This window comes from Legionella birminghamensis (assembly GCF_900452515.1).
In the GTDB taxonomy this organism is placed as follows: Bacteria; Pseudomonadota; Gammaproteobacteria; order Legionellales; family Legionellaceae; genus Legionella_C; species Legionella_C birminghamensis.
Genome location: NZ_UGNW01000001.1, coordinates 807,399 through 922,741, shown reverse-complemented (window position 1 = coordinate 922,741; position 115,343 = coordinate 807,399). Strand labels below are relative to the sequence as shown.

Sequence of the window (115,343 nt, the reverse complement as noted above, 5' to 3'; positions counted from 1 at the left end):
TGGCAGAAGCACAGCTACGGTATTGTTCCTGCCCAAGGCTTCTGCCCCCTCTTCATCCAGATACTCCAGATGATCACAGGATAAGGCCTTCATACTGGCCGCTAATCGGCTTGCCCCGAGATTGGAAAGCTGTTCCGCATGGCATTTAATGGCCAGATTATGATTTTGGGCAGCCCTAAAAATCTGCTCGGCCTGAGCGAGGTTAAAGCCAATGGATTCACAGAAAACATCGACTGCATCCGCCAATTGCTGCTCGGCTACCGCAGGCAGGACAGCAGCACAGAGGTAATCGACATAGCCCTGGCTGTTCTGCCTATACTCGGGAGGTACTGCATGCGCCCCCAGAAAAGTGGTTTTAATTCGCATGCCGCTTAACTGCTGCAACTGTTTTGCCGCCCGCAGCATTTTAATTTCAGAGTCCAGATCCAGACCATAGCCCGATTTGATTTCAACGCTGGTAACACCTTCAGAGCACAATGAAAGCAAACGTGGCAACGATTGCTCAATCAGTTCTTCCAAAGATGCCTTTCTCGTCTGGGCGACTGTGAATACAATGCCGCCCCCTTCTTTTGCAATTTCTGCATAGCTTGCCCCTTCAAGCTTTCGCTTAAACTCTCTGGAGCGATCGCCTGCATAGACCAGATGGGTGTGGCAGTCTATTAAACCGGGGGTTACCAATTGTCCCTGACAGTCCTCTACCAGCGCATCGCTTTGCCTGAACTGTTCCGGCAGGGATTCATCATTTCCACACCAGGCAATCCTGTCTTTTATAATAACAATCGATTGCCCGCTGACTTCTAGCCCATCAGAGTCGAGTAACAATGCATTTTTTAATATGATAACACTCATATTATTCCCAGTGAGGCACTGTATGGGGAGGTTTTAACCAGGCTGAGTGATGGCTGCTGTCGTAAATATCCCATTCTTGCCCGACATATTGATCCTTTGGAATATCAATTAATAACCAGGTTAAAAATAAGGCAACTGTCATGGGATCCAGCAAACGTTCTTCTGTCTTTAGTGTTTTGAAGAAATCCTGCTTTTCATCTTCCATATGATCAGCTTCACGAATGACAGCCTGCATAGGCGTGTCAATAATACCCGGCATCACGCTGGCAAAGGCAATGCCCTTTTCTTCGAGTTGCCAGCAGCGTGTCAGCATGGCCAGCGCCGCTTTGGATACGCAATAACCTGACCACCCTGCAACTGGAAAATAGGCAGCTCCTGAACCGATGTGCAGAACTCTTCCCTTATCTAGTTTATGATAAAGCAATTGTGATAAAAAAAGAGGGGCATTCAGGTTGGTTGCAATGAAGCGGCTCCAGGCGCTTTCAGTAATCCTTTGAATAGGTTCAATCGGTGTAATGACACCGGCATTATGCACCAGTCCGTCCAGATTTTCGATCGTTTGCAGATGGCTTAACAGCTGCCTGCGATCCTCTTCTTTGGAGACATCGCATTGAAAAAAGGAAATTCGCTCTGAAAGACTGGCTGTTGATGCCAGTACCTCAACGCGCCGTCCGACAATCAGCACATCCTTTTGCCTCTCAGCCAATGCGAGCGCCAGAGCCCGTCCAATGCCAGTACCGCCTCCTGTAATCAGATACATAAGTTATCCTTGCTTGTCAGGCTGCCCCTGAATTTTGAAATAATCGAATAATAACAGACCGATTAAAAGGAAGCACGTAATAGTATGCAATCTGATGATGACTCTCAGGCGAGATTAATTTTGACTTGAACTCTCGGCGCTGTTGCGCAAAATCATGAATTGTAAGATAGTAATCTAACCTGTTGATTTAAGTCTGTTAATGATTGAAATATGGTTTGATTTACACCATTATGCAAAATAACCAGCCTTTAAGTTGTGAATTTTATTGCAAGGAGTCGATGAATGAAAAAATTATTGTTGTGCGGCAGCGTGTTATCCTTAATGTGTGCAACTACGTATGCAGATAACCAGCCTTCTGCTATTTTAACTCAACCTGTAGCTGCACAAACAACACAGCCAGAGACTACAAGCGCTAATCAGAACGGGCAGACCACAACAGACACGACACAACCCAAACAAACGACTAATCCAGCCGTAAAAATCCAGACCACGACCACTACTACAACACAAACTACCCAAACACCCAATCAAGCGACTACGCCAACCAAAACCCCAACTTCCCCGGCAACTACTACCAGTTCACCGACTAACAGCACAATCCAGCCTACAGTAGTTCCTGCCGGCCAGACAACTCAAACGACTACCGTCCCGGCAACAGTCAAACCTCAGGTAATTGACTGCAATTATCGAATCCCGGCCGAAACAACCCAGATTGAGCAAGCATTGGTAATTAAATGGGCCTCCAAAGCATTACAGCAATCCTTTGATTTTGACTTTAATACAATTGATCAGCAGCTCGCTTCACTGAAAAACTGCTATACCGATCAGGGTTGGCAAAGTTTTAATGATGCACTAACCAAGTCAGGCAATTTGCAAGCAATCAAAGCGCAGAAGCTGATGGTAAGCAGTATGATTGATGGTCAGGAGCAAGTCATTGAGACTAAAGACAATCAATGGAAAATTACATTCCCTTTACAGGTGGTGTATCAGAATGACAAAGAAAAACTGACACAGCCCTTGTCTGTTTACTTAGTGATTGGCCGTAAAATTACAGGTGATCTGGGAATTATGCAAATGATCGCTTCGCCCCGTCAAATAACACAACAGGGCACAGGAACATCGACTCAGACCACTACAAAGCCTTAAGATAATTCCTGCGACTTGTTCCTGATTACCAATTCAGATTAGATCAGAACCGTTCGGCCTGAGGAGGAGCATGGCTCCGTCTCGAAGGTCTTCACTGATGCCTTCGAGAAACCGCTAAAGCGGCTCCTCAGGCCGAACGGATATGTTTAGGTCTCTCACGCATAAAGCACAGTTCCCAGGCATTAGTAATAATACATGCATGCCAGAGTTGATATGCACCCCCAAACTGTGTTATTTTTATAACATATGTCCAAATTTAGAAAAGCCATGTCTCAGCCCAAGATCTCAGCGAAATTAAATAATTGTCCTATGCATTTTCTAACACCTGAAATTGTTGCAGAATGCATCCAGCGTGGCAGTGACAGTAGCCGCAGCATACCTGAGCTGGACGATGCCTATGAGCGTTTGAAGAAAACCTTTGCTGATTATTATCTGGAAGGCGAGGAATTATCCTGGCTTCAACTGTCAAATCTTTTACAAAAATATAATCCTTTTGATCAGCAAATTCTCTTAGGCCCGGTTCTACGGCGCTTTATGGCGGGCTCCATGAAAGCGAATGCGGATTTACCCGCATTTTTTGAAGATGAAGCCGCTTTAAATGGGCATATTACTGAGATAAGTGAACCACAGCCCCAATTACAGAACCGCTATGATTCAGCTGATCCCCATCATGTCTCTGCCTATATTGCTGAGCCCTTAGGGATTACATTTACTTATCATCGCCAAGGTGAAAAGCCCAAAAGACTGGAAGCAAAAAACAGCATTGTCTCGATTGATGTTTATCATGAGGGAGGAATTCAGGGTGCCGGTGATGGCGGACACTGGGAAAGAACTGCGAACGCTTCCGAACGGGTCAGGTATGAAAAAGAGGCGGACTCGCGTCTTAAATATGTCGTTAAACTATTCAGAGATGACCCGGATATCACCCTTTTAGGGTTTGAACTTCTCAAGCAGCATATTCGACTAATGCATGAGGGGTTATCAGCGGGCCTTGACACTAACGATGAATTGAAAACACTTGATTTACTCGCAGCACAGGTAGTGAAGTTCAATAAGCTTTTACTTCATATGCCCAAAGATTTAGCCCTTCAGGTTATTGATCCGAAGCCTCATTCGCAATTAGAAGCGATTCTGACGCATATTCCCGAGTTTGCCGGTGAGGATTCCCCCGAAATCGTTGCTGCAGTAAAAATTCGCCTTCAGCTTCGCCATGAGAAAAAAACCTATATTTTGCCTGGCGATTCCGAACTGAATACCATGGTCAATGAAATAATGAAGCCTGTTGAGCTGGTTGCAGAAGAGCCGCCAAAAGAGGAAGATGACTTTGTCTTAGTAGCGCCATCTTCACCTGAACCGCTTCCCAGACAGACTTTTTTCCATAGCAGTCCCAAAGAGCCTCTGCCATCTCCTGTCGTACCTGTTCTGGTACCCGAAGATAAAACACCTGTAGTTATTAAAGATGACGCACCGATCGTTGAATCGGTTATTGACTTGAACTCCCAATTTTCTTCAGGCATTGAATTTTCCACTCCGGGGATGCCAGGCCCTATCGAAGACAAAATGATATTGGATGAATTTGAGGATTTATTCCAAGCAATTTATGATACCTTACAATTGCCTGTTTCAGCCCATGCGATTTGCCAGGCAATTAATCTGGCCAATGAACTTCACCAGAAGATAGTGGGTACAGTTCAAAAAGATTCCCCTTCGGTGGCTGTTAATCGGCAGGATGTTGAGAATATACTGAATCAGCTGAAATTGATTTATCCGAACAAAATGCACATTGAAGACAGGTCCAAAGCTCAGATGTGGAGGGCTTGTGCACTTGAGCTAACCAATGAGTTTGCACCCAGGTTATTTCGTTCAGCCAGCAGCGCCAGTATTTTTGGTAATAATTTGACAACCCTGCTCGATCTTACTACGGATGCCTATGAGGAAATTGATCGCCTCACTGAAAGATACAAGGATAGCACAAAGCAATATTCAGACTCAGACTATGGCTCAAAAGAATACAAAGCTCATCAAAAGATGATTGAGCAAGAATTACCCGAGTATAACAGACAGCTTGAGCAATTATCGCAATGTCCGGTCAAGTACAAACCCGTAGTCAAATCGGCTGTAAAATCAGTATTAAATTACATTGAACTACCGCCTCTAGCTCGTTTGCAAAAACTGCAGCAGAATCTTGCAGAGGCCATTAAGCAGCTGGAGCAATTTAGGGATTCGATTGACCTTAAAAATCAAAGTCCACTACAGAAAACGCAATTGGAAGATATTGAAGCAGCACTTTTGAAATTTAATGCCTGCCAAATTGCGCTGGAGGAAGATATCAATACCATTCAGCAAACTGGCATTACTCACCACGCCGGTTTACTACTGGTCAAATATAATCAGGACTTAAGGGAAGCCGTACAGGAAACCGTTTTAAATAAGCCATCATTGGCACACCTTCACAGCGGTTTCGAGAAGTTTGCGCGTATCGTGCTCAAAATTCTTACTTTCGGAATTTATGAATACAAATCCAAACCACGGCAGGCGGTAGCAGAACTGGATGCAGATCAGATTCTTGATATAAGCAGCGGGCTGCACGGCGGTCCTTCAGCTGCATAGTTCTGTGGGCAGGGATGCGTTAAACCCGCGGCAAGACCAACCGTATCCCCGCGGCGCAGACTCATAACTATCTACACAAATATTTTCCCCGTCCGAATCCCCGCGGCACCGACCGCGGGGCCCATGCCTGTTGAAGTCGTATGGTCCTCAGACAAGTTTCAATGTTGAAAAAAAATAGGGTTTAACAGGTAGTCATAAACAAGCGTCCTTAGCATTAAATTGGCTTCGTGTGGGCCCCGCGGTCGGTGCCGCGGGGATTCGATAGCTTTTAATTCTCATGCACTTGTGTAGATAGCTAGGGGTCGCAGCCGCGAGTATTCGAATAGATTCGTTCACATCAAGCGCCAGCTTTGTACCCCCTCCTCTATCGTTCTTGAATTACTCTCGATACAAGGGACATGACGAGCTGGCTCAGCATATCGAATTTGCAGGATAACAGGCCGTATTTCATTATCACTTATAGTAATCCGCCAATGATGGCTGCTAAATTTATTGCGGATTCTAAGACAGGAAAACTCTCCGAGATCTTCAAGCAGGTAGATATATTTCTTCGCGTCAAGACTAAAGCTGCAATGCCGGGCACCTAATAGTTTAATTATTTCATCAGCCCCCTGCGCGGCTAAAACACAAGCCGTATTTTTATTTTTTAGAAACCGTTCAGCCTCGGTTTCCATAGTAGTGTATTTGCCTTGGATCTCTATCATTTGGCGCATATTTTTATAAAATAGAAACAATGATTCCATATGAGCCATTACCAGTAAGGCCATAAAACTTAAGGTGAGTGAAAAAATAATCAGAATCATTCCTCGGAAACTATTCTTCATAAAGCACGAACTCTTGTGAATAACTCTACAGTTGTTTCATTTTTTAATTTGAGAATTATCCTTAAAAACCGTAACGCTTTTTTTCTGACAAGCTCCGTTTTCATACCGATTATGAAATCACTGAGTTCTTCTTTCTTATTGAAGCGATAAAACATTGAAAAAGTCTGCTGCGGGTTCTTCTCTATTGAAAAGCTTTCTTCTATCCAAAGGCCGGCGTAAACGGGATCCTGATATTGATAAATAAGCGGCTGCTCAAGTTCGAGCACCTGGCCGACAGAGTTTGCCTGGCTCTGCTTAATCCTATGCGTTTCTGCATGAAAGCAATCTGCAATTATAAGGGTGTCCCCCGCTCTTATTCTCGTGTTTTTCTCCAGCAGAATAGTCCTGCCCTTATCTTCTAATAAGCGAGAAAACAATTCGCTCATACGCGATAAACGTAATTCTTTTTTCTCATCATCAATGTGTATGGCCTTCAGATCACGAGTAACAAGCCCTTCAATATTTCCGCAAGGGCTAAACCCACTGCGCCTCGAGCTATCCCTCAGCAACTGGATAAGCATTTGCAAATCATTTTTTTGATTAATTATTGACTGGAACTGGGCGTATTGCTGACTGGTGTTAATATACTGCTGATTGATAAGCACTAACAACAGGCTTGATATAAATAAACTAATCAATAATTCAATCAGGCTAATCCCTTGCTGAAAGCTCATGACAGTCCTCTGCCTTCCTGCTGATTAATATTAATAATAAATTGAGAAAATTGGCCCAGTGACTCATTAAGCTGGTGTGAACTATGCCAAAGGGCAGTGAAAAGCCCCACTGAGCCAGAACCAACCAATAAAAGAGCGATGAGGATTTCAAGCAAAGAGAATCCTTTGTTTATTTCCATGTTTTCTATCCATGAGGTTAACTTGCGTGGGAAGAGTATCTTTCCTGGGCATTTTATTCAAGATCAGATGTAAAATAAGGGCGATTAGCGCATAGCAGCCCTAATTATGTATTACAATTAAATTAACTCTTCCAGGCCGGCCAGACAATCTGAGGCTGGGGAATAAGTGGATACGAGTTGCAATTCAGGTTCACTTGGGTAAATATGTTTTTTTAGACACGAACAGGGAGAGTCTTTTGGCTTGTGATTATTTCGCACTTCCTCATCCAGGAATCAGAACGCTTCAACCCTATGTTCCGGGTAAGTCCATAGAAGAACTCGCTCGCGAATCGGGGATTGATAATATCATTAAACTAGCCAGCAATGAGAATCCGCTTGGCTGCAGCCCCCAGGTACGTGAGATACTGGCAAGACTAAATAATACCACTGTTGCCACTTACCCCAGCCCGGGCATACATCCTTTACGACACCATCTGGCAAATCATTTAGGTATCGAAGAGGCCATGCTGACCTTGTCCAATGGTTCCGATTTACTTTTCAATACGGTGATGACCGCTTTTGCTCTCCATTCAGGCAAACAGGTTTTAACCCATCAGCATGCCTTTATTTCCTACCAGATCCAGGCACAGACCCTTGGGATTCCAACGCGTATTTGCCCCGCCATTAATCAGTGGGAAGTTGATATCGATGGGTTAATACAATGGGCAGCGGATGATACTGCAGTAATTTTTATCGCTAATCCTAATAATCCAACCGGTTTGTTATGTGACCTGCAGGAAATTGAACGCTTGCTGGCCTCTATCCCCAGCTCAACGCTATTGGTTCTTGACGAAGCTTATTATGAGTTTGCCTATACAAATGCACAGCTTGCTTCAACCCGATTACTAGAGAAATACACTAATTTAATTATTACCCGAACCTTTTCAAAAGCTTATGGACTGGCGGGATTACGGCTTGGCTATGCGATAGCCCATCCCGATATTATTCAAATTTTGTTGCGCGTCCAGTTACCTTTCGCTGTGAATCAAGCCGCCATGCTCGCTGGAGTTGAAGCGCTCGCCGATCAGAACTTTGTCGCTGAAACTTTGGCGGTGAATAGCTTTGGAATGAAGCAATTACAAAGCGGGTTCAGAGGCCTGAATCTACCCTGCCTGCCATCTTCCTGCAATTTTCTCACCGTTGATTGCAGACAAAATGCATTATCTGTTTACCAGGCTCTGCTTCATCATGGTATTATTGTCAGGCCGCTGACCCCCTACGCTTTACCAAACCACCTGAGGATCAGCATTGGCACTAAAGAACAGAACGCACGCCTGCTCGCTGCATTGCCAGTGTGCTTATCAGCTAATAAGGAAACTAAGGAAACCATATGACTAGTGAATTACGTCAAAAACACTGTGAGTCCTGTGAAGGCATAGGACAAGCGCTACAAGCAGATCAAACCCTTAATCTACTTTCGCAGCTACACGAACATTGGCAGGTCGTTAAAGAGCATCAGGCCATACGCCGCTCTTTTTCATTTAACAATTTTTACGAAACCATGGCATTTGTTAATGCAGTGGCCTGGATAGCCAATGTTGAAAACCATCACCCTGATTTGGAAATTGGCTATAATTACTGCCATATGACGTTTACTACCCATGCATTAAATGGATTAACGACAAATGATTTCATCTGCGCAGCCAAAGTAGACGATTTATTGCTGGATAAATAACCTACTGGCTCCCCTACCAGCGAAAGACCAGATCGAAAATGCGTTTCTTGCTGGCATCCCACCGGAATGAATTAAACGAATGCCCGAGTAATGGATAAACAGGGAATATCTTCTTCATCAGGAGGGAATGGTTCGTCTTTGATGTAAAAATTCAACGACACGATAAATGCCAGCAACACAGACCAGATAGTTAAGCCCTTCATAAAAATCCTTTTTGGATGGAAAATGTGCCTTGTTATTTTGCCAGAACTTCTTGTACAACGCATTAAAATTCAATGGCTCCATAAGGTTCGAAATGGTGGTTTACCCATTTATCAGCAAGCCAGCATAATTCAGAAACTCTCCTATAATTAGAATAACATTGGAACAATGTGCTTTTCTCTTATTCTGATTTTCTTTAATTTTAGGGGTTGTTGTATGCCAGAGACAGTCGAACGAGGGCAGGGAAAGCTGATAAGAAATTTAAATACCTATTTTGAAAGTCAAGATTTGCCATTCCGCATGAGCTCGGAAGGAATGTGCCATGGCCTGTCGGTACTTCGCTGTAAATATGTCCTGGAAGGCCGTGAAAATGATTATTACAAAATGCTGGATCAAATATCGAACGAAACGCTCCAGGGTGGCGATAAATCCTTAAATGAATTAAACGAATTTGTCATGCAGGTTCTTAAGTCCCATGCGCCCGAAGTTTTCAGCAGGCAGAAACAAAGGGATGCCTTCTCAATGTTAGAGGTACCCGGTGAGGGGATACTTAAATTCAATATGATTGCCTCTACAGATACCTGGAAAAAAACCATGGAATCTCTTCACCTGCAAAAGGATGAGGCGATGATCTTAAGTACGCCTACCCATACCATGAGCGTGTCTGTAACGGCTGATAATAAATACCGGCTTGCTGATCCCAATGACCACGCCGGTTTCCAGGATTTTGAAAGTTCTGACGCTTTGCTCGATCACATCACCAGCAAATACGTTTGGAAAGGTGATTATGGATTTAGTGTAGAAATTGTACGAAACAAAGAAAGTATGAGTAAAACGCGTGAACCGCCTCTTCCAACCATGCAGGAAATTTACAAGGATATCAATCTTACTGCGGCGACAGAAAGAATGGATGGAAAGTTCACCCAATTTTACTTCGTATTTGGGCTGGGGGGTTATGATGATACCGAAACATTCAACCTGCTATTAAATAAAGTGATTGATTTGGAGGGTGATGCACGGGCTGAGGCCCTCTCGGCGATGGATGTTGGATTGGTGTTCGGGGCAGCCCAATGTGACAGCGTAAATATATTAACAGCGGCAATTGAAAAGCTGCCTAACCGAATAAATAGCAATATTGAGCTAATGGTGGATAAGAGTATTGACGGAGGAGCACACAGGGTTTTTTCATTACTGGCTGAGCGGCCTGAAACCCAGGAAAACTTTAAAAAATTATTTAGCAACGAGAAAGCCAGTGAATACATCCACAAGGCAATAGCAGGATCGGATCCGGGTATCGTAAAAAAAGTGCTGGCCATGTATGACTCAATGCCTGTGGATGAATTGGCCAAAGCAATCCTGAAGAAAAACACACAGTCTGGCCGTGATGCCATTGGATCGGCCATTGAAGTAAATGGTAAATATGGGGCCAATAACGAAGGGCCTGTGTCTCTATTGCTCAACAAGGTTTTGGAATCCAACCAAAAACTCAGTGCTGAGCAGCTTCTTCGTTATACCTTGCAAGCGATAAAAACGAACCAGCCCAATTTAGTCACTCTCCTGGCGGACACTATTGAGAAAAATCTTCCTGAAAAAGATAAGAAAGCCATCTTTGAGTCAATCCAGTTAAGTGAAAAAACAGCAAAACAAACGGACTTGTCTATTTTAAAGACTCTTCAGGAGCATGGTACTACGCACACAAAAGCTGTACAGGGGGTTATGCTTGAAAAGGAAAACAAACCTAAAGGATTTCGCCTTGCCATCGGCATAATGATTGAAAAATTTACTGACTGGTCAAATAAATACAAATTAGGCAAAGAAGAAAATATGCAGCAAGTAATGTCTAATTTTAAATCATTCAAAGAACGTAACCAGGAACAACGCCAACCTGCTCCGAAGGCTGATGTAACACCAGAACCTGAGTATGCCGGGCCGGCCGGACCATAATCCTCACTGCTGCGTTTAATGGAAAAACGTAGAGGTTACAGAGCTTTAATTCTGGATTCCGTGGACAAGCCACGGAAAGTAGAGCATGTGAGTTCACTTCATTTTCGTGCCCTACTCCTGGGGCCATGCAATCGAATCCCCGCGGCAGCGACCGCGGGGCCCACACGAAGCCTATTTGGAATATCAGTTTTGCTAATTTAAGGATAATATTTGAAAGACTTCCTAACTGCTTTTAATTGCTATTTTCGGCAACATTGGATTCATCTGAAGAGCTTGTTTGACCACCAAACATGGGCCCCGCGGTCGTTGCCGCGGGGATTCGATTGCTGATGCATTGGTGTAGAGAGCTATGGGCTAACTTTCTCAAACTCCAGGACTCATGGAACGCTCCTCTGCCACAACTGTCTCCTGCTGTGCGAGACTCGGCGCAGCCAATATTGCCTCTTTCATCAGTTGTTCACTGAATTTATCCAGCCTTCCCCCATCCTGCGCAAAGAAATTCAGTTTTTGGCGAATTCGTTTAAGTTCTTCAGTCTGTTTTGGCTGTACCGCTTGTGAAAGATGCAATGCCCTGGCCTCATCCCTAAGTGATTTGCTATCTTTTTCAATCTCAGCGATTAGTGCCGTGTCAGTGGCTGCTTCACACTGCTCTTTTCCATACAAGGACATTACAATCAGGTGCGCGGAACGAGGATTTTTGAAAAGCTTGTCAAAATTATTCTGATCCAGTTTGTCCAGTTTTTCCAAATACAGGCAAGCCTGAAGAATCGATCGGACACAAGGGGCATTTTGTATGACAAGCGCCAGGTTCTCCGGCTTCAGTAGACTCGCAGAGGATTCAGCAGCGGATGATTGTTTACTCGCTGACAATTTCTGCATTAGCCTCAGTAAAGGCTCTCCAAACTGGCCTATGGCAGCAATATCTTTTTCCGTTAATGCGTTATTATTATTACTGGCTTTAAACTGCTCTGCCACTTGTACAACGCCTGCGTAACTGGCTTTTGGATTAGATAGCATTGCATTTAGTAATGGTGTATGAACTGCCTCTTCAAGATTCATCGCCGCAAAAGCAGCAATTGCCTTATTCACTTCAGCACTAACCGCTTCATTCTGAGCTTGTTCAGCAGCCTTCAAAATCACAGAGACAGGCAGGTTTGGGTATTTAAACAGAAAATCCACCAGTGATTTACGGAGGTTTGCTTCCAGCTGCATATCAAAAAGTGCTGCTATCGTTTTGTGAAGTTCAGCGCTTCTTTCTCCGCTTTGATATGCCAAACCAAGATAGGGACTAATGTCCCAGTTTGCAGCTTTGAAAAGCGGGAGCATTCCCTCAATTAAAGCCCTTATATTTCGCACATGGAGTATATCAATCCCAAATAATGTTTCGGGGTCAATTTGAATCGAAGCTTTTACCAGATTTTCGTGAAGCAGCAAATAATCTTCAAACGTAATTGAGTGACTTGCCTTCTCGAAAGCGAGTTTGTAGAAGTTTAATAATTTATCTGGTTCCGGTATTGCGGCAGGAATGTCTTTTCGAAGCCTTTGGAATGCAGAGGGGCCTGCGTTTCTATTAAGATTATTTAATATTTTCGCAAATTCAAGTGCATGGCTTTTATGTTGAGAACATAGGAGCAGAACGTCATCCATTAATGTGGCTTCATCTAATGAGGTGAGAACCTTATAGTCTCCGAAGACCTCATCAGCGATTGCTTTAAACGCTAAAAGACTTTTCTGAGGTTTTTCCTTAGGGTTTTTATCCTCCAGAATGGCTTCGCGCCCTTTCAGCTTGAGAAGGAGAATGCCAGCTAATTCTTTCAATTCAGCCGCAGTGAGCTCAGTATCTGGATTAAGAGCAGCAACGAAATTGTTAAGCTTCTTCATTTTGCCTTCAGCTTTTACATTCCTTCTGATATCCAACCAGCCAATACTTTTGTAATACTCTCTAGTGTGTTTTTCCAGATCAGCTTTTTTCATCTGAGTCCCTTCCTATTGTTATTAAGAACTATTTACTCCTCTTCATATTGGTGTGCCCCCCTTGAATCAGGGGCGATCATCCAATTCTTTACGCTGAGAGGGTAGAAAATCTTTCCTGTCGAGCCCCATCATAACAGCCAGAGCCCCTGCTACATAAATAGAAGAATAGGTACCTACCAGAATACCGATAATTAATGCCAGAGCGAAACCATGAATGGTTTCTCCACCATATACAAAAAGAGCAACGACAACGAATAAGGTCAGCAATGAAGTCATTATTGTTCGGGATAATGTCTGATTGATGGAAATATTCATAATTTCCAGAGGCGAGGCTCTGCGAATCTTGATAAAGTTCTCCCGCACCCGGTCAAATACGACAATAGTGTCATTGAGGGAATAGCCAATTACGGCCAACAGGCCAGCAAGGGCTTTCAAATCAAACTCAATGCCAAACAGGGCAAACACCCCCAAAATCAGCACAGGGTCATGAATCAAAGCCACAGCCGAACTTACAGCGAGGCGATACTCAAAACGCATGGCAATATAAATCATGGTGGCTAGCAATGAAACGACAATGGCTAAAGCACCCTTGGTTGCCAGCTCTTCGCCGACCTGCGGTCCCACAAAATCCACACGCTGCCTGGTGGCGCCGGGAAGTTGGGACATCACCTTATCAACCAGAACCGATTGCTCCATATCCGCTCGCGGGGCAATGCTTATCAATACGTCCTTGGAGGTACCGTAACTGACTACCTGCGCTTCTTTAAATCCAACCTGATAAAGGTTTTCGCGGATCTGATTCAAATCCGCCGCCTGGGGATAAGACACTTCAATTTGTGTTCCACCGGTGAAATCAAGTCCCCATTTCAAGCCGTTGACAATTAAAGCGCCAATGGACAGGATAAAAATAAGAGCCGAGAAGATAGCGGTCCATTTCCTGGCTCCCATGAAATCGACATTTGAATTTGGATTAAAAAATTCCATCTCTGCCTACCTTAAATACCAATCGATAATTTCTTGATGTTTTTGCGGCCACCATAATACCAATTCACGATAGCACGCGTATAGGTAATACTGGTTAGCATGGATGTCAGGAGGCCAAGCGATAAAATGACCGCAAAACCGCGTATAGGCCCTGTTCCAATTGCAAACAATATGATGCCGACAATCAAGGTGGTCAGGTTAGCATCCATAATCGTAGAGAATGCCCGATCATAGCCTGCATACACGGCGGCCTGAGGCGACATGCCGCTGCGCAACTCCTCACGAATCCGCTCGTAAATTAAAACGTTCGCATCAACCGCCATACCTACTGTCAATACAAATGCAGCAATACCAGGAAGGGTCAGCGTTGTTCCAATTAATGAAAGCAAAGCGCTTAAGAGAATCAGATTCAAGAATAATGCGATATTGGCTACCAGTCCGAAGAAATGATAATAAACCAGCATTAATACCAGAATCAGTCCCATGCCCACTTCCAGGGATACCAATCCGCGCTTGATGTTTTCCTTACCCAAAGAAGGCCCTACGGTTCGTTCTTCTACGGGATAAATGACAGCAGGTAAGGCTCCCGCCCTAAGCAGCAGCGCGAGATTACTCGCTTCTTTGCTGTCGGTTAAACCGGTAATCTGGAAATTATTACCCAGGGCATTCTGTATAACCGGTGCACTGATCACCCGCTCTTCGCGGCGATTAACGCGCTTGACCACCCCATCCACTGTTTGAGTTGATGTTTTGGTTTCAACATAAACAATGGCCATGCGTTTACCGATATTCTCACGGGTAATCTTGGTAAACAGGCTTTCCCCGCCGCCGCCCAACTGGATTTGTACGGAAGGGCTTGCAGTCTGCTGATCAAAACTGGAGACGGCACTGGTAATGGAGTCCCCGCTTAAAACAACCTGCCGCTTCAGGAGGATAGGCTGGCCATCCATCATATAAAGCTTGCTATTAACGGGAATTGCGCCGGTTTGCTTGGCAACCTGGGCGTCATGCTCCTGATCCACCAGATAAAATTGCAAAGTGGCCGTACCGCCAAGAATCTGCTTGGCTCTGGCTGCATCCTGAATTCCTGGAAGATCTACTGCAACACGGGTGGCGCCCTGCTGCTGTACGACCGCTTCACCAACACCCAATTCATTAACGCGGTTTCGTAGAATACTCATCGTTTGCTCAATGGTATTCTGGCGAATGCTATTCAACTCAGTAGGAGCAAGCGATATTGCTAAGCCAGGGCCATCTTTTAATTTGCTGACCTGAATGCCGGGCTGTTTGTCTTTGATTTCATCAGCCGCTTTATCGACTACGTCAGCAGAGCGAAAACGGATGGTAATGCCTGTTTCAGGCTGATATCGAATGCCGTTATAGCGAATACCGGCTTCGCGCAGGTTCTGGCCAATGTTCTTCATCAGGCCCTCATAGCGACGGGCAACCACACTGTCAACGTCCACTTCAAGCAGGAAATGCACACCGCCTCTTAAGTCCAGCCCCTGCTTCATAGGCTCGGCACCAATTTTGCGTAACCATTCAGGCGTCGCTGCCGCCAGATTTAAAGCGACTGTGTACTCTGAACCAAGGCTGCTTTTGATAGCATCACGTGCCAGTAATTGCGTATCAGTTGTCTTAAAGCGAATCTCAATGCTATCCGCCCCGATGTTCATGGAGCGATAGGGAAGATTGGCATCCTTTAATATCGTTTCAACCTGCTCGGCCAGTTGCTGTTCATCGACTGGCGATTGCGAACTGATTTGTACTGCCGGATCTTCACTATATAAATTAGGAATGGCATAGATTAGTCCAACCACCGCCAACACAATTAACGCGATATTTTTCCACAGTGGATATTTATTCTGCATTTCCGTTACCAGTTACCAAACTTATAGAGATTTAATTGTGCCTTTTGGCAAAATAGCGTTCACTGCCCCGCGCTGCATCATGATTTCAACGCCATCAGCCAGGCTAACCTTGATATATTGTTCATCCATGTTAACTATTTTCCCTACCAAACCACCTGCTGTAATGATCTCATCGCCTTTTTTTAGATTATTGATTAACTCACGTTGCTCTTTAGCCCGCTTATTCTGTGGACGTATCAGCATGAAATAAAAAAGGACAAAAATAGCAAGAATCATCACCAGAGAAAATGTACCATCCTGCTGAGCTGCTGCAGCCGGTGCAGCCATCGCGTCACTGATAAAAAAACTCATAAGCCTCTCTCCTCCAATTGACTTCTTTCATTACGCTGGCAGAAAGTGCCGGCAAATTAGCGTGACATCATATAGTGATTTGCTGCTCAGGTAAATGATGCAAACAATAATGAATGTTATGTTGAATCAAAAATCGCTGGCAAAGTAAGGGGGTATGTTGCAGTAGGTGGTGAAAATAGGCGCGCGTCAGTCCCTGCCTGCATGCTTCACAGCCGCAGTTTCTATCAATTGGCTGATGGTCATCCCGCATTGTTTCGTCCTGTATATCCAGCACCAGCGATTCAGTATAGACCTGGCCCAATAAGGCATCACTGGCTGGCTGGTCGCTTTCAAGCGTATGCAGTGGCAATTGCGCTAAACGCTGAAATTGCTGCCAATTGAAGCGGCCTGCGATATAGAGCGGCTGCTTCGACGCCTGTGCGATATTATAGAACGCTTCGAAACACTGGCTGTCAGAAAACTGCAAATAAGAACTATGGTGCCTGCTATCAGCATTCTCTTTCGAACTGGAAATTGTTTTTATACTGGCGGGTAAATCACGCCATAGCACTTCCAGCGACCCATTGGTGATGGGTAATACGAGATATGCCGGATTCAATGTTGAAATCAGGCCTGCCAACACAGGCAAGTCAATTCTAATTATCTGGCCGTCGTAGTGGGAACGAATTACGATCTGGTCGTTTTTTATCTGGAGTGAACTTAGATTTAGCACAATATCACCCGACCAGCCGCAATAGGATTGCAAGCTGACATTCATTCCCTCAAAGAAGGCAAGCCCGGGCTTCATCAGCAGCTCATCCAGATAGAAAGTGATTTGAGAAACGCCTGCCGCTTTCCAGTTTGCCATTGTCAGGCAGGTGCCTGCAGCCGTCGTAATAACAGGTATAAATTGATTATTTCCAGACATTTACATCCCCATGTAATTGTTTACAGCAGTAAAGTCGCGTCACCATAACTGTAGAAGCGATAGCGCTTTGCAATGGCTTCTTCATACAAGGCCATTGTCTGTTCTCTGCCAAGGAATGCCGATACCAGCATTAGCAAGGTGGATTCTGGCAAATGAAAGTTGGTGATTAGACCATCGCAGACTTTAAACTCGTAACCTGGATAAATAAAAATATCCGTTTCTCCCTGACAAGCTTTTAAAGACCCCTTACTGGCAGCACTTTCCAGAGTACGCATTGCCGTAGTGCCGACAGCAATCACCCGTCCACCCCGGCGGCGGGTTTCACTCACTGCCTCGCATACGGCTTCACTTAGTTCAAACTGTTCACTGTGCATTTTGTGATCACGGATATCATCACATCGAACCGGCCGGAAAGTGCCTGCGCCCACATGCAAGGTAACATGAGCAAGGCGAATGCCTTTTTCAAGCAGCTGGCTGATAACAAAATCATCAAAATGCAAACCCGCGGTAGGCGCAGCCACCGAACCTTCATGCTGCGCATAAACGGTTTGATAGCGCTCTTCATCTGCCTTCTCATCTTCACGCTCGATATAAAGCGGAAGGGGAATATGGCCTATGTCCTGTAAAAGCCTGTCGAGTTCCCCCAGAGAACGGCAAAGATACAGATCATCCTGCTTTTCCAGGACTTCTACTTGCCAATTTTTTTCAAGCTGAATCAGGGATCCATTTTTGGGTGTTTTGCTCGCTTTAATGTGGGCGATAAACTGATTATTCCCAATCCTGCGCTCCACTAGAAACTCCACTTTTCCTCCAGTGGATTTTGTGCCGAAAAACCGGGCGGGGATTACTTTCGTATTGTTTAGAACTAACAGGTCATTTGGCTCAAGCAATTCGGAAAGATTTTTAAACTGTAAATGCTGATAGGCTTCCTGTTTTCGACTGTAGAACAGTAAGCGTGAATCACTACGATTGGGCAAAGGATATTGAGCAATTAACTCTTCCGGTAATTCAAAATAAAAATCCTGTTTTTTCATTATACAACCTGAGAACTATATTGCCTGCATTATATACTGAACAGGAAAGGATTTGTAGCCTGGATCCTGTGATATACAAGCTGGGCTTTACAGCTCAGCCTGCATGCAAATTGCGGATTATGTTTTAAATTCACTTGTGTTAATATCTTACAAATTTTTTCTGTTTTATAAAACCATGCTAAATTTGCGCCAGATTTCCTTATCTCGTGGCAACAAAGTCCTTATCGAAGATAGCTCGATAAGCTTATTCGAAAAACAAAAAGTGGGACTCATTGGTCATAATGGCTGTGGCAAATCAAGTCTTTTTTCTTTGATTTTAGGCCAGTTGCAGCCCGATCACGGCGACTGCCTGATTAGCAATAATCTTCGAATCAGCCATCTTTCCCAACAGCTGCCGGATACTGATGAACCTTCCTTGCAATTCGTGCTAGGCGGAGATCTGGATTATATCAATCTCCTGAACAGATTAAGGCAGGCGGAAGAAAGTGCAGCCCATGAAGAAGTTTTAATCTGTCATGAGTTACTCACCCAGACAGGAGGCTATAGCAAGCCCGCGCAGGCAGCAAGCATAATGGATGGTCTAGGGTTCAGTGCAGATGAGCAGCAAAAACCGGTCAACAGTTTCTCCGGCGGTTGGCGCATGCGCTTAAGCCTGGCACGTTGTCTGATGAAGCCTGCTGATTTGTTACTGCTTGACGAACCCACTAACCACCTGGATATGGAAGCTATTTTCTGGCTGGAGCGCTGGTTGAAACAAACACCCAGCAGCATTTTGCTGATTTCCCATGATCGTGAATTCCTCGATGCCCTGAGTACCCATATCCTTCATATTGAACAACGCAAAATGACCCTTTATACGGGCAACTATAGCAGCTTTGAAAAGACAAGGGCCCTGCAACTTAGCCTTCAACAGCAAATGTATGAAAAGCAGCAACAGAAAATAAGTCATATGATGGCTTTCGTGAATCGCTTCAAAGCTAAGGCGACTAAGGCAAAGCAGGCACAAAGCAGGCTTAATGCCATCGCCAAAATGGACGTCATTGCACAAGCACAAGCTGACTCCCCCTTTTCATTCAGCTTCCTGCAAAGCCCGCGTGCAGGGAACCCCTTAATTCGTTGCGAGCAGGTGACTGCAGGATATGACAGCAATCAGCCTATCCTGAAAAAGTTCAATATGACCCTAAATCCCGGCGATCGCATTGCCCTGATCGGCCCTAATGGGCAGGGCAAATCCACTCTCATTAAAACACTAACTGGAACGATTGCTCCCTTGAGCGGACAGATTAACCGCTCAGCGCATCTTAAAATCGGCTATTATGCGCAACATCAGCTTGAGGATCTTGATATCAGGCTTTCCCCTCTTGAAACCATTCAACTGCTTTCCCCAGAGGTACGTGAGCAAGCTATCCGCGATTATTTAGGAGGCTTCAATTTCATTGGCGACATGGCCACTAACCCTATCACTCATTTCTCTGGCGGTGAAAAAGCAAGGCTCGCTTTAGCTAAACTTGTTTGGCAGAAACCTAATTTACTCTTATTGGATGAGCCCACCAACCATCTTGATTTGGGCATGAGGACAGCCATCGAAATTGCTTTACAAAGTTATGAGGGAGCCTTAATTCTTATATCGCATGACAGACATTTGCTGAAAACAACAGTGAATGATTTCTATCTGGTTTACCAGCAGAAATTAAATGTATTCCAGGGCGATTTAGAGGATTACCATAATTGGCTGCTTTCTCCTGAACCTTTAAAATCGAATGCTTCCGACAGCTCAGGCAACAGCCAATACCGTGAGCGTAAAACCCTGCAAAATCGATTGAAAAAACTGGAGCTAACTATCAATGACTATCATCTGCAGATAAAAAAGCTGGAACAGGATTTAGGAAACTCAGCGCTCTATGAAGCAGATCAGCAGGAAAAATTACAGCAACTCCTGAAAAAGCAGGAAACAGCCTCCAGAGAACTGGAAAAGGCAGAGGAAGAATGGCTTCAGGTATCAGAACTCCTTGAGCAGTGTTAGCGAAACCCTGTATTTATTTGCCCTAACAACGGGACTGAAGTGGAGAGAATATGAAAGAGAAAGTCCATTTACCCAATCAGGCGAACTTACTGGCAATTATTTCTTCCGACACAAAATTAAAAAACGCTATCCTGTCAATTCAAGGCTCTGATTCAACTTTGAGTTTTGCAGAATTTGAAAAAGTAAGACTTCGGTTATTCGAGGAAATTGGTGGAATTACTTCCCCAGTAGCCTGTGAATTGACCCAGTATCTGGAAAATATCACCGCATTGCAGGATGAGCTTTTTGAGAATAAGGGTGCCGCACCTAAAGCGTTTCCTGCCAAATCATCAAGCCCCGGCTTCTTTGGCAAGAAAAGCCACTCGGATCGCTCAATGCCGCCTCCTATTTCCGCTTCAATAAAGAAAAAAGATCATTATGGCCTCAAGCGTTTGACTTCCCGGCAGAAAACACCCGCTGAGGTTGAGCCACCCCAGGATGACCTGGCGAAACTGTTTAGAATTATCCGTGAAAAGCTGCTCCCCCTTTTGATTTCCCCCTGCCATCTCGCGCTTATCCAGGAAGAAGGAATAAAAGCGCAGATGAAGACCAGCGAAGCAAAAGTACGAACGCCTCTTTATCCCTTGATAATGATGTCAAACATATTGCAACATCTGGTTTCATCTCTCAATAACCACTGCTCCAATCTGCCTGCAGTCTCACCGCGTTCGAACCCCAATGCCCGAAAATCCAAGGAAGAGCTCCTCGTACTCCTTATCGCCTTGCTTAAACGGCTGTCCAGTTTCTACAATGAAGCCCATCCATTGGATTTTCCCGCCACACTCACCGGTATCGATATTTCAGCACGCTCTATCCCTCAGGACACAGCCTATCAGTTATTAGGTGTTGAAGCGGATGGAAACGGACGGCCATGGATTTTCAAAACAGCAACTCATTGGGTTATCCAGATTGGGTCAAATTACTACAAAACAGATCGCTACCTTCCTCCCCTGCAATTTGGTAAGGAATGTTTTATACAAAGAATCTTCCATTGCATATTTCCAAACGAGGCGCCTTCTTTTCTCACGCCATCCACACTCCTGCGGCTTGAAAATGTGTTTATAAAAAAGAATCCTAAAGGGGCATCAGAAATGCTTTCGCCCCGCTTCATTCAAGCCAGTACAGCCGTAGAAGGCATTTCATTAACTAATTGGTTAATAATAAAGGAAATAACGGATAGCATACGCGCCAGACAAGGCGTTGATATCCTGAAAGAAGCGATATATGACTGGATCACCTTGAGTTATGTAAAAGAAGTTAACTTATCAAAGCTTTTTGAGAGACTAATTGATAATCAGCGTAACATGCTTCCCAGGGAAAGAATCTCCCAATTTGAGATATTGGCAGGAAGAGACAAGATTGAATTGTTATCAGACTATCTCCAATCGAATGAATTTCCCGATGCAGTGAAAAATCTACCCGAGCGACTTAAAAAAGAAGAGAATGAAGAGACAATCATTCAGGCTTTTTCATTTATTCTGAGATGGCCGATACTTGCTGCCGGTCGCAATATCAATGACATAATTAAATGGGTAGCGCTTCTTAGCCGCTTACCAGAACTATTTTTGAACCTCAGCGAACAGCGGCTCAGACAACTAAAAAATAATCCGCTCGGATTGAAAAACAAAATAACTGTTATCGAAACGCAGTTGTTTAATTTGTGGAAATTACTTGATCTACCCAATGCCCTGGCTCTTGCAGCCGGAAGTCTGATTCTAGGCACTGAAGACGGTAAACCGGATAATTATCAAGTTTCTCTGAAAAAAGATGAGCAGGGGAAGCTGATTGGCTGGTCTATTGTATTTATTGATATTGGCGGCCAAATGCTTGAGCGAGGAGTTGTCACTGAAATAGCAAATGCCTCGGGGAATCTTAAAAATGCCATTAAACATCGTGCGGGAATTAAATCAATTCTCTTCATGCTTCCCCCCATACGCTCAGCCTTATGCGGTCAGATGAAATTTACAGCGACTGCTGAATGCTTATTTCTGAATGCGATGCTTGCCGCAAAAACAGCCAATGAAGCCTATACTCGCTTTTTCAATAGTCAGCTTTATACCGAGGGAAAAGCTTTCATTTCTGACCAGGAAATTCCATTTCGTTTCACAGCAGATGATTTGCCTTGCATTTATGAAGGATTAAAAACCCTGATTAACTTTGCCAGGCATTGTCCCAATGACAGTTTTGAGAAACTCTTTTATGCCCATAATCCCTTGTTGGCTCGCTACTATAGTCTCAATTATAATTCTCTGGCCCCTCTGCAATCCTACAGGCAAATGTATTCGATGACATTGGAAGACATTATTCCAATGGAGGAGACAGTAACCGAATCGGGTTTTGATTTTAGCAATGGGTATGAGGCAGATGGAGGAAGTTCTGGTCTTGTCAGAAAACGTAAGAACTCCACTTCTGCACCGCGCGGCCCTATCAAGCAATCGAGTGGTTCAAAACTGGAAAATATAAATAGCAGCCATAGCTCGCCTAATCTTTTACAGCAAGTCAGCGGAAATGGCAGCCCCAGAACATTAGGACAGCTAATGGCTTTGAGCCAGGGATCACGCCTCGATGAGCCCCAGGTACAAATGTTCTGTTTCGAACAGGCATTTAAAGCCTTACTCAAGCTATTTCCCTGGCGAGAAGCCATTCAGGATAAAGAAATATTGACACAATGGACGGGATTAATTACAAAAATTATTCCCGGCCCTTTCAATTGGGATGCGCTTACCGGGGATCCTGCCATTGCAAAAATGGTCAAGGATTTATTACCAGACCAGGAAGTTAGTACAAGCAGCACTTTGTCGATTTAGCAAGCCAAGTCAGTTAATTATTCTTTATCAAGGAAAGAAATTGTTTGGCAGCTTCCTGCTCTGCTTTACGGCGGCTATTGCCATAACCCTCTGTAATGGGTTTGAACCCTTTGACTGCACAGCTCACATAAAAGACCTGCTCATGCTCTTCTCCTTCAACACGAAGCAAGCTGTATTCAGGCAGTGATTGTCTACTGGCCTGCAGGAATTCCTGTAACTGGGTTTTAGCATCTTTAAGATTATCCTGTAACTCCCTTGAATCTAGCCGGCTGGCATAAAGCCTAAGAATTAACTGCTTGCTGGCTTCTATCCCTCCATCCAGATAGACCGCAGCAATAATTGCCTCCACGGCGTCTGCCAGAATCGATGCTCTTCGAAAGCCGCCGCTTTTTAACTCTCCTTGCCCCAGGATTAAAAAATCCCCCAACTGGAGTTCGAGCGCAACTTCTGCAAGCATGTCGCCTTTTACCAGAAAAGCACGCAGCCGGCTCAGCTGCCCCTCGCTTTGCTGTGGAAATTTTTCAAAAAGCGCATTCGCGATTACAAAACTAAGAATTGAATCGCCAAGAAACTCCAGGCGTTCATTGTTATGCTCATTACTCACGCTGCAATGAGTTAATGCCTGTTTAAGCAAAGCCGGGTTCTGAAATGGGTAGCCCAGCCGCCTGCACAGTCGATCTAAATCAATACGAACCAACTTTTACCTCTTCTGACTCATCAAAATCAAACATTAAACTTACATTGGCAAGCAGCGGTTTGGTTACCGAATAATGAACTTTGACCAAATATTTACCATCATTCGGTGTGACTGTTATCTGCTCCGGTTTTATAGAAACTATACTTTCCAAATCGAGCTGATTAATAAGCTTGCCTTTTAACATACTGGCATTTGCCATGGAATCCGAACTGAACTGAGATGAATCGATATTATTCAAAGCAGCCAGCGAGCGTTTTACTTCATAATTTTCGATATATACTGGCACTACCCGCATCGCCAGAATACCTAGAAACACAATGATAATAACGGTTAATAATAAACCAATCAGTGTCATTCCCTTTTGCTTGTCCATATTCATCCTTAATATGCCCTGTATTTTTTAATTTACGAATCTTCCAATTTTAGACCAGCGTAAACTGTCTGTTTTACCGTTCCAGCTCATCCAGACCAGAAATGCTTTGCCGCGCAGATATTCGTCGGAAACAAATCCCCAGAAGCGGCTGTCGGCGCTGTCATCCCGGTTATCGCCCATCATAAAATATTGGCCGGCGGGGACTGTTACTTCAAAATCTGTGGCTGCGACATCAGGACGAATAAAAATATTGTGAACGACACCGTTTAAATTTTCGCTGTATTTGGCCACTGCTTTTCCTGAACTCTCATCAGTTGTATATTCGACAAATGACTGTTTCGCTTCCTTACCATTAATCGTTAACACCTTATTGTGGTAGCTGATCTTATCACCCGGAACCCCTATCACCCGTTTGATATAGTCATAGCCAGGGTTAGGAGGCCAGCGAAAAACAGCTATTTCACCGGTTTTGGGATTTGCAATGGGTACAACCTTCTTCTCCCAGACTGGCATGCGCAGCCCATAGGCAAATTTGTTAACAGCCAGGAAATCGCCTACCAGCAGGGTAGGTTCTAATGATCCCGAAGGAATGCGAAATGGTTCTACAAGGAAGGAGCGAAGCAAAAGGACAATGAAAAACACAGGAAAAAAAGAGCGCGAGTATTCAATGATCTTGTTAGGCTTCTCCTCTGCAGTACGTTTTTTCTGCCAAAACAAAATGTCCAACAGATAAATCAGGCCGCTAATGAGGGAAAGTACAACCAGCAACAATGCAAAATTCATTTTTTCTGTTCCTGCAAGTTAAGCACATGAGACTATTATTAAACGATTATTTTTTCCTGTCCGTCTGAAAAACCGCCATAAATGCTTCCTGGGGAATTTCAACATGGCCAACCTGCTTCATTCGCTTTTTACCCGCTTTTTGCTTTTCCAGCAGTTTGCGTTTACGGCTGACATCCCCGCCATAGCATTTGGCAGTTACATTTTTGCGCAAGGCTTTAACCGTTTGCCGGGCAATAATGTGATTGCCCAGAGCAGCCTGGATAGCCACATCGAACATTTGTCTTGGGATTAATTCGCGCATTTTTTCAGCAAGGGCTTTTCCACGGCTATAAGCAGCGCTGCGATGCACAATAACGGCCAGCGCATCAACCCGCTCGCCATTAATCATCACATCCATCTTAACCAAATCAGCAGGTTCAAATTTCAAGAAGTTATAATCCAGCGAGGCATAACCCCGGCTGACAGACTTCAACCGGTCGAAAAAGTCGGATACCACTTCACTCATCGGCAAATCATATGTCACCGAAACCTGACGTCCGCTGTACATCATATTGACTTGTGCACCGCGGCGCTCAACGCAAAGCGTTATAACCTGGCCAAGATAATCCTGGGGAACCAATATATTTGCACGGACGATGGGCTCATACATCTGTTTGATTTGCGGCGGGGCAGGCAACTGAGAAGGGTTATCAATCATGACTGTTTCCCCTTTTGTGGTTTCCACCTGATAAACTACGGTGGGCGCCGTGGAAATCAAATCAAGATTGTACTCTCGCTCCAGCCGCTCCTGGATAATTTCCATATGGAGCATGCCCAAAAAGCCGCAACGGAACCCAAATCCCAACGCCTCGGAAGACTCTGGCTCATAAAACAGGGAGGCATCGTTAAGACTGAGTTTGGCAAGCGCTTCACGAAATGCTTCAAAGTCATCTGCACTTATTGGGAATAAACCTGCATAAACCTGGGGTTTGACACGCTGGAAGCCAGGCAAAGGCTCCAATGCCGCATTTTTTTCCAGAGTGAGGGTATCGCCTACCGGCGCACCCTGAATGTCTTTAATTCCAGCTACTACATACCCTACTTCACCAGCCTGCAACACTTCAACTTTAGTACGTTTTGGTGTAAAAATGCCAACCTGATCCACTTCGTGGCTGCGTCCGGTTGACATGACCTTCAACTTATCGCCTTTACGCAAACTGCCGTTAACAATCCGCACCAGAGACACTACACCGAGATAACTGTCGAACCAGGAATCAATAATCAGGGCCTGAAGCGGTGCATCAATTTCGCCGGTGGGGGGCGGAATATGGTTTACCAATGCCTCCAGCACCTCTTCTACACCCAAGCCACTTTTGGCGCTGGCACGAATCGCATGATGCGCTTCCAAACCGATAATATCTTCAATCTCGGCAATGACCCGCTCTGGCTCTGCCTGCGGCAAATCGATTTTATTCAATACGGGTAAAACCTCGAGTGCCTGATCAATGGCGGTATAGCAAACCGCTACCGTCTGCGCTTCAACACCCTGGGCTGCATCGACCACCAGAATAGCGCCTTCACAGGCAGCCAGCGAGCGGGATACTTCATAACTGAAATCGACATGGCCAGGGGTGTCAATGAAATTGAGAAGATAGGTTTTACCATCGCGTGCCTTGTAATTTAAAGAGACGCTTTGCGCCTTGATGGTAATACCGCGCTCACGCTCAATATCCATGGAATCAAGTACTTGTGCAGCCATTTCACGATCACTAAGACCGCCGCAAAGTTGAATGAACCGATCGGCCAATGTAGATTTACCATGATCGATGTGGGCAATAATTGAGAAATTACGAATTAGGGATAGGTCGCTCAACTCTAAAAACCTGTTGCTAAAAGCGCTTATTCTAGCTTATTAATTATCTGGCAGAAAGCTTTTAATAGAAGAAATGCAAAAAGCCATCCAGGCTGAGCCGCTCTGTAATTCCTGCAGGTCATGATGATTCCTCTTCACAATAGCTTCTTACTTGACTACAATGAGTCATTTGTTCAACCGACAGGATACTCCAATGCGACGACTCATTGCGATTGGCTTTGCTTTTTTCAGTATCATTTACTCTTCCCTTTCATTCTCTGATGCGAGTTTCACTCAAAGAAAAGACGTTCAAGCCTTTGTGGAGATGATGGTAAAAAAACATAATTTCGACCGGATTGAACTACTGGCAGTGATGAGCGATGTCAAACTCCAACCCCAGATCATTGAGTCCATGGAAAAACCCTATGAGAAAAAAAACTGGGATGTTTACAAACAACTGTTTTTAACTCCACAGCGTGTTGAAGGCGGCATCGATTTCTGGCGCAAGAATCAGGAAGCGCTCAGTAAAGCCGAGCAAAAATACCATGTACCAGCCAACATCATCGTTGCGATTATTGGCATTGAGACACTCTACGGAAAAAACCAGGGCAATTACCGCGTTCTGGATGCACTCTCCACACTGGCCTTTAATTATCCCAAGCGCTCTGAATTCTTTAGTAAAGAACTTGGAGAATACCTCCTGCTCTGCCGTGAACACCATGTCTCTCCAACGCAGTACATGGGCTCCTATGCGGGCGCAATGGGCAAACCGCAATTTATGCCAAGCAGCTACCGTTATTATGCAGCTGATTTCACAGGCAATCCTAAAAAAGACCTGATGAATGATGATGATGCGGTAATTGCCAGCGTTGCCAATTATTTCAATAAACACGGCTGGAATTTAAACCAGGGAATTGCGCAGCCCGCTCAAATTTCTGGAACTGGGTACAAGCGAATTAATACCAGCTATAAAACTGCTGCTTATTCGATTAGTCAATTACGTGCAGCAGGAATCAAACCTGTCACTGCATCATTCAATGTGCCTAAAAAAGCAGGGCTTATTGAATTGACGACTGATACAGGGCCGGAATACTGGTTAGCCTACCCCAATTTTTATGTGATAACCCGCTATAACAGCAGCCCGCAATATGCGCTTGCTGTTTATTTGTTAGCGCAGCAGTTAAAAAACCAGTGGGCTCAGGCAACTGCTTCCAAACAATATGCCTATGCATAAAACTTAATCTGGCAGAGGGATTTCCATTTGGCAACCTGTTTCGTTTTTGTCAAGTCTTTAACTGAGGACAGCTTTTTATCAGTAAGCCTGGATCAGAACCAACAGGTTGTTCAGCCTTTAGTAAGGCGCAAGGCTGAGGATATCATTCAGTTTCAGGCAAATCAGCGCACCTATATCATTGCATCGGGCGATAACTTTGCCTTTCACCGTCTTGAGTTACCGTGGTTAGGAGAGAAAAAAGCCCGGACTGCCATTCCTTATGCGCTTGAAGATAAATTTGCTGAAAACGTTGATGAACTTCATTTTGCCTTTGACCGTCAGCATTATCAACAGGGTTATTATCTTATCGCCGCCTGCAAAAAAGCTTACCTGCAACAACTGGTACAATTAGTACATGACAATGGAATACATGTAGATTTTCTTACTATTGATTGGTTTGCCCTGGAAAATAAAGAAATTTGCGTTGCTGAAGACCGTTTGCTTATTCGTGATGAAACGTTCTGCGGCGTGTTGAACTCACCACTTGCCGAGCTATTTCTGAAGAAAACCACCCCCGAGCATCGGCTGTATGTTTTTAAAGAAAGCATGCCCCTTCCAAGCCCGCTAATGGCGCAGATAATTCAGGAAGATAATTTATATATCTGGATAGCCAAACGTCTTTTGACCCATCACCCGATGAATCTGGCACAGGGGGAGTTTCTGGCTGACGATCAGACCAGGGGCAAAAAGCGCTGGATTGCTGCAGCGGCTGCAATGGCATCACTGTGGCTTTTTACTAATCTTTCTCTCAAGATCTGGGATAACTTCCATCTAAATCAGCAAATCGAAGAAGCAGATAAGCAAATTGCAGTCATTTACAGACAATTTTTTCCTCAGGCACAGAAAGTAATCAGTCCCAGGTTTCGAATTGAACAATTCTTAAAAACCAAAGGGAATGATACAGACAATCCTTTTTGGGTTTTACTCAATCAGCTATCCAGAACAATTGAAAATAGCGATATCAGCATTGAACAAATACGCTATCAAAGCCGTATTTTACAGGTAACCATTATCAGCAAGGATTTTGCAAGCGTTGAGGCTTTTGAAAATCAGCTGCAAAAGCTGAATATCAAGGTGAAACAGACACAGGCATCAACCAGAGATAAACAGGTCGCCAGTACCCTGGAGCTCAGCTTATGATGAATTATTGGCAGAATCTAAGTGAGCGGGATCGTTTGACATTAAGTATAGGCATTGTTTTTACGATCGCCTACTTATTTTATTTATTAGTCTACTCGCCGCTAAGTTCCGCGGTGAATAATAAAACCACTCAGTTAAAAGACAAGGAAGCAACCCTTGCCTGGATGAAGCAAATTAATAAACGCCCCCAAAATACCAAAGAACCTGAGGTGATAAACAATGGACGTTTGCTATCGATTATTTCAACTCAATTGAATAACACCCGGTTTAAATCATTTACTTATCAACTACAGCAAACTGGGCCGGGAGATATCCAGATTAATTATGAGAAAGTACCCTACAGTCAGTTTTTGCAATGGTTATGGCAGTTGAATAGCGATTACGCAATTCTTTTAAAACAGCTTTCCATAGATAAGACAGATACCCCCGGCGTGGTTAAATTGACGATCACCCTGTCGGCAAAATAATTAGCTCCTTAATCAAACAAGGCTATTCCGAGCTGCCCTGCACGCTTCCCCAATTCTTGATGCCGGCGCCCTGCTTGATATCATCTGGTAGGGCATTCAATGCCTTTTCTGCCTCCTCCTGGGTACCATAGCTGCCATACACCCCTTTGTAGTAAGCTTTGCCATCGCGATAATACTTAATCTCTGCAGTCCGATCAGTCTTGGGTGCTTTATACAATTTTCCCGCAACCTGAGAGGCCTTTTCGCCGTCGGCAATTTCAATGGTATACCCTTGGGGATTTTGGTTATGAACCCAGTTCCTGTCCTGATCTTTGTGGGAAACAGGACGGTTATTGCCTCCAGTATAATAGGAATCAGGAACGGTGGCCTGGCTCGGTGGATAACCGCCCTGGCTGTTGTCGTAATTACCATAGTTCCCGTAATTCCCATATCCAATGGCTCCAATGCCATGGCCATAATATTCCATATTCTGGTAACCATAAGTTTCATAGGTTGAATAACTGGTGCTCGGGCTTGTTGCACAGGAAGACAATTGAGTCACGGTAATGGCCACTGCAATCAATTTAAGTGTATTCATATCAGCTCCTTTTTTATTATTATTTGGAGTTTCATACTCTTGTTAGCTGCATTTTGAAAAAAAACTTTAGTTATTTCTGCTACCATGATGAAATAAATGGCGACTGCCCTTCCAGAATATAAAGAGGTGTTGTATACATGTGGACTCATAGACGCTCTGGCTTAAATCATCAACGCGGCACTCAGGATCACCGCAGCCCTTATGAAAGGGATCAGACTCGGGTTATCCATTGCCCTGCGTTCAGGCGTTTGCAGCGAAAGACCCAAATTCTTGGCACAGATGAGGGTGATTTTCACCGCACGCGTCTAACCCACTCACTTGAAGTAGCCTCAATAGGCCGAAGCATTGCCAGGAATCTAATCATTAATCACGATGAGAGTATTCTTCCTGGCTTATTACCAAGCGAAGATTTGATCAGCAGTATCTGCTTGTTACATGACATTGGCCATCCTCCCTTTGGTCATGGCGGTGAAGTGGCTCTGAACTACATGATGCGCGAACACGGCGGTTTCGAAGGCAATGGGCAAACACTTCGTCTGCTCACCAAGCTGGAAAATAGTTACGGCGCTTATGGGCTTGATTTAACGCGCCGCACGCTTTTAGGTATTCTGAAATATCCAGTACCCAGAAGCCAGGTTATCTCCACGGCCAAACCTGAAATTACCAACACCCTGCATAAAACGATACGTATTAATGACTGGTTGCCGCCAAAAGCCTATTTTGATTGCGAGCAGGCTGAAATCAACTGGCTATTATCGCCTTTTAGCAAAGAAGACCAAATACTGTTTCAATCGCTTTGCAAATCTCCGAGTGCAAATGAGCATGGTAAATCCGCTTTTCACGGCTTCGATTGCTCCATTATGGATGTCGCTGATGATATCGGCTATGGTGTACATGATCTGGAGGATGCCATCCATTTGCGGCTGATTAACCGCGAAAAAATTGATCATCCTGACTTTCATGCCCTGCTTGACGCTACCCCGCTTGGCAAACAACGCACTGCACTCCTGGAGCGTTTATTCTCCACCCAGCTCTGGGAACGCAAACAAGCCATTGGCGAAATGGTAAACTATCTGATCACCGCTACCCAAATTGAGATGACTGATGGCAGGTTTGAGAATCCACTTTTGAAATACAATATCAACCTGCTGCCAGAAGCAGGCCGTTTGCTGGAATATCTGAAAAATTGCGTTTATCAGCATGTGATTGACTCCCAGGAAGCGAGAACCTTTGAATATGGTGGGCAAACTGTCGTGTTACGCCTCTTTGAAGCCATCAGCTCCAATCCTGGCAGTTTACTCGATACCAAAAATCGTCAGTTATTCAATGAGGCCTCTGATGAAAATGAGGCAATGCGGGTTGTCTGTGACTATATTGCCAATATGACTGACGAATATGCTTATCGCATGCACGAACGTTTATTTGGTTTTAATACCCGCACAATTTTTGAGAGATTGTAGGAATTGCAGCTTCAACCATCCGAATCCCGCAGCTGCGACCATACCGAATCCCCGCGACTGCGACTATCCGAATCCCCGCGACTGCGACTATCCGAATCCCCGCGGCTGCGACTATCCGAATCCCCGCGGCTGCGACTATCCGAATCCCCGCGGCTGCGACTATCCGAATCCCCGCGGCTGCGACCTTTCAATTAGCCTTAAGTTTTTCTTGACTTGAGACGATTGTTTGTGTAGAAGCCCCCTCGCCCTCGCAAGGAATTTGAGCAGAATGATTATGTTTTTCGCGGGAGAGGATTGGGGAGAGGGTAAAAACCGGTTTCAGCTAGAATAAATCCACATACCTCGACGAGAAGTTCAAATAGAAATAGGACATATTCAAAGCCTTTCTATACATTCATTCGCGTTGTTCCCTCTCCCGCGATTGGCCAACTGGATTTTAATCACTTTTCTTGCGCGGGCGAGGGGGAAGCACTTATAAGTTTAAATGTCAAGAAAAACTTAAGGCTAATTGAAAGGCTGCGACCGCGGGGCCCATGCTGGGCACAAACAAGAGCTCAGAAAACTACAATCCTGCGAGAGTAAATATCGAATGAACTGCTTAGTATATTGGGGCTCTGAATTAGACTCATTGGGCCCCGCGGTCGCAGCCGCGGGGATTCGAAATGCGAAGGGTCGCACGGGGATTCGAAGTGCCCCGGGGATTCGAATTGGAAGAGAGCACGGGGATACGAATGGCGTACACCGCGAGATTCGTGAAGGAAGACGTAACTCGAATTATTTAATTAAACCTTAAGAAATTTATCATATATCCTTAATAATTAGGGCTTACAATAAAATTAAGAATCAAACTAATTTCGAGATGGTTATGCCAAAAAAAGTAGCGCTGGTAGATATTGACGGTTGTCTTGTTCAAGATGGCAAGCTCAATCTGGCACTGGTGGAAAAATTAAAGCAATATGATGAAGTTATACTGTTTACTCAACGCAGCAAATTCATCCAGAAAAAAAATGCCAATAACTGGCTCATGCTTGATTTGCATAAAGGAAACAATATATTAATCACTCCTGATGCAGCTGACCAACTTAGTGCATTACTGGGCAAAAATGTTAAAGTGTCTACCTCTGTTGACCGTTTCTTTGGAAAGCCCTTAGCCTATTATGAATCCGAATTAAAGCCTTTCGAACAAAATCTAAAAGCAGCTTTGAGGGGAGAGGTTGATGAAATTGATTTCTCGCCTATTCAGGCAGAAGTAGACAAGGAGTCACCAGTACTGAGAGAGTTATTGCGTCAAGGCGATGATGTCAGTGCCGGAAGTTTTTATCCTAAAGACAAAGTAGATCAATATGTCACCTTAACTGGCGCGCTTCCTGCACTTCTGGATACTGATGAAGAAATTGTAATCGATTTTTTTGATGATCACCCTGAAAACCTGCAGGAAATTATAGATCACAAACACCTGCCCATTAAACCGAACTGTTTTATTGTTGCCAAACAACATATCTCCACTCTATCAAGCTTTAATCAGCATAAATCAAGTGCTCCAAATGATACGGAAGCAGTGGCCCGGGGAGCAGTCACGGATACAATTGCTAGTCTTCGCAACTATAAAAAAGACCGTTACGACGAATGGCAGCAAACCGGTTCCGAGTATAAGTCCAATTGGGCAGCGATTTTCAAACATCAGGTAGGCAGCGCCAGAAACAAAATCAGCGCAGTTGACAAAGCCATTCAGATCCTCAGCGGTGTAGAGGAAGTAAAGGTTTCTGCTGCTGAATTAAAAGCGCTAAAAGATGGACGTGTAAAAGAGTTGCTTGGCAACAGCATTGACAGGATTGAAGAGTATATGAATGAGCAGCATTCTCACTCTAAAGGTTTAACCTAATAATTTCCCGTCCAACTCTTAGTCCAGCTTGTAGCGGGTTATTGATGGTTAAAGCGCATTTTTCTGATGCTCCGAGGCTCCCAGAAAACTTTAATTATCAATAACTCGTGGAGTAAGAGTTGGTTTTTTAACCATTTTTTTAATTCGGACTATACTTTCTATAAACTCATTAAGGGATTTATCGAATAGGTCTTCCACTCGATGGATCTCGTAATAAAAAGGATAATAACGTGTTAAATCATTGGAAAGATGAATTAAATCAGCAAGTTATTAAACAATTTGGACATAAGAAAGGCCAACTGATTTCAGAAAAATATTCCAATGCCTTTCCACTCACCTATTCGGCACAAAATAAGATTACGGTGGCATTGCAAGACATTCATTACATTGAAAAACTATCGGAGGATCGCCGCCTACAGATCAATCTTTATGAAGAAATAGATGATGTCTATCCTTTGCGTTTAAAACTTTACCAATACCAGACCTTCATTCCACTATCTGACATCCTTCCCATGTTAGAAAATATGGGCTTGCATACAATGCGGGAAAAGCCTTACCAATTGATGTTGGATGGCCGGTATCCTGTTTTTATCAATGATTTTATTATCACTTATACCAACCCGCAATCGCTGGACATCCATGAAGTTGAAGCTAATTTTGAAGAGGCTTTTATCAAAATCAGCAATGGCGAATGTGAAAATGACGGGTTTAATAAACTGGTTCTTACCGCAGGCCTTAATTGGCGTGAAATTACTATCATCCGCAGCTATGCCAAGTATATGCAGCAAATTGGAATTCGATTCAGCCCTGTTTATATCGAAAAGACAGTAGAAAATAACGCTCACCTGGCCAGAGATCTGGTCAATCTTTTTAAATTAAAATTTTCTCTCAAGCAAAATGCTTCAATCAAAAAACAGCTTAAAGAGCTCAAAGAGAAAATTATGAACGAACTTGAGGCCATAACCAGCCTGGATGAAGACAGGATTATGCGTTTGTATTGGGAATTGATTAAAGCCAGTCTGCGCACCAATTACTTTCAGACAACCAAAGACGGAAAACCCAAAGAATACCTGTCTATCAAGTTACACTCTGCAGAAATTACTGATTTACCCTCCCCTAAACCCCTTTATGAGATTTTTGTCTATTCCCCGCGTTTTGAAGGGATCCATTTACGCAGTGCAAAAGTTGCCCGGGGAGGCTTGCGCTGGTCTGACCGCCGCGAAGATTTCCGCACTGAAATACTGGGGCTGATGAAGGCTCAGGTCGTTAAAAACTCTGTCATCATCCCTTCCGGAGCCAAAGGCGGTTTTGTTCTCAAAATGATGCCTCCGGGTGTTATCCGTGAAACCTTGCAAAAAGAAGTGATATTTTGCTATCAATCTTTCATCCGCGGCCTCCTGGATTTAACGGACAATCTAGTCAATAATCAATGCGTTTCCCCAGCGAATACAACTTGCTATGACGAGAATGATCCCTATCTGGTTGTCGCAGCGGACAAAGGAACTGCCAGTTTTTCTGACATAGCCAATGCCATTTCAGCCGAATATGGGTTCTGGCTGGGTGATGCCTTTGCCTCTGGCGGTTCTTCCGGGTATGACCATAAAAAAATAGGGATAACAGCCCGCGGCGCCTGGGAATCCATTAAGCGCCATTTCCGAGAACTGGATTTGAATATTGAAACCCAGGATTTTACTGTTGTGGGCATTGGTGATATGAGCGGCGATGTGTTTGGAAATGGCATGCTCTATACCCCCCATATTCGCCTTATTGCTGCCTTTGATCACCGCCATATCTTCCTCGACCCTAATCCTGATCCCGTACTCTCTTATGAAGAGCGCCTGCGCTTATTCAATTTACCCCTCTCCAGTTGGGAAGATTATAACCACCAGCTCATATCCCCTGGAGGGGGGGTATTTAAGCGATCTGTCAAGTCAATCATACTAAGTCCCGAGATAAAGCAGGCTTTGGGCACACAGAAAAATGCCCTGACTCCCAATGAACTGATTCAAACCATTCTGCGAGCGCCCGTTGACTTACTATTTAACGGTGGTATTGGTACTTATGTAAAATCCAGTCAGGAATCTCAAGCCGATGTGGGGGACAAGGCTAATGAATTCTGCCGCGTTAATGGCAATGAATTACGCTGTAAAGTGGTGGGAGAAGGCGGCAATCTGGGATGCACTCAGCTGGGCCGTATCGAATATGCGCTTCAAGGGGGCTTGATTAATACAGATTTCATTGATAATGCCGCCGGCGTCAATTGCTCTGACCATGAAGTAAATATCAAAATTTTATTGGATAAAGAAATCGAAAAAGGCAATTTGAACGAGAAAAAGCGTAATCAACTCCTGGTAAAAATGACGGATGAAGTAGCCGATCTGGTTTTAAAAGATAACTACAGCCAGGCTTTGATTATGAGTATTTCTTCTCTAAGCGCTCAACGCTACAGTACTCTTTACCAGTCCTATATCAGAGAACTGGAAAATTCAGGCTTATTAAACAGAACGAATGAATACTTGCCGGATGATAAGAAAATACTGGAACGAAAAACAGCCAACCAGTGTCTGACAAGACCCGAGCTCGCCGTACTCCTTGCTTACTCAAAGATCCATTTGACCCAGGAACTGCTTAAATCAGATATATCAGACGATCCTTATTTCATCACATGCCTGGAATCAGCCTTCCCTGCCCGGCTTGCCAAGCTTTATCCGCAATCCATGTGCGATCATCGCTTACGTCGAGAAATTATAGCGACTCAGCTCAGTAACCAGATTGTCAATGTGGCCGGAATGACATTTGTCTATCGCATGAGCGTCGAAACTGGTGCTTCCATTCCGGATGTGGCTCGAGCTTACTCCATTTCTGCCAATATATATGACACAGATAATCTGCAATATCTGATCGATTCTCTGAACTTTAAAATTCCCTTGCAGACCCAGTATGATTTAATGCATCACATCAGGCAGTTATTAAATCTATCTACAAGATGGTTTTTGAGAAATAACCGCCTCAAAGGCGATATCAATCAGATTGTCACCCACTATGGAAATTGCGTTAAAAAACTTGAGACTTTAATTCCTAACCTGATAGTAGGCGTCACCAAGGACTACATGCAAAAAATCGTCAGCCAGTTTGTTGAGGCAGGGCTCGCCGCCGACATCGCCCAGAAAATTGCTATTGCCAGACCGCTTTATACTGCATTAAATGTCATCGAGGTGGCCACCCAGAATAAAATGAATCTCACCAGAACCGCCGAAGTGTACTTCCAGGTAGGCGGCCGCTTCAATTTGGTCTGGTTCAGGGATCAAATTGCCAATGATGGACGTGAGGGACACTGGAATAATATGGCCAGATTGTCTTTACGTGATGAGTTAGACTCGCTGCAACGCAATTTATCAATTGCTATCCTGAAAAGTGATGCCAGAGAGAATAATGCTGACAAATTGATTAGTAACTGGATGGAAGCCAATACACATATTCACAAACGCTGGGAAACATTGCTTGAAATGCTATATGGCAGCAGCAGCCTGGACTACACGATGTTTTTTATTGCTTTAAGAGAATTATCTGACTTGTTACAAGCTGAAGCACACCATTAAGGTGTGGCGTCCCCAGGGGGATTCGAACCCCCGTTACCGCCGTGAAAGGGCGATGTCCTAGGCCTCTAGACGATGGGGACCTGGAACTTTAAAACAAATTGTACATCTAAGAAGCCATCTTCTATGAAGAGGATGGCGTCCCCAGGGGGATTCGAACCCCCGTTACCGCCGTGAAAGGGCGATGTCCTGGGCCTCTAGACGATGGGGACCCTGTTCTTTTACCCATCTCTCGGGGGAGAGATGGTGGAGCTAGGCGGGATCGAACCGCCGACCTCTTGCATGCCATGCAAGCGCTCTCCCAGCTGAGCTATAGCCCCGAAAGAGATTGGCAGTTTAATAATCTCGCCCATAACTGTCAAGCAATTTTTTAAAATTAAATGCAAATCAGTCACTTTCAAATGGCATTGCAGCAATTAACCGCTACTGAACAACCTATTGCATAGCCGTAGCAGCATTCATCCAAATTAAATAGATGCGAAGAACGTCCAATGTGAATTTTTATAGCAGAACAATAAGAGGCAATAGTAGAAAAGGGGGAATATGTAGAGCATTCTCAAGGTGTTTTATGAAAAACACCTTGAGCCTGGAAAATTATTCAGAAACTGATTCAGCGCGTTTCTTTGCTGCTTTTTTGTGTTGCTTCCAGTCACGATCTTTCGCGAAGACAAAGCTGGCAGCTTCTTCAATAAAAAAACCAACATCATCAATATCAGCCCATGCACAATATTCCATGATTTTTTCATAGGTCTCACTGTTGATGTCTGCTTTAATTTTTTCTTTTTTCTGGAAACGTGTTCCATTGATAATAGGCATTTCAATCCCCAAGTGTTAATAAGACTGAAGAAGCTTAACAAATAAACTTAAAATTGCAAACCCTATCGGTGAATTTTTAGCCTGTTTTCTTGGGGAAAACTATAATTTTGACTAAGACGCCAAATTAAAAACAGCTCTAAGTATCAGATAGTTAGAGCTGGAGAGGATGAAAAGAGGTGATTTTAGACGACGCTAAAGGGCTGCTTTAATTCGGGAAAGAAACTTCGCCACATTTTATCGCAAAACCGCGATATATTCTGGTGTTTTTTTGCCATATTTTTCAAAGGGTCATCATAGGGCGCCCAAACGATATTTGCTAAAAAAGCAAAGGCACTTGCATCAATAGTAGATACTTCATCCCCCATAAAATAGGGTTTATCCCCAAGAAACTGAGCTATGGCATCGATAGTTGTCCGAGCCATCTGCATGGCTTCTTCCCTGCTATGTCTTCCTGTGCCCTGCATATAAAGTGTTTTTATCGTTTTTTTGCGGATTAGATTAGGTAAAAAAAGATTGAGTATTCCAGGCAATCCGGCGAAAAAACTGGGTTTGACATGTTTCCAGCCATTATCATCCTGCCAGCGAAAATAGACTATTAGCCAATAAAGCCTTTCCGAAAACACATTATCAAGAAGCACGGCCAGGGCTTTATCCCCATCATCCAGATGTTTATCCAGAAGATCGCCATATTTCTGCTTTAAGCCCGTTATAATAAACTCACTGTCAGCAATAATCGCATTTTCACACTTAATGAAGGGTAACTTCGCTTTCGGCGCTTTGCGCGGATCCCTGACAAAGCGGCTTTCATACGGCAGCTCCGTCATTCGCAGATAGGTTTCAACTTTAAGGCAGAAAGGACTAACGTTAGGCAAGCCCCACATTTCAGGAAATTGATAAAGGGTAATCATATTGATGTCTTTTTTAATTTAAATGATTGAATGGTACTGAAAAATCAATGAAATGAAAACCTTGTTTAAACAACAACGAAAGGCTACACTCGCAAAAAAACAATTGACTAATCCCTATGAGCCTCTGCCCCTGCGGATCCAGACTTGACTATTCAGGCTGCTGCGGTCTTTACATCGAGGAAGCGAACAGGCCTGAAACGCCTGAAGCCCTGATGCGTTCGCGATATACTGCTTATACCAAAGCCAACATCGCCTATATCCTCAAAACTATGAGAGGCAAACCCCTGATCGACTTTAATGAATCAGAGGCCAGGCAATGGGCGGAACAGGTCGGCTGGCTTGATTTAAAGATTCTGGAATCTCAGTATTCTCCCGAGCAGCCCTCTAAAGGTTTCGTGGAGTTTATTGCAAGATACCATATTTCCGGCCAGATCAAATCCATCCACGAGCGCAGCGAATTCCTGCTGGACGATGGCCAATGGTATTATATTGACAGCCATCCCCCACTAGGCAAACCTGCCAAAACGCCGCGAATTGCACAAAATGCCCCCTGCTTTTGCGGCAGCTCCAAAAAATACAAAAACTGCCATGGAAAAAAATAATTTTTTCTCTTGCTTCTCCAAAATCTTTTTGCTTTAATCCGCAGACACTGCAAATGAGTAATGGAAACCCTCTCAGCGCAGAAAGTCGTTAACCGATAATGGAATGGATAAGGAAAATGTCCGAGGATCTCGCGGTCTATCTTTCAAAGCAATTACTTTGGCAAGCACTCTGCATATGTTCCCCCGTAGCAGTAGTTGCTGTGATCTGCGGTCTGGTTATTTCTATCCTACAGGCTGTTACCCAGATCCAGGACTCAACCCTAAGCACCGTATCCAAAATTCTGGCGGTAGCCCTTATGCTAATGTTCTGCGGCCACTGGATGCTTGGCTCGATAGCCAGCTTTGCTGAGCAGGTAATTACCAGTATCCCGGAGCGGTTGAAATGATCGGATTATCAATTCATTCACTCTCACTATTTTTTCTCATTTCTATCCGTCTGGGGGCTATCATCCTCTTTTCGCCCCTTGAAGTGATTAGACGCCTGCCCGTCCAAATCCGATTACTACTGCTTTTCTTAAGCAGCTTTTTGATTATTTTGAACATTGATGCCCCCTTTCAAGCAGAGTCACTAGCAGCTGCTTTCGCTGCCGAATTAATTAATAGCCAATTATTTTATTTATCGCTTTCTGCCTGCATTGGCTGTTTTCAAATTGCCGGTCATTTAATTGATATCCAGAATGGCTTAAACGGGGTATCCGTTTTTAAACCCGATGCAGGATTCGACTCCCTATCCGCCCATCTGCTTGGCATGATGGCTGCCCTGTTTTTCTTTGCCTCCCAGGGACATCACAAATTTATCAGGCTGATACTGGTTTCTTTTGCAGAATCCCCGCCTGGCAAGCTAATTGGGCAATTTGACTTGCTGCATTTTATCAAACAGTTTGCAATGATCTGGTCACTCGGCCTGTTAATAGCCTCGCCTGTCGTGTTTTGCTTGTGGCTGGTTGAAGTTTGCAGCGGTGTTTTGAGTAGAAATATGCCGCAAGTCAGTCCTTTTTTTCTGATTTTGCCCGTAAAAATCCTGCTGGGTTTCTTAGTTTTCTATTTGCTGCTTGACAATATTAACCCTTTACTTCAAAAAACGTTTGAACTGGGTTTTCAATGCTGGCGGGGGTACTTGCATGACTGAGAAAACAGAAAATGCAACAGCCTACAAGTTAAAAAAAGCAAAAGAAAAAGGCCAGGTTAGTAAAAGTGCCGACTTAATCAACACCAGCCAACTCTTAATTTGCCTGTTACTTTTATGCATAACCGGAGCCAGCACCTGGCAGCAGATTATACAGCTATGCAGCCAGCAGTTTCTGTTAGCAGGCCATCTGGTTTTTTCTGTCTCGAAAATAAGCTCTCTTATGCGCCTCTTGATCACCGGCTTGTTAACTCTCTGGATGCCCTTCGCATTGATCCTGATTGCCACAGCAATGATCACCAGCATCCTGCAGACAGGATTTGTCTGGTCTGCAGCACCGCTTACGCCCAAATTCGAACGGCTTAATCCTGTATCCGGCTTTAAGAAATTATTTTCCAGCAAGCTATTATTTGATTTACTGAAAAATTTATTAAAAATCACCCTGGTCAGCGTCCTTGGTTTCTATAGTTTGCAATATATGCAGGCTTCGCTTGTCGAATTGTCAGGGCTTATGCCCAGGCAGCTGCCTTTGGCCATGTTCCATTTGCTGCTCAAACTGCTAGGGCCTATCCTGACTGGCCTTTTTATTATTAGCCTTGTCGATAAATTATATACCCGTAAAAAGTTTGCCAAGGAACAACGGATGAGCAAGCAGGAAGTCAAGGAAGAATACCGTCAACGTGAAGGCGACCCGAAAATCAAAAGCAGGATCAGGCAATTGCAATTTGAACTAAGAAAACGAAGCGCGTCTTTTGAACAGGTCAAGAACGCTGATGTGGTGATCACCAATCCAACCCATTATGCAATTGCTTTAAAATATGACCGAATGACAATGCCAGCACCGAAACTGGTTTGCAAAGGCCAGGATGAGCAAGCGCGAATGATTAGAAAATTGGCGCTTCGCCATCAGGTTCCGCTGATTGAAAATAAAGCATTTGCCCGTCATTTGTATGCTTCAGTAGACTTGAATCAATGGATTCGCCGCGAGCACTTCCCTATTGCAGCGGCAATCTATCGACAACTAGGGCAAGTGAATAATTAAAAATAATTATCGACCTCGACATTAATGGAATAAAGGTATGGAAAACAAAAATAATAAGGTTTCTGCCGTGGGCAGCGAGCTAGGTACAATCCTTTTTGTCACGGGGATTTTACTTATCTTATTTATCCCTATCCCGGCCAGCCTGCTTGATTTTCTTCTGATTATTAACTTTAGCTGGGCTTTGGTGGTTCTCCTGCTCTGCTTTTATACAGATAAGCCCCTAAGCTTCTCCACTTTCCCCGCCCTGCTCCTGGTTTCAACACTGTTTCGACTGGCTTTGAATATCTCGGCAACCAGGCTTATTCTCTCTGAAGGTGACGCAGGGCGGGTTATTGGCGCGGTGGGTCAATATGTCATTCACGGTAATTATGTAATGGGCCTGGTGGTCTTCTTAATCCTGATTATTGTCCAGTTCATTGTTGTAACCAATGGCGCCCAACGGGTAGCAGAAGTAGCTGCACGCTTTACCCTGGACAGTATGCCTGGCAAGCAGATGAGCATCGATGCTGACTTGAATATGGGATTAATTTCCCAGGAAACTGCCCGGTTCAGACGCGCGCAGATTGAAAAAGAAGCCAATTTTTACGGTGCAATGGATGGTGCCAGCAAATTTGTTAAAGGCGATGCAATTGCAGGAATCCTTATTGTATTAGTTGACATTATCGGCGGCCTGGCTATTGGGTTAGTCCAAAAGGGTTTGAGCTTCACAGAGGCAGTTCACAACTATTCATTACTGACTGTTGGCGATGGGTTGGTTACCCAAATTCCAGCACTCATCATTTCAACTGCAACGGGTATTATTGTAACACGCGCGGCGACCGATACCCATTTAGGCAGCGAAATTGTCCGCCAAATCAGTACCTATCCAAAAAGTCTAATAATCGTCAGCTGCAGTCTTGCTTTATTGTTATTTATGAAAGGGATACCGGGAATGCCGGTTTTAATGGTATTGGCATTTTTTGTAACAGCCGCCTGGTTCGCCCTGAAGCGTCAGCAGCATGACCCTTCGGAAGCACTGGCTGAAGAAAGCCTTTACCAGAAAATACAGGTTCATCCCATTGAAATCCAACTCAGCGCCAGGCTCTTTGAGGAACTATTACCGCAACAGGGCAATCTTCTATCGCTCATCCAACAGTTACGCGAGCGCATCGCTTTTGATCTTGGCCTGGTCATCCCAGAAGTAAAGCTGAAGACAGAGGCAAAATTAAACTATCCTTTTTATCGCATCAATATACAAGGGATTCACTATGATACGCATCCGCTATATTTGAACAAGTGCCTGGCAATAACAACTCAGCCGCAGAAAAACAGAGAAAACCCATTAAAAGGAATTGAGGTAATTGATCCCAGCTATGGATTACCCGCCCAATGGATTGAGATCAAGGAAAAGGAGCAGGCCGAAAATCAGGGAGCCACAGTATGTGAGCCTTTGACCGTACTTGCCACCCATTTGCATGAAATCATTCAATCTGCCTTGGCTGAGTTATTAACCCGCAACGAAGTCGATGCATTACTGGAGCAGGCTGAGGTCAGTAAATTACGTGAGGAGTTAATTCCAGCCCTGCTCCAAATGGGTCAGGTACAAAAGATTCTGCAAAATCTTTTGTCCGAAAAAGTATCTATACGCCATTTACCCCTTATTCTTGAGGTATTGCTGGAACATGGCAAAGCCACTCAGGACGTCAACCATCTTACTGAGTTGGTACGCATTCGCCTTTCCTCTCAGATCTGCCAGAAACTTGTGAATCATCAGGCGCCTTTGCCTGTTTTAACCCTGGCTCCAGCTATGGAGCAGTCACTTGCTAAAAATCTGACAAACAACCATCTCCATCTTGATCCCTCGCAGACTGAAAAATTAATCAAATCGCTATCTCTGGAGGTTGAAAAAATGCTGACAGAACGTAAAAAACCGGTATTGCTCTGCTCACCCATGCTTCGCAGGCAATTAAAACTATTCACCCAACGAATTATTCCGCACTTAACAATTCTCTCTTTAAGTGAAATCCCCATTCACATTCAGGTTGAATCGTTTGGCGTTATTCAATAGGAGTTTTTATGTTATCCGCTATTAAAACAACTCAAATTGCATTATTACAGGATCAATACCGCCTGCAAATGCTCAGCCAGAATGTAAGCAACCTGCAGACAACGGGCTATAAACGGCAAATCATTGGCAGCCAGGGTTTACCAGCTTTGGATTTTCCTGATTTTGATACGGTTGTTCAGCAGATGGCCTCGGTTAGCGACTTCCAACAAGGCACAGTAGCGCCATCAAGGCAGCGTTCTGAGCTGGCAATAGGCGGAAAAGGCTTTTTTCAAATCCAAACCACTGAAGGGATTTACTATACACGCCGCGGCGATTTTCACATCAGTCAGGATGGTGAGCTGGTGACTGAAAACGGCGGAAAATTATTAGGAAGGAACGGACCAATACGTATTGATGACAAGGATTTCTCCATCAATACCAGAGGAGAGGTATTTGCTGACAAACAGCCCATTGATCAAATAGGCCTTGTTGATTTCACGCAGCCTGAATCGCTTCAGTATCAGGGTGAAGGTCTTTATTACAGCAAGGAGTCGCCGCAACCGGCTCCCGAAGAAACGACCATCTTACAGTTTTCGCTGGAACAATCCAATGTGAAATCCGTTGATGAAATGACCGAGATGTTAAAAATTTCGCGTCATTTCGAAGCGGTGCAACGCATTATGAAAACAAGCAATAACCTGCTTTCAACTGCAATTAGCCAATTAGGAGAAGGAAATGTCTGACGCGCTTTCAATTGCCGCCAGTGGTTTAAAATCGGAAGAATATTTTATCGACAAGATTGCCAATGATATTGCCAATCTCAACACTCCAAATTACAAAGCCAGCAAATTAAGTTTCTCCGATGTATTGTACCAGAATATCGACAGCAAGCATGTTCAGCAATCCAGTATCAAAATAGGCTTGGGAACCGCTATTATTAAATCCACAAAGGATTTTAGCCAGGGTCCGTTAAAAGCCGGGACAAGCTGGAATGATCTGGCCATCGATGGAAATGGATTTTTTCAGGTACTGCAGGCTGACGGCAGTCTGGCTTATACCCGCAGCTCGAGCTTTTCCATCGACAGCGAAGGCTATCTTTGTACAGCAGACGGTTTACGCCTTTCAGATAATATTCAAATTCCTGAAGATTACACTGACATCATCATCCAGAAAAATGGCGACGTGGAAATGATGTCAGGCACAGACTCCGAACCCCAGTCACTGGGCACCATCAGCCTGGCACGATTTGCTGATCCTGGACGATTAAACCCGGTTGGCTCCGGACTTTTCCAGGCTACCGCCGATAGTGGTGACTGCATTGTTGACAATCCCGGAAGCAATGGAATGGGACAGCTCTTACAGAAACAAATTGAAGCGTCCAATGTGGACATGGTCGCTTCACTCATGCAGTTAACCATGGCGCAACGCGTCTATCAGCTGAATGCGAAAACAGTACAGATTGCTGATGAACTGGAAAAAATGATCAATGAGCTTCGCGATTAGAGAAACCATGATGAATAAGCAATTTGCATTACTGACCAGCCTCGTTCTCGTTTTGTCCAAACCGATTGAAGCTGCCAACCTGTATAATGATCTTAATTATCGTTCCCTGATATCTGACCGCAGCGCCTCGGCACCCGGCGATTTACTCACCGTTATTGTATTGGAAACCTCTAATGCGCAAACCAGCGCTGATTTAGCCTCGGGCAAGGAAATCAAAACCGCTCTCGAAGCCAGTTACAATCAGAAACGCTATGATTTGCGTTTTGGCTTAAGCGGCAAAGGCCATAGCAAAGCGCAAACCGGTCGAAACGGTAAAATTAAAGCCTCTCTTACGGTAAGAATCAAAACAGTTTGTCCCAATGGAAGTTTCGAATTGGAAGGTTACCAATTAATTCAAATTAATGGGGAGCAACAAAGGATTCTGCTAAGCGGTATCGTCAGGCCGGAAGATATAAGCCCGCAGAATACCGTTTTATCCACCCGAATTGCCGATGCCCATATCAGTTATACCGGCGACGGTTCGGTTTCTAATTCTCAACGTTATAACAGCATTTACAAAATTATGTCCTTTATGGGGTTGGTATGATGCCTGAGCTAAGAAAACTGTTTTTCATTGCTTGCCTGCAACTCCTGGTTTTAAACAGCTTTGCCAGTGTACGCCTCAAATCCCTCGCCCATTTATCCGGGCTTCAGGAAAATCCGATTACGGGCTACGGTCTGGTCATTGGCCTGGCAGGCTCTGGCGATTCGCATCGAAATAAAGATACAACCCAGGCCATTTCCAATCTACTGCAGAGTTTTGGCATTAATATCAGCGCCAGGGACATCACCAGCCGCAATAGTGCGGCGGTTATAATCACCGCCAACCTACCTGCCAATGTCCATCAGGGAGACAAGCTGGATATCAATGTCTCCTCATTGGGTGATGCCAAAAGTTTGTTAGGAGGGACTTTATTAATCACTCCCCTAAAGGGACCGGATAATCATGTTTATGCGCTGGCCCAGGGTCCCATCTCCCTCGGCGGATTCAAATATGATTTATTCGGTAATGTGGTACAAAAAAACCACCCCACCTCGGGCATTATCTCCGGCGGGGCTATCGTTGAAAAAACGCTCTACAATGAGCTTGTTGATAAAGGTGGTGAATTGCATTTGATTCTGAATCACCCTGATTTTACAACAGCCGATAACGTTGAAACGGCTGTTAACAAGCGTTTTGGTGAAAATACAGCAATTGCCCGCAGTGCCCAGGACATTGAGATTCGACCTCCCGCTGCTGCAAAACACCATTATGTCCGTTTCATTAGCCAATTGGAAAATATCATTATTATCCCTGACAACCTGCCGACCGTCGTTGTGAACGAAAGGACAGGCGTGGTCGTAGCAGGTGCGGATGTCAAACTGGATGCAGTGAGTATTTCACAGGGTAATCTCCAGATTGCAATTGCCAGTGATTATAAGGTGTCGCAACCGGCAATGCTTTTTAATAGCAACTCGTCCATTCGAACAGCAATTACTCCCTCAACGAATATCGAAGTCAAGGAAAACGCCGGACAATCCATTTATCTCGAACAGGGAGCCACCATTGCCGATTTAATTACGGCGCTTAATAAGGTCAAGATTAGCACGCGCGACATGATTGCCATTTTAGAGAGCCTGAAGCGGGCTGGCGCTTTGCATGCAGAATTAATTGTTCAATAGGAGTACAAAAAATGTTTCAGGATAGTACCATCACACTGATAAAACTCGGACTGGATGCCGCGGTGATGCGGCAAACGTCCATTGCGGCCAATATAGCCAATATCAATACGCCCGGCTACCAGGCCACGGAAGTCCTTTTTGAGCAGCAATTGGCCGATCTTGATTTCAATCTCAATAGACTATCTGATTTGAAACCGCAAATTCATGAAAGCGATTCGCGGCCTGCACTGGATGAGCAAATTGCACTTGGCATTAACAATGCCACTCAGTTTCGCGCACTGATTAAAGGACTGAACCATAAACTGGCCATTATGAAGATGGCTTTGCACGGGAGTAATCAGGCATGAATTACAATCTGGTTTACTCCATTGCTGCCCAGGGCATGCAAATTGAAAAATTACGTATTGATACAGTAGCTTATAACATTGCTAACCAGCATAGCTTATTAAAAAGCGATGGCAGTGGTTTCCAGCCAATGCAAGTCATCGCCCCCAGCCGAAGTTTCAACGACTATCTGACAGAAAGCGGCGAATGGAGCACTGCAGCACTGGCTCCTAAAATGCTGCCGCCCAACAAAGTTTACCAGCCGGAACACCCAGAGGCTGATGAACAGGGCTATATCCATTATCCAGGAATTAATACTGTCGATGAAATGACTACATTATTAAACGCTTCGCGAGCCTATGAAGCGAATATCAAAGTATTTAATACCGCGCACAGCCTGTTTATGCAAACGTTTACTATTGGAGACGAACGATGACCATAGAACCCGTCAATCATTTCAAAATTGAATTGATGAAAGAACAGCCCATCAGCCAGGCGGGGGAGTTCGGTCATTGGCTTGCTGCCCCACTTCAGCAAATGAATAGCAAATTAATTGAAGCGGATGATTCTTTGCAGCAACTGGTCAGCGGGCAGAGCGTTAACCTCCATCAAGTGATGATCAATATGGAGGAAGCCAAACTGTCTTTTCAATTTCTGGAACAGGTACGCAACCGTTTAATGACTGCCTATCAGGAAATAATCAGGGAGCAAATTTAAAATGAATTACTGGAACACCGCCTGTCTGTGGTTTAAGCAGCAGGAAAAACAAAAGCAAATGATGGTACTGCTTGCGATTGGAGGCAGTATTCTGAGCAGTTTGTTCTTCACCATCCTCCTGGTGAAACCAGACTACACCATTTTGTTTAACAATCTGGATACTCAGGATGCCAATGAAATTATTCGCCAATTGGAGCAGGACAATATTCATTATCAACTGCATAATTCCGGCCGCGATATTTTGATTGATAAGAGCCTCGTGGATAAAACCCGCATTCAGCTGATGAGTAATAATCTGAATTTAAACGGTCATGTCGGTTTTGAACTATTCGACAAAGCCGATTTCGGGATGACCGATTTTTCTCAGAAAATCAATTATCAGCGTGCGTTGCAGGGAGAGCTTGAGCGTACAATTAATAGTCTCGAAGAGGTCAAGCAAGCCCGAGTCCATCTGGTTATTCCCGAGCACCATTTTTTGCAGAAAGAAGCGGGTTCTACGAAAGCCTCAGTAACCCTGCATTTAAAAAGAGCCCTCAAAAAAAAGCAGGTAAAAAGCATTCAGAAACTGCTTACCGCCAGTGTGGCCAATTTGACTTTGGAAAACGTGGTTATTCTCGATCAAAATGGCAATAATTTAACTAAGACTCAGGAATTTAGCGGGGATGGACATTTTGCTGCGAAACAACGAATAGAAAATTACTTCAATAACAAAATCACTGAGCTATTGGCGCATGTATTTCCGCATGAAAACGTGTACGTCAAAATGGATGTGACTTTAAATTACGATGAGTTGCGTCGTGAGTTAATCAAGCCCCAATCCCAGGGTCTAGTGACCCATGAAAAGGAGATTCAGCATAGTACACCCACTGAACAAGCGAAGAAACCTGCTCAGATACAGGATCTGACTCGAGAGAGAAGTTACCAGATTGGACGTGAAAAAGAGCAGTTTTTACGGGCTAATGGCACAATTGAACGGCTTACAGTCTCTGTCATTGTACCCCGGCAGACCAACCCGGAGACTCTTTTACAGATTGAACGGTTGGTCAAAACGGTAATCGGTTTTGAACAGAAACGCGGCGACTCTATTTCTGTAGAAGCGCTTCTTCCTCCGGTAATTAAAGAAGAATTCCCCAGCGTTATGGAAAACCCGGAAACGAATCCCATTTCGAACCATTATTTAGCTGCATTGCTTGTTGTTATCACAGGTATCGCTTATGGCATTCAAAGACGAAACCGTCAGAAAAAACGTCAATATCTTTTAGAGTCTCTCAATGAATGGATAAGCAATCATGAATAATTTGCAGGATATTTTATTAGCGATTGGTAAATTACCCATCAGAGATCAGCAATGGGTCCTTAGCAAGCTGCCAGAAACAAGCAAGCGCAAGCTGGATAAAGCCCAATCGCATCCCAGGGAAAGCCATCCGCCCGAGCTAATTACTGATACCAGCTTGCCTGTTTATTGCAATGATTTGGCCGGCAAAGATCGTTTGTATATCGCCATTGTCCTTGAGCAAGGCCAGTTTATTTGGAAAGAGCGGTTTTTATCCGAGTTTAGTCTTTTTGAAGAGCTTAATTTACTCGAAGAGTCACTTAAAAATATCAGTGATTCGAGTAAAAAAATTCTTTATGAAGAATGGGTTTCCACTACCGATGCGTACCGCTAAGCGCCTATGTACCGGATAAGCGCCTATATACCGGATAAGCGCCTACGTACCGGATAAGCGCCTACGTACCGGATAAGCGCCTACGTACCGCGCTTTATGCGCGGTATCCAAACAGGGCTTTGATGGGGCAAAAGTATTATCAATGGCTCAGCATGGTTACCGCGCATAAAGCGCGGTATGTAGGCGCGGGACTTGGCAGCATGTAGGCACTGCACTTCGCAGCATGTAGGCACTGCACTTCGCAGTATGTAGGCACTGCACTTCGCAGCATGTAGGCGCGGGACTTCGCAGCATGTAGGCATGGCGGTAAGTATAGGCTATTTGAAAATGTTTGGGTTTTGCGAAAACTCTACCGTGACTTTGCCGCAGAGAGAAAACCTAGAATAAGACCTCAAGAGGGAACATACTATGGCGGAATTATTAAAAAAAATTATCATGAGTCATGAGTCCGTATTATTAAACGTAAAGACTCAGAGTCATTTAGAAAATGCATCGGATTTAACACAAGAAACGCGAATAAATGAAGAAACCCTGGAGAATGTTAAAAATCAGGCATTTGCTGAGGGATATCAAGAAGCTGAAAAAAAACTGGCGGAAACGTATCAATGCAAACTACAGGCATTAGCGAACCAGAAAGCTCTACTGGATCAACTTTTAAAAAATTTACCCAATGCCTTGCAAGACTATCACGCCTCAGTCCGTGATCAGATTGCCGAGATTGTGTTACTAATTGTCAGACAATATTTCACTAACCAGGCTTCCAGTAAAGAGGCAATAATTTTTCAGGTTGAACAAGCAATCAATCACTTAAATCATAAAGAAAACATCGAACTATTTCTTCATCCCCAGGATCTTAATCTCGTGCAGCAAAGCAAGCTAAATATTGATTTTAGCGAATGCCGCCATTTAAAGCTGATTCCGGATGAAACACTGGCATTAGGCGGATGCCGGTTACGCAATGATCACGGATTAATTGATGCCAGCATAGAATTGCAAATTGACAAGCTTAAGCAAATGCTTTTGCAACTGAAGAAGAGTATGCCCCAATGAAAAACTGGTCGGATTTTTTACAGCCTATTGAGCGTTTTGGTGAAATTGAGCAATCTCTCGGCTTGCAACTGGTCGCTAAAGGACCTCCGCAAGTCTTTGTCGGTGAAATCTGCGATATTCTCGATAGCAATCAGCAGCTTGTCACTCAGGCAGAAGTCATTGGCTTTAATCAGGGTAAAGTATACTTACTTCCTTTCTCAAATACAGGCATTGCCATGGGATTTAAAGTACGGGCACTCGGTCGTGCCTGCACTATCCCAATTGGAGATCATCTTCTTGGACAAGTGGTCGATGCATTTGCCAATCCGCTCAAAGTTGACTCCCAGGCTTTATTTTTCGATCACTATGAAGTATCCGGCCAGGCGATCAATCCTGTCACTCGTGAGCCAGTCACTGAAGGTTTAATGACTGGAATCCATGCCCTTGATTGCCTCATCCCTTTGGGCAGGGGACAACGAATGGGAATTTTTGCCGGCAGCGGAGTGGGAAAATCGGTGTTGATGGGAATGATGACTCGCCAGATTCAGAGCGATATTAATGTGATAGCCCTTATCGGTGAGCGCGGCCGCGAAGTGAATGATTTTATTGCCGAGCATTTTGATGAAAGCAATCGCCAGAAATCGGTTATGGTGGTGGCTTGCAGTGATGAATCCGCCCTTAGACGCCGGCAGGCAATATTCACGGCAACCAGCATCGCAGAGTATTTTTGCCGGCAACGCAAACAAGTTGCACTGTTTGTCGATTCCATAACACGTCTGGCTATGGCGCAGCGTGAAATTGGCTTGAGTCTCGGTGAACCGCCTACTAGCCGAGGCTACACCCCCAGCGTATTTGCCATGCTGCCTGGATTGGTTGAACGCGCAGGTAATTTCAGTGACCGGGGCAGCATCACCGCTCTTTACACGGTATTGGTTGAAGGCGATGATTTTAATGAACCCATTGCCGATACCATGCGCTCACTGCTTGACGGACATATTATTCTAACCCGCGAGCTGGCCCAACGCGGCCATTTTCCTGCGATAGATGTTCTGCAAAGTGTTTCCCGTTTGAAGGATCGTCTGGTTTCGACCCCACAAAATGAACTGATAAGAAAACTAATCCGGCTTTTTGCTTTACATCAGCAGCATAAAGATCTTTTGGAGTTGGGGGGATATCAAAGTGGTTCCAATCAGGAGCTGGACTATGCCATTGCCCGTATAGAGCCTCTGAGAAAACTATTTGCACAGCAGAAAGAGGAAGCCCCCCTCGCCCTTCCTGTACTACTCGCCCGCATTCAGGAAATTTTATCATGAACCTAGCCCTTTCAAGCTTAATGAATAAATTGAAAAAACAAATTGAAGCGCTTAATAATGAGCAGTTGACGGTAAGGGAAAAAATAAAAACCCTGGAAATGGAAGCTGTTGGAATTAAAGCCGAACTTGCCAAAGCACTTGAAATTCCTGCCCATATTATTCCGGAGCAGGAGATATCCAGGCTTAATTTTGTAATTGCCCGGCAACAGCAATACGATGATCTGCAAATGCGGGCAATGGATTATGAAAAACTCCTCGCAATATTCCAGGAACGTCATTTGCGTTTGAAAACAGAGCTCAAAACCTTGGAAAAATACCGGGAGAGGAATGCATTAAAAGAAAAAAAAGCGGCGGAATCGATTGCCGAGAAAGAAATGGATACCTGGGCCTTGCTTAAATCGAGCAAAAAGTATTCATAATCGATGCGAATTTGCATAATTACCTGCAAGGGAACTCCAAGAAATATCTAATCCCCGAGGCTTCGCCCCATAGGTAACTACACAAATGTTTTCCGGCTTCGAATCCCCCGCTGCGCAGCCCTCCTTCGAATCCCCGCGGCGCAGCCCCCCTTCGAATCCCCGCGGCTGCGACCGCGGGGCCCAATGAATGTTATTCAGAGCCTCAGTTGACCAAGCAGTTCATTCAATCTTTACTATGGCAGGATTGTAGTTAGGAGCGGCAGTAAAATAGTAAAAGATAATGATGGACAGCCACATAAAAAACGGATAATAATAGGCGCAACAAGGAAGAAGTTATGAAAATAATAAACCAACCTGCAAATTTTAACGCTTTATCCAAGCCCTCTTTGGCTCCTGAATCCTTTTCAGCCTGGCTTAACCAGCCCAATTCAACACAGGGCGACTCTTACTACATCGAGCATCTGGAAGAATTTCAAAAAAATGCACTCCGCTTCGATAATAAGTCCGAAAAAGATACTCATCCGCAATCTGGCAATAATAGTGATGCCAAGCAAAGCTTTTCACGCGAATTATTGACTCCAGAATCATCTGGGCTTTCAAAATCATTGCCCTGGCAGAAAGAAAATGATGCCGTGCCCTTAACAGAAATCGTTGCCCTGGAAAACGATTTTAATCAGCTGATAGGACATTTTTCGGAGGGTCAGGGGATGGGCTTTATTTCAACTTCAATCCGCTTTGAAACCCAGCCGCATAAGCCTGCAGCGCAGCCCGCCCCACCCACTGCCCCGATAACCAGGCGTCCCTTAAACCCATTCCAGCTATTTGTTGAAAACAATGAACTGGAATTGGCGCTGGCCATCCCAGAGCAGCTGGAATCGCAACGAAAAGAAATTATCAGGGAAATTCGCGAATTAGTAAGTTCCAAAGGATTTATATTGAAAAAACTAATCATTAATGGAGTAAAACAATGAGTAGTCCAATCCAACCCGCCGAGGAAAATAATATCAGTCAAACCGATTACCTGAAGTTGTTTATGCAGGAATTAACCTATCAGGATCCTTTAAAACCCATAGACAATCGCGAGTTCATGGCGCAAATGGCGCAGTTTTCCTCCTTGCAGGAAGCGCGGAATACGAATGAAAACCTGGTGAAATTGCTGGGAATGACCAGTAGCACCCAAAGTCTCATGTTATTACAAAAATCAGTCAAACTTCGCAACAGTAATCAGTTAGGCAGAGTGATTGATATAGAATTCCCTGATGGCTCCCCGCCCCTTCTGAATATCAGTATCAATGGAAGCTATATAAAGAAAACCTTACTCGATATCAGTGAAGTCAGCTAGGAAAGAAGAGCATGAGCAATACTTATTATACCAGCATGAGCGGCATGATGGCGGCGAGTTATGGCTTGCAGAATACCTCACATAATATCTCGAATATGCAAAGCCCAGGTTTTAAACGCAGCGACGTTTTTTATTCTTCCCTTGGAAATGATCACGGCCAGCATAGCACTGGTTTAGGAGTATCGGTTAAAGGCCAGCACACGAACTTTAAACCAGGCACTTATGTTGGTACAGGTAATCCGGCGGATCTGGCGATTGAAGGAAATGGCTTTTTCATTGTCCGGCTTCAAAATGGGGAGTTACTATATACCCGCGACGGCGAATTCGGTTTCAATCAGGAAGGGCTTCTGGCTGATAAACACAGCAAGGGTTTGGTCATGGGGTATAATAAACACCAGCAATTGGTTCCCATACAGGAAAAAGGACCGCTTAAATGCCCGGGGAAGGCCACGTCAGTGCTCAGTTTAAAAGGTAATCTGGTGGGAGTTCCTATAAAAGATTCACAAGTTCCTACCCCGGATATGCCTGATACCGGAGAGAAACAACAACTCGAACCGATCAAATTTAATGTGGGCAGCGTCTATGACGATAAAGGCAAAGCCCATCAGATAAGCATTGAACTGGAAGCTGAACATGCGAACTCAACTTATGATGAAGGCAGGGGTTGGCTAGTCAAAAACATTAGCTGCTATGATGCAGATATCCAGTTCGATCCACAGCAAATTGAATTTGACAGCAACCTGGGAGGCAGAGGCAAGGCTGGCAGCAATGAAATCCGTTTTCTTTTGAATGGAACACAAATGGTCTGCCTTCAACTGGGCGATCGCGACAGTAACGCTGAAAACTCCGTACAATTTGATAAGAAATCGGCAACAAATCCAATGACTAATATCGAAACTTACAAACAGGATGGCTACGGTGAAGGCCGGCAAATCGATTTTAGTTTTGATGATAATGGTCAAATCTATTATTCCTATGACAATGGTCAAAAATTGCAAGGCATGCACCTGGCTTTAGCCAATTTTGATGACATGGAAAATACCCTTTCTCAAACGGAAGACAATCTTTTTCGCGTCAAAAACGACCGTTTTCGCCATATTGGTCTCGCCAATAAAGAAGGCCTGGGTCGAATTCAGACGAAATCACTTGAGCAGTCCAATGTCGATGCCACTACAGAATTCGCACATATCGTGGTGTTGCAGAGAATGTTTCAGGCCTGCTCACAGATTATGGATATCGATAAACAACTTCTGGAAGAGTTTTACAGAAAATGAATAAGCGATTTAAACCTTACCGGCTGATTAATGCCAGCCAAATACAAACACTTACCCACTATTTTAAAACAGCTTTTGATAGCTGGAGTGCCCTCTATACGCTTTCATCCGGAACATTCCACTTGCTTAAAGCTGGCATTCCAGCAGAGACCGGGCTTGGTATATATAATTCGAAGGCTCAACTATTCGCCTTTTGTCAAAGGGATATCTGTCAGCGCTTACAAAAACTTGTATTTGGCCATAATTGCTGCTGCTTTCAAAAAGCCAGCGAGCAGCTACTTTTTGAGCTAATGTCTGGGTTGTTTCAGGATAAAAATATCTCCGTTCAGGAAGAGCATCTCGAAACGAAAGAATGGTTTTACACCGGCTCTCCTTGTCTGGAATTACGCTTGGCGTTTGAACAAGCTGAAATTTCAATTTATTGCCATCCTCACTGGGTCACTGAGCAACTGCCTTTGAATTCCAGCGCAGTTTCTTTGTCACCAATCGAAAATAGTTTGCAGTCTGAGCAGTTGGAACTAGAGGTCAGGCTATCCCCCTTCATCATGAATTTTTCAGATTTGCAGGCATTAAAGCCAGGTGATGTTATCCGGACAGATCATTCGCAACAGAAAGCCCTGCAGCTCACCCATCAACAGACAATCCTGTGTTCAGTACATCCGGGACAAAATCAAACCTATAAATCCATTCAGATAGCGAGTACTTAATATGACAACTCTGGTTAAAAAAATTAATTTTCCTGCATTGGATCCACAGCAAAGCACTGATGCAATGCAAACGGACTATCTTAGCCTACTGGCGAATATTACGGTGGAATGCCAGGTTCGTATAGGCAGCCTGAAGCTTACTATCGCAGAGCTGAAGCAACTAACCAAGGGCAAGGTTCTGAATCTCATTCAAAAAACAGACGAGCCAGTTGAGCTTCTGCTGAACAATGAAGTGTTTGCCCGTGGTGAATTAATGAGCTGTGATGACTATTTTGCGGTTCAGATAATTGAGGTTGGCAAATGAGAAGAGCCATGGTTGTATTTTTTTACCCCTTTCTTTTCAGCAGCCAGGCTTTTTCAGCCTCTACTCTGCCATTTAAAACTGCGTCCACCAATGGCATGGAATGGTTAAATTATGGACTTGTTCTGGGCGCCCTGCTCTTTTCGGCATTTTTTTTGTATCTGAAGAAAAATAAAGCGAAACCGGCTACGTCCTGCCGTTTACTGGAAAAGACTTATCTAAATAATAAAACCATTATTTATCTGCTGGAATATCGGCAACAGCATTTCCTGTTGGCAGAGAACCCGCAAGGGCTTTGTTTCCACCCGCTGCCCGAGAATGACAAATGAAATACTTAAGTGGTTTGGCCTTATTGTTTTATTGTCATTTCGTTGCAGCTGCCGACTTAAACACTGGCTTTCTGGATGCCTTACCGCTGAGTCAGGAGAATATTGCGCCGGCACTTAAGGTATTTGGCCTGTTAACGGTTTTAAGCCTTGCGCCCAGTATTTTGATTATGCTGACCTCGTTTACACGCATCGTGGTCGTTTTATCGATGCTTCGAACAGCACTTGGTTTGCAGCAAACTCCCCCTAATACAGTACTGATGAGCCTGGCTCTTTTTTTGACTTTTTATACCATGATGCCGGTTGGAAAAGTTCTTTACGCAGAAGCTTATCAGCCCTTTGCAGAACAGAAGATTGATTTTGAGCGAGCTGTAGAGAAAGCAAAAGAGCCAATTAAACAATTCCTGCTTCATCAAACCCGTGAAAAAGATTTGCAACTATTATTGGAGCTAGCCAAAGAACCATTGCCCGACAGTGTTGAGGAAATTAAATTGCTTCAGCTTATTCCTGCATTTTTATTAAGCGAACTGCAGACGGCATTTCAAATTGGGTTTATGATTTTCATACCCTTTCTGTTAATTGATCTGATTGTATCCGGCTTGTTAATGACAATGGGGATGATGATGCTTCCCCCTGCCAGTTTGTCGATGCCGATAAAAATCCTGGTCTTTGTACTTATTAATGGCTGGGATATTGTGATTCAATCTTTGGTGGAGACTTTCAATTGAAGCAACTAGATATAGCAACACTGCGACAAGAAACCCCTGGCTGTGAGCAGGTGTTACATTTTAATAATGCTGGCGCTTCCCTCTCGCCCCGCATTGTCATTGATACGATAAAAGGCTATCTGGATTTGGAATCCACTATTGGAGGCTATGAAGCTGAAGAACTGAAAGCCCTGGAAATAAAGGCTTTTTATCAAAACATTGCGAGACTGATAAATTGCAAGCCCCATGAAATTGCCTTTGCTGAAAATGCTACCCGAGCCTGGGACATGGCGTTCTATAGCCTGGATTTCCAACCCGGTGATCGCATTCTAACCGCTGTCAATGAGTATGCCAGTAATTACTTGTCTTTTCTGCACATTGCCAGGCAGAGAGGAGCCATTATAGAAGTGATTCCGAACGATGCTTATGGGCAAATGGATCTGAACGTACTAGAGAAAAAATTAAATTCTTCGGTTAAATTGCTTGCAATTACTCATGTGCCGACACAGGGCGGTTTAATTAATCCAGCAGCTGAAGCGGGACAGCTTGCGAAAAAACACCAGGTGGCTTATTTGCTGGATGCCACTCAATCCGTAGGCCAAATGCCGATTGATGTGCAACAAATTCAATGTGACTTTCTCTGCGGCACTGGGCGGAAATTTCTACGCGGCCCCAGAGGTACCGGCTTTTTATATGTTAGCGAAAATATCATAAACCGCTGTAATCCCCCATTTATTGATTTGCATTCTGCTAACTGGAGCTCATTAAACGGCTATGAGTTAATGCCAGACGCAAGACGATTTGAAACCTGGGAACAAAACTATGCCGGAAAACTGGGCTTAAGCGCTGCAGTTCGCTATGCGCTGGATCTGGGAGTCGATGCAATCTGGCAGAGAATCCAGCAATTATCCAGCCTGTTTCGTAATAAGTTGCAAACTATTCCTGGACTGGAACTTCAGGATTTAGGCAAAAATCAATGCGGAATTATCACCTTTACTGTAAAAGGAAAAAGCCCTGTGGAAATTAAACAGGCGCTGCGTAAACAGCGGATCAATGTTGCAGTATCTGTTCTGGAATTTGCCCGTTTGGATTTAGAAGCCCGGGGGCTAGATGCCTTGGTCAGGGCTTCAGTGCATTATTATAATACGGAAGAAGAGATCGAGGTGTTTTGTAAGGTGTTGGGAGGTTAGAATTGTTTAGGTGCCTATTTGAGCGAACCGGATGAACCAGGCTAAACGCCTGGTTCTATTGATTAATTGGGCCTTGGAGATGTTGAAGAAAACACAGTTGCCGCGTTTACAAAATCTTCCATTCTTAAATTAGGACCGACCGGTGTATATTTAAACTGCTCGGCACCCTCAACCGCTTGTACAGTGTTAAGCAAGGAGATCAAAGGATCATTCAAATCGATTTTTAATCGTTTTATTGCCCAGTCGAGTGTATCAGGATGCTTTTCACATTGAGATGTCATAGAAGGAGCAAACAGTATTTGACCTTTTGGAATTGCTTGATCATTTTCAATCAATCCTGCTCTGCAATAAGGCAGAATCTCATCTAATTGCTCCATAATAAACTCAAAATGGGACCAGTTACTATGAGAAACCACTAGAATTTGCACATCCGGGTGACTCTGCAGAAAATCCACGAGCACTTTCATCCGGGTTAATGAGTCCGAATTCATTTGGGACATGGAATTAAAATTTTTACGAAACTCATCAAAACTTAGTGTGGTTGAAAATTTACTATTAAAATCACCTAATAAATCATTTAGATTTATTTTAGCCAGTCTTAATTCAGGAAGATGCGGCAGCAGCCAATTCCAGGCATCCTCGCCAGTGAATTTTAATTGCCTATTGAGAAAACTGTTCTGAAATGACGCTTTAAACTGACTAATATCTGATGAGATGAGCTGTCCTAATGACACAATAATGGTCTTCATTGTTAGTTCTCGAGCGAATAAAATTATTTACCTTACATTATGTACAATAAAAAATCAAACATTCAGTTCAAAGCAGGCGCGATTTTTCTGGCATAGTTTCATAGGCTTTCTGGATATACCCATCCTGGGACAACATAATGGCAATGGGTCTGGTTTTATCAAAATGGGCAAAGATGATCATCATCATGACAGTGATCGGCACAGAAAGGAACATGCCCAGAATCCCCCAGATTGCACCCCATAATGCCAGGGCGAATAAAATAACAAGGGGGCTTAGATTAAGTGACTTACTCAAAAAACGCGGCTCGATGATATTGCCGATGATGAATTGAATGGTTGTTAAGCCCAGAGAGACAATAATAAAGGGCAGCCAGTTATCGAATTGAATCAGCGCCAGTACGCTGGGGAACAAGGTAGCGATGATAGCGCCAATATTGGGAATAAAATTAAGAAAGAAAATCAATAAGCTCCAAAACTCCGCAAAATCAAGCCCCACAATTTTCATAATAACCCAACTGGTCAGAGCAGTAACAATACTAATCAGCGTTTTTAAACCCAGATAGGTTTGCGTGTCCTTGATAATATGCCCCAAAATATTATTTACCAGCTGACGGTTGTTTGTTTCTTTGATCATCGCATTTAACTTTTGCTCAAAATAATGCTGTTCAACGAATAAAAATACAACATACAAAATAATCAGTACGGCGGAACTGGTGACTGAGCTAAAAACGCCATAAATATTAACCATAATCTCCTGAATGCTCAGGCTTTTTACAAAATTATCGAATTTGGCCATGATTTTAATATTAAAATAATCATCTATTTTATTAAAAATGGCCATGAGGTTTTCCTGATAACGGGATGAAGCCTGAATCACATCACTGACGTTGTTACCAATAATATCCACCAGGATTTTTATCAGCAAACCCACCGCAAGAAACGCAAGAATCATGCTCATCCAGTCAGGAACCCTGCCTTCAAAACCTGGAATTTTTTTCACGAAAACATAAATTGTATTTAATAAATGCCATATAAAAATAGCAACGACTAAGGGAATAAGCAGGCTTCTGCCAACAATCAGCAAATAACCAATTATCCATACCATGATTAAACCCGCAGCGAATGAGACCGTGCGATTCATGTATTCTCTTCCTTAATAATATTTGCCCTTTAGAACAAAGGCAGTTAATAGCTCATTCTAGTTGCTCTTGCAGAAAAGCAAAAGCTTTCGGAAGCGGAACAAGCTAGCTATGTATAAACGCTTTGAAATTTCCCAGCCAGCGTGCAGCTATCTCTTCAGCCGTATCAGCCGATTCCTGCATTAAACCTCTGGCCGTTTCGGCGACTTGCGGCAGTAATGCTGCATCACGTTGCAGATTGGCGATTTTAAATTGTCGGTAACCCGTTTGCCTCGTCCCTAAAATTTCGCCGCTGCCGCGAAGCTGCAGATCCTTTTCCGCAATGACAAAGCCGTCATTGGTTGCCTTCATTACCCGCAGACGCTCTGCACCCAATTGGGAAACCGGTGTTTGATAAAGAAGGATACAAAATGATTGATTATTTCCGCGGCCAACACGTCCACGCAACTGGTGTAGCTGGGAAAGCCCCAGGCGCTCGGCATTTTCGATAATCATTACGCTGGCATTAGGAACATCGACACCCACCTCAATGACAGTCGTTGCCACCAATAAATTAATTTCACCTTGTTTAAAAGCATCCATAGTGGCTTCTTTTTCTATGGCTTTCATCCGGCCATGAACAAGTCCGATTCGTGCCGAAGGCAGCTGCGCCTGTAAATTTTCCGCTGTAACGGTGGCTGCCATGCATTGGAGCTTTTCTGACTCCTCAATCAAGGTACAGACCCAATATGCTTGCGCGCCGCTGGCAATGGCAGCCTCAAGTCTCTGAATAATCGGTTCACGCTTGTCCTGATTAATAACCACAGTTTGTACTGGGATACGCCCGGGCGGCAACTCATCAATAATTGAAATATCAAGGTGGGCAAACTGGGTCATCGCCAGTGTGCGGGGAATAGGAGTTGCCGTCATCAGTAACTGATGGGGAATCCGGGAATCGACTTGCCCTTTTTGCTGCAATGACAAACGCTGTTCCACGCCAAAACGGTGCTGCTCATCAATAATTACCAGCCCTAATCTGGCAAACTCCACATTTTCCTGAAATAAAGCATGCGTTCCGATTAAGAGATGACAGTCATGATTCAGCAAACTTTGCAGCGTTTCCCGCCTCTCCTTCGCCTTCATCTTCCCACTAAGCCGCATACAAGGGATTCCCAGCAGCGCAAACCAACGTTGAAAGTTAAAAAAATGCTGTTCGCTGAGCAAATCGGTGGGTGCCATGAAGGCCACCTGGTAACCATTGGCAATGGCCTGCAGGCTGGCCAAAGCAGCCACCGTAGTTTTACCACAACCCACATCCCCTTGGACCAGGCGCAGCATGGGTTTTTCGGCAGTCAGATCGAGAGCGATTTCAGCATCTACCCTTAATTGGGCTGCGGTTAGAGGATAAGGAAGCTGTTGGATAAACTTCGTTTTTAAATCCCGTTCGTCCTTAAAGCCTGGCGCAGACAAATGACTGCGGTGGCGCCTGGCAAATTGCATACTCAGCCGTTGTGCCAATAGTTCTTCGAAGGCGAGGCGTTGCATGGCAGGATGCTTGCCCTCTTCGAGAAGGTTGAGAGAAACATCAGGAGGCGGCTGATGCAAAAGCATTAATGAATCATTAATCGAGCTGAAATTTAGCGCGGCCAATTGCTGCTCGCTCATCCACTCAAGCGCCTGCAACACCGTTCTGGTACTCGTAAGCGCTGCTTTGATCAATTGGCGAAGACGCGTCTGGCTTAAACCTTCGGTAGCTGGATAAATCGGCGTTAAGGTTTCCTCCATTTGCATATCCTGCTCGTGCTCCAGCAAGCGGTACTCCGGATGGATCATTTCCAGTTGCTGCGAAAACTCGCGCACTTCACCAAACGCGCGGATTAACTGGCCGCTTTGTAATGCTTTAACCTGATTTTTATTAAAATGGAAGAAACGTAATTTAATCAGCGCGGTTTTATCTTCTACATAGCAGTAGAGCATCATACGCTTACCGTATTTGACTTCGGTTTTACAAACACGGCCCGCTATAACTGCGTAATCATTGGGCCTTAAATCGCAAATTGCCGTAACCCTGGTTCTATCCTGATAACGGAAAGGGAGATGAAAGATTAGATCAGAGATAGTTTTAATCCCGCATTTTTCCAATTTGCCGGCAAGAGCAGGACCAACGCCCGACAAGATTTCACAGGATTGCGACAGCATATTATTGCTCACTGCGGGCTCGATACAGAATGGGTAGTGATTATTTTAAGTATTTTCTTCGCCAGTAAATTTGACATATTAATAATCCATTAAGCCAGGACTCTAGAGCTGGAGTGGTGAAGATACTTGTTTCCAAACTCTATTGCAATCTCTATAAAAATCATGATTGATTTTAGCAGCTAATTTTGTTTTATTAAGCCCTCTCGTATAAACAAGGATGTCTATGTTTAAACAATTATATCGTTATATCTTTCGCTGGGACACGCTGAGTGAAGAAGAAATCAGCAAAGTCCCCCAGTTCTTTGTATCCTTATCCCATAGCTCTGATTTTAAAAGTCTTATTTATGCCCTGGGTGCCAAACAATTACATAACCGCCTCTATCAGGATTCCGGGCATGGCTATGCTTATGTACCAGAAGATGCCAGTCTACACAAGATGCTCCAGTGGATTAATGATCAGCATCCTTATTTCGGCGAGCTTTCTCCTGCCCTTATACAGGCATTTAAGGTTTATTATTTCCTGATTGAAATACTTCAGGCTGCGAAGAACTCCAGTGAGAAAATCAATCCCTATGAATATGCTTACAGGGTTTTACTTTGGTGTGGGGACGATATCGAAGCTGCTCTGGATTCCCTGGATAAAGCAAGTAATGGCCAGGAGAAATGGCCTTCTTTATTGGCTTATAAATTGCCGGGGACATATTCTCCGCCACCGATTAATTTGCAGGCCTGGCAGCAGTTATTTGCGGAGGATTTCAAAACCGCCAAACGACTGTTTCACATGACCACAGAGATTGAAGCTGATCTCAGGCGTCCTCCCCGCAATATTGCAGAAGCGCTTGATAGTGCATACGCACGACGCTATACAAAAGAAGCATTACATCCTCAATTTGCCGCATTCTGTATCGAACATTTCGTTCCGGAACTGGTCTTTGAATTATGCATTAGCGATGATCAGGATAAACTACATGAAGGCCTTTATACTATTCAAACGTATTTAGAGACTCATGAACTCAGTGACCTGATCGATAAACTCCCCGGCTCTAATCTGAGCTTCATCACTGTCCTGTTCTTATTAAAAAAACTCGAAACGGAAAAAGGACAGTTACATTGTCTGCGTCGCTTTGAATCAGCAGTTAAAAAAATAGATAAAGACCATCAATTTTATAATTTAATGTCTACCCTTGGCACAGGGAAGGCGCAGGAACAATTCATAAGCATTTTCACCGGGGAAAAACTTCGGGCATCCTTCCATACTTACAATATGCTTGAATCAAAAATGGAGTATCTCAAACCAGCATTCATGCCTGATTTTTTATCAAAAATTATAGGGAAGGAAAAGTTAAACGCATTGATTACTGAGGAGCGTCATTACGACAGGTTCCTTGAACAACTAAAACCTTTGCAAATCTCCCATGTTAGATTTTTAAAAAGCCTGTTTTCCGAAGAGAGGATCCGCTCATTGACCCAATCTCATAGCTATCTAGCATCTCAACTTAAATCACTTCCCGAGGAGTGTCACTTGTCTTATTTGAAGGAAATAATAGGCAGTAAGCACTTGCAGGATATTTTAAGCCAAAACTATTGCATGCTGGCCACAGTACTTGTTTCAATCCGGGATACTGACAGAATGGCTATGCTGTTTGACATTTTAGGTGAAACAGCTGTGCAGTCAATTATCCCATCGTATGGCAATTTACGTGCAAAAGAAAAAATTCAAACCCTTATTCCTTCCGAGCAAAGACAGGAATTCCTTGAGCGCCTGTTGCCCGCTGCAGAGAAAGAAGCCCGGGAATGGGTTATGGGTCTACGTCAAAGCATTCTTAAAAACCAGTTCAAATTGGGCTTCATGGGTAAAGGAGGCGGCGGTGTGGATATTACCCTGCCAGATGGAAGCACAAAAAGAGTGCCTGCAACCGTTGGAAGGCAATGGGAACATTCAAATAATGCCTTAAGCTGCAGCATCTCGTTCATAGAGGCGCGAACCAGGATGAAGCAATGCGTTACAGAAAGTAAAAATGATAACAGCCTGGTCACCTGGTTTACCCGAAGGAGCGGCACAAAGAAATATTATGAACAACCAGAGTTTAAAGCGGATGTTGAAGATGATAATGACTGGACGCTAACCTGATGTTGTACCGCTTCGAATCCCTGCGGTTTCGACCCATAGCTATCTACACAAATTTTTTTCCCGCTACGAATCCCCGCGGTCGCTGCCGCGGGGATTCGGGACGCCGCGGGATCCGGTGTTATGCCAAATGCCCGTGTATTGCAGAAATCATCTCTTCAAAGAAACAGGGGTTTAACGCATGCCCCATCGTTTTTATCAGATGAAAGCGGCTGTTTCTAATGCCATCCTCCAGTGCTTTCGCATGCTCAACTGGAAAAATAGGATCTTCTTCACCATGAATTATCAGGCAGGGGCAGTCGATTTTCCTGATAACTTCCAGATTTGGCTCAGGGCTTGCCATTTGCGCTTTACTATGATTTCCCAGATTGGCAAATTTTAAATCCCTGGCTGTTGGATTAGCCGCCTCACGCTTCATCGTTTCACCCAGCAGGTTTCGCCAGTATGAGTCATCAAAAGGCGCTTTTCCGCCATTTGCAAGGCGCCAGTTATCGATTAATTGTTGCAACTTTTCGGCATCATTCGCAGCAGGGCATTTATTAATTTCAATAACCTGCTGGATAAAATCAGCAGACGGGGGAGGAAGCATTGCATGAGAGGATCTGATCCCTTTAAACGCGTTATTCTTCACCGACAAATCAGGGGAGGTCATCATTAATGAAATCGTCAATACACGCGGCAAGTGGTATAGAGCCAGTAGCTGAGCAATAGCTCCGCCCATTGATAAACCAATAAAATGAGCCCTTTCAATACTGAGTTGATCCATCAAAGCTAAAACGTCCTGGGTCAAGTCGTCAAGATTATAAGGATGGCTATCATAATCAAGACAAGTGGATAGGCCGGTATCCCGATAATCAAAGCGAATCACAAAGTAGCGATTAGCTGCTAATTGCCGGCAGAATGACTCATCCCACATCAGGCCCTGGGCGCTATTTCCCATTAATAGAACAACTGCCGGGTGCGAGGGATCCCCAAATGTTTCATAGGCAATTTTAATTGATTTAACTGTGATAAATTTTATAGAATCGAGCACACTACTTCCTATCTTTTAAACCTGTAGCAATAGGTGTTACACCAATATTCGGATTTATACCACAATCGTCGAGGATCTTTAACAGATTATTACCTCGGCGGGTGAGGCGGGTGATGCAATATTCTTCGAGATAACTTCGCAAAATATAATAATAATCGGGTAAAGTCAGCAGGGTAAGGATCTTTTCAGCCCGTACCAGATGATGCGAGTTACTATAATCGCAGGATTGGTAAAGCACTGCGGCTAACATGGAACAGATACTTGCCTTTCTCAGACTGTTCGCCCGATAAAAGCGATGAATTGCATCATCCAATGCCCTGTCTTTATCCCATTCAACCCAGGCATCATACAAGGCCAGTGCAGTATCTACAGAAGAATGATGGTTTTCTTCCAGCTCCTGCAAGGCATAGGCTACCGGGACTATCGCCTGAATATTTGCCCAGGAACAGTTGCCGCTGATTTGCGAACTCATTGGAATTTGCATCACCGGGCTTAATTTTAAAACCTGATTTATCGTTTCATGAAAAAAACTGCGGGGTTGTTTTTTATAAAGAAACTCCCTTAGAAAGCCCAGATTAACGGCCTCCGGACGCCCCATGCGATAAATATTGATAGACCCCTCTTTCAAACTATTTTCCCCGCGGTCAATTTTAGCCCACCAGTTTTTATAGCGGACAAAACCCAGTGCATGACCGCGACTGGCGGCTGGAAGAATGAGAATTGGAGCTCGAACCAGAGTATTTAACTGCGACAAATGCCGCTCGGTAAATTGTGGCTGATGCTGCAGCTGCAATAATTCGGCTGCGACACCAAATCCATCCATAATATTATACAATAGGGGGAAATAGCCTCTTAAATGACGAGTCGAATAGGAACTGATAAATCGCCTCAGGGAGTCTTTCAGGATGGCAACCGTAAATTCGAGTATAAACCCCTCATAGTCGAGCTCTACAAATTCATTGCTGGCATTGACAATATCGACATCCCCCTGTAATTCAAAACGGTGTCCCAGTAATTTCCCTAAAATAAAATCAAGGGCAAAATCCAGCTTGGCGCCATATTGATACAGAGCCTGTTTTAAGCTGTCCTGGCCGCGTAAAACGGGATAAACAAGGATTGACAAACCCGCTCGGGTATACGCATTGGGATCAGCCCTGTGCTCTAACAGGAGACGGGTCATATTCAGATCATTATTATCCACAGCCCAATGCAAGGGAGTGCGCCCGGTTACATCGGCTTTGTTGACATTGGCGCCTCGGCCTATCAATTGTGCAGCAATTTCAGGCTGTCTTGCTACTGCGCACTCAATCAGCGGAGTAAAGCCATATTCATCAATATCGTCCAATGAATCGCCCTGACGCAGATAAAACTCAAAATCAGGCATACGGCCGCTAATAATATCATTCGCTATAGTCATTAATTAGGACTCGGTCTTGGTGCGGTGAACTTGGGCATATTACCCAAACGCAATTGTTTTTCCTGTTCCTGTTTACGCTTTTCATTATCAAATTCCCTACGTGCTTCTGAGTTAAGCGGCGGCTCGGGATTAACATTGGGATCATAGCCATCATAACGCTGGTCAGCCAGTAAGGGATGCTGCATAATCGAATTTTGCAATTCACCTTCTGGTGTATTCATTTCCTCATCATTATGTTCACGGGCGTGAACTCGCGCCATCTTGCGATGGCCATCCTGCTCCAGTAAGCGGCGTTTTCGCTCCATAGCACGGCTTTCGTCAACTAGATAGGATTGCCGCTGCTCGCCCTCAGGAATATCGATGCCTGGAAGACCTCTGGCCCTGCCGCGGTTTAGAACATCGATTACTGATAATCTGGCAGCATTTGAAGCAAGCGATACTCGCTTTCCAGTGGAAAATACAGCGCGATATAGATTGCCGTTTGCAGCAGGAGTCAGTCTTTCAGTGGTAAACGAATTACTGGTTGCATCATGGATATTAAGCCAGGTTCGCCCCTGATTCGTACTCAATTGCCACTGAATGGACACTGCAGATGTGTCTGATTTGGCTACCGCTGTAAAAGTAGCCCGATAACCGGCATTCATCGTTTGATCGCGCGGATGCAGGGTGATTACTAAATCTTGCGGCTGCTTTATGCGTCTCTTGAGCGATGGCATCTTTTTACCTGAAATAAATAAGCTACTAAAAGTATAGGCTTTATTGAGACCCAATTTTGTATACAATTGGGTCTTTTTTTACAATTTCAAGTCCTTCTTTACAAATACTCACGCTGCAATATTTCAGCAATCTGTACAGCATTGGTGGCAGCGCCCTTTCTAATGTTATCTGCAACTACCCACAAATTAAGCCCATTGGGATGGGTGATATCCTGTCGAATGCGGCCTACAAACACTTCGTCATGCCCCACTGCGTGAGTTATGGGCGTAGGATACTTAAGCTTTGCAGTGTCATCAGCTAGAATAACCCCAGGCGCATTACTCAACAGGGCTCGAGCTTTCTCTACTGTCAAAGGCGATTTAAGTTCCAGATGAATTGCCTCGGAATGACCGTATAAAACAGGCACACGCACTGTGGTAGGATTCACCATAATACTATCATCTTCCATAATCTTTTTTGTTTCCCAGACCATTTTCATTTCTTCGCGCGTGTAGCCATTTTCCAGAAACTCATCAATATGCGGCAGGACATTGAAAGCGATCTGCTGTGGATACACCTTGTTTTTGGCAGGCCGTCCGTTGAGTAGTTCGCCCACCTGATCGACCAGTTCGCTAATGGCTTTTTTACCGGTTCCAGAAACCGCCTGATAGGTTGCTACGTTGATTCTTGATATACCCGCTGCATCATGTAAAGGCTTGAGAGCCACTACCATTTGAATGGTTGAGCAGTTGGGATTGGCAATAATGTTTCTATTTCTATAATCACTGATGCGATGGGGATTTACTTCCGGAACGACCAGCGGAATATCGTCGTCATACCGGAAACAGGACGTGTTATCTACTACGATGCAGCCCGCTTCTGCAGCGATAGGCGCATAGATTTTGGAGACGCTTCCTCCAGCTGAGAAAAGCGCAATATCAACATCCTGAAAATTAAAATGGGCCAAATCAAGCACATCAAGCGTTTGACCATTAAATTGAACCGTCTTGCCGGCAGAGCGTTCACTGGCCAGGGGATAAAGATTGTCCACTGGAAAATCCCGCTCTTCCAGAACAGTTAGCAATGTTTCACCCACAGCCCCAGTGGCCCCTACTACCGCAATGTTCAATCGTCTACTCATGCTTTTACCCCGTTTAATTAACCCTGACTGTTCTGGCCTCGATGCCGCAAAAAATGATCCATTAAAACCAATGCCATCATCGCTTCGGCAATTGGAACTGCACGAATCCCGACACAGGGATCATGACGTCCTTTGGTGACTACAGTCACTTCCTCGTCATATTTATTAATCGTTTTACCCGGTTTGACAATACTGGATGTGGGTTTTAATGCCATGCTGACCCTGAGTTCCTGGCCAGTCGAAATCCCACCCAGTACCCCCCCAGCGTTATTCGTTAAAAAACCATCCTTCGTCATTTGATCGCGATGTTCGCTGCCTTGCTGGACAACCGCTTGAAAGCCAGCCCCTATTTCCACCCCTTTTACCGCGTTAATAGACATCATTGCATAGGCTAAAGTGGCATCCAGTTTATCAAACACAGGATCTCCGAGGCCCACCGGTACATTTCTGCCAATAACCGTAACCCGGGCGCCAACAGAATCTCCCTGCCGCCGTAAATCATCAATATAAGCTGCCAACTCGTTTGCCTGAGAATAATTAGGACAGAAAAAAGGGTTTTGCCCGATAGCGGATTCGTCCTCAAACTGCAACTCAATGTTGCCCATTTGCTGTAAAAAGCCGATGATATCGATATTGGCAAACTGCTTAAGATACAGACGGGCAACGGCCCCTGCAGCGACCCGGGCTACGGTTTCCCTGGCCGATGAGCGTCCACCTCCCCGATAATCGCGATGGCCGTATTTGTGATGATAGGTAAAATCGGCATGCCCAGGCCGGAATAAGTCCTTGATTTCATTATAGTCCCGCGATCGCTGATCGGTGTTATGGATCACGAGCGCAATTGGTGTACCCGTTGTTTTTCCTTCGAAAACGCCCGAGAGGATCTGGACTATATCGCTTTCCCGACGCTGGGTGGTATATTTCGATTGGCCTGGTTTCCGCTTGTCCAGATAAGGCTGGATAAGCGATTCCGATAAGGATAATCCTGGAGGGCAGCCGTCCACTATACAGCCCAGTGCAGGACCATGGCTTTCACCAAAAGTAGTTACTTTAAAAAGCGTTCCAAATGTATTACCGCTCATTGCCCTTGTTTTCCAAAATATGATTTTAATTGTTGAGCAGTCAGCAGAAAAACACCATGCCCCCCTTGTTCAAAATCGAGCCATACGAAATCCAGGTCAGGATACGCTTTTATTAATGCGTCTTCACTATTCCCTACTTCTACCACCAGAATACCATGCTCTGTTAAGTAATGATGGGCATTTGCCAGAATTTTTTCAACAATCGCCAAGCCATTGTCTGCACATTCCAGCGCCATTTCGGGTTCATGGCGATACTCCTGGGGTAAGCCTGACATTTCTTCCTTGCCGACATAAGGAGGATTGGAAACAATGATATCATATTGAACAGCAGGGACTTTTTCCCAGCAATCGGATTGAATGAGTTGCAGCTGATCTTCCATGCCATGGTTCTGGCGGTTAATTTCTGCCACTTCGAGCGCGGCGGACGACAAATCCACTGCATCAATGGATGCGTCAGGAAATGCATAGCCGCAAGCTATCGCGATACAGGCACTGCCAGTACACAGGTCAAGCACCCGATGCACCTGATCGGTATCAATCCAGGGTGAAAACTGGTGATTAATTAATTCTCCAATGGGTGAACGTGGAATTAAAACCCGCTCATCGACATAAAAGGGCAAATCGCAGAAAAACGCTTCATGAATCAGATAGGCAACCGGGATACGCTCGATAATACGCTTGGCCAACTGTTTAGCCAGCATCGTCTTCTCAGACTGCGTCAGCCGGGCTGCCAGAATCTGTTTATCAACTGAAACAGGAAGCGACAGACTGGCTGTTACCAGCCAAAATATGTCATCCCAGGCATTATCCGTCCCATGGCCATAAAAAAGACCGGCTTTATTCGCCTCGCTGTAGCCCAAACGCAGAAAATCAAGGATGGTTTCGAAATGGGCGGTCGCTTGTATATAAGAGTCAGACATAGAAATTTCCAGCAAAAAATTAGCTGAAATTGTACAATGTACCCTTTACGAAAGAAACCGAAAAGAAAAAGATTTGTAGCCTCTGGATATATTGAATCCCCCACGTCTTTGACACCTCGAATCCCGAGTCTTTGACACCTCGAATCCTCACGTCTTCGACACCTCGAATCCCCGCGGCTGCGACCGCGGGGTCCACACGAAGCCAATTTAATGTTAAGAACACTCTGTTTATGACTACCTGTTAAATCCTATTTTTTGGCAACATTGAAACTTGTCTGAGGACCGTACTGTTCCAACAGGCATGGGCCCCGCGGTCGGTGCCGCGGGGATTCGGACGGGGGAAAATATTTGTGTAGATAGCTATGGGCTTCGACCGCGGGGTCCACAAGAAGCCAATTTAATGTTAAGAACACTGGTTTATGACTACCTGTTAAATCCTATTTTTTGGCAACATTGAAACTTGTCTGAGGACCGTACCGCTCCAACAGGTATGGGCCCCGCGGTCGCAGCCGCGGGGATTCGATAGCTAATGCATTTGCGTGGATAGCTATGGGTCGAAACCGGGGGGATGCGGAGGTGGGTTCGATTTAGTTTATCGCTTACAGAAAGCAGTGTGCTCATTCGGAGTCAATTTTACTGCTGATGTACTCGCAGCAGAAAACACAGGGCTCCCCTTCGCATTTTGAATAGAGGGCAGCAGCGAGGGCTTGGGGGTTTCGGCAGGTAATCGAAAATATTGTTTTAGAAGTGCACGGTTTTCAGTCAACTGTGAGATATATTCGGGAATTTCCTTCGACTCCATGGCCTGTTCCAATGCCACAATTTCATCTCTTAATAATTTTGTATCCGAAAGTACTTTCTGATACCTGAGAACATAATCCGCCATACTGGCCAAATCAGGATCTTGCAGATAAGTTAGCACGATGTCATTTGGCCGCCAACCATCCACCCCACTGGATAATTGCAAATCTTCAATGGCCACTCCATCCAAGAAAGCATTTCGGATTCCTTCGGGAAGCGATCGAATCAACTGTATGAATCCATGAATATAATGATGTTCTTGAAAACTAAAAACACTGCAAAGCTTCAGGCGCATGAAGAGCGGGCTTAAAAAAATTTTAAAATCATTGTCGACTGCAAACGTCCAGATTTCACTTAGACGCTTCAAAAGACTTTGCGAAAAATCTGTAGCTGCTGATTCCATAGGCATGTCAGAAACTTCCATTTTTCTTCTTATTATCACTGAATTAAAGAAAAAAGTTAATCCATTGCGAAAGAACAATCTTCAAGCTGTACCCATTTGGTCTTACGCAAGCACTTATGTGATAGCCAGACCCCCATAAATAATGGTAAACCAATGTAGGAAATTAATAATCCATACCAGTCAATGGGCGATACGGACAAGGCTTTATAATTTTGGCCGCCGATTACAAAAAAACAGAGCGCAATAGCCAGTAAAGGGGCATAGGGATAGGCTTTGGCGGTATAAGGTAAATCCCGAATATCCAGCCCCTTTAGTAAATAAGCCTTCCGGAATCGATAATGACTAATGGCAATTCCCATCCAGGCAATAAATCCTGCAAGACTTCCCGCATTCAGTAACCAGAAATATACTCGTCCATTACCCAAAAAAGAAGAAAAGAACGCCAGTAAGGCAACGCCTGCAGTGGCCATTAAGGCCGCCATGGGCACGCCGCGGCGATTAATTCGAGTAAAAACCGAGGGAACATGACCCTGTTTAGCCAAATACCAGAACATCCGGCTTGCCACATAAATGCCGGAATTGGCAGTCGATAAAATCGCAATCAAAATGACACTATTCATGAAGCTGGCTGCAAAACCTTTCCCATACTGGGTGAATACCAATGTAAATGGGCTCATTAACAGATTGTTTTCAATTAATTGCGGTGAGGTATAAGGGATTAATAAGCTTATCACCAGCAGCGATAAAACAAAGAAAAGCATGATACGCCAGAAAATCAGACGGATAGCCTTGGGAATGTTTTTCCCTGGATTTTGGCTTTCGCCAGCAGCGATGCCGATTAATTCAGTGCCCTGGAATGAAAATCCAGCTACCATAATGGCCGCAAAGACACCCAGGCTGCCTCCATGAAAAGGCGCATCGCCAATCTGCCAGTTTTTTAAACCGGGCGGTTCATAGCTGGTTAAACCGCTAATCATCCCTATTCCGGCAACAATAAATAAAATAATGACGGCAATTTTGATGAAGGAAAACCAATACTCTGCTTCGCCAAATGCTTTACTCGAAATAGCATTGAAACCAATGACCAGCGAGAGAAATAAGCCGCACCATAATAAAGGCGGGCTGTGTGGAAACCAGTACTGCATAATGACCGAAGATGCGGCAATTTCGGAGGCTATAGATACCGCCCAACTATACCAGTAATTCCAGCCCAGGGCATAGCCCAGGGAAGGATCTACAAAGCGCGTAGCATACACATAAAACGAGCCGGCTGTCGGCATGAACGCCGCCATTTCACCCAGGCTGGTCATGAGAAAATAAACCATACACCCTATTAAAAGATAGGCAAGAAGGGTACCTCCAGGACCAGCAAGCGACAAGGCATTGCCGCTTCCAAGAAAAATACCAGTCCCAATGGAGCCGCCTAAGGTAATCATGCTCAGCACGCGCGCATCCAGTTTGCGGTGCAGGGTATTACCCTCTTTCGCAGTATTCATTCCAAATCCTTTTAGAAAAGCGGCGAGAAAAGTTGATCTATCCTAGATCAAAATTTACAAAAAATGTAGCCCGGCTGTTTGAGCCGGGTTATTGTAGGCACGATCAATGTGGAGAGGGAGACTCGTATTCATCACTCGAATCCTTGGCAACTTCATCACTCAAATCCTTGGTAACATCCCCTATTTGTTTTTGTGTTATAGCCTTGTAGCTTTCTTTCATACTGGAGGATAGATTAGAGACCGCTTCTCTACCCCGGCTTCCCGTCAACGCGGCAGGCAATACGAATAAAAGCGCAACAGCTTTTGCAAGAGTAGCCATTGCAGCGCCAAGGGAGGATGCCCAGTTTTTTGCTGGAAGATCTTTGACTAATTCTCGATACTCTTGCGGCGTTATCTCTTGCCCAGTTTGTTGATTCGGTTGGATAAGCCACCGGGTTTTCTGGGCAATTTGCCCAAGCAAAGTCTCATTTGCTTCAGGATTATTTTTAAGAGATTCGAGTTGGTCATACACCAGTTGAGCTTTGTTTTTAACCTCAGTTATGGCAACAGAGCCAATTGCCTGCTTCAACAAAGCCAGATTTTCCTCTAAGTAGGTCGGTGGCTTCGCAGAGTGCTGTACTGGGGGAGGTGCTGAGCCAGGAGCTGAATCAGTAAAAGCCATTGCCCTTAAATCATCCCAATTTTTAAATTCAACTTCATTTTCAGCTTTTGCTTCAGCTTCAGCTTTAGCGCGGGTGAAAAAATTAATTGGCATTGAAATGATCACAGCTTCCAAATTAGTAATTTCCTCTGGCTTAAACTGGTCTGTGACAGGGGGGGTGCTTAAATGATCCCTTCCTTTTTCTGGAGAATTTACTATTTCAAAGGCTAATAAATTTTTTTCCAGAGTTGTATTTCTCATAAACGTATTGGCTCCCTCATTATATTTCGCGCCCACTTCCAAAAATTGATGGGTAATGTTGTGCAGGGTCTCTGAATTCATGAAGGGTGCTATCGTTTGTATAAAATCCTGCATAGCTTCAGTAGAGTTATGCTCGTTTGTACGGGGAAACTCTTTGCCACCGTGTTCATTTAATTGGATCATATCGTCCTGGGTTAGAGTTCCAGTGATAAATTTATCACCATACTTTCTGATTAAGCGCATAGTATTAGGATAGGGCATATTTATCTCAATAGAGTCATTATGGTTTAATTATAGACTTTTTAGATTAATATGTCTGTATCGAATGTACTCCCCGCGGCATAAACCATCGTATCGCCGCGGCGCAAACTATCGAATCCCCTTCGCGCAAACTATCGAATCCCCGCGGCATCGACCGCGGGGCCCAATGAATCTTATTCAGAGCACCAATTTACTAAGCCGTTCTTCAATCTTTAATCGGCATTGTAGTTTTTTCTGAGCTCTTTATTGAGCCACCATAGGCCCCGCGGTCGATGCCGAGGGGATTCGATGGTCTGTGGATGCGGGGATTCGAGAATCCAATGCATTGCGATTTAATCATTCATAAACTGGCAGAGCAATTGCTGGAAATGATGGGTTCCCTGCTCCTTGGTCGGAGAAAAACGCCCGGTGTCGTAGAAACGGGAACGAACCCCTTTTTGTACGGATTCGACAACGGCCTCGTCTTCACGCTCTACTTTATCCAGCTCGCCGCCGGCGCCCTGCCCTATCTTTGATTCATCGAGGATATAGGTTAAAAAGGACACTTTGGTTAAGCCGGGATTAATGGGTTTTACCACATTTACCGAGCATCCCCAAGGATAGAAATTTAACATGGTATTAGGGAAAATCCAGTAATAATAAGCGGCTACTTCTTTTCCATAATCGACTGAATTTTCCGGTAACTCAAAACTTAATTCCCCCTGGGCAGCAAGAGCCAGTTGCAGATTGCAATAAGGGTAAATTTCAGTGGTATAAGACGTGCAGTCAATTGCCTTTCTCAACCCATGGTGGACGAAGGGAATATGCAGTGCTTCCAGGTAGTTTTCGCAATAAAGTGCCCAGTGCGCTTTCACCAGATAATCACGGGAGCGATTGATATCAAGACGCATTTTCTCCATTGGCAGCCAGAATAATCGCTCCCGGATTTCGGAAATCACTTTCTCAAAAGGAATCAATGGGTTTAAGGAGGCAAAAATAAAAGGATCCAGGCAGGCAAAAGGCACCTGCGTTAAATTGTCCTTTTCAGAAGGAAAATCCTGCGTTTGTTCGAACTCAGGCATATGCAGGAATTTACCACAGAGATTGAAGCGCCTGCCATGATAGGCACATTTTATTTTCTGGGCAGTGCAGGCCTGTTCAACCAGAATTTTGCCACGATGTGTGCAAACATTACTGAGACAATGCAAATGCCCCTGTTCATCTCTGGATAATAGCAATGGTTCGTCCAGTAATCCTGGCAGCAAGGTAAACGGAACCAGTTGTTGCTCCAGACGTACATCCTCCATTCCCATGCAAAATTGCCAGCTGCGGGCAAATATTTTTTCCTTGGCGGATTCGAACCATGCCGCTGAGGTATAAAATTCGGAGGGAATTGTGCTTGCTTTTGAAATATCGGGGTCAATCGTCAACATCTTCAGTTAGTCCTTAACTAATACATTATTTATAGCTTTATAAAAATATTGTATTTTTTCTATCATTGTCAAATGTTTCTCTTGCAATTTAAAAAAAGTTTCCTTTCTTCAGCTATACTCGAAATTGATCAAGGAACGATTATATCGGCAAGGAAAAGTCCAACCCGATCTAACATAAAATGGAGCAGCCAATGCCGCAATTTCAGTTCATTGCTGCATGCTGAAAGCATATGAAAATCACTTTACAATTGAAACCAAATGCCGATGATGTTCCCTGGCAGGATCTTGTTTTGCAATCCTCTTATTTTATTAAAACAGAATCGGGAAATCTTTTACCAAAAACAGAAAAATATTATCCCTCATCCTCTGCCGAGTTATCGCTTAAATTCACAAATGATTTAGTCATGGATAGAGATGTTTTTTTCATGCTGCTTTTAAAATCCGGCAATATACTGGCACAAAGCTCCACACCGGCTTCTGACTTGCGGGAAGAGAGACCTGTGACCCTGGACTTTGATTATAACCCGCTTGATTTTCCAGAGCCCAGCCCAATAATTCCTGAAAGCAAGCCTTTATTTGTCTATGGGCGCTTATTGGAAAAACTGGGGCGGAAAAACCTGGAAGATATTCAGATTATCTTCGAAGCATCGCGCAATAACGACAGCCCCATCGAACCCATCGCCACAGTCAGAACAGAAGCAAATGGCTACTTTTTTATTGAATATCCTGAAGGAAATTTCTCTTATGCCGCCGCGAGAATTGGTTTGGATATCATTGAAAATCCTATTCCCATTCGGCTTGATCGCGTCATTAGCGATGGCGAACAATCAGCCCTGGTTTTTCCACGGCATGTTATTCTGGTTGCAGAACTTGGGAATATTGCAGAAATCCCTGAAAAAGAGTGCGGCTGCCAGGAAATTGATATGCAGGATAATAAGCGTATTCTGGAAGAATATTCTTTCTTCAGCTTAATCCGTACCACAGAACCCGAAATCCGCGGCTTTATTCTCGAGGAAGATGATGAGATCACACTGGGAGAAGTTTTAAACAAGCATCCTATTAAGATATGGGAAATTATTGATCCAATCCTTAAACTGCCCGCCTTTAGCCATTTAGCCATACGTGGCGGCTTTACGCCTTCAGAGATCAGTATATCAAGAGCTAACCCGGGCACTTCAACGCCTGCGCCTAGTAATGAAATGGCAGAGGCATTGAAAAAAATTAAAATCAGCCGAAACGTGCTCTACAATTTTCTCAAGAACGAGGACGGTTTAAACAAAGACAATATTGTCTCGCTCATTGAGTTAAATGAAGCCCTCCAGTTTAAAAAGCAAATCGCCCCAGTCCCCCCCCAACCCCTTGGCCGGGTTATTCTGGACGGTAATAATACTGTTCAATGGGATGTGGATGCCACGCTTTATCAATCCGTTTCAGTGGCTCACGGCCATCTTTTGCATTTTAAATCCGAATGGATAGCAGATGGTTATTCGCTCGGCGACCTGCTCTACAGCCTCCCGCTGGCTCCGGGACAAAAAAAGCAAATTGTCGTGTTTGACTGGGAGCGCCGCGAATCCGCTGCCAATGTTCAATCGATTGAATATGAGGAAAGCCTTTATAATTCCTTAGGCCGAGACCGGGATATTTTTGAAATCACCAAAGGGGTGATTCAGGAGAACATTCGAGGAAATTCCAGCGCCACCACCGCCAGTGCCAGTGCCGGTATTGGCGGTTTTGTCGGCGGGCTGCTTTTTGGGGTTTCAGGAGGAGCCGGTTATTCCAGTTCAAATGCTTCCCAGGACAGTTTAAGGCAAACTTCCGCCAGCGATTTACAAAAAATAAGAGATCGAATCGTACAGTCTGCCAATGCGGTGCGCAGCCAGCGTTCTTCAGTAATTCAAACGGTTTCCCAGGGGGAACGGTTTGAAGTGTCTTCCGAAACAGTTGCTAATTATAACCATTGCCATGCAATCACTATTCAATATTTTGAAGTGCTGCGCCACTTTAAAGTCAGGCAGCGTCTCGCCGATGCTCGCGAATGTTTATTTGTCCCCCTGCCGATGGGCAGTTTTGATTTGGATAAAGTGCTGCGCTGGAAAGAACATTTATCACTGGCATTAATTAATCCAACTCTATCCAAAGGATTCGAAGCTGCAATCCGGGTTAAAAATAAATGGATCGACAGTAATTTCCCCTCAGGCACTTTTGCTTCCGAGAAAATTCTTAATGCCTCAGGCAGTTTTCAGATTCGATTTATTATCCGCCGCCCGGAAGACAAGCTGGTTGAAACGGATGATTACTCCAAACCGATTTACGGCCCCACAGGGATTATCGGTTATCAGAAAAAAATGGTGGAGGATATTAATGAAGCCAATTGGCAAAGCCTTATCCCCTTCATGGGCGCCGATACACCCCAGGGCTTTTATGAACATTATCTGAAAAACGCGCGCAATAAGGATGAGGTTTTTCATCGTGTACTGGGCGAAAAAATTGCGAGCGCATTCGTCGGTGCCTTAACCTTTCATGTGGCCGATGAAAACGGCAATGAAATTTCCACAATGGCTTTTGATACCAGTTTAACTTCACGATATCGCAAGGAGGGTATTTTAAATATCACTGTACGCTTTATGGGACCTTCACAATTTAGCCGCGACAAGCTGCATTACATCAAAATCCGCTGTGGCACAACCAATGTATTACCTGATTATTCCTCAATCATTATTGTTTCAGGCTTTATTCGCTATAAAACAGCGCATTATGAAGGTTTCCTTTGCCGCTACCAAAGCATTCAGGATGATTTATCACCCAGTGACGGTGCCAGTCTCTATGCCGGTCCCAGCGGCGACGAATTGCGGGATCCACGCAAGGACGATTTAGCCGTTCTGAATTCGTTGATTAGCCATTTAAATGATCATCTTGAATATTACCATAAGGCGCTGTGGTATAGCATGTCGCCAGAAAGGCGTTTCATGCTGTTAGACGGTATAATCTTACCCGGAGAAAAAGGCCAGGGCCGCAGCCTTGCCTCCCTTGTCGAAAATGAATTGATTGGGATTGTGGGAAACAGCCTGGTATTTCCGGTTGCCCAGGGCTTGAATCTTGATCCTAATTTTGGTTTGTCCGATTCCCTTTTCGACTATTATATGGTCTCCGCCACCGATCCCATGTCGATTAGCGTTCCCACAAAAGGGGTTTATGCTGAAGCGATGATGGGACGCTGTAACTCCTGTGAAGAAAAAGATGAAAGCCGGTTCTGGCGCTGGGAAGAGTCGCCTGTTCCCGATAGCCCGACTGCCATTAATCCAATCAGTACCGACAGCCGCAGAGCCGAACCCGGCAATCTGCAGCCTGCCCCGCTTGCAACTCCGGTGGTTAATATCCAGAATGCACCGAACGTGCCTGATCCTGCCGGCATTGCCGGTACTTTATCGCTCCTGGGTAAGGGTGATTCATTCCGTGATATTACCGGCTTGAGCCAAAACCAAACCAATGCGCTAGAAGCACTTAAGGCTTCTTTTGATGCCACCAAGACATTTGGCCAGGAAGCTGCAAAACTTGAAATGCAGAAAATTATGGAGCGTCGACTGGACAACGCGATTAAAGCTATTAACAGCAATCCTAATCTGGATGCCAAGCAAAAAACAGAGCTCACTGAAAAGGCCTTAAATGCTTATTTGGGTGCAGGCGCCAAATCCGATACACCGGCAAAAGATGAAAATGCCGATAAACTTCAGGAAGGAATTAATAAAAACCTCGATAAGGTCAGCAAGAGTAAAAGCGGTGAGGTTGCGGTTACCAAGCCGGACGGCACTAAAATTAATACCAAATTCAATGATGAGGCAGGTTCCGGGCCAGTCATTGAAACCAAAATTGGTAAGGGCGGCATCACACCGCTGAAACAGGAAAGCCCCAATATCTGCTGGGCTACTGTTGCCACGATGATGATGCGCTGGAAAGACGGTGCGAATTATACCATTGAACAGGTTATGACCAAGGCCGGGCCACAATATCTCAATTACTACAACCAGAAACAAGGCTTGCCCTATACCGAAAAGCAGGATTTCATTACTGCACTGAAAATGAAAGGCGAACCGGTAGCACCCTATACTGCTGACCACTACCATGATTGGCTTATCGAATATGGCCCTTTGTGGGTTACCAGCGATGCCGATGAAACCAAGGGGTTCTCTGCCCATGCGCGTATCATTACCGGCATTAGTAATGACAGGAAAACCCTGGAATTAATTGATCCTGCACAGGGTAAAAAAATCACTCAGAGCTTTGAAGAGTTTGCCAACAGCTTCAATGAACTGGTCACTGACAGTCCATTACTCCCCTCCACTCAGGTCGTTCATTTTAAAGATAAAATTGATACCCCCAGCGAAGGAAATGACCCGACTGAAGCAGATATCGTTAAAAATCTGAATGAATATAATCCTGCAGACAGTAGTACCATTGTGATTAATACCATCGAATTTAACAGCGGTATTTCAGGGATTACCAATTATCAAAATTGGAAAACCGACAGTTCGGTTATCCATAATAAACGCAAAAATGCTTACCGCACCCCCTTTAGCATCAAACATCTGGTTTTGCATGAAACAGCAGGGGAAAGCGGCAATGGATTTGATGATTCTGCGAATGAAACCTCCCACATGTCTGTTAGACGCGATGCCAGTATTTTACAGTTTAATGATCTGGTGGAATATGAAAATCACAGTTCCGGGATGAATCCAACCAGCATTGGCATTGAATTTGTAAATCGCGGATGGCTGTCGTCAAAGACAGACAATGGTGGTGAGGGGATCCCTGCCAAAGAATCCTCCTTAAGTGCAGAGCAAAAAGAAAACTATAAAGAAGCCAATGGCTATTTATGGATTTTCTGGGGCTATGGATTTGGCATTTACCGTGTGCCGCCCTCCATCGATCAGCTGGAAAAAGACGTCGAGCTGGTGAAATGGATAACTGTTGATTTACCTACTCAGTTACAGTCAATCAGCGGTATTTCCATCTACAATCTCTTCCCTTCCATCGATAATACCTGGCTGCAGCTAGTGTCCTACAATGAGGTGAAAGACGTCTGGACTTTTAAGGAAGACGATATACCAGCGGAAGCGGATCGAGACACAAAAAATCTTTTCGTATTTACTACTGGATACGGTTATTTGATGCCAGCCGATATTAAAGATAAATCCGGAATTATTTCTCATAATGCATTCTACGAGAATCACAGCGACGGTTCTTTCCTGACCTTGTATACCTGGCTCAGGCTGGAGAAGGCTAAAAACAAAAATGATGCCTATGCCTTGTGTAAAAAGCTAATGAAAAATAACTCGATTCGCGTCTCGCTTAGCAGCGATACCGATAAGAAGATCTTTCTTCTTGATGTGAGGGATGGCAATCTGGTCTAGAACCTGTGCTAAGTTTAATAAGAAGAAAGGAGAGATTGTCATGGCTGAACAATTTGATGCCATCATCATTGGCACAGGACAAGCAGGTCCTTCACTGGCGGTTCGCCTCGCCAATGAAGGTTGGAGGGTTGCCATTCTTGAGCGGGAAAAATTTGGTGGAACCTGTGTAAACACCGGTTGTATCCCGACTAAACTCTATGTAGCGAGTGCAGAAGTGGCCCATCATGCTCAGATTGCCAGCCAATTTGGGATTGAAATTAATGGCGATATTCGAACCAATCTAAAAAAGGTCAAAGCTAGAAAAGATGCATTTATTCAAAAAGCCTCAAGGGGTGTAGAAAACTGGCTTAAGAATACTGCGAATATTACGGTTATTCATGGGCAAGGGCAGTTTGTCGATAACCATACAGTACGCGTCAATGACCGCGAGTTATCAAGCAAGCATATTTATATCAACGTCGGCGCCCGTGCCTTCATTCCGCCCATGAAAGGGATTGATAGTATCAACTATTTAACCAATTCATCCATTCTTGAACTCGATACGCTTCCAGAGCATTTAATTGTGGTTGGCGGAAGCTATATAGGCCTAGAGTTTGCCCAGATGTTTCGCCGCTTTGGTTCCGAAGTTACCGTTATTGAAAAAGCAGCCCGGTTAATTGGACGCGAAGATCGCGATGTTTCCGATACTGTTTTGTCCATTATGCGGGACTCCGGAGTCCAGGTTGAACTGGGCACAGAATGTTTATCTTTCTATCGGGAAAACGACAGTATTATCGCTAAAGTCGGCTGCCACAATGATCATAAACTGTATCGCGGCACGCATGTATTGATGGCTATTGGCAGAATCCCAAACACCGAAGATCTGGGGCTGGAAAATACAGATATCAAGCAGGATGCGCGCGGGATGATCGAAGTGGATGAGTTTTTGGCCACCTCCGTCCCGGGCGTATGGGCTTTGGGAGAATGTAATGGCCGCGGCGCTTTTACGCATACGGCCTACAATGACTATCAGATTGCTGCTGATAATTTGCTCAACAAGGCTAAGCGCAGTGTAGATGACCGGATCATGACTTACGCATTATATATAGATCCGCCGCTTGGTCGCTGTGGAATGACAGAAGAGCAGGTCATTCAGGCAGGTTACAAAGCCTTAGTTGCCAAACGCCCAATGACCCAGGTGAAACGGGCGATGATGAAAGGCGAACCCACTGGTTTCATTAAAGTGATTATTGATTCGAAAAGCGAAAAAATCCTCGGTGCTGCGGTCTTGGGTGTGAACGGCGATGAAATTATCCACTCCATTCTTGATGTGATGTACGCTGATAAACCCTATACATTAATTCGTGATGCTGTTCACATCCATCCCACCGTGTCAGAACTAATCCCAACCACACTGGAGAATCTTGAGCCTTTAAATTCAAATCAGAAAGAATAATATTTCTATCCTTTTGAATTTGAATTGGACACCTGCCTGCTGGCATTATATGTCAGCAGAATGGCATTCCTTTTTCTGGATATGTAGTGGTAGCCACTTTGAGTATTTTCATGGTTTAATGGAAATTTTGGCTGCCGGCTCAGAAAATAACGTAGGGGCAATAAGGAATGCAAATGGGAACAACACAGGATAAGCTAATGCGTCTTGCTTTGTGGTCTTTGGGAGCGGCAGGGTTGATGCTCAATGGTTCGCTCCATGCCTCAACCCCGCTATGGACTTATTCTGCACCAAGCCCTGCTGTGGTGACGGTCGCTGGTGCTGAGACCGCAACGGTTTCCTACACCGTAACGAATCTTTCGGCCAGGGGAAAAAACCTGGTTTTGCAACCCATCCCTGGAATTACTGCTTCGGCTTGCCATCTGGCCGGAAGGCTAAGCAGTTGCCAGTTAACCCTGACCATCCAGGGCAGTGCCATTCCACCGCAAGGCATCCATACCGGTCCTGTTTTGTGCCAACAAGGCAACCCCAACCAATGCTACCAACCCGCTTTAGACAAGCAATTAAATGTTAACCGGGCATCCGGACTCGGGCATTTACTGTTAAGCCAGTTTGGCGCGCCAGTCAGTTTCTTATCGCTTCGCCCAGGCGATAGCGGGGTTCTGTTACTTACCAATACGGGGGGAAGACTGGTTTCTGCTCTGGACATCAAATTCCCTTTTGGATGGGGTAGCTATTTTACCAATAACTGTCCGACGTTGCTGCAGCCCCAACAAAGCTGTACCCTCTCCTATGCCATTCCCACCCCATCAGCAGTAGGGGTTTTAAACCCGCTGACCATTATGGCAGCAGGGGCTGACAATAATATTAATATTCCTGTCAGCATCCAAGCCATCGGCGCTGCCAAATGCTGGGGACTAAACCGATATGGCCAGCTCGGCTCCACCACCAACAGCGGTAATTTTAATACCAATGACAGCCCGCTCGATGTGCAAACGCTAAGTTCAGGAATAGTATCTTTGACCGAAGGAACCTATCATAGCTGTGCCTTGCTCGGTACGGGAGCCATTAAATGTTGGGGGGTGAATATTAGTGGCCAGCTAGGCTCCACCACCAACAGCGGGACTTTTAATCCCAATAACAGCCCGCTCGATGTGCAGACCTTAAGCTCTGGTGTGGCGGCTTTCGCTGCAGGATTAAACCATACCTGCGCCTTGCTCGCCACAGGGTCGGTTAAATGCTGGGGAGATAACTCACATGGCCAACTTGGCTCCACCATCAACAGCGGTAGTAGCAATCCCAACAACAGTCCGCTGGATGTGCAAACCTTAAACTCAGGGGTGGTGGCTATAATCGCAGGTTACTATCATACCTGCGCACTGCTCAATACGGGGGCTGTTAAATGCTGGGGAGATAACTTCTATGGCCAGCTTGGTTCCACCACCAACAGCGGCACTGCTAATCCCAACAACAGCCCGCTGGATGTGCAGACCTTAAGCTCAGGGGTAGTCGCTATAACTGCAGGGGGATACCATACTTGCGCCTTGCTGAATACGGGGGCTGTTAAATGCTGGGGGAGGAATATCTATGGCCAGCTTGGATCCACCACTAACAGCGGGAATAATACTCCCAACAATAGCCCGCTGAATGTGCAGACCCTAAACTCAAGGGTGGTGGCTTTAACTGCAGGTTTAGATCATACCTGCGCCCTGCTCGACACGGGGGCTGTTAAATGCTGGGGACTGAACTTCTATGGCCAGCTTGGCTCCACCACCAACAGCGGGAATAATAATCCCAACAACAGCCCGCTCGACGTGCAAACCTTAAGCTCAGGTGTGGTCGCTATAACTGCAGGAACCTACCATAGCTGCGCCCTGCTCGATACAGGGGGACTTAAATGCTGGGGACTGAACCTCTATGGCCAGCTTGGCTCCACCACTAACAGCGGCAATGGCAACCCCAATAATAGCCCTCTGGATGTCCAGGCTTTGATCGCTACAGGGATATTTCATAATGGTTCTGGTGAGGGGCACTCCTGTGCAATTGCGGCAGCCCCTTAATCAATACGCTTACAATCAACACTTGGCATTGAATGTCCACAGCCCAACGAAACCCCGCGGCACAGCCCAACGAAACCCCGCGGCACAGCCCAACGAAACCCCGCGGCACAGCCCAGCGAATCCCCGCGGCACCGACCGCGGGGCCCATACCTGTTGAAGTAGTATGGTCCTCAGACAAGTTTCAATGTTGCCAAAAAATAAGATTTAACAGGTAGTCATAAACAAGTGTGCTTAACATTAAATTGGCTTCGTGTGGACCCCGCGGTCGATGCCGCGGGGATTCGATAGCTAATGCACTTGTGTAGATATCTATGGATATAGCTTTCATAACCTCCACACCGCCGCTAACAGTGGGAATAATAACCACAATCAACACTTGGCATCGAATGTCCACAGCCTGTCGCCTTGAGAATATCCGCCATATTCTACGGATATTCTCAAGTGGATACAGGATTAACTGGCAGCTGCTAGATCTTCCGGCCAGATAACAGGCTGAGGCGGTAATTCCAGGGATGGGTTGCAAAACCAGGTTTTTTCCCCTTGCCGAAAGATTCGTTACCGTGTAGGAAACCGTTGCTGTCTCAGCACCAGCGACCGTCACCACAGCAGGGTTTGGCGCCGAATATGTCTATAACGGAGTTGAGGCATAGAGCAGGCTATTGAGCATCAGCCCCGCCGCTCCGACAGACCAAAAACCAATAGGCTTCCCTTTATCCTGTGTTATTCTCATTTCATTCCTTATCGCTGTAAGTTGTCTCAGTTCCTTAAACTGTCCATTTAAGCACGAAAATTCCTAAAGAGGCTATCATTCAGGGCAATCCAGTCGGTGTAACAGTCTATGCACATCTTTATCCACAGATTTTGTGGATAACTGCTTAAGAGAATTTCTGCGCAAAAAATATGGAAAGCCTTGGTAGTCAATGTGTTAGAACGAGGTGAGAAGATTAAAGCGGGGGCTCAAGGAAAGTTATCTGGAAAACTTATCCACAAAGGCGCTGCAGGAGATAAAGTTTTCGGAAACGCATTCTATCCTCTTTTTTTTACAAGAACCAGTCTTGACATTTTAGCTCTGTTTTCTTTAAAGGCATTATTTTTCATATCTCTTTAATATTTAATGATAAATTGTTTCCCCCTATTTTGAATCATTTGCAGAGTCTTACTCTCCCAACTCTTTTCTTGAAATAAAAGCGATAAAACGATCCAGCATGCGAGTGCTTAAAATGCGTTTTAAAAAGGCAAGAGAATGGGCGGGGACTGTTACGCGATACTGAGGTTTGGGATGCTTTGCTTCTATTGCGTGTATAATTTTTTTAATAACCGCCTCTGGACCGCAAGTCAAAGCTGAGTTTGATTTTTGCTTGCGGAAATGGCTCAACATGAACTCATACTGCTTGGCGAAGTAACTGTTTTCATGGTTAATTTTTTCAAGGGAATAACTGATGGCATTATCCCTGAAGCGGCTTTCAATGGGTCCAGGCTCTATAGTACTGACCTTTATTCCAGACTGGGCAAGCTCAAGCCTTAGGGTATCGCTTAAACCTTCTACGGCATACTTGGATGCATTATAGGCTCCGCGAAACGGCATGCTAACCAGCCCCAGAATTGAACTGATATTAATAATCCGCCCTTCATTTTGTCGCCGCATGACAGGTATAGCCAGGCGGGTTAATTCCATTAAACCAAAAACATTGGTTTCAAATTGTTCACGTAAAATGCTGCGCGTAATGTCTTCCAGAGCGCCAGTTTGCCCATAACCGGCATTATTGATTAATACATCGAGGCGCCCATTGGTTTTTTGCAATAGCAGCTCGAAGCCTCGGTGAATTGAGGCATCATCGTTCATATCCATTAGCAAATTATCAATCCCCTGCTGCCCAAGCTTGGTTAAATCCTCTTTTTTGCGGCAGGAAGCGATAACCCTGTATCCTTTATTATACAAAGCACAGGCTGTTTCGTAGCCTATACCACTGGAACAACCAGTAATAAAAACAATTTTTTGCATGCTGTATCCAATTAAATATTTAAACATTAGGTCTTTACGAAACAAAGTGGAGCAATTCCAGTCCTCGATGCCCCATTCCAGCTCTGCTCTGGATTGCCTGACTCCGTTCGCAATGACGGCAGTCCGTCTTTGTGAAAGACGGGTTCATTGTTATGTGCCCTATTTTCTGATAAAAGCATTCTTTTATCCAATAGAATCTCAAATGCTGCAGCGCTTATTATTATCTACTTTATTCTTAAGCCTTAACCTTCAGGCGTCTCCCCAGTTTAAATATCAACAGCCGCAATTGAACAGCATTTATGAGATAAATACTGAAGCACTTTGTGCAACAGCCAAAGAAACGCTGGCTTATTTAAATAAAGGGACGAGTTATGATTCCCAGGTGATTCATGGAGGCAGGCTATTTTCTGTTCCACTCGAGCGCGTGAAAAAGACACTCAACTTTATTTGCCAGCATCAAAATCAAATGAAAGATCCAGCGTTCCTACAAGCCCATTTTGAATTTATCCGCTGGTATCCTGACTTAAAGCAGGCTAGACAATTTGCCGCAGGCAAACCCTTAGTCAAAGACTTACCATCCAACTCCCTGCTAATGACTAAATACTTCGTGCATCAGGCCAAGGTACAGGAAAAAGCCAGTAAAACCCATCCATTTGCCCTCTACGGTCTGCCCAGAGATGAGAGCCTTTTAAGCATTGAGGAAGCCAATCAACATCCAGAATTAATCCGCTTTCGCTACGGCAAACAAGCCATTCTTGCCGGGGCTTTGAAAAATCAGAATGTGCCCGTACTTGCCTATCTAAGCCGTGCAGATCTGGAAGAAGCATTGATGGAAGGAACCTTAATTGCCATCTTCCCCAGTGGAAAGCAAAAAATATTTAATGTCCATCGCAATAATAATATTGCCTATGACCGCAATAAAAAACCCTATGAACAGGAACGCTTCTGGTATTTCCGGGAAGTCGAAGGGATTAAGGGTTATGGAAAAGATGCGGATCATAAAATAACCGTGAATACGGGAGTTACTTTTGCAGGCGATCTTGAACAACTCGGCTTAGGCAAATTAATGCTGGTGCAATATTCTAATCCGCAAAAAAAATCTATCACCCGGATGGGTATTCTGGCGGATACTGGGGGCGCTTTTACAGGAAATTTATATCAGGTGGATTATCTGGCGGGAAGTTATTCCAGCCGGGATGATTTTTTTAAAAAAAACCGGGAGCTGCCGAATTACATTGCTGCTTATTTTCTTTTGGTTAAGGAGTAGTTGACTGGGCACAAATGATTTCCGCTCTAAATCCACGCTGCACAGACATTTTCTCCCTCGGCTGCGACCCATAGCTATCTACACAAATGCATGAGTTATCGAATCCCCGAGGCTGCGACCGCGGGGTCCACACGAGGCGTATTTAGAATATTGGTTTTGCTAATTTAGGATAATATTTGAAAGACTTGTTCCTAACTGCTTTTGCTATTTACGGCAACATTGGACTCCTCTGAGGAGCTTGTTCGGCACCAGACATGGGCCCCGCGGTCGCAGCCGCGGGGATTCGGAAGGTCGCAGCCGCGGGGATCCGCTGATTCGCAGAGGGCTTCGACCGATTGCAATCTATAACGCAGACATATGCAGCTGCCCAGCTGTCTCCGCACCAGCCCTGGAAACACGTTGCTGTAGTGGTGAATAGAAAGACAGGCCGCTGTTGGTCAAAGCAGAGGAATAAGCCTGGAATTCCCTATTTCTGGGCTCAGGTAAAATCTCGGCCAAATTGCGAAGTTTCATCTGTGAAACTCGCTCAACGAGCTTTTCAAATTCAGGGTCATTTTCGTTTTTATATAATACCTGTAACTCTGTCCATAAATTCTGTCGGACACAGCCTTCAATTTGCGACCAAATTGGCTGTACGCCGGCTTTTAATTGGCTGAATACTTCCTGTGGGTTGTCTTCGGATTTTGCTAACTCAGCTTGTAAATAAGCAGCGGCTGTTTCTTCAAGAATAGTATTTGCCTTTGCATATAGATCCTTTTCTTCAGCAGCTTCAGAAGAGATAAAAACTTTTTCTTCTTCGTCATAAACTGTAATCGCCTGTGTGGCGATATCCAAAAGCCAACCATGAATTTTTACGCCCTCTTTCATTTTTTGCTGTACAAGGGGATAGGTTTTTAAATGCTCAATCTGAGTAAGCACGTTAAGTTGTATAGCCAGATTAAGCTTTTCCATACCATCTAATTCAGAATGGCAGCTGTGCTGCTCTAACTTTTTAGTAACAGGCTTTGCATGTTCTAGCCAGGCCGGCACAAACTCCAGATCTTTTCCAGAGCCAGGGTTTAGCAATCCCTTCATTGCGCCGCAATTGGAATGGCCGCAAATAATAATGTCTTTAATGCTGCTGAATTTTTTCAAGGCAAATTCAATAACAGCTGCTTCAGAGGTTCCTGCTGCGGCCTCTGCTTCGGGGACGATATTTCCCACGTTCCTATGCATGAATACTTCACCAGGCTCTATGGCCATTAATGTATCTGGAAGTATTCTTGAATCCACGCAAGTGATCACAAGAATTTCCGGATCCTGCCCCTCACTCACACTTTTAAATTTCAGTTGATGCTCAGGGTGTAGCTCTTGCTTAAACTGTTTCGCCTTTTTCATAAGTTTAAGTCTTATATGCATAATTGTCTCCAATCTATCAATCTGGTAGATATTTAACTACTTTTGCATCCACTTAGTCAAGTTTTTTTGCAAAATTGTAAAGACAAATTGTATAAATTGATCACTTCATCATCGCTGGTTTGCGTAAAGTCTTCATACCAAAGCCCAACAGCTTGAAAACGATAAGGTTGAAGCGGGCAAATCACTTCATCAACCAAGTCAGCGAACTCTTTGCAAATACTGGGATCGGCTACAGGAATTGCAATGACCAACGATGCAGGCTGTTGTGTCTTAATCGCCTCCATAGCTGCTTTCATGCTGGCACCGGTAGCGATGCCATCATCGATTAAAATCACTGTTTTATTTTTCAATCCAGGAAGCGGCCGATCACCGCGATACACTTTTTCCCGCCGTTTTAGTTCGCGCATTTCCTCCTCAATAACATGCTCAATGTCTGAGGAAGAAATATTAAGGCTCTTTACCAAATCCTGGTTAATGAAAAAGATTCCACCAGAGGCGATTGCTCCCATTGCCAATTCTTCATAGCCAGGAACCCCCAGTTTTCTCACAATAAAAACATCCATTGGTAAACGAAGTGCTTTAGCTACCTCAAATGCCACCGGAATTCCTCCTCGCGGCAATCCGAGAATAATGCTGTTACTGTCTTTAAACTTCTCAAGATGAGATGCGAGCACCTTGCCCGCCTGACGGCGATTACTGTATTTCTCCATAAGCACCTTCATTAAAACGCTCCCGCCTTATTCAAAAATATAGCAGTAAATGGTCTATACTTGTGTTGAACCTTTAAGAGGAGGGTTAATAATGACTGATGCAACACATGGAGAATTCAATAATTTAGAGTCTTTGCATCATTACTATCACAGCATAATCAATTACATGCCTAATCTCGTCTATGTGTTGGATAAGAATTGCATGATTGTCGACTGTAATCAGAACTTCCTGGATCTTTTGCAACTGGAACGCCTGGAGGACATGCCAGGAACCCTTTACTCACAACTGGTGGAGCAAAGTCATTTGTCCGAGGCCCGAGTCCAGAAGCTCAAGCAGGATGATATTAATGCACTGCTGGAAGCAAAACCATTGCTTGAGGTGAAAGAAGCGCCCGTTATCGATGCTAATGAGAAAATTCATTATTATCATTCCTCCCGCATCCCCTTGTTTAATGAGCAAAATCAGCTTACAGGCATGGTGGTTATTCTCGTCGATATGACTGAAAAGAAAAAACTGGAAGAAGAATTGCAAAACTTGAAAGATCGACTCAAAACACATGGGGTTTCCGAATCAGATCATCCTCAAGCCCGTATTTTTCGCGATCCTAAAAATCCGCCCAAGGTATTAATGATTGAAGATAATGCTATCGCGCAAAAAGCGGTGCAGGCCTTATTGATGCAGCTTGATTGCCAGGTTGATGTTGCTGACTCGGGAGAAAAAGCCGTCAGCCTGTTTAAACCGGGGAAATACGATTTAATATTTATGGATATAGGTCTGGAGGATGGTTCAGGTTATGTGGTTTCCAAAAAATTGCGCCAGATAGAAGACGGCAGCGGTTTTAGGGTCCCGATAATTGCTTTAACCGGCTATGAGGCCGATGTGGTGAAAATGGATTGTAATGACTATTTCATGGAGGGCGCAATTACCAAACCGCTTACCAGCGAACAGGCAAGGCAAATTATTGAACACTACATCTATCACATGGATATCCCGATTTCCGGTTTGAAGACGACTAAACCGATGTGAGTTCTTACGGTGCAGCTTTGGTATAGTATACAAACCTATAAATCTCTACTTACCGCGCTTTATGCGCGGTATCTATTCAACGGTTTCTGATGCGGCAAAAAGCATCATCAACGCAGCATAATCTCCATGGTTACCGCGCCTAAAGCGCGGTACGTGGGCAGTTGCGTTGAGGTATGTAGACAGGCATATAACCAAAGCATTAGTTACTTACCTCATCTCTGCTTAATTCTATCTTAATCTTAATTGGATACAATAGTTAAAAATTCAGAGTAATCCAGGTGAGGTGGCCTTTATGAGTACCGATATTAACCAGGGACGAATTATTGATGTTTTAAACAAGTATTTAAAAGCCAACAATTTCCCCTTTCAGATGAATCGCAATGGGATTTGTAATGGGCTTGCCATAGTTCATGCAAAATATGTGCTTGAAGGCCGAAGTAAGGAATTCGAAAATATTCTGAAGTATATTTCAGAAGGAAAGCGAGATAATAATATCACCGATGAGGATATCAATAATTTTGCGTTTCAGACCCTTCTGGCTTTTGCCCCCCACGAGTTTGATAATAAGCTGCATCAGGCCACAGCAATGCGGGCTTTAAAAATTAAAGGGATTCCCTTAAGTTCTTCTTTTAATTTTTGCATGGCCGCTTCAAAGACTAATTGGGCACAAGCCTTACAGGATATTGCTCTCAAAGAAGATGAGGTAATGATTGTCGGTAGTATTAATCATGCCATTTCTATCCATAAAGCCAATGGTCATTACGTCGTCTACGACCCCAACTATAGCAATGGATTTAAAAAGTTTGCTGATGAAGCTGCTTTAGTGAAAGAATTACATAGCAATGTTTTTCATTTTAGCAATGAAAATTTGGGACTTGAAGTACAAATACTCAGGCATCCTGAAAAACAAAAAGAAGAGAGAGTATTCCCCACTGTTGAAGACTTGTATAAAAAGTACCTCCCTGATGCCAAAGAGATTTCAGAATGCGGCGATCAATTATTCAATACGCTCTCAGCCGCTGCAGCGCACAATGATAAATCCGTTATTGAATATCTGATCCAGCGGGGTGCCGACAACTATGCAGAAGCTTCAATGTCAGCAGTAAAATCGAATAATGTCTCAGCGCTTGAATCCTTACTGGCACACATTGACAAAGAACCTCAGATGTTTGCTATCTGGGACTATGCTCTCAGTCTGGGAAGAAAAGAGATAATCGATTTATTGAAACAGGATACAAAATTTAAAGCGTTTTACGAGGAGTATCTTCCTGCTGAGGCATTCCTTTCTGCTATCGCTTCCGGTAAAAACGCAGACTTACTCGAAGAATTTATAAAAGATTACAAAGCTGTTGCACTAGAAAATGCGCAAAAAGACTTTGTAGCACAAAAAGAGCAATTAGAAGATCAGTTTTCACCGGATGCCCTTGTTAAATATATACAAGGTATTCCTGAGAATATTGATTCAGAACTTTCCAAACTAATCCTGGGACAAAGTAAATACTCCAACTCTAAAAATCCCAGCCCCATGAGCAATACAATTAATAGCGGCGATGTCCAATCGGTCAGGATTCTCATGGAACAAGTGCTTTCTTCAGGGGCTGAACTGACAGATGAGCAGAAAATTGCTTATCTGCTTGAGGCGATCCGTTCAAATCGAAGATCAGTCGCCAATTTTTTAATTTCTGAAAAGCCCGGCATTGCTAAAGAATTAATGAAAACTGTCAATTTGAGCCTGTATGCAGTCGAGCACACTAACATTCTGCTTTTACGCGATTTGCAAAGACATGGTGTAGAGTTTAATAACGCGGCTCTAAAGTTAATCGACAGGAAAGAATCCAAAGAGTTAACATTTGTTGAATCCCTTGGGATTGCTATTCAGAAATTTGCCGATTTTTTCAAAGACCTGGTGGACTATAAAGCAAAAGGCGTTCGCTATGATGTCAGACTGTTTAAATCGGTTAAACAGGAGCTGCAAGAGGCAAAAGAAGCCCAGGAAAATATCGAGATTATAATAGACTCTTTCGAGCCTGTTGAACCGGTAGTTGATGATAATCAAACCGGAGAAAGCCGCTTAATTTTATCTTAATCCGAATTGTTTATAATTTGAACACAACAATCCAGTAGAGGCGGCTTTTATCAGTACCGTAATTAACCAGGCACGAATAATCAGTGTCCTAAACAGATATTTGAAGGCCAACAATTTCCCCTTTACATTAAATCGGAATGGGATTTGCAACGGGCTTGCCCTGGTTCATGCAAAATATGTACTCGAGGGGCGGGGCAAGGAATTCACAAATATATTAACCTATATTTCGGAAGGAAAAAGGGATAAGTACATCACCGATGAGGACATCAATAATTTTGCGTTTCAGGCTCTTCTAGCCTACGCGCCGCAAGAATTTGACCATGGGCTGCATCAGGTCACTGCGATGAAAGCCTTAAAGATAAGAGGGATTCCCTTAGCGCCTTCCTTTGGTTTTTGCATGGCTGCCCCTGATGAAAATTGGACACAGGCATTACAGGATATTGCCCTTAAAGACGACGAGGTGATGATTATCCGCAGTGTTGATCATGTTATTTCCGTTCACAAGGCCAATGGAAACTACATCGTTTACGATCCCAACTATAACAATGGATTTAAAGAGTTTGCTGATGAAGCATCCCTGGTAACAGAACTCCATAAAAATGTTTTTACGTACCGGGAGGGAAATCTGGGTCTTGACATCCAGATACTGAGACACCCTGAAAAACAAAATAAAGACAGAATCTACCCCACTGTTGTAAACCTGTATGAGAAATACCTCCCGGATGCCAAAGCGACTGCGCGTTGTGGAAAAAAAGAGTTTAAAATACTCGAAGATGCAGCTGGGCACAATGATAAGTCTGTAATTGAATATCTTCTTAACAGAGGTGCTGAAGATTATGTAGACGCTGTCATCAATGCGGTAAGGACCAATAGTCCTTCGGCTCTTGAACCTTTACTTCCATGCATCAATAACGGTGAACAGATTTTACGGATCTGGAATTATGCTTTCAATTCCGGTAGGAAGGATGTAATCGATGTATTGAGGCAAGATCCCAAATTCAAAAGATACTATAGTAATTACAAAGTTCACGGCATATTCATTTCGGCTGCCGCTTGCGGTAATAACGCCGCCCTGCTAGCCGAGACAATTAACGATTATAAAGCGGTTTCATCTGCTGATCTTTCCAAACTGATTCTGGGTCAGCAAACTGAAATGATCAGCAAGGGATGGGGCAGCCCGCTCAGCCATGCAATTAACAGCGGCGACGTTCAATCAGTCAAACTCCTCATGAAACAGCTAGAGAACTGCGGAACCAAGCTGTCAGATGAACAAAAAATCGCCTTTCTGCTAGAGGCGATACGTGCCAATCGCAATTCAGTTACGAATTATTTAATCACGAAGAAGCCCGGTATTTCCAGGGAGTTGATGAAAACGGTCAATTTGACTATTTATGCGGTGGAGCGTACTAATATCCTGCTTTTACATGATTTGCAAAAGCATGGTGTGGAATTCAATAATGCCAGTCAAAAATTAATCGACAGGAAGGAATCTAAAGCAATTACATTGATTGAGTCACTAGGTATCGCAGTTATAAAATTCGCTTATTTTTTAAAAGATATGCTGGATAAAGAAAAAGGCGTTCACTGCGATGCCAGAATGTTCAAAACAGTTAAACAGAATTCGCAGGCGGCAGATGATTCCCAGAAGCCATCTGAATTCCCGCAGGAAAGACCATAGCTACACAACTATGCAAGTGTAACTACTTGTTTTATATTAAAATGCTACGTACCGCGTTTTATGCGCGGTATCCATGTAATGTCTCTGATGAACAAAAAGTATTCACAATCCACCATCCTATTTATGGTTACCGCGCATAAAGCGCGGTACGTAGGCACTGTTAAGATAGTTAACTTTTGTAAGGATCTCTCCGGCTTTGAACGCGGGCCCATAACCTGCCTTAATCCGCAGTAACCTGCAAGTCGCCAGCGACAACCCGGCTGCGGTTCTCGCGTGCTTTCAGGTAATTTTTCGAATAGGTCATGCTTGGTTTTTCAACTGTAAAATGCACCAGGTTTGCTAACAAAAACACCAGGGAAAGTGAGATTGCCGCTGCCAGGGGTACATTCAGGGTCAAGGGGTAAATGAGGAAGTACAGCGTATACCCGGTGAAACCATGCAGTAAATACAGTGGATAGGAAATTTCGGCAAAATGATTCAGATATTTATTATAGGGTATTCGATCATTAACTCGGTATAACAGCAAAAACATGACAATCCCGAAACAGTGATTGATAAAGATTAAATTGCCTGTACCATTCAAAATGGTTCCAGTATTCAAGCAAAAGTAATTAAGCAGCATCATCAGCAAGGTAGTCGTTATACCCGTTAGAACCGACCATTGTTTTGATAAAGTGTAATAAAACGCAGTACCCACAAACATATAAGTGATATAACTGCTGTTCATAGCTAGCAAATTACCGAACCCCTTCACCAGCTTATGCATATCATCATGAAAAAAATCGCTGAAATAAATAAAAAAGCGGCTGGCAAGAAGCATAATCACTGCTGATATTAAGAAGGTTTCTACTTTCCTCTCAATGGCAAAATAAAAAAAGATAAAAAACAAAAGATAAAAGTGCATTTCAATTTCCAGAGTCCATAAGGCTCTTTCAATATGATGCGTATGCAGCACATCCCGGATTAACAGCAGGTTAGCTATCAGTACCTTCGGATGGAAAACATCAGGCACCAATGAACTGCCAGTATAATGATTGGCAATAGTTATCGTGCTGGCCGCAATAATTAAACAGACAATAGCAGTTGGATAAATGCGGAATACTCGGCGCACAAGATAGGTAAAGGGAGTAGAGTTTTTTAATGAAAAAGGGATGATATAGCCGCTTAACAGAAAAAATAAACCCAGACTAAAAAAACCTGCCCTGAAATCGGTGAGGCCAAGTTGGCTTGAAATAATTGTCAAATATTCATTAAGCTGGACATTGGGGTAATCCGTTATTGGATCCTGGAAAATCATTTGATGAATGGCATTCGGTGTCGTAATCAAACCAAACCAATGCGTGTAAATAACCAGCACACAGCCGACTGAACGAATAAGTTGCAAAAACCAAATTTTTTGCGCGCCTTTAGCCACATTATGCTCCAGTTTTTTATTATTGATTAACGCAATGCGCAGTTTTGACAAGCCAGTCTATGTCCCGGAGGACGAAGATAACTGGAGAATATTAACAGAGGTCTGGAAAGAAGTTAACCAAAATTGCATTCAATCTGCCTGCTCAGACCAGTAGTCAGGCAAAGCATTCAAAAGACTCATATAATACTTAGAGGGCAATTTAAATATGTATAAAAAAAATCGAGAAATTTAATGCGATCAAAAGGTTTCATGGTTAGTATCCGCCTGAGCATTATTACCCTTTTTGTACTTCTATTAGGGTTAATCGGCTTTGCCATTCTGGCAATTAATTATCGCGCCCTAAACCAGATCCTTGGGGCAAGCGAAAAAAATCTAATCGTCGAGACAACCTCGCTTCTCAATGAACGTATTCATAACTATTTGCATCCTTTAAACAGGGATTTGCAAAAAATGAAAAATTTATTGAAGGAAAATATTATTGATCCTATCGATCCTAAAGAGTTCGACAAGTACCTTCTCGAATCGATCCGCGACACTCCCCAGCTGTTCATGATTTACTATGGCACCAAAGAAGGTGATTTCTACGGCGTTGACCGCACTCAAAAGAATATAATTGGCTTGAACCACATCATTAATACGAACGTACCACCCATTAAAGAGCGCTATGAATATAATGAAAGCGGGCAATTGATACGCACAGTACCGCTCCAAAACTATGATCCGCGCCTGCGCCCCTGGTATCTCGAAGCAGCCGCCCTTGGCAAGCCAACATGGACCAACGTTTACCAATTTGTAAACTTTGGTAACTATAAGTCCACTGTAAATGGCGTTACTGCTGCTATTCCTGTGTATAACAAGAAAGGCGCACTTCTCGGCGTATTTGCAATGGATTTATCCATTGAGGGCATTCAAAGGTTTATCGGCCAATTGAATCTGACTGAGAACTCTTTAATTTATGTGACCGATAACAGTAAGCAAGTGATTGCCTATCATATTCCCCATGAAAAAGAAGACCTTGTTTCCAATACAAGACATCTTGACTATCATTTAAAAAAACTAAACATACCCTCCAGCATTTTGGATAAAACAACCGGTTTGCTGGAAGTGAGTTCTTTTACTCACAATAATGAGGAATATTTTCTTATACACCGCCCTATTCTCGAATCCCATCAGTCAAAGCCCTGGTATATAACAATCATTGTTCCAGCCAGTGATGTATTGGCCCCTTTAAGAGCGCTGCGTTTCCATACGCTTTTACTGACCAGCCTGGTACTGCTTTTAGGTATCTTTATTGCCCGTGTTTTCTCTCAGCGAATCTCAAAACCCATTATACAGATTGCCAATGAAGCCCAGCAGATCGCCCGTCTTGAATTGAGCCAAAGACCACCGATTAAGACCATGATCAAAGAAATCAATTATATGGATACCAGTTTGTCGCATATGCAATCAAGCCTGCTGTCCTTCCAGCGCTACGTACCCCGCAGCCTGGTCAGGCAATTGATTCTCTCGGGTAAAATTGCCGAGGTTGGCGGGCAACGTCAACAGATTACTGTGCTCTTCTCCGATATTAAAAATTTTACCCAACTGGCTGAGAAGTCGAGCCCTGAGCAACTCATTACTTATTTATCCAATTATTTTCAATCGATGACCGAGGCAGTCATCACTCATGAAGGTATTCTGGATAAGTACATTGGCGATGCAATCATGGCCTTGTGGAATGCGCCCCTTAGCGATCCACAGCATGCATTCCATGCTTGCTTGACAGCAGTGGACATGGTTCATCGATTAGAGCTTGTTAATCAACTGAATCAGCAAAATGATTTTCCGTTATTCCACATCCGCATTGGTATCAACTCCGGTGAAGCCATCGTCGGCAACGTCGGCTCGGAGGAGCGCCTGAGTTATACTGCCCTGGGTGATAATATCAATGTAGCCAGTCGTCTTGAGGCGGTTAACAAGCTATATAATACTCAGATTATTGTCAGTGAGACCACTTTCAAACAAGTTGCCAAGCGCTTTAATTTTCGCTTGCTCGATGAAATTGCAGTCCGCGGCAGGCAGGAAAGTACGCGAATTTACGAACTCATTACCGCCAGCAATATTCACAATCTGGAACAGCATAAATCCATTTTTTACAGAGCTTTCTGTTACTATCAACAAGGCGAATGGCAAAATGCCTTAAATGAGTTTGAAGAACTACCTCCGGCCTATCCCGGGGATCAGCTGGCCAGTGTCTATATTCAGCGTTGCCAGGGTTTTCTTGATTCACCGGTACCCGGATGGGATGGTATCTGGCGTTTAGGAGGCCCAAGCACCTGATTTAAAGGATTCCACGCATGAACAAAAATATAACCATTATTGCAACTATTATCTTGATTCTCAGTGCGATTTACTACAGCTTGCCGTTTTTTGGGATTAATATTCAACTATCTGAATTACTATCCCCTCACATTCCGGGCAATGCCTCATCTGATACAATAAAACTCGCGCAAAACCTGAGCCTTAAACCTTATATCAATGGTCTGGATGCACCGCGTTTTATGTATATTACCGAAAAAGGGGATCTGATTGTCAGCGAACCTTATAAAGGAAATGTGCTGCTCTTTCCCTATCAGCATCCTGAAAAGAAAAAAACACTTTTAAGCGGCTTGCAAAAGCCGCATAGCATGGATTTTTACAAAGGCTTTCTCTATGTGGCGGAGGAAAACGCTGTAGGCCGAATAAAGTTTAACCCTCAGACGCAGGCCGTTGAGGGTCAATATCAGCGAATCATTGACAATATCCCGGATGATGGCGGCCACTGGACCCGAACGATCAAATTTGGCCCGGACGGATATGCCTATTTATCAATAGGGTCTTCATGCAATGCCTGTATTGAAGAAAACCCGCTGCGGGCAAGTATTCAACGATTTGATCCAGATAAGCCACAGCTGCAAGTCTATGCCACAGGCTTGCGGAATTCCGTTGGTCTTGACTGGTCACCGCTTGATAAGCAACTCTATGCAACAGAAAACGGCCGCGATATGCTCGGTGACAAGTTACCGCCAGAAGAGTTAAATTTAATTAAAGCGGGGCAGTTTTATGGCTGGCCTTATGCCTACGGAAACCGCATTCCCGATCCAAAGTACGGAAAAGGAAAAGAGGAACTCATTAAAAACTCGATACCGCCGGTGTTTGAATTTGGCGCACACCAGGCTCCTCTCGGGCTTACCTTTATTAAAAATCCTGATTCGCCCTTCTATGGGAAAGCACTGGTGGCCTTCCATGGCTCCTGGAACAGCTCCCAAAAGGTGGGTTATAAGATAGTCCTCCTGAGCTTCACTGATGGAAAAATCACTCAAGAGGATTTTATTACCGGTTTTTTAAACGATGGAAAGGTATTGGGCAGACCTGTGCACATTGTAGAGGGAAAACACGGTGAATTGTATTTATCAGATGATTTTAATGGCCGGGTTTATCAGATAATTAAAGGTGTTGGCAACTAGCTATCGAATCCCCGGCAATGACCATCCGAATCCCAGCCATGACCATCCGAATCCCAGCCATGACCATCCGAATCCCAGCCATGGCCATCCGAATCCCCGCGGCTGCGACCGCGGGGCCCATACCTGTTGGAATAGCATGGTCCTCAAGCAAGTTTCAATGTTTGCCAAAAAATAGGATTTAACAGTTAGTCATAAACAAGTGTTCTTAACATTAAATTGGCTTCGTATGGGCCCTGCGGCCGCAGCCGCGGGGATTCAATAGCTTTTTATTCTCATGCACTTTTGTGATATCAATGCCTGTCAAGGCAGGTAGCTGTCAAACCCAATGGTCAACACACGCTATATTCTTCCGAAGCCATTTTGTCCCTTTGGAAAAGGAATAATCTAAGCCAAAGGATACTGCTTAAAAGAATTAAAACGCCAGCCAATAACAAGGCATAGGCAGCATGGGATTTTAAAGCATAATAGTAAAGCGGCGGAAGGATTAAAGCACAGATTATTTGTGGGAAAGTAATACTCATATTGAAAATCCCAAGATAGGTTCCAATTTTCTCCTTTGGTAAAAATTTTGAAAGAACAACATAGGGTAATGCAATTAAACTACCCCACATAACTCCTATGCAAATCGAAGAGAATATTAGACTTGACGGGGAGGTCACGAAACAAATTAATGCCATTCCAAAACCACCCCCAAGTAGAGCGAGACCGTGCACAATTTCCACCCTGATATATTTTGAGAATACAAAAACGGACAACGTAAACATTAAACTGACGTATTGATAGAGTGAAAAATAAAAAGAAGTATCCAGGCTGGCAGCTTGCATTAACTGGGCATATCCATTCACTCCACTGACATAGGGTAAATGATAATTTTCCTGTGCAATTGCCAAACTGAAATACAGCCAAAAAATAAAAACGCCCATCCATGAAATGCCATGGATAATCAATAGCTTCAAAAACAGGGAGTCGGCTTTTGTAATCTCTCGGCGAATACTCTTTATACTTAAAAAAAACTCGCTTAATAATTTGCAAAATAATGCAAAATCTAACCGCAGCAAATTAGCCGGCTTCTCATCCACCTTTCTCAGGACAAATAAAATAATAATTGCAGATATTACCCCGCAAATTATATAAGATAGACCAAGATTTAGTGGTAGTGAAAAATCACTGAATTCCTTACCAATAATCCTATGGGCAGCGATAGGAAGATAAGCACCTAAAACACCGCCAAGCCCTGCAAAAAAAGCTTCAGCAGAAAATGCCTGCATGCGTGTTTTGTCTTCCTGAAAACTATCTGCGGTCAAGGCACGCAACCCTTCCGCACTGCCATTCAAGCTGCAATCGATAAAGAATGTAAACAATACCACATAAAATAAAGAGCTTTGTAAAGGCAGTAAACAGAAAGAAAGCGCCCCGACCAATCCCCACACCAGAATATACGGTTTTCTTCGACCTATTTTCGTGACCGATTTATCACTGATATAACCTATTAAAGGTTGAATAAAAATACCCGTTAATGGAGGTATTAACCACAGTAAAGGCAATATAAAATCATTTGCCCCAGCAATCTTGAAAAGCGTACTCAGATTTGATAATTGGAAAGTAAATCCAAAATTGATGGAAAACGATAATAAGGCAAGGTATAAAAAAGTCCTTTTCATCCGTAACATTAAAACTTCCAATTAAGTCGTCAGATTAATAAAAATAGTGTAGCATCAACCAATTAGCAACTATTTCTTATTGAAAATTCATTCTATTCCATAAAAAAGGACTGTGTAAAGAGGAAATTAATCCATGGATATTAGCATTAATAATAACGCATTAAGCATTGAGGGATTCAAGCGTGTTTTTATTACTAGGGTTAACCCTAGTATTGATAATGGAAAATACCCAGTGAAACGAATATTGAATGATAATATTATTATAGATGCAGATATTTTCACTGATGGGATTGACGAAATCTATGCGGAGCTACTTTATAAACACGAAATAGATAATGACTGGACACGATTGAAATTGTCTCCACCAGACAATGACAGCATGAAAGCAGAATTTAAAGCCAAAAAGCTTGGCCTTTATTATTTTACGGTCGAAGCATGGATCGATGAGTTTTCAACATGGAAAAAGCGTTTCATAAAAAAATTACAATTAAAGATGGATGTCGCTATTGAACGGGAAATTGGCATTAATATTTTAGAAAATACCGGCAAGGAAAAGCCTGATTATATTCATCATGTTTTGGATAATATTAAACATGAAAAATCCCCATCAAAAATTGAAAATCTATTTTCAAAAAAGAATATCGCGCAATGGCTGAGAGATAATATAAAGCCTAATTTGATCACTCGCTATGAGCACCTGCTAAGCCTGCGAGTGGATCCAGCCAAAGCCCGTTTCAGTGCCTGGTACGAAGTATTTCCGCGCTCACTTGCTTCGTCGGGAAGGCATGGCAGCTTTAAGGATTTGATTAATTACCTGCCTCATATCCGGGAATTAGGGTTTGATGTCATTTACCTCCCCCCCATTCATCCCATTGGCAAAACAAATCGCAAAGGAAAAAATAATGCAGTCACTGCAAATAATGATGAACCGGGAAGTCCCTGGGCCATTGGCAGTGAGTTGGGGGGGCATAAAGCCATCCATCCAGAACTTGGGACTTATTCCCAATTTAAAGACTTGCTTAAAGCAGCTAAATCGATGGGTATTGATATCGCTATGGATTTTGCACTTCAATGCAGCCCGGACCACCCTTACTTGAAAGAACATCCTGAATGGTTCAGACACTTACCGGACGGTACCCTGCAATATGCTGAAAACCCGCCTAAAAAATATCAGGATATCTATCCGCTTCATTTTGCCTCCTCAGAATGGCAGGAAATGTGGCGGGAATTCAAATCGATATTCGATTATTGGATTAAAGCAGGCGTCACCCTGTTTCGGGTCGATAATCCCCATACCAAACCTTTTATTTTCTGGGAATGGCTCATTGGTGAAATAAAGAAAGAGCACCCGGACGTATTATTTCTTGCAGAAGCCTTTACCCGCCCTAAAGTCATGTACCACCTTGCCAAATGCGGCTTTAGCCAATCCTACACTTACTTTACCTGGCGTAATACGAAAGAAGAATTGACTACCTATATGCAGGAATTGACATCCCAACCGATAGTTGAATTCTTCAGGCCCAATTTCTGGACGAACACCCCTGACATATTACCGGAATATTTACAAAAAGGGGGCCGCCCGGCATTTATTATCCGTTTTATATTGGCCGCAACCTTAAGCAGCAATTACGGCATGTATGGGCCAGTTTACGAAAATTGCATCAATATCCCGCTGCATGAAGGATCAGAGGAATACCTGGATTCAGAAAAATATGAATTAATGCAGAACGTAATCAGTAGCCAAAACATTGATTCGATCATTACCAGGGTAAATCAGGTCCGAAAACAACATCCAGCACTGCAGAATACTGACTCTATACGCTTTCACCCTATCGATAATCCACAATTGATTTGCTATAGCAAGCATTGTGAGGCTACTGGAGAAGTGCTGCTGATTATTGTCAATCTGGATTATGAATATAAGCAATCGGGTTTTGTCCATCTACGCCAGGCAGACCTCCATCTGCATCAGGACAGTTTTCAGGTGCATGATCTGCTCCACGATGAAACCTATGTCTGGCAAACCGGCCTCTGCTATGTAGAACTGGATCCAAAAAAGTCTCGTTGTGCGCATATTTTCCATATAAGGGAGAATCCATTATGAGTAAAGATCGCCCGGAGAATGACAATTTTGATTGGTATAAGGATGCTGTCATTTATCAAATCCATATCCGTAGTTTTTTTGATGGTAATGGCGACGGTATTGGTGATCTCCAGGGTTTGATTCAAAAACTTGATTACCTGAAGTTTCTCGGGATTAATGCGATTTGGCTCATGCCTTTCTACCCCTCCCCACTGAAAGATGAGGGCTATGACATCGCCGATTATACGCGTATCAATCCGATCTATGGATCTCTGGGCGATTTTAAAAAATTTTTAAAGGAAGCCCATCAGCGTAATATTAAAGTGATTACTGAGCTCGTCATTAATCATACATCCAGCGCCCACCCCTGGTTTCAAAAATCACGGGCGGCCAAACCTGGGTCTTACTGGAGAAATTTTTATACCTGGAGCGACGATGCCAGCGAATACGCGGAGGCGCGTATTATATTTCGGGATTTTGAAACCTCAAACTGGACCTGGGATCCTCTGGCAAAAGCCTATTATTGGCATCGCTTTTATTCCCATCAACCCGATTTGAATTATGACAATCCCAATGTGCAGAAAGAAGTCTTTAAAATTGTCGATTTCTGGATGAATCTGGGTGTAGACGGTTTAAGGCTTGATGCTATCCCCTATCTCTTCCAGCGGGAAGGTACTAACTGTGAAAATCTGCCCGAGACGCATGCGTTTTTAAAAAAACTGAGTGCCCATGTCAATAAAAAGTTTAGCGGTCGATTTCTCCTGGCAGAAGCCAACCAATGGCCGGATGAAGCCGTTAAATATTTTGGCCAGGGCGATGAGTGCCAGATGGCCTTTCATTTTCCGCTTATGCCCAGAATGTATATGGCTATTAAAATGGAAGATCGCTTTCCATTGATCGACATTATCGAACAGACTCCAGCGATTCCGGATAATTGCCAATGGGCTATTTTTCTTCGAAACCATGATGAACTGACCCTGGAAATGGTCACCGATGAAGAACGGGATTACATGTACCGCATGTATGCCCAGGATCAGCAAATGCGTATCAATCTCGGGATCCGGCGACGTTTGGCTCCCTTGATGGAAGGGGATAGACGGCGTATTGAATTACTCAATGCCCTGCTATTTTCTCTCCCGGGAACCCCCATTATTTATTACGGCGATGAAATCGGCATGGGCGACAACATCTATCTCGGCGATAGAAACGGTGTCAGAACACCTATGCAATGGTCTGGGGATTTAAATGCCGGTTTTTCCAAGGCAACCCCACAGAAGCTATACACGCCAGTGATTATTGATCCCGAATATAACTATCAGGCGGTGAATGTCGAGTTACAACTGCAAAACTCCCATTCCCTCTTGTGGTGGATGAAGCGAACAATCGAAGTCCGCAATAGTTATCCCGTCTTTAGCCGCGGAAGTATTGAATTTCTAACGGCAGAAAATCCAAAACTGCTCGCATTCTATCGGGCTTATGAGGATCAATGCTTGCTTGTCCTTTGTAATTTATCAAAGACTATTCAAACGACATTTCTGGATTTATCGAATTTTGAAAATTACAACCTCCTTGAAGTTTTCGGAAAAAATCAATTTCCTCCCATTCAGAAAACCCCTTATTTTTTCGTTCTCCCAGCCTATGGATTCCTGTGGCTTGAGTTACAGAAACCCCAGTCAATTATTTCTGAAGAGAATAAAGCTGAAGAAATCGAGATCAACAAGAACCTTGCAGAACTGTTTGAAGGAAAAACGAGGAGAAAGCTTGAAACGGTATTGGAACATTACATTATCAATCGTCGATGGTATCGCTCCAAAAACCATAAAATTGCAAAATTAAGCATTTATGATTTTATTCTGGTCTTAAAAAAGCCTTCTCCGGTTTACTTGCTGCTGGTATTAATCGAATTTCGTGACAAGGAAGCAGAAAAATACTCACTATTTATTACCCCCGAGGAAAACCACCATGAAATCAGCCAGACAGGCAATCAAAAAGTAATTTGTAGTCTTAAGCAGGACAATCAATCCCCTGCCTATTTAGTGGATGCAGCCCACATCCCTTCGCTGTGGAATGCATTATTTAATTTATTTGGCTCTAATCGCCAAATAAAAGGCAGTAAGGGCGTTTTATCGATTTTACCTAATCGCGGCTATAAGAAAAGATTGTTGTCGGAAAGCAATTTTCAGAAAGAACCCATTAATGCTGAGCAATCGAATACCTCAATCCGCTACAATGCGGCATTATTCAAGCTCTACCGCCGCTTTGAAACCGGCATCAATCCAGAAGTGGAAATCACAGAGTTATTAACGAAGAAAAGCAATTTTCGTCTTCCCAGAATTCTATCCCAGCTGCAATACAAGGATCAGGGAAAACCGGTCACTTTGGCCATTATTCAGGAGCATATTCCTAATGAAGGGGATGCCTGGGCATACAGTTTAAATCATTTGGGCAATTTGCTGGAAGAAGGAAATAGCGACTCGCTGCTCTTCCCTTCAGTCGAATTACCCTGGCATAAGCGGGTTACTGTTCCAGAGGCTGTCTATCACAGGCTTGGGGTGTACTCCAGGGCAGTGGAAATGCTTGCCGAAAAGACAGCAGCCATGCATATCGCCCTGGCTCAGGCGTCTAACCAGGACGATTTTAAACAGGAAAATTTCAGCTGGTTTGATCAGCGAAGCCTCTATCAGTCCCTTCGTTCGATTATCAGCAAGGCAAAAAAACATTTAAACGCTTTCAAATCAGAACTGGAACCCGAACTCTATAAAACCCTTCAAGACAAGCTGGCTGGGAATGCATTAATTACCAGCATTCAATCCGTATTGGACAAGCGCCTGTATGGCAAAAAAATTCGCTGCCATGGCGATTTTCATCTGGGGCAAATCCTTTATACAGGCGATGATTTCATCATTATCGATTATGAGGGCGAACCCAACCGTCCTTTATCGGAGCGCAAGATCAAACGCTCTCCGTTAAAAGATATAGCCGGAATGCTCCGCTCCTTTCATTATGCGGTGTACACAATTAGTGAAGGAAGGCAAAAGGATTTAGCCTTTAAACCCTTTTCACCAGAAAACCTTTACGCCTGGATATGCCAGCTTTATTTAAATACCTATTTGCGCCATGAAGCGATTCTAAGCCTGCTGCCTGCTGATGAAAATGATCTGCTCCTGTTATTAAAAATTTTCATGATGGAAAAAGTGTTTTATGAAATTGAATACGAAATAAATAACCGGCCCCACTGGGTTCATGTTCCCTGCAAGGGATTAATCGCCTTACTGGAGTGATATGCTGGCAATGGACGCTGAAATAAATGCTTTAAAACAACTGGCAGCGAAGCTAGGTTTAATGACCAGTTATCAGAATGCATGGGGAAAACAGACAGAGGCCTCTTCACATACGCTAATGGCCTTGCTGCGCATGCTCGGCTATCCAATTAACTCGCTTGATGAGGCAATTCCGGTTTTTAAACAATACCAGCAAAAGCAGCTCAGAAAATTAATGCAACCCGTTTACATCGTATGGAATGAAAAAGCGCTCTCTTTCAAACTGGAACTGCCAAAAAAAGAGGTATCAAAAGCAATCAACTGGCGCTTAATCACTGAGGAAGGACTCACTTTCCAGAAGACGATCACCAGTAAAGGAACCAATCAGATACACATCAAATTACCCAAGCTGCCTTTTGGTTATCATCAACTAAGCCTTACTATTGGCGATAGGCAATATCAAAGCCTGATTATCTCGGCGCCGCAAACCATTTATTTTCCTGAGGATTTATGCCAGAAAAAAATGCTTGGCCTTTTCTGCCCGATTTACTCCCTGCATTCAAGGAAAAGTATTGGCTGTGGAGATTTGGGTGATTTGAGCATACTCGCTGAGTGGATGGCCGACCATCAATTAAAGCTTGTCGCCACGACTCCCCTTTTCTCTTCTTTTTTAAACTCACCTTGCGAGCCTAGCCCCTATTCGCCAGTCAGCCGTTTATTTCCCAATGAGTTGTATCTGGATTTAAACCAATTAGGCTCAATGGATCCACAGTTTTCGGCATCCGTTGATCAATTAAACGCGCAATCCTTAATAGATTACCAGCAAACCGCTTCATTAAAGCGCGAGATTGCCAGTAAACAGTTTGAAATAATGCTGCAATCTCCTGAAAATCAGCAGGCCCTACAGCAGTTTGTGGATGAAAATCCTGAGGTCAAAATTTATGCCCTTTTTCGCGCCAATGTTGAACATACAGGCAAATGCTGGAGAGATTGGCCCTTAGCCCAAAGAAAGGGCAACTTAAACGAGCAGGACATTCCCGTTGAGAATTACCAATATCACCTGGCTGCCCAATGGCAAATGCACAAACAGCTCAGCCAATTGAAAGTGGATTTAAATAAACAGGGCCAGCTTCTTTATCTTGATTTGCCTATCGGTGCCCATCGCGATGGCTTTGATGTCTGGCGGTGGCAGTCCGTTTATCTGGGCGAAGCGAATATTGGAGCACCACCAGACCCTTTATTTCTTGAAGGCCAGAATTGGGGCATGCCAGCTTTAAACCCTGAAAAATTGCGCGATCAAGGCTATTCCTGGTTTATCCGCTTGATTCAGAATATTTTCAAACAGGTAGATGTCCTGCGCATTGACCATGTGATGGGCTTTAACCGTTTATATTTAATCCCAAACGGAAGCCCTGCCAGTGAAGGCACTTATCTCAACTATCCAGCCGAGGAAATTTACGCCATTTTGAGCCTGGAATCGCAGCGCCATCGTGTGATGCTAGTCGGTGAAAATCTGGGCGCAGTACCGCCAGAAACGACCCAATTGATGAAACGCCACAGCATGATAGGCATGCATGTTTTACAATATGTCCTTGATGCCAAACAAAAGTTAATTCCCGACACCTGTAAAACCTTAAGCAGCATTAACACCCATGACATGCCGCCGTTTACTGCCTGGGCACAGGCCCTGGACATTCATAGCTTTCAGGAATTAGGGCTAATTGACAAAGAATATGCCAGGAAAATGCATCGCAAGCGCCAACAACACTTAAAGAAAATAAGAACTGTTCTGAAAAAACAAAATACTGATGACTCCAGGCTTTTATTTTCTCTCTGGCTGCTGCAGGCAAAAAGTCCTGCTGCCCTGCAACTGATTAATATTGAAGACCTATGGAATGAGACCAACCCGCAAAATATACCCAATGCAGCAAAAGCCCCTAATTGGCAAAGGAAACTTCATTATTCCCTGGAGCAAATAAAACAAATGTCTACCATTAGCGAACAACTGGATGCTATCCATCAGCAACGTAAGGGCGGTCATACGTCTTCCCAAAGTCTTTTTAGCGATCTGGATTTTCACCTGTTTAATGAAGGAACTCATTTTCGTTTATATGATCATTTAGGCTCCCACCCGCAGACGAGGAATGGGGTGGCGGGGGTTTATTTTTCTGTCTGGGCTCCCAATGCATCCTATGTCTCGGTAATTGGTTCATTCAACGATTGGAATAATAAAAAGCATCCTTTGAGTTCATGTGGAAAATCAGGCGTATGGGAAGGCTTCATCGCTGGAGCCAAAATGGGTGATCTCTATAAATATTTCATTGAATCAAGGCAGCACCATTTTGCAGGCGAAAAAGCAGATCCCTTTGCTTTTTATCAGGAAACGCCTCCCTGCACAGCCTCTATCGTTTGGGATTTGAATTACCAGTGGCATGATAAAGATTGGCTAGAAAAACGAAAGTCCAGGCAAAGCTTAAACTCTCCCATCTCCATTTACGAAGTGCATTTGGGCTCCTGGCGGCGGGTACCGGAGGAAAATAACCGTTACCTGACTTATCGCGAGCTCGCTCCCATACTGGCAGATTATATAAGCAAAATGGGATTTACCCACGTTGAATTTCTTCCCGTTATGGAGCACCCTTTCTACGGCTCCTGGGGTTACCAGACATTAGGCTATTTTGCCCCGACTGCGCGTTTTGGAAATCCTCAGGACTTTATGTACTTGATTGACTATCTGCATCAACAGGACATTGGAGTCATTCTGGATTGGGTTCCCTCTCATTTTCCTATGGACTCCCATGGCCTGGCACAATTTGATGGCACACAGCTTTATGAACATTCGGATGTCCGCAAAGGATTTCATCCAGATTGGAAGAGTGCCATTTTTAATTATGGACGTCATGAAGTACAGGCTTTTCTAATCAGTAGCGCAATGTTCTGGCTGGAAAAATATCACATTGATGCGATTCGAGTTGATGCAGTGGCGTCTATGCTTTATCTCAATTATTCGCGGGCGGAGGGTGAATGGTTGCCCAACGAAAAAGGCGGCCATGAGAATCTGGAAGCCATTCATTTTCTAAGGACTTTGAACAAAACCGCTTACCGTAATTTTCCTGATATCCAGATGTTTGCGGAAGAATCCACGGCCTGGTCTGGCGTCTCAGCGCCTATAGAATTTGGCGGCCTGGGTTTTGGCTTCAAATGGGACATGGGCTGGATGCACGATACGCTTTTATACTTTTCCCGCGACCCGGTTTTCCGCCGCTACCATCAGCATGAATTATCTTTCCGTATGATTTATGCCTTTACCGAAAATTTTACATTATCCCTTTCACATGACGAGGTCGTTTATGGGAAAGGCTCACTCATTAACAAAATGCCTGGCGATGAATGGTCTAAATTCGCCAATCTTCGCCTGGTGTACGGCTATATGTTCTGTTTGCCCGGAAAGAAATTATTATTCATGGGTTCAGAATTTGGCCAATACAGCGAATGGAATCATGAAAGCAGTCTGGATTGGCATTTACTTGATTTTCCAATCCATCAGGGCTTGCAACGATGGGTGCAGGATCTGAACAAGATTTACCGTTCAGAAACGGCTTTGCATGAACTCGATTGGCAATCCCATGGTTTTGAATGGATTGATTGCAGCGATGCGGATAACAGCGTTTACAGTTTCATCCGCAAATCAAGTGGGGGAGATTTGCTATTAATAGCCTTCAATTGCACGCCAGTATGCCGAAGCAATTACCGCTTCGGCGTCCCACAACCCGGCAACTGGCAATTGCTCCTGGACAGTGATGCAAGCCAGTACGGGGGGGCGGGGCAGAATATGAATCACAGTCCAGCAACAGAACACTTTCCTTTTCATAATCGCCCTCATTCGCTCACATTAACCATCCCTGGACTTAGCCTGGTAATTTATAAATGGATAAAATAAGTAACCGTACATTAGGCGCTAATTTGAATGCCAAGGGCCGTTGTGAATTTAAAGTATGGGCACCCAATGCGGTGAAACCTGCGTTGGAACTGATTAATTCCCGCGGAGAAACGCGTGTTTTTCCCATGGTCAAAATGGAAGATGGATACTACTTTCTCGCCCTGGATCAGGTGGAAGACGGCGATTGCTATTATTATTTATTCGCTAACCACCATTTTCCTGACCCCGCGGCTGATTTTCTTCCCCAGGGAATAAATGGTCCTTCAGCAATTATCAAAAAGCCCCAAATCACTACAAGATGGACCAATAGACCACTTCGCGACTACATCATTTATGAATTGCATGTCGGTACTTTTACTGAACCAGGTACATTTACCGCCGTTATTGATCATTTGGATGAATTAAAGGATTTAGGGATTACCGCCATTGAAATCATGCCCATCGCACAATTCTCTGGGGAGCGTAATTGGGGCTATGATGGGGTTTATCCCTTTGCAGTCCAGAACTCTTATGGCGGCCCACAAGGATTGAGAGCCCTCATTCAGGCCTGCCATGAACGCAATATTGCAGTGATTCTGGACGTGGTCTACAACCATATTGGCCCGGAAGGCAATCATTTTTCGCAGTTTGGACCTTATTTTACCGATAAGTATCAGACACTTTGGGGGCAGATGCTTAATTTTGATGATCAGTACAACCACCATGTGCGTCGTTATTTCATCGAAAATGCGCTGCACTGGTTTATTGAATATGATATTGACGCCCTTCGCCTTGATGCTTTGCATGCCATTGTTGATACCTCGGCTTATCCTTTTCTTGAACAACTGGCGGATGCGGTTAATCAAACGTCGCAGGCGCTTGGGAAGCCGCTTTATCTAATCGCAGAAAATGACGCGAATGATGTAAAGCTTATTACTGAAAAAAGCCAGGGCGGTTTTGGAATGCATGCGCAATGGAATGATGACTTCCATCATGCTCTCCACAGCCTGCTTACCCGGGAAACCCAGAATTATTATCAGGATTTTGGCCGCTTTGCGCATTTACTGAAAGCCTTGCGGGAAGGATTTGTCTATTCAGGAGCATACTCCTCTTTTCGCAAAAGGCCGCATGGAAGGAGTTCAGTTGATATTCCTGCGGAACGTCTGGTGGTGTGTTTGCAAAACCATGACCAGATTGGTAACCGGGCGCAGGGTGAACGTTTGAGCGTGCTGGTTAACGATGCAAAATTAAAGCTGGGCGCAGGTTTATTATTGACAGCTCCCTTCATTCCCCTGCTTTTTATGGGCGAGGAATATGGCGAACCCGCGCCTTTCCTCTATTTCATCAGCCATTCCGATCCCAAATTAATTGAAGCAGTTCGCCAGGGAAGGCGAAGGGAATTTGCCCATGAGCCGAATCATTTACTTTCTGACCCGCAAGATACAAAAACCTTTGAGGCCAGCAAACTTAACCATGCCTTAAAGCAGCAAGCAAAGCATCAACACTTATGGAAATATTACCAACAACTGATTCATCTTCGTAAATCATTCGAAGCAATAAGCAGCATGGATAAAGATGCACAGACCATCCAATGGGATGAAGAGCGCCAATGGCTGAGCATTGTGAAGCATCATGACAGTCAGTCTGTTTTAATCCTTGCCAGTTTTTCGGAGCAAACTCATTTGATGGACACCAATCTGCTCAGCGACTGGGCATTGATTCTGCACTCTTACGACACACAATGGACAGAAAACCATCAGGAAAATTTAAGCCAGTCTATCCCCCCTTTTGGATTTCTACTGTTTAAGGATAATCATCATGGCTAATTATATTTGCATACATGGACATTTTTACCAGCCTCCGCGGGAAAATCCCTGGCTGGAGGAAATTGAGGCACAGGATTCAGCTTCCCCTTATCACGATTGGAATGAGCGCATTAACGATGAATGTTATTTACCCAATTCCGGTTCCCGAATTTTAAATAGCGCCAGTCAGATTAGCGATATTGTGAACAATTACCAAAAAATCAGCTTTAACTTTGGCCCTACCCTTCTTTCCTGGATACGCGATCAGGATCCGCAATTGCTTGCTTCCATTATCGATGCAGATGAGAAGAGCCAAGCGCAATTTAATGGCCATGGAAATGCACTTGCCCAGGCTTACAATCATATGATTATGCCGCTTGCCAACCGGCAGGACAAATACACACAACTGCTTTGGGGTATAAAAACCTTCGAGCATTATTTCAAGCGCAAGCCTGAAGGCTTATGGTTGCCGGAAACCGCGGTCGATCTGGAAACACTCGATCTGATGAGTGAACTGGGAATTCAATTTACCATTCTTGCTCCCAACCAGGCCAGGCGCTATAAACATTTTGATGAAGAAGAGTGGACAGAGGGCATTATCCCGGGTACGGCTTATCAGCAGCAACTCCCTTCCGGGCGAAGTATCAGCCTGTTTTTTTATGATGGTGAGGTATCAAAAGCAGTCGCTTTTGAAAAGTTACTGACGCAGGGGGAAACTTTTGCGCATCGCCTGCTTAATTCATTTCCCGAGCAGAAAACAGAACATAATCTAATGCATATTGCCACTGATGGGGAATCCTATGGCCATCATCATCCGCATGGCGATATGGGTCTGGCCTATGCGTTAAACATAATCGAGAACACCGAGGGGGTCGACCTCTGTAATTATGCCCGTTTCCTGGAGCTACAGCCGCCTGAATATCAGGTCGAAATTCATGAAAATTCCTCCTGGAGTTGTGCACACGGAATTGAACGCTGGCGCAGTGATTGCGGTTGCAGTACACGTGGAGACTGGCATCAGCAATGGCGGGGCCCCCTGAGAGACGCACTGGATTGGCTGCGCGATCAGCTCATTCCCCTTTTTGAAGCCAATCTTAAGAAGCTGATCACTGATCCCTGGGCAGCCAGAAATGACTATATTGAAGTCATCAACGATCGCAGTCAACAGCAGCATTTTCTGCAAAGCCATTTTAGACGGCAATTTTCCAGAGAAGAGGCAATTCAGGTTTTAAAATGGATGGAGTTACAGCGGCATGCCATGCTCATGTATACCAGTTGCGGCTGGTTTTTTGATGAATTATCGGGCCTTGAGACAACCCAGATTTTAAAATATGCCGCCCGGGTTATGCAATTAGCCAGAGAGTTAGTGGATATTGATTTCGAACCGGAGTTTATCAAACGTCTGGAGAAAATCCCTTCTAATCTGCCAGAGCTTGCCAATGGGGCAATAATTTATCAATCCTATATCAAACCTTTGATCATCGATTTATTCAACGTTTCCGCACATCTGGCGGCTAGCTTACCTTTCAGTGAATATAATGAAAACATTGGCCTGTTCTGCTATGAAATTAACTTAAGTGAGTCAAGGCGGGCTGAAGCCGGCAAAGTGAAATTATATTCGGGTCTTATGGAGGTACAGTCACAAATTACCTCCGAATCCATTGAGGTCTGGTATGCGCTTCTTTACCAGGGTGATCAAAACCTGCTTTGCGCGATCCGCAATCCTGACGACCAGCTCGAAAGTATGGAAGATGAGTTTTACGAGTATTTTGAGAAAGGGGAGATTTTCGAGCTGGTCAAGCTCTTTGATCAGCATTTTGGTGAAAAAACCACCTCGTTGCGCGATCTGTTCTATGACATGAAACGCCAGATTACGGATCAGATATTGTCTTCCATTACTGGCGAGCTCGAAAATCGCTACCATGAATTCATTAGCAATAATGCAGCACTTTTGTATTTTATCTCAGATCTTCAAATGCCTCTGCCCAAGGCAGTGGCCCAGTCAATCACTTATATTATCAATCAGGATATTTTGAATTACTTAAAACAGGATGAAAGAGACCAGGAAAAATTAGACAATCTTTTGCAACTGGTGAAACGTTTCAACATTAAACTCGATGAAGCTATTCGCTTTGAAGCAGGGAAACGATTTAAAGCCTATGCTGTCGACCTTGAAAAAACCCCTGATGACATGGATTTAATTAATGCAGTCATTGCTACCGTTCGCCAAATCAACACACTACCCCTGAAGATTAATTACTGGCATTTGCAAAATATGGTAAAGCAGCTTCTATCCACCGCAAACCTTAGGCCTCTGCTCACCGAGCTTGGCAAAGAGCTGAATCTGGAGGTCTGATGCATATCCCGCTGGCCACCTATCGTTTGCAACTCCATCCAAATTTTACCTTCAAAGATGCAAGCGGCCTTATTCCCTATCTGCATCAACTGGGTATTAGCGATGTTTACAGTTCACCAATTCTACAAGCCCAGCCTGGTAGCACGCATGGCTATGATACTGTCAATTATCAGCAATTGAATAAAGAGCTGGGAGGGGAGGAAGGATTTAATCAATTGACTGAAGCATTGGCGCGTTATGGTATGAGCCTCTGTGTAGACATTGTACCTAATCATATGGCAGCCAGTTCTCACAATCCACTGTGGCAGAGTGTTCTTAAGGAGGGTAAACAATCTCCCTACAGCGAATTTTTTGATATCAAATGGGATCTATCAGATAAGAGCAACCTGAGTTACCGCCGCTTCTTTGATATCAACGAACTAGTGTGCATGAAAACAGAACAGGAGCAGGTTTTTAGCCATATTCATGAATTGATTATCCACCTAA

91 protein-coding genes and 3 tRNA genes (2 of these 94 cut by a window edge) are annotated in these 115,343 nt (G+C 44.1%); 54 read left to right on the top strand and 40 right to left on the bottom strand.

Annotated elements, in window-relative coordinates:
• Both hutI and DYH42_RS03960 read right to left on the bottom strand, forming a co-directional pair.
• A protein-coding gene (gene hutI, locus DYH42_RS03965) for an imidazolonepropionase (protein WP_058524835.1) crosses the window boundary here: on the bottom strand, window positions 1–849 show its 5' portion. 360 nt of this gene lie to the left of the window's left edge; the window shows 849 of its 1,209 coding nt (coding positions 1–849); its start codon is at window positions 847–849; the stop codon falls past the left edge of the window.
• A gap of 1 nt (window position 850) precedes the next feature.
• Entirely contained in the window at window positions 851–1,609 is a 759-nt protein-coding gene (locus DYH42_RS03960; RefSeq protein ID WP_058524836.1) for an SDR family NAD(P)-dependent oxidoreductase, read from the bottom strand.
• A 282-nt stretch (window positions 1,610–1,891) separates the two neighbouring features.
• On the opposite strand from DYH42_RS03960, the gene DYH42_RS03955 reads away from it, so the two are divergent.
• Complete coding sequence (locus tag DYH42_RS03955; protein WP_058524837.1) at window positions 1,892–2,755, top strand: DotI/IcmL family type IV secretion protein; 864 nt, start codon at window positions 1,892–1,894, stop codon at window positions 2,753–2,755.
• 309 nt (window positions 2,756–3,064) lie between these two features.
• Window positions 3,065–5,365 carry a hypothetical protein gene (locus DYH42_RS03950; protein ID WP_131793016.1) on the top strand — a complete coding sequence of 767 codons (2,301 nt, stop codon included), beginning with the start codon at window positions 3,065–3,067 and terminating at the stop codon, window positions 5,363–5,365.
• A 332-nt stretch (window positions 5,366–5,697) separates the two neighbouring features.
• Here the strand turns inward: DYH42_RS03950 and DYH42_RS03945 are convergent, their stop codons facing one another.
• Genes DYH42_RS03945 through DYH42_RS03935 form a run of 3 tightly spaced genes read right to left on the bottom strand, consistent with a single transcriptional unit; the run spans window position 5,698 to window position 7,081 of the window.
• Complete coding sequence (locus DYH42_RS03945) at window positions 5,698–6,189, bottom strand: hypothetical protein (protein WP_058524839.1); 492 nt, start codon at window positions 6,187–6,189, stop codon at window positions 5,698–5,700.
• Window positions 6,186–6,902, bottom strand: a complete 717-nt coding sequence (locus DYH42_RS03940) for a PilW family protein (protein WP_058524840.1) — start codon at window positions 6,900–6,902, stop codon at window positions 6,186–6,188. The genes DYH42_RS03945 and DYH42_RS03940 overlap by 4 nt, the downstream gene beginning before the upstream one ends.
• Complete coding sequence (locus tag DYH42_RS03935; RefSeq protein WP_058524841.1) at window positions 6,899–7,081, bottom strand: prepilin-type N-terminal cleavage/methylation domain-containing protein; 183 nt, start codon at window positions 7,079–7,081, stop codon at window positions 6,899–6,901. Before DYH42_RS03935 ends, DYH42_RS03940 begins: the two co-directional genes overlap by 4 nt.
• A gap of 236 nt (window positions 7,082–7,317) precedes the next feature.
• Here DYH42_RS03935 and hisC point away from each other — a divergent pair, with 236 nt between their 5' ends.
• Both hisC and DYH42_RS03925 read left to right on the top strand, forming a co-directional pair.
• On the top strand, window positions 7,318–8,454 hold the full coding sequence (hisC, locus tag DYH42_RS03930; RefSeq protein WP_058524842.1) for a histidinol-phosphate transaminase: 1,137 nt from the start codon (window positions 7,318–7,320) through the stop codon (window positions 8,452–8,454).
• Window positions 8,451–8,795 carry a 4a-hydroxytetrahydrobiopterin dehydratase gene (locus DYH42_RS03925; protein ID WP_058524843.1) on the top strand — a complete coding sequence of 115 codons (345 nt, stop codon included), beginning with the start codon at window positions 8,451–8,453 and terminating at the stop codon, window positions 8,793–8,795. Before hisC ends, DYH42_RS03925 begins: the two co-directional genes overlap by 4 nt.
• A gap of 71 nt (window positions 8,796–8,866) precedes the next feature.
• On the opposite strand, the gene DYH42_RS16845 is transcribed toward DYH42_RS03925, so the two are convergent.
• A complete protein-coding gene (locus tag DYH42_RS16845; RefSeq protein WP_272946885.1) occupies window positions 8,867–8,998 on the bottom strand; it encodes a hypothetical protein in 132 nt (43 codons plus the stop codon).
• A gap of 214 nt (window positions 8,999–9,212) precedes the next feature.
• Between DYH42_RS16845 and DYH42_RS03920 the strand changes: the two genes are divergently transcribed.
• Window positions 9,213–10,940: a hypothetical protein gene (locus DYH42_RS03920; RefSeq protein ID WP_058524844.1), complete on the top strand. Its 1,728-nt coding sequence runs from the start codon at window positions 9,213–9,215 to the stop codon at window positions 10,938–10,940.
• Window positions 10,941–11,303: 363 nt separating this feature from the next.
• On the opposite strand, the gene DYH42_RS03915 is transcribed toward DYH42_RS03920, so the two are convergent.
• From DYH42_RS03915 to queA, 6 genes are all read right to left on the bottom strand, one after another.
• Window positions 11,304–12,914 carry a hypothetical protein gene (locus tag DYH42_RS03915; RefSeq protein ID WP_058524845.1) on the bottom strand — a complete coding sequence of 537 codons (1,611 nt, stop codon included), beginning with the start codon at window positions 12,912–12,914 and terminating at the stop codon, window positions 11,304–11,306.
• Between the two features lie 66 nt (window positions 12,915–12,980).
• Window positions 12,981–13,898, bottom strand: a complete 918-nt coding sequence (gene secF / locus DYH42_RS03910) for a protein translocase subunit SecF (RefSeq protein WP_058524846.1) — start codon at window positions 13,896–13,898, stop codon at window positions 12,981–12,983.
• Window positions 13,899–13,909: 11 nt separating this feature from the next.
• Window positions 13,910–15,769 (bottom strand): protein translocase subunit SecD, encoded by a 1,860-nt coding sequence (secD, locus tag DYH42_RS03905; RefSeq protein ID WP_058524847.1) that lies wholly within the window; start codon window positions 15,767–15,769, stop codon window positions 13,910–13,912.
• A gap of 21 nt (window positions 15,770–15,790) precedes the next feature.
• The gene (gene yajC / locus DYH42_RS03900; RefSeq protein WP_058524848.1) at window positions 15,791–16,120 is read right to left on the bottom strand and encodes a preprotein translocase subunit YajC; all 330 of its coding nucleotides are present in this window, start codon (window positions 16,118–16,120) and stop codon (window positions 15,791–15,793) included.
• Between the two features lie 67 nt (window positions 16,121–16,187).
• Window positions 16,188–17,027: a hypothetical protein gene (locus DYH42_RS03895; RefSeq protein ID WP_058524849.1), complete on the bottom strand. Its 840-nt coding sequence runs from the start codon at window positions 17,025–17,027 to the stop codon at window positions 16,188–16,190.
• Window positions 17,028–17,047: 20 nt separating this feature from the next.
• Window positions 17,048–18,061, bottom strand: coding sequence for a tRNA preQ1(34) S-adenosylmethionine ribosyltransferase-isomerase QueA (queA, locus tag DYH42_RS03890; RefSeq protein WP_058524850.1), 1,014 nt, complete (start codon window positions 18,059–18,061; stop codon window positions 17,048–17,050).
• A gap of 175 nt (window positions 18,062–18,236) precedes the next feature.
• On the opposite strand from queA, the gene DYH42_RS03885 reads away from it, so the two are divergent.
• Both DYH42_RS03885 and DYH42_RS03880 read left to right on the top strand, forming a co-directional pair.
• Complete coding sequence (locus tag DYH42_RS03885; protein ID WP_058524982.1) at window positions 18,237–20,084, top strand: ABC-F family ATP-binding cassette domain-containing protein; 1,848 nt, start codon at window positions 18,237–18,239, stop codon at window positions 20,082–20,084.
• A 50-nt stretch (window positions 20,085–20,134) separates the two neighbouring features.
• Window positions 20,135–22,930: a hypothetical protein gene (locus DYH42_RS03880; RefSeq protein ID WP_058524851.1), complete on the top strand. Its 2,796-nt coding sequence runs from the start codon at window positions 20,135–20,137 to the stop codon at window positions 22,928–22,930.
• 13 nt (window positions 22,931–22,943) lie between these two features.
• Here the strand turns inward: DYH42_RS03880 and rnc are convergent, their stop codons facing one another.
• Genes rnc through lepA form a run of 4 tightly spaced genes read right to left on the bottom strand, consistent with a single transcriptional unit; the run spans window position 22,944 to window position 26,665 of the window.
• Window positions 22,944–23,627 (bottom strand): ribonuclease III, encoded by a 684-nt coding sequence (gene rnc / locus DYH42_RS03875; protein ID WP_058524852.1) that lies wholly within the window; start codon window positions 23,625–23,627, stop codon window positions 22,944–22,946.
• Entirely contained in the window at window positions 23,614–24,000 is a 387-nt protein-coding gene (locus tag DYH42_RS03870; RefSeq protein ID WP_058524853.1) for a DUF4845 domain-containing protein, read from the bottom strand. The genes rnc and DYH42_RS03870 overlap by 14 nt, the downstream gene beginning before the upstream one ends.
• 27 nt (window positions 24,001–24,027) lie before the next feature.
• A complete protein-coding gene (gene lepB / locus DYH42_RS03865; protein ID WP_058524854.1) occupies window positions 24,028–24,783 on the bottom strand; it encodes a signal peptidase I in 756 nt (251 codons plus the stop codon).
• A gap of 46 nt (window positions 24,784–24,829) precedes the next feature.
• Window positions 24,830–26,665: a translation elongation factor 4 gene (lepA, locus tag DYH42_RS03860; protein ID WP_237759067.1), complete on the bottom strand. Its 1,836-nt coding sequence runs from the start codon at window positions 26,663–26,665 to the stop codon at window positions 24,830–24,832.
• Between the two features lie 163 nt (window positions 26,666–26,828).
• On the opposite strand from lepA, the gene mltB reads away from it, so the two are divergent.
• The 3 genes from mltB to gspM are packed head-to-tail and all read left to right on the top strand — an operon-like array spanning window position 26,829 to window position 29,494.
• Entirely contained in the window at window positions 26,829–27,848 is a 1,020-nt protein-coding gene (gene mltB, locus DYH42_RS03855; protein WP_058524856.1) for a lytic murein transglycosylase B, read from the top strand.
• Between the two features lie 27 nt (window positions 27,849–27,875).
• Window positions 27,876–29,027: a type II secretion system protein GspL gene (gene gspL, locus DYH42_RS03850; RefSeq protein ID WP_058524857.1), complete on the top strand. Its 1,152-nt coding sequence runs from the start codon at window positions 27,876–27,878 to the stop codon at window positions 29,025–29,027.
• Window positions 29,024–29,494: a type II secretion system protein GspM gene (gene gspM, locus DYH42_RS03845; protein WP_058524858.1), complete on the top strand. Its 471-nt coding sequence runs from the start codon at window positions 29,024–29,026 to the stop codon at window positions 29,492–29,494. The genes gspL and gspM overlap by 4 nt, the downstream gene beginning before the upstream one ends.
• Before the next feature lie 22 nt (window positions 29,495–29,516).
• Here gspM and DYH42_RS03840 read toward each other — a convergent pair whose 3' ends face one another.
• Window positions 29,517–30,071, bottom strand: a complete 555-nt coding sequence (locus tag DYH42_RS03840; RefSeq protein WP_058524859.1) for an SPOR domain-containing protein — start codon at window positions 30,069–30,071, stop codon at window positions 29,517–29,519.
• Between the two features lie 137 nt (window positions 30,072–30,208).
• Here DYH42_RS03840 and DYH42_RS03835 point away from each other — a divergent pair, with 137 nt between their 5' ends.
• The 3 genes from DYH42_RS03835 to DYH42_RS03825 all read left to right on the top strand — a co-directional run bounded on the left by DYH42_RS03835 (window position 30,209) and on the right by DYH42_RS03825 (window position 37,012).
• On the top strand, window positions 30,209–31,531 hold the full coding sequence (locus DYH42_RS03835; RefSeq protein ID WP_058524860.1) for an anti-phage deoxyguanosine triphosphatase: 1,323 nt from the start codon (window positions 30,209–30,211) through the stop codon (window positions 31,529–31,531).
• 865 nt (window positions 31,532–32,396) lie between these two features.
• A complete protein-coding gene (locus tag DYH42_RS03830; protein WP_131793027.1) occupies window positions 32,397–33,413 on the top strand; it encodes a hypothetical protein in 1,017 nt (338 codons plus the stop codon).
• 230 nt (window positions 33,414–33,643) lie between these two features.
• A complete protein-coding gene (locus DYH42_RS03825; RefSeq protein ID WP_058524863.1) occupies window positions 33,644–37,012 on the top strand; it encodes an NAD-glutamate dehydrogenase in 3,369 nt (1,122 codons plus the stop codon).
• 4 nt (window positions 37,013–37,016) lie between these two features.
• Here DYH42_RS03825 and DYH42_RS03820 read toward each other — a convergent pair.
• The 5 genes from DYH42_RS03820 to DYH42_RS03800 form a co-directional block, all read right to left on the bottom strand.
• Window positions 37,017–37,092, bottom strand: a tRNA-Glu gene (locus DYH42_RS03820).
• A 53-nt stretch (window positions 37,093–37,145) separates the two neighbouring features.
• Window positions 37,146–37,221 (bottom strand) — tRNA-Glu (locus DYH42_RS03815).
• A gap of 32 nt (window positions 37,222–37,253) precedes the next feature.
• Window positions 37,254–37,329 (bottom strand) — tRNA-Ala (locus DYH42_RS03810).
• A gap of 274 nt (window positions 37,330–37,603) precedes the next feature.
• Window positions 37,604–37,825 carry a hypothetical protein gene (locus DYH42_RS03805; protein WP_058524864.1) on the bottom strand — a complete coding sequence of 74 codons (222 nt, stop codon included), beginning with the start codon at window positions 37,823–37,825 and terminating at the stop codon, window positions 37,604–37,606.
• A 182-nt stretch (window positions 37,826–38,007) separates the two neighbouring features.
• Window positions 38,008–38,733, bottom strand: coding sequence for a glutathione S-transferase family protein (locus DYH42_RS03800; protein ID WP_058524865.1), 726 nt, complete (start codon window positions 38,731–38,733; stop codon window positions 38,008–38,010).
• 116 nt (window positions 38,734–38,849) lie between these two features.
• Here DYH42_RS03800 and DYH42_RS03795 point away from each other — a divergent pair, with 116 nt between their 5' ends.
• From DYH42_RS03795 to DYH42_RS03675, 25 genes are all read left to right on the top strand, one after another.
• On the top strand, window positions 38,850–39,335 hold the full coding sequence (locus DYH42_RS03795; protein WP_058524866.1) for a YchJ family protein: 486 nt from the start codon (window positions 38,850–38,852) through the stop codon (window positions 39,333–39,335).
• A 116-nt stretch (window positions 39,336–39,451) separates the two neighbouring features.
• Window positions 39,452–39,721 carry a flagellar biosynthetic protein FliQ gene (locus tag DYH42_RS03790; protein ID WP_058524867.1) on the top strand — a complete coding sequence of 90 codons (270 nt, stop codon included), beginning with the start codon at window positions 39,452–39,454 and terminating at the stop codon, window positions 39,719–39,721.
• Entirely contained in the window at window positions 39,718–40,464 is a 747-nt protein-coding gene (locus DYH42_RS03785) for a flagellar biosynthetic protein FliR (RefSeq protein ID WP_058524868.1), read from the top strand. Before DYH42_RS03790 ends, DYH42_RS03785 begins: the two co-directional genes overlap by 4 nt.
• Window positions 40,457–41,503 carry an EscU/YscU/HrcU family type III secretion system export apparatus switch protein gene (locus DYH42_RS03780; protein WP_058524869.1) on the top strand — a complete coding sequence of 349 codons (1,047 nt, stop codon included), beginning with the start codon at window positions 40,457–40,459 and terminating at the stop codon, window positions 41,501–41,503. The genes DYH42_RS03785 and DYH42_RS03780 overlap by 8 nt, the downstream gene beginning before the upstream one ends.
• A 37-nt stretch (window positions 41,504–41,540) precedes the next feature.
• Window positions 41,541–43,550 (top strand): flagellar biosynthesis protein FlhA, encoded by a 2,010-nt coding sequence (locus DYH42_RS03775; protein WP_058524870.1) that lies wholly within the window; start codon window positions 41,541–41,543, stop codon window positions 43,548–43,550.
• Between the two features lie 8 nt (window positions 43,551–43,558).
• Window positions 43,559–44,272, top strand: coding sequence for a flagellar hook-basal body protein (locus DYH42_RS03770; protein ID WP_058524871.1), 714 nt, complete (start codon window positions 43,559–43,561; stop codon window positions 44,270–44,272).
• Window positions 44,265–45,032: a flagellar hook-basal body protein gene (locus DYH42_RS03765; protein WP_058524872.1), complete on the top strand. Its 768-nt coding sequence runs from the start codon at window positions 44,265–44,267 to the stop codon at window positions 45,030–45,032. Before DYH42_RS03770 ends, DYH42_RS03765 begins: the two co-directional genes overlap by 8 nt.
• Window positions 45,016–45,618, top strand: a complete 603-nt coding sequence (locus DYH42_RS03760; RefSeq protein WP_058524873.1) for a flagellar basal body L-ring protein FlgH — start codon at window positions 45,016–45,018, stop codon at window positions 45,616–45,618. The genes DYH42_RS03765 and DYH42_RS03760 overlap by 17 nt, the downstream gene beginning before the upstream one ends.
• A complete protein-coding gene (locus DYH42_RS03755; RefSeq protein ID WP_065232857.1) occupies window positions 45,615–46,733 on the top strand; it encodes a flagellar basal body P-ring protein FlgI in 1,119 nt (372 codons plus the stop codon). Before DYH42_RS03760 ends, DYH42_RS03755 begins: the two co-directional genes overlap by 4 nt.
• 11 nt (window positions 46,734–46,744) lie before the next feature.
• On the top strand, window positions 46,745–47,080 hold the full coding sequence (locus tag DYH42_RS03750; protein WP_058524874.1) for a flagellar basal body rod protein FlgB: 336 nt from the start codon (window positions 46,745–46,747) through the stop codon (window positions 47,078–47,080).
• Window positions 47,077–47,493, top strand: coding sequence for a flagellar basal body rod protein FlgC (gene flgC, locus DYH42_RS03745; RefSeq protein ID WP_058524875.1), 417 nt, complete (start codon window positions 47,077–47,079; stop codon window positions 47,491–47,493). Before DYH42_RS03750 ends, flgC begins: the two co-directional genes overlap by 4 nt.
• Window positions 47,490–47,774, top strand: a complete 285-nt coding sequence (gene fliE, locus DYH42_RS03740) for a flagellar hook-basal body complex protein FliE (protein WP_058524876.1) — start codon at window positions 47,490–47,492, stop codon at window positions 47,772–47,774. Before flgC ends, fliE begins: the two co-directional genes overlap by 4 nt.
• A 1-nt stretch (window position 47,775) precedes the next feature.
• Complete coding sequence (gene fliF / locus DYH42_RS03735) at window positions 47,776–49,071, top strand: flagellar basal-body MS-ring/collar protein FliF (protein ID WP_058524877.1); 1,296 nt, start codon at window positions 47,776–47,778, stop codon at window positions 49,069–49,071.
• Complete coding sequence (locus DYH42_RS03730) at window positions 49,064–49,441, top strand: hypothetical protein (RefSeq protein ID WP_058524878.1); 378 nt, start codon at window positions 49,064–49,066, stop codon at window positions 49,439–49,441. The genes fliF and DYH42_RS03730 overlap by 8 nt, the downstream gene beginning before the upstream one ends.
• A 408-nt stretch (window positions 49,442–49,849) precedes the next feature.
• The gene (locus DYH42_RS03725) at window positions 49,850–50,491 is read left to right on the top strand and encodes a FliH/SctL family protein (RefSeq protein ID WP_058524879.1); all 642 of its coding nucleotides are present in this window, start codon (window positions 49,850–49,852) and stop codon (window positions 50,489–50,491) included.
• Window positions 50,488–51,783, top strand: a complete 1,296-nt coding sequence (locus tag DYH42_RS03720; protein ID WP_058524880.1) for a FliI/YscN family ATPase — start codon at window positions 50,488–50,490, stop codon at window positions 51,781–51,783. Before DYH42_RS03725 ends, DYH42_RS03720 begins: the two co-directional genes overlap by 4 nt.
• Window positions 51,780–52,202 (top strand): hypothetical protein, encoded by a 423-nt coding sequence (locus tag DYH42_RS03715; RefSeq protein WP_058524881.1) that lies wholly within the window; start codon window positions 51,780–51,782, stop codon window positions 52,200–52,202. Before DYH42_RS03720 ends, DYH42_RS03715 begins: the two co-directional genes overlap by 4 nt.
• A 335-nt stretch (window positions 52,203–52,537) precedes the next feature.
• Complete coding sequence (locus DYH42_RS03710) at window positions 52,538–53,173, top strand: hypothetical protein (RefSeq protein WP_058524882.1); 636 nt, start codon at window positions 52,538–52,540, stop codon at window positions 53,171–53,173.
• Window positions 53,170–53,544, top strand: a complete 375-nt coding sequence (locus DYH42_RS03705) for a flagellar hook assembly protein FlgD (protein ID WP_058524883.1) — start codon at window positions 53,170–53,172, stop codon at window positions 53,542–53,544. Before DYH42_RS03710 ends, DYH42_RS03705 begins: the two co-directional genes overlap by 4 nt.
• An 11-nt stretch (window positions 53,545–53,555) precedes the next feature.
• Complete coding sequence (locus DYH42_RS03700) at window positions 53,556–54,818, top strand: flagellar hook-basal body complex protein (protein WP_058524884.1); 1,263 nt, start codon at window positions 53,556–53,558, stop codon at window positions 54,816–54,818.
• Window positions 54,815–55,525 carry a FliM/FliN family flagellar motor switch protein gene (locus DYH42_RS03695; protein ID WP_058524885.1) on the top strand — a complete coding sequence of 237 codons (711 nt, stop codon included), beginning with the start codon at window positions 54,815–54,817 and terminating at the stop codon, window positions 55,523–55,525. The genes DYH42_RS03700 and DYH42_RS03695 overlap by 4 nt, the downstream gene beginning before the upstream one ends.
• Window position 55,526: 1 nt before the next feature.
• Entirely contained in the window at window positions 55,527–55,829 is a 303-nt protein-coding gene (locus DYH42_RS03690; protein ID WP_058524886.1) for a FliM/FliN family flagellar motor switch protein, read from the top strand.
• Between the two features lie 8 nt (window positions 55,830–55,837).
• Entirely contained in the window at window positions 55,838–56,155 is a 318-nt protein-coding gene (locus tag DYH42_RS03685) for a hypothetical protein (RefSeq protein ID WP_115316947.1), read from the top strand.
• Window positions 56,152–56,880 (top strand): flagellar type III secretion system pore protein FliP, encoded by a 729-nt coding sequence (gene fliP / locus DYH42_RS03680; protein ID WP_065232858.1) that lies wholly within the window; start codon window positions 56,152–56,154, stop codon window positions 56,878–56,880. Before DYH42_RS03685 ends, fliP begins: the two co-directional genes overlap by 4 nt.
• The gene (locus DYH42_RS03675; protein ID WP_058524888.1) at window positions 56,877–58,049 is read left to right on the top strand and encodes an aminotransferase class V-fold PLP-dependent enzyme; all 1,173 of its coding nucleotides are present in this window, start codon (window positions 56,877–56,879) and stop codon (window positions 58,047–58,049) included. Before fliP ends, DYH42_RS03675 begins: the two co-directional genes overlap by 4 nt.
• Window positions 58,050–58,111: 62 nt before the next feature.
• Here DYH42_RS03675 and DYH42_RS03670 read toward each other — a convergent pair whose 3' ends face one another.
• The 3 genes from DYH42_RS03670 to recG form a co-directional block, all read right to left on the bottom strand.
• Window positions 58,112–58,798, bottom strand: coding sequence for a hypothetical protein (locus tag DYH42_RS03670; RefSeq protein ID WP_058524889.1), 687 nt, complete (start codon window positions 58,796–58,798; stop codon window positions 58,112–58,114).
• A gap of 67 nt (window positions 58,799–58,865) precedes the next feature.
• Entirely contained in the window at window positions 58,866–59,939 is a 1,074-nt protein-coding gene (locus DYH42_RS03665) for an AI-2E family transporter (protein WP_058524890.1), read from the bottom strand.
• A 103-nt stretch (window positions 59,940–60,042) separates the two neighbouring features.
• Entirely contained in the window at window positions 60,043–62,115 is a 2,073-nt protein-coding gene (recG, locus tag DYH42_RS03660) for an ATP-dependent DNA helicase RecG (protein ID WP_058524891.1), read from the bottom strand.
• A 223-nt stretch (window positions 62,116–62,338) separates the two neighbouring features.
• Between recG and DYH42_RS03655 the strand changes: the two genes are divergently transcribed.
• The gene (locus DYH42_RS03655; RefSeq protein ID WP_058524892.1) at window positions 62,339–64,246 is read left to right on the top strand and encodes a hypothetical protein; all 1,908 of its coding nucleotides are present in this window, start codon (window positions 62,339–62,341) and stop codon (window positions 64,244–64,246) included.
• Window positions 64,247–64,364: 118 nt separating this feature from the next.
• Here DYH42_RS03655 and DYH42_RS03650 read toward each other — a convergent pair whose 3' ends face one another.
• From DYH42_RS03650 to DYH42_RS03605, 10 genes are all read right to left on the bottom strand, one after another.
• Window positions 64,365–65,276 (bottom strand): alpha/beta fold hydrolase, encoded by a 912-nt coding sequence (locus DYH42_RS03650; RefSeq protein ID WP_058524893.1) that lies wholly within the window; start codon window positions 65,274–65,276, stop codon window positions 64,365–64,367.
• 1 nt (window position 65,277) lies between these two features.
• Window positions 65,278–66,693, bottom strand: a complete 1,416-nt coding sequence (ankH, locus tag DYH42_RS03645; protein WP_058524894.1) for a Dot/Icm T4SS effector AnkH/LegA3 — start codon at window positions 66,691–66,693, stop codon at window positions 65,278–65,280.
• Window positions 66,693–67,409, bottom strand: a complete 717-nt coding sequence (locus DYH42_RS16770; protein WP_058524895.1) for a hypothetical protein — start codon at window positions 67,407–67,409, stop codon at window positions 66,693–66,695. Before DYH42_RS16770 ends, ankH begins: the two co-directional genes overlap by 1 nt.
• Window positions 67,410–67,507: 98 nt before the next feature.
• Window positions 67,508–68,530: an aspartate-semialdehyde dehydrogenase gene (locus tag DYH42_RS03635; protein ID WP_058524896.1), complete on the bottom strand. Its 1,023-nt coding sequence runs from the start codon at window positions 68,528–68,530 to the stop codon at window positions 67,508–67,510.
• A 17-nt stretch (window positions 68,531–68,547) separates the two neighbouring features.
• Window positions 68,548–69,612 carry a chorismate synthase gene (gene aroC / locus DYH42_RS03630; RefSeq protein WP_058524897.1) on the bottom strand — a complete coding sequence of 355 codons (1,065 nt, stop codon included), beginning with the start codon at window positions 69,610–69,612 and terminating at the stop codon, window positions 68,548–68,550.
• Window positions 69,609–70,532, bottom strand: coding sequence for a 50S ribosomal protein L3 N(5)-glutamine methyltransferase (gene prmB / locus DYH42_RS03625; RefSeq protein WP_058524898.1), 924 nt, complete (start codon window positions 70,530–70,532; stop codon window positions 69,609–69,611). Before prmB ends, aroC begins: the two co-directional genes overlap by 4 nt.
• Window positions 70,533–71,124: 592 nt before the next feature.
• Window positions 71,125–71,742, bottom strand: a complete 618-nt coding sequence (locus DYH42_RS03620; protein ID WP_058524899.1) for a hypothetical protein — start codon at window positions 71,740–71,742, stop codon at window positions 71,125–71,127.
• A 50-nt stretch (window positions 71,743–71,792) separates the two neighbouring features.
• Window positions 71,793–73,232 carry an amino acid permease gene (locus DYH42_RS03615; RefSeq protein WP_058524900.1) on the bottom strand — a complete coding sequence of 480 codons (1,440 nt, stop codon included), beginning with the start codon at window positions 73,230–73,232 and terminating at the stop codon, window positions 71,793–71,795.
• Window positions 73,233–73,335: 103 nt separating this feature from the next.
• Window positions 73,336–74,394 (bottom strand): hypothetical protein, encoded by a 1,059-nt coding sequence (locus DYH42_RS03610; RefSeq protein ID WP_058524901.1) that lies wholly within the window; start codon window positions 74,392–74,394, stop codon window positions 73,336–73,338.
• Between the two features lie 332 nt (window positions 74,395–74,726).
• Window positions 74,727–75,812: an SRPBCC family protein gene (locus tag DYH42_RS03605; protein WP_172464999.1), complete on the bottom strand. Its 1,086-nt coding sequence runs from the start codon at window positions 75,810–75,812 to the stop codon at window positions 74,727–74,729.
• Window positions 75,813–76,036: 224 nt separating this feature from the next.
• Between DYH42_RS03605 and DYH42_RS03600 the strand changes: the two genes are divergently transcribed.
• The 3 genes from DYH42_RS03600 to DYH42_RS03590 all read left to right on the top strand — a co-directional run bounded on the left by DYH42_RS03600 (window position 76,037) and on the right by DYH42_RS03590 (window position 84,706).
• On the top strand, window positions 76,037–81,214 hold the full coding sequence (locus DYH42_RS03600) for a papain-like cysteine protease family protein (RefSeq protein ID WP_058524903.1): 5,178 nt from the start codon (window positions 76,037–76,039) through the stop codon (window positions 81,212–81,214).
• Between the two features lie 40 nt (window positions 81,215–81,254).
• Window positions 81,255–82,649, top strand: coding sequence for an FAD-containing oxidoreductase (locus tag DYH42_RS03595; RefSeq protein WP_058524904.1), 1,395 nt, complete (start codon window positions 81,255–81,257; stop codon window positions 82,647–82,649).
• Window positions 82,650–82,822: 173 nt separating this feature from the next.
• Window positions 82,823–84,706, top strand: a complete 1,884-nt coding sequence (locus tag DYH42_RS03590; protein ID WP_058524905.1) for an RCC1 domain-containing protein — start codon at window positions 82,823–82,825, stop codon at window positions 84,704–84,706.
• A 1,156-nt stretch (window positions 84,707–85,862) separates the two neighbouring features.
• On the opposite strand, the gene DYH42_RS03580 is transcribed toward DYH42_RS03590, so the two are convergent.
• Window positions 85,863–86,708, bottom strand: a complete 846-nt coding sequence (locus DYH42_RS03580; RefSeq protein ID WP_058524985.1) for an SDR family NAD(P)-dependent oxidoreductase — start codon at window positions 86,706–86,708, stop codon at window positions 85,863–85,865.
• 202 nt (window positions 86,709–86,910) lie between these two features.
• Here DYH42_RS03580 and DYH42_RS03575 point away from each other — a divergent pair, with 202 nt between their 5' ends.
• On the top strand, window positions 86,911–87,975 hold the full coding sequence (locus DYH42_RS03575; protein ID WP_058524986.1) for a hypothetical protein: 1,065 nt from the start codon (window positions 86,911–86,913) through the stop codon (window positions 87,973–87,975).
• Window positions 87,976–88,317: 342 nt separating this feature from the next.
• Here DYH42_RS03575 and DYH42_RS03570 read toward each other — a convergent pair whose 3' ends face one another.
• Window positions 88,318–89,373 carry a carbonic anhydrase gene (locus tag DYH42_RS03570; RefSeq protein WP_058524908.1) on the bottom strand — a complete coding sequence of 352 codons (1,056 nt, stop codon included), beginning with the start codon at window positions 89,371–89,373 and terminating at the stop codon, window positions 88,318–88,320.
• Window positions 89,374–89,429: 56 nt separating this feature from the next.
• A complete protein-coding gene (locus tag DYH42_RS03565; protein ID WP_237759063.1) occupies window positions 89,430–90,095 on the bottom strand; it encodes a phosphoribosyltransferase in 666 nt (221 codons plus the stop codon).
• 79 nt (window positions 90,096–90,174) lie between these two features.
• Here DYH42_RS03565 and DYH42_RS03560 point away from each other — a divergent pair, with 79 nt between their 5' ends.
• The 3 genes from DYH42_RS03560 to DYH42_RS03550 all read left to right on the top strand — a co-directional run bounded on the left by DYH42_RS03560 (window position 90,175) and on the right by DYH42_RS03550 (window position 94,874).
• Window positions 90,175–91,110 (top strand): ATP-binding response regulator, encoded by a 936-nt coding sequence (locus tag DYH42_RS03560; RefSeq protein ID WP_058524909.1) that lies wholly within the window; start codon window positions 90,175–90,177, stop codon window positions 91,108–91,110.
• A 292-nt stretch (window positions 91,111–91,402) separates the two neighbouring features.
• Window positions 91,403–93,196 carry a YopT-type cysteine protease domain-containing protein gene (locus DYH42_RS03555; protein WP_058524910.1) on the top strand — a complete coding sequence of 598 codons (1,794 nt, stop codon included), beginning with the start codon at window positions 91,403–91,405 and terminating at the stop codon, window positions 93,194–93,196.
• A gap of 100 nt (window positions 93,197–93,296) precedes the next feature.
• Window positions 93,297–94,874, top strand: coding sequence for a hypothetical protein (locus tag DYH42_RS03550; RefSeq protein WP_058524911.1), 1,578 nt, complete (start codon window positions 93,297–93,299; stop codon window positions 94,872–94,874).
• Between the two features lie 220 nt (window positions 94,875–95,094).
• Here DYH42_RS03550 and DYH42_RS03545 read toward each other — a convergent pair whose 3' ends face one another.
• Complete coding sequence (locus DYH42_RS03545; protein ID WP_058524912.1) at window positions 95,095–96,339, bottom strand: acyltransferase family protein; 1,245 nt, start codon at window positions 96,337–96,339, stop codon at window positions 95,095–95,097.
• A 180-nt stretch (window positions 96,340–96,519) separates the two neighbouring features.
• Between DYH42_RS03545 and DYH42_RS03540 the strand changes: the two genes are divergently transcribed.
• Window positions 96,520–98,607: an adenylate/guanylate cyclase domain-containing protein gene (locus DYH42_RS03540; RefSeq protein WP_058524913.1), complete on the top strand. Its 2,088-nt coding sequence runs from the start codon at window positions 96,520–96,522 to the stop codon at window positions 98,605–98,607.
• Between the two features lie 17 nt (window positions 98,608–98,624).
• Window positions 98,625–99,773, top strand: coding sequence for a PQQ-dependent sugar dehydrogenase (locus DYH42_RS03535; RefSeq protein WP_058524914.1), 1,149 nt, complete (start codon window positions 98,625–98,627; stop codon window positions 99,771–99,773).
• A 329-nt stretch (window positions 99,774–100,102) separates the two neighbouring features.
• On the opposite strand, the gene DYH42_RS03525 is transcribed toward DYH42_RS03535, so the two are convergent.
• Entirely contained in the window at window positions 100,103–101,443 is a 1,341-nt protein-coding gene (locus tag DYH42_RS03525; protein ID WP_058524916.1) for an MFS transporter, read from the bottom strand.
• 124 nt (window positions 101,444–101,567) lie between these two features.
• Here DYH42_RS03525 and DYH42_RS03520 point away from each other — a divergent pair, with 124 nt between their 5' ends.
• The 6 genes in view from DYH42_RS03520 to treY are tightly spaced (at most 1 nt apart) and all read left to right on the top strand, a layout consistent with a single transcriptional unit that may run on beyond the window.
• Window positions 101,568–103,538, top strand: a complete 1,971-nt coding sequence (locus DYH42_RS03520) for an alpha-1,4-glucan--maltose-1-phosphate maltosyltransferase (protein ID WP_058524917.1) — start codon at window positions 101,568–101,570, stop codon at window positions 103,536–103,538.
• Window positions 103,535–106,798, top strand: coding sequence for a maltose alpha-D-glucosyltransferase (gene treS / locus DYH42_RS03515; protein ID WP_058524918.1), 3,264 nt, complete (start codon window positions 103,535–103,537; stop codon window positions 106,796–106,798). Before DYH42_RS03520 ends, treS begins: the two co-directional genes overlap by 4 nt.
• A 1-nt stretch (window position 106,799) precedes the next feature.
• Entirely contained in the window at window positions 106,800–110,717 is a 3,918-nt protein-coding gene (gene glgB / locus DYH42_RS16530; RefSeq protein ID WP_157062413.1) for a 1,4-alpha-glucan branching protein GlgB, read from the top strand.
• Window positions 110,705–112,522, top strand: coding sequence for a malto-oligosyltrehalose trehalohydrolase (gene treZ, locus DYH42_RS03505; protein ID WP_058524919.1), 1,818 nt, complete (start codon window positions 110,705–110,707; stop codon window positions 112,520–112,522). The genes glgB and treZ overlap by 13 nt, the downstream gene beginning before the upstream one ends.
• The gene (locus DYH42_RS03500; protein ID WP_058524920.1) at window positions 112,515–114,857 is read left to right on the top strand and encodes a DUF3536 domain-containing protein; all 2,343 of its coding nucleotides are present in this window, start codon (window positions 112,515–112,517) and stop codon (window positions 114,855–114,857) included. Before treZ ends, DYH42_RS03500 begins: the two co-directional genes overlap by 8 nt.
• Window positions 114,857–115,343 carry the beginning of a malto-oligosyltrehalose synthase gene (gene treY / locus DYH42_RS03495; protein WP_058524921.1) on the top strand. The gene runs 1,754 nt beyond the window's last position, so 487 of the gene's 2,241 nt are visible here — the first part of the coding sequence; its start codon is at window positions 114,857–114,859; the stop codon falls past the right edge of the window. Before DYH42_RS03500 ends, treY begins: the two co-directional genes overlap by 1 nt.

Excerpts from the sequence above, each read along its gene's own strand:
- DYH42_RS03925 (WP_058524843.1), top strand. The coding sequence starts at position 8,451 with ATGACTAGTGAATTACGTCAAAAACACTGTGAGTCCTGTGAAGGCATA.
- DYH42_RS03800 (WP_058524865.1), bottom strand. The coding sequence starts at position 38,733 with ATGATTACCCTTTATCAATTTCCTGAAATGTGGGGCTTGCCTAACGTT.
- DYH42_RS03755 (WP_065232857.1), top strand. The coding sequence starts at position 45,615 with ATGATGCCTGAGCTAAGAAAACTGTTTTTCATTGCTTGCCTGCAACTC.
- DYH42_RS03830 (WP_131793027.1), top strand. The coding sequence starts at position 32,397 with ATGCCAAAAAAAGTAGCGCTGGTAGATATTGACGGTTGTCTTGTTCAA.
- DYH42_RS03935 (WP_058524841.1), bottom strand. The coding sequence starts at position 7,081 with ATGGAAATAAACAAAGGATTCTCTTTGCTTGAAATCCTCATCGCTCTT.
- mltB (WP_058524856.1), top strand. The coding sequence starts at position 26,829 with ATGCGACGACTCATTGCGATTGGCTTTGCTTTTTTCAGTATCATTTAC.
- DYH42_RS03940 (WP_058524840.1), bottom strand. The coding sequence starts at position 6,902 with ATGAGCTTTCAGCAAGGGATTAGCCTGATTGAATTATTGATTAGTTTA.
- DYH42_RS03665 (WP_058524890.1), bottom strand. The coding sequence starts at position 59,939 with ATGAATCGCACGGTCTCATTCGCTGCGGGTTTAATCATGGTATGGATA.
- DYH42_RS03790 (WP_058524867.1), top strand. The coding sequence starts at position 39,452 with ATGTCCGAGGATCTCGCGGTCTATCTTTCAAAGCAATTACTTTGGCAA.
- DYH42_RS03960 (WP_058524836.1), bottom strand. The coding sequence starts at position 1,609 with ATGTATCTGATTACAGGAGGCGGTACTGGCATTGGACGGGCTCTGGCG.
- DYH42_RS03555 (WP_058524910.1), top strand. The coding sequence starts at position 91,403 with ATGAGTACCGATATTAACCAGGGACGAATTATTGATGTTTTAAACAAG.
- DYH42_RS03595 (WP_058524904.1), top strand. The coding sequence starts at position 81,255 with ATGGCTGAACAATTTGATGCCATCATCATTGGCACAGGACAAGCAGGT.
- DYH42_RS03895 (WP_058524849.1), bottom strand. The coding sequence starts at position 17,027 with ATGTCTGGAAATAATCAATTTATACCTGTTATTACGACGGCTGCAGGC.
- lepB (WP_058524854.1), bottom strand. The coding sequence starts at position 24,783 with ATGAATTTTGCATTGTTGCTGGTTGTACTTTCCCTCATTAGCGGCCTG.
- DYH42_RS03870 (WP_058524853.1), bottom strand. The coding sequence starts at position 24,000 with ATGGACAAGCAAAAGGGAATGACACTGATTGGTTTATTATTAACCGTT.
- DYH42_RS03700 (WP_058524884.1), top strand. The coding sequence starts at position 53,556 with ATGAGCAATACTTATTATACCAGCATGAGCGGCATGATGGCGGCGAGT.
- DYH42_RS03840 (WP_058524859.1), bottom strand. The coding sequence starts at position 30,071 with ATGAATACACTTAAATTGATTGCAGTGGCCATTACCGTGACTCAATTG.
- DYH42_RS03920 (WP_058524844.1), top strand. The coding sequence starts at position 9,213 with ATGCCAGAGACAGTCGAACGAGGGCAGGGAAAGCTGATAAGAAATTTA.
- DYH42_RS03575 (WP_058524986.1), top strand. The coding sequence starts at position 86,911 with ATGCTGCAGCGCTTATTATTATCTACTTTATTCTTAAGCCTTAACCTT.
- DYH42_RS03600 (WP_058524903.1), top strand. The coding sequence starts at position 76,037 with ATGAAAATCACTTTACAATTGAAACCAAATGCCGATGATGTTCCCTGG.
- DYH42_RS03635 (WP_058524896.1), bottom strand. The coding sequence starts at position 68,530 with ATGAGTAGACGATTGAACATTGCGGTAGTAGGGGCCACTGGGGCTGTG.
- DYH42_RS03535 (WP_058524914.1), top strand. The coding sequence starts at position 98,625 with ATGAACAAAAATATAACCATTATTGCAACTATTATCTTGATTCTCAGT.
- DYH42_RS03955 (WP_058524837.1), top strand. The coding sequence starts at position 1,892 with ATGAAAAAATTATTGTTGTGCGGCAGCGTGTTATCCTTAATGTGTGCA.
- DYH42_RS03565 (WP_237759063.1), bottom strand. The coding sequence starts at position 90,095 with ATGAAGGTGCTTATGGAGAAATACAGTAATCGCCGTCAGGCGGGCAAG.
- DYH42_RS03950 (WP_131793016.1), top strand. The coding sequence starts at position 3,065 with ATGCATTTTCTAACACCTGAAATTGTTGCAGAATGCATCCAGCGTGGC.
- secF (WP_058524846.1), bottom strand. The coding sequence starts at position 13,898 with ATGGAATTTTTTAATCCAAATTCAAATGTCGATTTCATGGGAGCCAGG.
- DYH42_RS03750 (WP_058524874.1), top strand. The coding sequence starts at position 46,745 with ATGTTTCAGGATAGTACCATCACACTGATAAAACTCGGACTGGATGCC.
- DYH42_RS03715 (WP_058524881.1), top strand. The coding sequence starts at position 51,780 with ATGAACCTAGCCCTTTCAAGCTTAATGAATAAATTGAAAAAACAAATT.
- DYH42_RS03610 (WP_058524901.1), bottom strand. The coding sequence starts at position 74,394 with ATGCCCTATCCTAATACTATGCGCTTAATCAGAAAGTATGGTGATAAA.
- DYH42_RS03780 (WP_058524869.1), top strand. The coding sequence starts at position 40,457 with ATGACTGAGAAAACAGAAAATGCAACAGCCTACAAGTTAAAAAAAGCA.
- DYH42_RS03620 (WP_058524899.1), bottom strand. The coding sequence starts at position 71,742 with ATGCCTATGGAATCAGCAGCTACAGATTTTTCGCAAAGTCTTTTGAAG.
- DYH42_RS03710 (WP_058524882.1), top strand. The coding sequence starts at position 52,538 with ATGAAAATAATAAACCAACCTGCAAATTTTAACGCTTTATCCAAGCCC.
- flgC (WP_058524875.1), top strand. The coding sequence starts at position 47,077 with ATGAATTACAATCTGGTTTACTCCATTGCTGCCCAGGGCATGCAAATT.
- DYH42_RS03615 (WP_058524900.1), bottom strand. The coding sequence starts at position 73,232 with ATGAATACTGCGAAAGAGGGTAATACCCTGCACCGCAAACTGGATGCG.
- DYH42_RS03795 (WP_058524866.1), top strand. The coding sequence starts at position 38,850 with ATGAGCCTCTGCCCCTGCGGATCCAGACTTGACTATTCAGGCTGCTGC.
- DYH42_RS03580 (WP_058524985.1), bottom strand. The coding sequence starts at position 86,708 with ATGCAAAAAATTGTTTTTATTACTGGTTGTTCCAGTGGTATAGGCTAC.
- DYH42_RS03670 (WP_058524889.1), bottom strand. The coding sequence starts at position 58,798 with ATGAAGACCATTATTGTGTCATTAGGACAGCTCATCTCATCAGATATT.
- DYH42_RS03705 (WP_058524883.1), top strand. The coding sequence starts at position 53,170 with ATGAGTAGTCCAATCCAACCCGCCGAGGAAAATAATATCAGTCAAACC.
- DYH42_RS03770 (WP_058524871.1), top strand. The coding sequence starts at position 43,559 with ATGTTATCCGCTATTAAAACAACTCAAATTGCATTATTACAGGATCAA.
- DYH42_RS03690 (WP_058524886.1), top strand. The coding sequence starts at position 55,527 with ATGACAACTCTGGTTAAAAAAATTAATTTTCCTGCATTGGATCCACAG.
- aroC (WP_058524897.1), bottom strand. The coding sequence starts at position 69,612 with ATGAGCGGTAATACATTTGGAACGCTTTTTAAAGTAACTACTTTTGGT.
- DYH42_RS03765 (WP_058524872.1), top strand. The coding sequence starts at position 44,265 with ATGTCTGACGCGCTTTCAATTGCCGCCAGTGGTTTAAAATCGGAAGAA.
- DYH42_RS03500 (WP_058524920.1), top strand. The coding sequence starts at position 112,515 with ATGGCTAATTATATTTGCATACATGGACATTTTTACCAGCCTCCGCGG.
- gspM (WP_058524858.1), top strand. The coding sequence starts at position 29,024 with ATGATGAATTATTGGCAGAATCTAAGTGAGCGGGATCGTTTGACATTA.
- DYH42_RS03685 (WP_115316947.1), top strand. The coding sequence starts at position 55,838 with ATGGTTGTATTTTTTTACCCCTTTCTTTTCAGCAGCCAGGCTTTTTCA.
- DYH42_RS03525 (WP_058524916.1), bottom strand. The coding sequence starts at position 101,443 with ATGTTACGGATGAAAAGGACTTTTTTATACCTTGCCTTATTATCGTTT.
- DYH42_RS03655 (WP_058524892.1), top strand. The coding sequence starts at position 62,339 with ATGTTTAAACAATTATATCGTTATATCTTTCGCTGGGACACGCTGAGT.
- yajC (WP_058524848.1), bottom strand. The coding sequence starts at position 16,120 with ATGAGTTTTTTTATCAGTGACGCGATGGCTGCACCGGCTGCAGCAGCT.
- queA (WP_058524850.1), bottom strand. The coding sequence starts at position 18,061 with ATGAAAAAACAGGATTTTTATTTTGAATTACCGGAAGAGTTAATTGCT.
- treS (WP_058524918.1), top strand. The coding sequence starts at position 103,535 with ATGAGTAAAGATCGCCCGGAGAATGACAATTTTGATTGGTATAAGGAT.
- ankH (WP_058524894.1), bottom strand. The coding sequence starts at position 66,693 with ATGACTATAGCGAATGATATTATTAGCGGCCGTATGCCTGATTTTGAG.
- prmB (WP_058524898.1), bottom strand. The coding sequence starts at position 70,532 with ATGTCTGACTCTTATATACAAGCGACCGCCCATTTCGAAACCATCCTT.
- DYH42_RS03775 (WP_058524870.1), top strand. The coding sequence starts at position 41,541 with ATGGAAAACAAAAATAATAAGGTTTCTGCCGTGGGCAGCGAGCTAGGT.
- DYH42_RS16845 (WP_272946885.1), bottom strand. The coding sequence starts at position 8,998 with ATGAAGGGCTTAACTATCTGGTCTGTGTTGCTGGCATTTATCGTGTCG.
- treZ (WP_058524919.1), top strand. The coding sequence starts at position 110,705 with ATGGATAAAATAAGTAACCGTACATTAGGCGCTAATTTGAATGCCAAG.
- DYH42_RS03785 (WP_058524868.1), top strand. The coding sequence starts at position 39,718 with ATGATCGGATTATCAATTCATTCACTCTCACTATTTTTTCTCATTTCT.
- secD (WP_058524847.1), bottom strand. The coding sequence starts at position 15,769 with ATGCAGAATAAATATCCACTGTGGAAAAATATCGCGTTAATTGTGTTG.
- DYH42_RS03835 (WP_058524860.1), top strand. The coding sequence starts at position 30,209 with ATGTGGACTCATAGACGCTCTGGCTTAAATCATCAACGCGGCACTCAG.
- fliF (WP_058524877.1), top strand. The coding sequence starts at position 47,776 with ATGAATTACTGGAACACCGCCTGTCTGTGGTTTAAGCAGCAGGAAAAA.
- DYH42_RS03760 (WP_058524873.1), top strand. The coding sequence starts at position 45,016 with ATGAGCTTCGCGATTAGAGAAACCATGATGAATAAGCAATTTGCATTA.
- DYH42_RS03560 (WP_058524909.1), top strand. The coding sequence starts at position 90,175 with ATGACTGATGCAACACATGGAGAATTCAATAATTTAGAGTCTTTGCAT.
- DYH42_RS03805 (WP_058524864.1), bottom strand. The coding sequence starts at position 37,825 with ATGCCTATTATCAATGGAACACGTTTCCAGAAAAAAGAAAAAATTAAA.
- DYH42_RS16770 (WP_058524895.1), bottom strand. The coding sequence starts at position 67,409 with ATGCCATCGCTCAAGAGACGCATAAAGCAGCCGCAAGATTTAGTAATC.
- glgB (WP_157062413.1), top strand. The coding sequence starts at position 106,800 with ATGCTGGCAATGGACGCTGAAATAAATGCTTTAAAACAACTGGCAGCG.
- recG (WP_058524891.1), bottom strand. The coding sequence starts at position 62,115 with ATGCTGTCGCAATCCTGTGAAATCTTGTCGGGCGTTGGTCCTGCTCTT.
- DYH42_RS03720 (WP_058524880.1), top strand. The coding sequence starts at position 50,488 with ATGAAAAACTGGTCGGATTTTTTACAGCCTATTGAGCGTTTTGGTGAA.
- DYH42_RS03880 (WP_058524851.1), top strand. The coding sequence starts at position 20,135 with ATGAAAGAGAAAGTCCATTTACCCAATCAGGCGAACTTACTGGCAATT.
- fliE (WP_058524876.1), top strand. The coding sequence starts at position 47,490 with ATGACCATAGAACCCGTCAATCATTTCAAAATTGAATTGATGAAAGAA.
- DYH42_RS03915 (WP_058524845.1), bottom strand. The coding sequence starts at position 12,914 with ATGAAAAAAGCTGATCTGGAAAAACACACTAGAGAGTATTACAAAAGT.
- DYH42_RS03590 (WP_058524905.1), top strand. The coding sequence starts at position 82,823 with ATGGGAACAACACAGGATAAGCTAATGCGTCTTGCTTTGTGGTCTTTG.
- fliP (WP_065232858.1), top strand. The coding sequence starts at position 56,152 with ATGAAATACTTAAGTGGTTTGGCCTTATTGTTTTATTGTCATTTCGTT.
- DYH42_RS03520 (WP_058524917.1), top strand. The coding sequence starts at position 101,568 with ATGGATATTAGCATTAATAATAACGCATTAAGCATTGAGGGATTCAAG.
- DYH42_RS03730 (WP_058524878.1), top strand. The coding sequence starts at position 49,064 with ATGAATAATTTGCAGGATATTTTATTAGCGATTGGTAAATTACCCATC.
- DYH42_RS03540 (WP_058524913.1), top strand. The coding sequence starts at position 96,520 with ATGCGATCAAAAGGTTTCATGGTTAGTATCCGCCTGAGCATTATTACC.
- DYH42_RS03570 (WP_058524908.1), bottom strand. The coding sequence starts at position 89,373 with ATGCATATAAGACTTAAACTTATGAAAAAGGCGAAACAGTTTAAGCAA.
- DYH42_RS03725 (WP_058524879.1), top strand. The coding sequence starts at position 49,850 with ATGGCGGAATTATTAAAAAAAATTATCATGAGTCATGAGTCCGTATTA.
- DYH42_RS03885 (WP_058524982.1), top strand. The coding sequence starts at position 18,237 with ATGCTAAATTTGCGCCAGATTTCCTTATCTCGTGGCAACAAAGTCCTT.
- DYH42_RS03695 (WP_058524885.1), top strand. The coding sequence starts at position 54,815 with ATGAATAAGCGATTTAAACCTTACCGGCTGATTAATGCCAGCCAAATA.
- DYH42_RS03945 (WP_058524839.1), bottom strand. The coding sequence starts at position 6,189 with ATGAAGAATAGTTTCCGAGGAATGATTCTGATTATTTTTTCACTCACC.